We start from the raw sequence: 114,941 nt of genomic DNA, 5'->3' as shown, positions 1-114,941 counted from the left end.
GCGAATTCGCGGCCGCGGTGGCCGCCGTCCGCGCGGGCCTGCCGCTGCCGACGCCGTCGGGGCTGATCAACGTCGCCTACGCCGCGGGCCAGCCGCCCGTGATGCCGCAGCAGGGACCGCCCGGTCCGATCTCGCCGCCGAATCCGATGGTGGCGGTCGGCCCGGCGTCGCATCCGGCGATGCACCCGGTCACCGGCCCGCCGCCGATGGCGGTCCGGAGACTTCCCGGCAAACGGCCACAATGGGGCTGGTGGGTGCTGCTCGCGGTGATCCTGATCGCAGTAGTGGTGGCAGGCGTCTTCCTCATCGTGAGACTGGTCGGTTCGGGCAACGGACAGCAGTCGGGCGGCGTGGGAACGAGTGAACAGACCCCGGCACCGGGTAAGACGTCTGACGGGCAGGCGCCGACATCCGCGTATCCCGCGGTGCCGGAGTCGGCCGGACAGGCGAATCCAGGCATGATGAGCACACCTTGGACGGAATGGAACGGCACGCAGAGATGAGCACACCAAGACTGCTCAGCAACCGCTACGAGCTGGGCGAGACGCTCGGCTACGGAGGCATGTCCGAGGTCCACCACGGCCACGACGTGCGCCTGGGCCGGGAGGTGGCGATCAAGATCCTGCGTGCCGACCTGGCGCGGGATCCCCAGTTCCAGGAACGTTTCCGTCGCGAGGCACAGAACGCGGCGGCACTGAACCACCCCGCGATCGTCGCCGTCTACGACACCGGCGAGACGAACACCGAGTTCGGCCCGCTGCCCTACATCGTCATGGAGTACGTCGAAGGACGGACTCTGCGCGACATCGTGAAGACCGAAGGACCGATGTCGCAGAAGCGGGCGATGGAGGTCATGGCCGACGTCTGCGCGGCGCTGGACTTCTCGCACCGGCACGGCATCGTGCACCGCGACGTCAAACCGGCGAACGTGATGATCACGAAGAACGGCGCCGTCAAGGTGATGGACTTCGGCATCGCGCGCGCCATGCACGACGGGCAGTCCGCGATGACGCAGACCGCCGCGGTGATCGGCACGGCGCAGTACCTTTCGCCGGAGCAGGCGCGCGGTGAGTCCGTCGACGCGCGTTCCGACGTCTACGCCGCCGGCTGTGTGCTGTACGAACTCATCACCGGCGAGCCGCCCTTCACCGGCGACTCCCCGGTCGCGGTGGCGTACCAGCACGTCCGGGAGGACCCGAACCCGCCGTCGTCGGTGAACCCGGCCGTGGCGCCCGAACTCGACGCCGTCGTGCTCAAGGCCCTCGCGAAGGGCCCGGCGAACCGGTACCAGTCGTCGGCGGAGATGCGTTCGGACCTCGTCCGCACGCTGTCCGGCCAGCGGCCGTCCGCGCCGATGGTGATGTCGGAGGACGAGCGCACCCAGGTCATGGACTCCGACCGCCGGGTGCCGCAGCGCTACGACCAGTACGAGGAAGAAGACGAAGACCCGGCGGCGAAGAAGAAGCGCCGCGCGTGGCTGATCGCCGGTCTCGTGGCGTCGCTGGCGGCCGTGGTCCTGCTGATCCTGTGGCTTCTGGGCGCCTTCCAGGACACCGGTGCGGAGAGCAAGGCGATCCCGAAGGTCGTCGGTCAGAACGAGGCGACGGCCAGGGACACCCTGCGCACCGCCGGATTCACCTCCCAGGAGGTCAAGCCGGTCGTCTGCGGCGTCCCGGACGCCAACGGCGCGACAGCCTGCGACGAGAACGACATCGGCAAGGTCCTCGCGATCAACCCGCCCGAGGGGCAGATGACGCCGACCTCGCAGAAGATCCTGCTGACCATCGGCCAGAAACCGGGCAAGGTCAAGGCACCGGACCTCAAGGGCAAGAACCAGTCGGACGCCGAGTCGGCGCTGACCGCCGCGGGTCTGAAGCTCGGCGCCGTCACCGAGGAAGAGACCGAGGACACGAACCAGGCCGGCAAGGTCCTGTCTCAGAACCCCGCCGCTCAGACCGATGTCGACCAGGGTTCCAAGGTCGACATCACCGTCGGCAAGTCCAAGGAACTGAAGACCGTTCCGAACTACAAGGGCAAGCTGCAGGCCGAGGCCGAAGCCGGGCTGAAGGCGGCCGGGTTCACCCCCCAGGTCACCAACGTGGACTCCGACCAGCCCAAGGGCACGGTGATCGACCAGACCCCGAACGGCGGGAAGCTCGCCGTCGGCAGTGTGGTCAAGCTGTCCGTGTCGAACGGCAGCCAGGAGACCTTCGACATGCCGAACCTGAAGGGCATGACCGAAGACCAGGCGCTCCGGCAGCTGCAGCAGCTGGGCTGGTCCGGCAAGCTCGACACACAGGCCGACAAGAGCGGTGACCGGGACGACGCGGGCAAGGTCAGCAAGACCAACCCGCAAGCCGGTGCGAAGGTCGCGAAGAACGCGCCGATCACGCTGTTCATCGTCGAAGGCGACGAGACGCCGACGACGTCGAGTTCACGGCCCGGCGGCGGGATCATCCCGCCTGGGTGATCGACCGAAGTGAAAGGGCCCCGCACGGTTTCGTGCGGGGCCCTTTCCGTGTCCGGGCAAGCCGGTCGCTACGAAGCGCTACACTGCGAATCATGGTCCGGCAGATCACTCAACGCGAGCTGCGCAACGACACACCGAGCATCATGCGTGCCGTCGAAGAAGGGGACAGCTTCGTTCTCACCCGCAACGGCACCCCGGTCGCGGACATCGTTCCGCACAGCCAGAAGCCGACCTTCGTCCCGTTCGGCGAGCTGATCGAGCTTCTCGGTGACCTTCCGCCGGAAGACCCCGAGCGGTTCTTCGCGGATGTCGATCGCGCGGCGGACCCTGACCCGCACCGCGGCCCGGGAGAGCCGGAGCGGTGACCGAAGCGGTTCTGCTCGATACCTCGGCGGTCATCGCCCTTCCTCGTCCCGAGGAACTCTCGCTCGACGCATCCGCGGCCATCAGCTCGATCACGTTGGCGGAACTCGCGGCCGGGGTGCATGGCGCTGCCCGGCCCCGTGACCGGGCATCCCGGCTGGTCCGCCTCCAACGTGTGGAAGCGCGGATGGTCTGCCTGCCGTTCACGCCGGAGGCCGCCCGCATGTACGGGCAGCTGTACGCCATGGTGCTCGACGGCGGCAGGCAGCCACGAGGACGGCGCATGGACCTCCTCATCGCGGCGGTCGCGGCAATCCATCGGATTCCTTTGGTCACCCGCAACGGCGCGGATTTCACCGATCTCGCACCGCTGGTCAAGGTGATCGCCCTCCCGGCTCTGCCGGCCGCCGACTAGGGCACCAGACTGCGAAGAAGTCCCTGGTAAGCGGCGTCGATCCGCCCCGCGCTGGTCTGGACGACCTTCGCCCGCGGCCTCGTGGCGACGAGCGCCACGAGCCGGTCGTACATCTCCGCGAGCCGTTCGGGCCCGCCCAGCGTTTCGTGTGCTTCGACGTGCTCGGGCTCGGCCGCCGCGCGCGTGCGGTCGGCGAACCGCCGGAGCACGTTCTCCTTGGTGTCGAGCAGGACGATCTCGTGGAACTCCGCGGCCGTCTCGCCGGCGAGCGCTTCGAGTCGTTCGAGGAGATCGGCGCGGCCGAGGAACTGCGGCACGATCACGTCGCATCCGGCCGCCAGGTGGGTCCGCGCCATGCTCACGGCCAGGTCGCGAGCGAGTATGCCCGCTTTCGCGGCGTCGTCTCGCCAGGCACCGAGCAGACCGCGGATCCGGTCGATGTCGAGGTTGAGCGTCAGCGGGTGGGCGTCGGCGTACAACCGGGCGAGCGTCGACTTCCCGCAGGCGGGCGGGCCGTTCAGCACGATCAGAAGCGGCATCAGGCGTTGCGGCGCAACAGGTATCCGACGGCTGTCATGCTCACGAGGATCGCGGCGACTGCCGCCACCACGGCCACCATGAGCGGACCGGCCACGGGCTGCTGCGAGGTCAGGGCGCGCAGCAGCGGGTTGGCCAGCGGCAGCCATTTCACCAGGAGCACGGCCGCGAGAGCGAAGATCGCCGCCAGCACGGACCAGCCGATCCGCGGGACGAGCAGCCGCGAGCACGGCAGGCCGATCGCGATCCCGAACAGCGCGCACAACGCGTGCGCCGCGGCTCCGACGGCGAGGGTGCCGACAGGGAAGCCGCCTGATCGGATCCCGGACCACAGCAGCGTCACGACGATCAGCGCGGCGGCGCACCCGAAAACGGCCAGCGCGGCCCCGCCGAGGACCGAACGCCGTCGACGGGCGTGGCTGAAGGTGACCAGCCGCTGGACCGGATCTTCGATGTCGAGCATCGCGATGGTCAGCCAGCACGAAACCACCAGGAGCGAGCCCGCGCTGATCCCGTACTGCGGCAGCAGCGGCGACTTCGGATCCGTGTAGAGCACGGTGTTGACCGCGAGATAGGCGAGGACCGCGGGGAGATAGCGCTGGGAATGGCCGAGCAGCGCGAGGTAGTAGCGGGTCATGGCGAGCACGGCGCCACCTCCCGGACCGAGAATCCCCGGTTCAGCGCACGGAGCAGGACGGCGTCCGTGTGCCCGGCTTCGACCGTCAGGACGATTTGGTCGCCCTCGGCCACGGCCTGGCGGACGCCGGGTTCCGAAGACCAGTCGCCGCCGGGCCCCCGCAGGACGACCCTTGTCGCCGTTTCGGCCTTCGCGACCGACTCGACGCGGGTCAGGCGCCCGGAGTCCATCCGGTAGACGTCGTCGGCGTGGGCGTGCACGACGGCCGCGCGGTGGTCGGTGAAGACCACGCTCGCGCCGCGTTCCCTGGTTTCGGCGACGACTTCGCCGAGCACGGCGTGCGCTTCGACGTCGAGGCCGGACCAGGGCTCGTCGAGGATCAGCAGCTCCGGCTCGGCCAAGACGGCCTGGGCGAGGCCGACCTTCTGGGCATTGCCCTTCGACAGCGTCCGCAGGGGCGCGTCCGGTCCGCCCACCAGCGCGAGCCGGTCCAGCAACGGGTCGATGGCCGACAAAGCGACAAAGCCGTCGACGCGGGCCATATGCCGGAGGTAGGCCCTGGCGCTCATCCGCTGCCCGGCCGGGAAACGGTCCGGCAGGTAGCCGACGCGCGGACTGCCGACGACGCTTCCCGAGGTCTCGCGGGACAGGGCCGCGAGGATCCTGAGCAGCGTCGACTTGCCCGAACCGTTCGTGCCGAGGATGCCGATCACGCGACCGGCCGGGACGTCGAGGTCGACGCCGGTGAGTACGGGTTCGCCGCGGCCGTAGCGCTTACCGACCCCTTCGAGCCGGATCAGCGAGGTCACGCAGCAGCGGCCTTCTGCAGCGCGCGGGTGGCCTCTTCGAGTTCGTTGACCGTGGCGTCGGCGACCGGGTGCCCGGCCGAAGCCATCCAGTTCGCCAGCATCCGGTGTCCGCCCTGCGTGAGCACGGATTCGGGGTGGAACTGGACGCCTTCGAGCGGCAGCTCGCGGTGCCGCATGCCCATCACGATGCCGGATTCGGTGCGGCCTGTGATCTCGAACACGGCGTCGTCGATGGTTTCCGGCAAAACGGTCAGCGAGTGGTACCGCGTGGCGGTGAACTCACCGGGGAGCCCGGCGAGGACCCCGGCTCCCGAATGGTGGACTTGGCTGGTCTTGCCGTGCAGGAGTTCGGGCGCGCGGTCGACGGTGGCGCCGAAAACGACACCCAAGGCCTGGTGGCCGAGGCAGACCCCGAGCATCGGGATCCGCTCTTCGGCGCATTTGCGGACGACGTCCATGCTCTGACCAGCGCGTTCCGGGGTTCCGGGGCCGGGAGAGACGAGGACCGCGTCGAACTCGCCGAGTTTGTCGATCTCCACCACGTCGTTGCGCCAGACGGTGCAGTCGGCGCCGAGCTGGGCCAGGTACTGGACCAGGTTGTAGACAAAACTGTCGTAGTTGTCGACGACGAGCACGCGCATACCGCCAGCTTAGCGGCTCCCACCAGGTGGACCGTACGCCAGATCACAATGATTGTTAGGTCGCCCTAACTTACCGTGGTAGGGGTGAGCCGTTCTCTTCGTGTAGCCATCGTGGGTGCCGGTCCGGCCGGCATCTACGCGGCCGACCTGCTCGACAAGTCCTCCGACAGCGCTGGATCTGTAACGATCGACCTGTTCGAGCGCATGCCGGCGCCGTTCGGGCTGATCCGGTACGGCGTCGCACCCGACCACCCCCGGATCAAGGGCATCGTCACCGCCCTGCACAAGGTGCTCGACAAGCCGAACATCCGGCTGCTGGGCAACGTCGACTACGGGACCGACCTGAAGCTCGACGACCTGCGCCAGTTCTACGACGCCGTCATCTTCTCGACCGGCGCCATGGCCGACCGCGCGCTCGACATCCCCGGGATCGACCTCGACGGCAGCTACGGCGCCGCCGACTTCGTCTCCTGGTACGACGGGCACCCGGACGTCCCGCGCACCTGGCCGCTGAACGCGACCTCGGTCGCCGTCCTCGGGGTCGGGAACGTGGCGCTCGACGTGGCGCGGATCCTCGCGAAGACCGCGGACGAGCTGCTCAGCACCGACATCCCGGACAACGTCTACCAGGGCCTCAAGGCCAGCCCGGTCACCGACGTGCACGTGTTCGGCCGTCGCGGTCCGGCCCAGGCGAAGTTCACGCCGCTCGAACTCCGGGAGCTGGACCACTCGCCGAACGTCGAGGTCATCGTCTACCCCGAGGACATCGAGTTCGACGAAGGCAGCATCGCCGCGCTGCGGGCGTCGAAGCAGATCGACATGGTCGTGAAGACGCTGCAGGAGTGGGCGATCCGCGACCAGGGCGACCGGCCGAAGCGGCTGCACCTGCACTTCCTGCACTCGCCGTGCGAGATCGTCGGCGAGGACGGACGCGTCGTCGGCCTCCGGACCGAGCGCACCGAACTGACCGGTGACGGGAACGTGCGCGGCACCGGCGAGTTCCACGACTGGGACGTCCAGGCCGTCTACCGCGCGGTCGGTTACCTGTCCTCGCATCTGCCGGAGATCCCCTTCGACCACACCACCGGGACCGTGCCGAACCAGGCGGGCCGGGTGCTGGACATCGACGAGGACCAGGTGCCGGGCGTCTACGTGACCGGCTGGATCAAGCGCGGCCCGGTCGGCCTCATCGGGCACACCAAGGGCGACGCGGCCGAGACGATCGCGAGCCTGCTGGCCGACGTCGAGAACCTGACGGCCCCGGCCGTGGACGATCCCGACGCGATCCTCGGTTTCCTCACCGAACGCGGCGTTCCCTTCACCACCTGGGAAGGGTGGGGCAAGCTCGACGCCCACGAGAAGTCCCTGGGCGCCCCGCACGGCCGGGACCGCGTGAAGGTCGTCGAACGCGACGAGATGACCCGTATCTCGCGCTCCTGAGCCAAGCTCGCGAAACGCCGTGAAGGCCCCCTTGAGGGACTCTGAGTCCCTCAAGGGGGCCTTCACGTATTACTCCAGGGACCTTCACCGGGCTTCCGCCAAAGTGGTGATGATGATCGTTTTCTCTTGTGGCCCGGGCCGCGGGTGAGTAGTCAGGAAGACGGCCCACGTTCACCGTGTCTCTCTCGGAGGTTCGATGTCACTGGATGTATCGCCCGCGCTGCTGGAGAAGGCCGAACGCGGGGAAGTCTCGGACGCCGAATTCGTCGCGTGTGTCCGGGAATCCCTGCCCTACGCCTGGACCGTGATCACCGGTGTCATCGCCGAGGCCGAAGGCGCGGCCGACGGATTCGCCGACAACGAGACCCCACCGCCGAGCGAGGCCGAACGTGGCCAGCTGCTGCGGGCGCTCGCCTCGGACGCCATCCGCGGTGGACTGGAACGGCACTTCGGCGTCAAGCTGGCGTTCCAGAACTGCCACCGGGTCGCCGTGTTCAAAACGTCCCAAGTGGACAGTGACCGCTACCGCGCGTTCGTCTCGGTCCGCGGCCAGCTGCTGAACCAGAGCCCGGAACTCCGCGACTGCTAACCCGTTCAGCGCAGGGCGGGTAGTACCTCTTCCCCGATGCGCGCGATGTTTTCGAGCGTTCCTTCCGGCGTACCGGACGCTTCCACCATCATGATCACGTGGGAGACCCCGGTACGCCGGATGCTCGTTCCCAGCCTGTCGACGCAGTAGCCGACGCCGCCGATCGGGTGCAGCTCGCACAGCCGGTCGGTGTAGGCCACCGGGTCCTTCTCCAGTCCCCGTTTGCCGTTCAGGTACACGTGCCCGGCGAACCCCTCCTTCAGGGAGCCCGGCAACGCGGACCGCACGACGTCCACCGCGTCGTCCCCCACCTGGCACATCACCGTCGAGACATGCCCGGCGGCGGAATCCCCGTACGCGGCAAGGGTTTCGATCTTCGCGTCGTCGTCGGTGTGCAGGCCTAGCAGCATCGGCAGCCCGCGGTCGGCGGCGATCCGGACCGCGCGCGATCCGGCGTCACCACAGGCCACGACCACCCGTGGCGCGCGTTGCGGACGCGGCACCATCGGCACCTCACGGAACGCGAAGTGGTCGCCGTCGGCGGAGACGGTCTTCGACGACATCGCCGCGAGCAGCAGGTCGAGGCTCTCCTCGAATCCCGTTTCGTAGCGGGACAATCCGGTGCCGAACACCTCGAGGTCCTGCCACGGCCCACCGCGGCCGACGCCGATCCGCAGCCGTCCGCCGGAGACCGCGTCCAGCAGCGACCACTGTTCGGCGAGCGCCACCGGATGTGCAGTCGACAGGACACTCACCGCGGTGCCGACGGCGATCCGTTCGGTGCGGCCGAGCACGTGCGCGGCGAGGGTGATCGCGGACGGGCAGACGCCGTACGGCATGAAGTGATGCTCCGCGAACCAGACGTCGTCGAATCCGGCCTTCTCGGCGGCGACGGCGGCGTCGACCGACCGGCGCAGGACGTCGGCGTCCTCCTGGCCGGGAAACCGCCCGGAGACGAGGAATACTCCGAATCGCACGCTTACTGGACCGAAACCTCGTTGAACCACAGGCGTGGCTCCAGCCAGGGGAAGACGACGAACATCAGCAGGGCGACGATCCCGAGCGCCAGCACGACCGCCGTCATCAGCTTCACCGCGAAGGGGCCCGGCAACTTACGCCAGATCCAGCCGTACATCAGCGCGCCTCCGAGATCTTGGGCAGGAGTTCGGCGTAGCTGCCCACCTGGTTTTTCGGGACCTGCTGGGTCAGCACCGAGTGGATGATGAGCCGCTCGCGCGCGGAGAACTGCGGGTGACAGGTCGTCAGCGTGAGCAGCGCGACCTGCTCGGCCTTCGGCAGGATCTCAGGATCCTTGTACGGCACCGGGTTCACCGTGTCGCCCTTGGTCGGGAACACGATGCGGCGGCCGTTGGTCTCGCCGTAGGCACCGCCGTCGACGGCGTTCGGGTCGCGCAGCGTTCCGACGTTCTTGCACTTCGGCTCGGCGCCCTTGCCGGTGGCCCAGCCCTCGACCTCGTCCTTGTAGGGCAGCACCTTGTAGATGTAGAAGTCGGTCTGCGTCTCGATGACGATCTGGTCGCACGAGCTGAGATTGTCCAGGTCGTTGAACGGCGCGCCCTTGCCGACCCGGTGGCCGGCGACCGCGAAGTTGCCCGGCTCGCCCGGCAGCGCGGTGCCCTTGTAGTGGCCGGGGCCGACTTCGAGCGCGGCCTCGGTCGTGCCTTCCTGGATGGTGAAGTTGAAGTCGGCGCCGAACACCGGGATGTGGATCCTGGCGAACGCCTTGCCGTCGACCAGTTCCGGATGCAGCTGCCGGTCCTTGCCCCATTCGCCGTCCAGTTCCGAACTCGCCTCGGACTGCTTGCCGGCGGAGAACAGGTCGGTCACGTAGACCTCGTAGACCATGAACAGCAGCACGACCAGTCCCGCGGTGATGAGGAGTTCACCGACGGTCCGGATGGCGACGCCGCCCTTGCCGAGTTCCCGCGGCGGGCGTTCTTCGGTCGCGGTACCACCGCCGACCGGCTCGAAGACGACGGTCTCCTCGGTCGACCCGGGCGGCGGCGCGGGACGACGACGCGGCGGGGGCCCGTCCATCCGGCGTCGCGGCGGCGGGCCGTCCTGCGCCCGGCCGTCCTGCGGCCTCCGCCGAGGTGTCGGCGCCGCACCCTGGCCGCGGCGCGGCGGCGCGTCCTCCGGTCCACGTCGGGGGGCCGGACGGCCCGCGCCGGGTGGTCGCTCGGAGTACCGCCGACGGTCCCCGCCCGGCTCTTCCCGCTCAGCCACGCAAGCTCCTCAGTCTCGAACCAAGCCGCAGTGTCGAACCAGCACAGTCGTCGAACCAGCACAGTGTCGAACCGTGTGTGACAGCATTGTCACAGTGCGGGAAATCGACCGGTCCCGGACGGTGCCCAGCGGCGCTCGTTTACGTTAACGTGTGCACGTGGCGCTGGTTGCGCACCCGAGAGCGGGTCATCGCCACCAGGAATGCCGAACAGTACGCGAGGAACACGATGCCGAAGTCCAAGGTCCGTAAGAAGACGGCGTACACCCCGCCGACCGACCGCCGCACGCCGGTGAAGGTCAAGGCCGCGGGCCCGTCGAACCTGTTCTACAAGATCGTGATGTTCGGCCTCATGCTGGTCGGCCTGTTGTGGTTGGTCGTCAACTACATCGCGGGCGACAAGATCCCCTTCATGGCGGATCTGGGCAACACGAACTTCGCCATCGGCTTCGTGCTGATGATCGCCGGGTTGCTCATGACGATGCGGTGGCGATGAGCATTACTCCGGTTGGCGGCTTGACGCCGAATTACACCGGTGTGACTCATCCCCAGTGTGGATAACCCCTGTGGATAACTACCCCACCTCGTGGGCACCGCGCTCGAACGTTGTGGTAGTGGCCTGGGTGATCACCCTGTTGTTGCTGGTGGGCACGGTGTGGCTGGTCATCGCCGGCGACGTCGGCGGCACCGTGCTGACAGGGTTGGCCACGGTCTCCACGGGCGCTCTCGCGCTTCACGGCAGTTTGCTCCGTCCTCGGCTGGCCGCCGGCCCCGAGGGCATCCTGGCCAGGACCGTCGGCGGCGCGCACCGCTACCCCTGGACCGAAGCCCGGCTCCGGCTGCGCACGACGCGCCGGCTCGGCCGGGACAGCTTGACCCTCGAGGTCGAATCCGGCGACCACCTGCTGGTGTTCGGCCGGATCGACCTCGGTGAGGACCCCAGGGACGTCCTGGAGGTCCTCACCGCCATCAAGGGTCAGGCGTTGTCGTAGTAGTGGACGTTGCCGTCCGGACCGTGTGACCAGCCCGGAACGGCCGGTCCGACAGCGGGCGGCGCGTACTCCCCGAAGATCTCGTACGGCGAGGCCGGCGAGCAGATCGGGTTGATCTTGACCACGCAGGTCCGCAGCGACCCGCTGAACTTCGCCTTCACATGCCGCGGCCGCTGGTCCTCCACCACCGCCTGGCCCGCGGTGATCTCCCAGCCGGTGGCCGCGCCCGGACCCGTCGTGCCGACGGTCTGCGTCGCCACCGAGGACGTCACGCCCGGATCGCCGAAGCAGATTTTCAACGCCGCATCGACGTAGGCGACACGGAGCGTGATCGCGCTGCCCGACCCCAGGAAATAGCGTTTGGTGTAGGTCTGGCAGGTTTCGGCGGCTTGCCCGGCCTGTGCGACCGAAGGCGCCAGCGCCGAAGCCATCACCGCGACGGCGGTGAACAGGACTGCCTTGCGAATCTTCATCTCAACCCCCAAGTTGATGATGTTGCCGATCAACCTGAAGGTACCCAGAGATGTTGCTTCCCCACTGGGTAATCGCATAACCCACTCGGGGGAAGTGGGATTACTAGCGGTAGCAGAGGTACGCCGTCTGGCCCTGGTACGAGGTGAACTGGCAGTACGCGGCGGAAATCGTCTGCGCGTCCTTCCAGACGATGAGCCCGACCATCGCGACCACGATGATCGCGATCCCGCCGATCTGCCATTTGAGCCGGTTCTTCTCCGGCGCGTAGAGCAGCGCGAAGGTGACCAGCAGACCGGCGACGAACCCGCCCGCGTGCCCGAGGATCGAGATGCCCGGCACCTGGAAGGTGATGAACACGTTCAGGCCCAGCATGACGAGCAGCCAGGTGGGGTTGAGCCTGAGCCTGATGACGATGACCGCGTAGGCGCCTATGAGCCCGAAGATGGCGCCCGAGGCCCCGACCACGGGGAGGGCGTCGAGGTCGGTGAACACGAGATTCGCGGCCGAACCGCCGAGCATCGAGACGAAGTAGAGCGCGACGAACGGAACGCGGCCGAGCGCGGTCTCCAGCGGACGGCCGACGAACCACAGGGAGAAGGCGTTGCCCGCGATGTGCAGCAGGCCGTACTGCAGGAACCCCGAGGTGAAGATCCGCCACCACTCGTCGCCCGCGAGCGTCGGCACGTTCGCCAGCTCACCGAGCTGGAAGAGGGCCGAGAAGTTGTTGTTCGCGATGCTGCCGGACTGGGCGACCGTGACGAAGAAGATGACGACGTTGAGCGCCAGGAGGACCGGCGTCGCGACAGCCGTGGAAGGCGGCTGGGCGCCGGCGATGGTGCGCGCGCCGTAACCGGCGTCGCGGTACTGCTTCTGCTGGACACGGTCCTGCTGGCGACCGGCCTGCACACAGTCGGTGCACTGGAAGCCGACGGCGGCTTCGCGCAGGCAATCCGGGCAGGCCGGACGCTCGCAGCGTGAACAGCTCAGCCCGGTCGGCCGGTTCGGATGCCACCAGCAGCCGGGCATGGCGGCCTGCTGGTACTGGGGATTCGGTGGTTGGCTCACGATGCCACCAACCTACCGAAATCCCCCGTACCAGGCCGTGTGATCAGCCTTGATCAGTGCGGTCAGCCTTCGCGGGTGACGCTGACCTTCTCGATGACGACGTCCTGCAGCGGACGGTCCGCCGGACCGGTCGCCGTACGGCCGATCGCGTCGACGACGTCGCGGGAGGCCTGGTCCGCCACCTCGCCGAAGATCGTGTGCTTGAAGTTCAGGTGCGTCGTCGGCGCGACGGTGATGAAGAACTGCGAGCCGTTGGTGCCGGGTCCGGCGTTGGCCATGGCCAGCAGGTACGGCTTGGAGAACTGGAGCTCCGGGTGGAACTCGTCGCCGAACTTGTAGCCGGGGCCGCCGCGGCCGGTGCCGGTCGGGTCGCCGCCCTGGAGCATGAAGCCGTCGATGACGCGGTGGAAGATCGACCCGTCGTAGAACGGGCCGGAGTTCGTACCCTGCGCGTTGGGCTGGGTGTACTCCTTGCTGCCCTCGGCGAGCCCGACGAAGTTCGCGACCGTCTTCGGCGCGTGGTCGGGGAACAGGTTCAGGTTGATGTCACCCTGGTTGGTGTGCAGAGTGGCCTTCAGCGCGCCACCAATGAGGGATCCCTTGCTTTCAGTCACGGGCTTCATCGTGCCATCTGCGGCAAGATCTGCGGAAAAGGGGCACGATAGGTTACAAGCAACGAAGCAGAATCAAAACGATTGATGAGGTGAAGGCCATGACCCGGGCCGCAGATTCGGTGAGCGAGTCGGCGAAGGCCGGCGCGCTCGGCCTGCGCAAACGTGCCGTCGAGGCGGGTAAGGAAGCCACCGCCCACGCCGTCGAGGTAGCCGAGCAGAAGCTCTCCGAGAGCGCCGGTGAGATCGCTAAGACCAGCCGTCGCGCGCGCAAGAAGCTCGCGAAGAAGACGGAACTGACCCGCAAGGAGCTCAAGCGCAGCTCCAAGGCGGCTCGTAAGGAGGCACTGGCCAGGCTTTCCGAGATGCGGAAGCCGGGCCGCAAGGCACGCAAGGCGGCCATCCAGGCGGCGAAGGCCGCCGGCGAGTCCAAGCGTCGCGGCAAGAAGGATTTCAAGGCCGCGAAGAAGGACTTCCGCGCCGCCCTCGTCGAGGCGAAGGCCGCTGCCAAGGGGGCGCGTAAGCGTCGCCGCTGGCCGTGGGTCCTCGGTATCGCCGTCGTCGGTGCCGGTGCCGCTTACGCGCTGCGCTCCAAGCAGGAGCCGCCGGTCGCGCCGGCTCCGCCCAAGGCACCGCCCGCTCCCCCCGCCAAGCCCGCCGCTCCGGCAGCAGCCGCTCCGAAGCCCGCTCCCGCGAAGCCCGCCGCTTCCGGTCCGGCGGCTTCCGCTCCGGCTCCGGCGAAGCCCGCGGCACCGAAGCCCGGTACCCCGAAGAACGGGCACCAGGCTTCGAGCACCAGCTCCGCCGACAAGAAGAACTGACGCCTCACCCTCTTCTGCTTGTCGCGAAGGGCCGCCCAGCGACCACCCGGTCACTGGGCGGCCCTTTCACGTCTCCGCAACGAAGATCAACCGACCAAGCCCCACGCCCAACGCACCCGACAACAGCACCGGCGGACTGTCTCGCCGAAAGCGCGCCAGCGCGACGGCGAGACTTCACCGGTCGCGCGCCCTCTTTTGGGCCGAAGGCCCACGTAAACGCGATGAAGGGGCGCCTCTCCGCCCACGTGAGTGGGAAACGGATCGGCGCCCCTTCGGCGCGCTTTACGTCAGCGCGCGTTCAAATCAACACCGCGCCCCTTCGGCGCGCTTTTCGTCAGCGCTCGATTAAACAGCGCTAGCGTGCTTGTCGATCAGCTGGCCGAGGCGGGGAAGGGCCTCCTCGACGTTCTTCTTGCCGTTCGGGCGCAGCTTGCCGTAGACCTTCTTGATGCTGTCGCGGCTGCTCTTCTCGGCGCGCGCGTCGGTGACCGACAGGAGCGCGTCCGCGGCCTCGTCGCCGCGACCGGCCAGGTAGGCACCGAAGTCGTTGCCACCCTTGGCCTTGTAGTCGCCGTAGAACGGCTCGAGGGCGACGGTGAAGTCGTCGAGCAGGGCGTCGACGGCGGAGGGGATGATGCCCGGCTTGATCTTCTTGACGGCCGCGAAGCCGGTCTTCACGACGGCACCCGAAACGCCGCCCTTGTCCGAAACCTCGGCGTCGACGAGACCTTCGAAGTCGCTCACGACCGCCGGGCGACGGCTGGAGTCGAGCAAGATTTCCTTGAGGGTGTCAGCCACGAAACCTGTCCTTTTGTCTTATGGGGAGAAATGATCTTTTGTGCCGCCGAGCCACACCGCAAGGCGGCCTCCGCCGGATCTGGCGTTGCGCTGGTCCCGCGAACCGTCGCGCGTGCGGCACAGGGTAGTACAAGATCAACTTCACTCTGACGTGTGGATACCACTACCTAGAGACGCAGCTCACCGATAGCCTCCTTCGCCACCGTACGTGCCTTGATGCTCTGCTTCTGGTTGGTGGTCACGACTACCGCGTTCCCGCCCTTCGCGACGGCGTAAACGGCGCCTTCGCCGGACGGCTGGTAGCCGCCTTTCCAGCCCGCCGGTTCGTCGGCCGGGTTGGACGTGTCGATGGGTGCGGCCTGGTCCACCAGCGCCTTGGCGACGGCGGGTTCGCCGACGTACACGCGCACGGTGAGCTGCAGTTTCCCGCTGAGCGCGTAGAAGAAACACGTCGGATGCGGCTGATCCGCCGACGTTTTGACCTTGGAGACCTTCTGCCCGTTGGCGTCCGAGACGAACTCGGCGCCGAGATACGGGCACGGGCCCTTGCCGGTGGGTTCCGGCGCCGGCGGGAGCTGGGGCGCCGCGCTGCTCGACCGCGCGGGCGGGTTCGCCGCGGGCGGCGGCTGTTCCGTCGGCCCGCAGGCCGCCAGGAGCGGCACGGCGAGCGGCAAGATCAGAAGACGTCGCATGATGGCGTCCAGTGAAGCAGATCGGATACTCGCGTCGCCGCAACCGTCCGCGCTGTTCATGCGACGATGGCGGTGCGTGGACTCTTCAGGAGGCATCAGTGCTCACCAAGGAGCAGTACCTGGGCGCGGTGGCGGAACGCGTCCAGCGCAGCGGTGGCAGGCTGAACACGGTCCAGATCGGCCCGAGCGCGGCCGTCGTGGGCCTGTTCACCGAATCCGTGATGATGTCGACGATGAACTACTGCGTGGTCGCCGCGGCGATCCCGGAGGTGAGTGCGCCCGCGTTGTACGACTTCACCATGCTCGCGACGCAGCACGCGCGCGCGAACGTGATGGGCACGGTCGGCTGGACCGCCGCTTCGGTGGTCATCGCCGGCCTGATCGGCGACCGGGTCTACCCGGACGCAGCACAGGCCGCGTCGGCGAAGTCCGGCAACCAGTTCGGCGGTGAGACGCGCATGGTGGCCGTCGACGTTTCGGCGGGGCAGATGTACGCGTTCGTCGGCGGGAAGCTGTGGGGCGCGGCGATGCACAGCTCGGTCAACGCGAAGCTGACGTTCTGCTTCCCGCAGCCAGCCGAGGTCTACCAGCAGGTGCAGTGGGCGCAGTCGCAAGGCCAGCCGCCACCCATGCCACCGGGACCGCCGCAGGGCCCGCCTCCCGGCCAGCAGCCGCCGCCCGGCTGGCAACCGCAGCAGCCGCCGCCCCCGCCGCCGTACCCGGTCGGGCCGCCGCCCGCGCAGGGTCCGCCGCCGGGTCAGCACCCGCCGCACTATCCGCCGCCCGCGCCGGGTTATCCGACGCACGGCCAGCGGCCGCCGGGGTACTGAGCGGTGGGCGACGCGTTGCGCGGCTGGCCGTCGTTTCCCCGGGAACTGCCGGAATTCGACCCCGAAAGCACTCTCGGCACCCCGCGCGAACTTTTCCTGGAATGGCTTAACGAAGCCGGGGAACACGTGCTGGCGCCGCACGCCGTCACTCTGTCCACAGTGGACGCCGATGGGGTGCCGGACGCGCGGGTCGTGATCCTCAAGGACGTCGACGGCGACACGTGGGCGGTCGCGACGAGTTCCGAAAGCCCGAAAGGCCTGCAGCTGGCGAAAAATCCGTACGCCGCGCTGACGTTCTTCTGGCCGGGGCGAGGCCGTCAGATCCGGTTGCGCGGCCCTGTCGCGCCTGCCGCGCCCGAGGTCTCCGCGGCCGATTTCACCGCGCGGCCGCCGGCGTCCCGGGTGGAGGCGTTCGTCGGCAGGCAGTCGCAGGTGCTCGAGGATCCGGCCGATCTCGACCGCGCCGCCGAAGAAGCGCGCCACTGGGTCGAAGAGAATCCCGGCGTGGCACCGGAGACCTGGACCCGCTACCTGGTGACGCCGTCCGAAGTGGAGTTCTGGCAGGCCTCCCACGATCGACGGCACCGTCGGCTGCGCTATCGGCGCGAAAACGGGACCTGGCTCAAAGAACGTCTCTGGCCGTAAACGGTAACTGGGAACGACGATCGTCGGGTTGTCGTGGACGATTCACTTAGACGACGGTGAACGGCACCTAGTCCCCTGATCGTTCGGAGGCGAAATGTCCACACGCCGTCGCATTCGGGGCGCCTTGGCCGCCACAGGGCTCGCCCTGCTGGCCGTCACGACGCCTGTCGCGAACGCCCAGACCGGCGACCCGGCGAGAGGGCTGTATTCGGTGGAAGGCGCGAACGACACCGGCAAGCGCACCGCCGTCGCCCGCACCGGTGTCGACGTCGCTGGTTCGCGCGGTGGCGCGCTGACCGTCGTCGCCACCCCCGAACAGGCCGCGAGCCTGCGCGCGAACGGGTTCACTCTCAAGTCGCTCGGCGACTTCGACAGCATGCTGAAACAACGCAGCGGCCGGGCGGGCACGGCCGCCGTCGCCGGAGACTTCCCGCCCGGCGACGAGGCGTACCACACCTACGCCGAAACGACCGCTGAGCTGCAGAAGGCCGCGAAGGACCACAGCGACATCGCGACGCTTTCCAGCGTCGGCAAGTCGTACGAAGGCCGTGAGCTGAACCTGGTGAAGATCAGCGACAACGCGGGCACGGACGAGAACGAGCCCGAAGTCCTCTTCACCTGTAACCAGCACGCGCGCGAACACCTCACCACCGAGATGTGCCTGCGCATCGTGCAGCGCCTCACCGGCGGGTACGCGAGCGACCCCGCCATCAAGAAGATGGTCGACGAGCACGAGATCTACGTGATCCCGAACGTCAACCCGGACGGTTCCGAGTACGACATCACCGGCGGCGAGTACCAGGGCTGGCGCAAGACGCGGAAGCCGGTGCCGGGCAGCAGCGCCATCGGCACCGACCCGAACCGCAACTGGGACTACAAGTGGAACTGCTGCGGCGGATCGAGCAACAGCCCGTCCGCCGAGGACTACCACGGTCCGTCGGCGTTCTCCGAGTCCGAGACCAAGGCCGTCGCGGCGTTCGTGGACTCCCGCGTGGTCGGCGGCGCGCAGCAGATCAAGACGCACATCGACTTCCACACCTTCTCGGAGCTGGTGCTCTGGCCGTTCGGCTACACGAAGGACGACACCGCCGAGGGCATGACCGACGCCGAAGCGAAGAGGTTCGCCGACGTCGGCAAGCAGATGGCCGCCACCAACGGTTACTCGCCCGAGCAGTCCAGCGACCTGTACGTCACCGACGGCGACGTCAACGACTGGGCGTGGGGTAAGCACAAGATCCTCAGCTACACCTTCGAGATGTACCCGAAGGACGGCGGGATCGACGGCTTCTACCCACCCGCTTCGGTGATCCCGGAGCAGACCGCCCGCAACGACAAGGCCGTCGACATCCTGATCAGCGAAGCAGGAGCCTGACCCTCGGTCAGGCCCTGAGAGCGGCCACTCGCGACGCCCGGCTCCTCGGCGAATCCAAGCTGAAGCTCCGGGCGTCGCCCAGCCGGTCGCGGACGAACTCCTCGGTCTCCGCGATCGTCTCGCGCAACGCCGCGTCCTCGTCCCCGAAGACCTTGTAGACGATCTTGTTCGTGTCGGTGTCGAACTCCCACAGCCCGGCGAAGCGGCCTCGGTCGACGATGAGGTGACACGGCGGATCCGCGGCGTCCAGCGGACATAGCCGTAGCGCTGCTGGTCCAGCCGTCCGTTGACCGGCACGCGGCGGATGTCGCCGCAGACCTGGAGCAGGCCGAGCGCGAGCGGCAACGTCGTGGTGGTGCCGCGTTTCCGGCCCGCCTCACCGAGATCGCGCACCGCGGACCCCGCGCAGTTCATGGATGGCGAGCCGGGCGACGTCCGCGTCGACCGTCGCACGATCGAGACGGGCCCTGGCGAACAGGCCGAGGAAGGGCGCCGAACCGCCGACCGAGCGCATCCAGCCGGTCCGTTCCAGCACCTCCGCCGCCGCGGTCCCGCGCAGCGATCCGTCGAGTCCCTGCCGATGTGCCCACCACGCGCGCAGCTTGTCGGTCGCCATCACTCCACGGTTTGGGCATCCGGTGGCCCACCGCAGTCCGGCGACGGGAACCCAATAGCATGATCGACTTTGTTCTTCGGTGCCCCGAATGGCTGAATTCTGGATAATCAACAGGTGCGCAAGCGGTTCTCGGAAGGCTCAGCGATCGCGTCGACGGTGGTCACCGGCGACGATTTCGACGAACTCGAGGACACCTTCCAGGCGTTCCTCGCCCCGGACACGGTCAAGCTGCACACCCCGGCGCCCACCGGGTTCTTCGACATCTCCCAGCTCAGCGGCCTGCGCGTCCCCGGAATCGACCCGAACGGCCTCTCCGTCTACGAGATGACGCTGGACTCCGACGTCGTCCTGCACGGCGAAGAGACCCCCGACGCCTACACAGTCGTCGTGACCGTGACGGGCCGTAGCCAGTTCCTCATCAACAAAGAAGAGGTGCAGTCACGCCACGTCGTCACCGGACCGGAGACCCGCTTCCGGACCGGATTCGAGCATCCCGACATCCTGATGCTCCGGATCGGCAAGCAACTGGTGGCGGACGCGATGCGGGAACGGCGCGGCGAGGCGCCGACGTCGACCCTGCGCTTCGATCCGGCGATCGTCGAGGCGTCGGGCATGGGCCAGTGGATCACCCTGCTCCACACCTTCAGCGAGACCGCGGCCTCCGGCCTGTTCGACCGATCGCCGCTGGCCGCCGCGCATTTCGAAAAGCTGCTGCTGCACGGCCTGCTCGACACCCAGCCGCATTCGCTGTCCGACGACCTGGCCGCGGAACCGTCCCGGCCGAAGTCGACGGCGGTCCGCCGCGCGATGACCTACTGCGAGGAACACGCCGCCGAACCGGTGTCGATCGGCGAGCTGGCGATGGCCGCGCGGGTCAGCGTGCGCGCGCTGCAACTGGCTTTCCGCACCGAACTCGGGCTGACGCCGATGGAGTACCTGCGGCGCGTCCGGCTCGACCACGTCCACCAGGACCTGCTCGCGATCGCGCAGGGGCGCGCCGCGGGCACCGTCACCGACGTCGCCTTGCGCTGGGGCTTCACGCATCTCGGCCGGTTTTCCGGTTTTTACCGCGAGACCTACGGCAAACTCCCTTCGCAAACGGCACGTCTCACCGCCTGAAGGAGTGCGATGCTGGTCGAACTGGCCATCGGCGACGCGTACGGAGGCTCCTTCGAGCACGCGTACCCGAGCTTCGTCGCCGAACACAACACGCTCACCGGATACGTGCCGCATCCCGGCCAGCTCGGCGTCCCGGCAGGCCGCTACACCGACGACACGCAGATGACGATCGCCATCGCCGAATTGCTCGTCTCCGGCCGCCGCTGGACTCCGCTGCTGCTCGCCGAGCAGTTCGTCCTCGCCTACCATCGCGATCCGCACGACGGCTACGCACCGCGTTTCCATCAGCTGCTCAGCGAGGTCCGGGACGGCGAGGAACTGCTACGACGGCTCCAGCCGCAGAGCGACAAGAGCGGGGCGGCCATGCGCGCCGGGCCGATCGGCGTCCTGCCGACCGTCGACGACGTCCTCTATCACGCGAAACTGCAGGCCAGGATCACGCACGACACCCCGGCCGGGATCGCCGCCGCCCAGGCCGCCGCGCTGGCCGTGCACTACTGCCACCACCGGCTCGGACCGCTGGCCGAGGTCGCGCGATGGATCGACAGAGTGCTTCCCGAGGACGTCGGGCACGGCGGCTGGGCTCGGCCGTGGTCGGGCAAGATCGGGCCGCAGGGCTGGATGAGCGTCCGTGCCGCGCTGACCGTCCTCGCCGACGGCGGAGGGCTCGCCCGGATGCTCCACCGCTGCGTCGCGTTCACCGGCGACGTCGACACCGCCGCCACCATCGCGCTGGCCGCCGCGTCGCGGTCGCCCGAGGTGGCCCCGGATCTGCCGCCGGTGCTGTGGCGGGATCTGGAAAACGGCGAGTTCGGCCGCGACTATCTGGCGAAGCTGGACGAACGACTGCTTCGCGGCTGACTACCAGGAAGGCCGGTACCGCAGACCCTGCTCGTAGTACTGGTCGTCGGATTCCGCCGGTTCGTCCTGCTCGTCCTCGGCGGGCCCGGCCGGTTCTCCCGAACGGTCCCGCAGTACGACGTTCTCGGCGCCCGCCGCCGGCCGTCGCGAGACCGGGGAAGCGGGCGCGACGGTTTCCCCGGTCTGCTGGAACGAAGGGGTGAACCCGAGCCGCCAGCGGAGCCTGTCCGTGATGTACCCGGCGTTGCCGATCGGCGCCATCAGCTCCGCGCTGCGTTTCGCGGATCCTTGCTGCGCTTCCTGATAAGTCCGCATGACGGCGTCCGCGATCTCGGCGGGCGACATCCGCGAAACGGCGTCGCTCACCCTGAGCCGTGTCATCACGCCGTCGGTGTTGACCGACACGGAGACGGCACCGTCCGGTGAGGACGCTTCCACCGAAAGAGCGGCCAGCGCTTCGAGCATCGCTTGCCGGTCGTTGGCCGGCTTCTTCTGGGGCGCCGGTTTTTCGGCCACGCTGAAACTCCTTGGAACGGTGGGGTCTCCGCACCGGAAGACCCCACCGGGTGTCAATCGGTCGGCAGTGGTGACAACTCCATCGGCGGTTGCTCGAACTGACCGTCGTTGGAGATGTCGACGTTCTTCTCCCGGACCCGCTTTTCCGTGCCCTTGTCGGTGTTCTCGGTTTCGAAGTTGCCGGGATCGAAGGTCTCGCCGGGGCTGACGTCCGGCGGTTCGGGGACGATCGGCAGGTTGTTGATCTCGACGTTGATCTTCGAGATCAGCGATTCCGTGGCGCGGAACATGCCTTCGCGGATGTTGACCACGCCGTCGTGGAAGCTGTTGTAGATGGTTTCCGGGCTGTCGCCGATGATCGACGCGTTCTCCGAGACCAATGTGGAGAGTCCGGCACCGGCCGCGGCACCGGCGACCTGGACGCCGTTCGCGGTGGTGAAGAAGGTCGCCGCGGTGAGGGCGGCACCGGCAGGCGGGACGGCCGCCACGAGCAAGGCCGCGACAGCGCCGGCGAAACCCGCCGCCAACGCCTTCGTCAAAGCGGATTCGTCTTGCCGTTCCTGGTCGTCCCGGTACTTTTCCGCGGCGGTCAGGAAGGACGAGGCGAGCGCGCTCAGGTCGGCCCTCGCGGTCGCGATGGCGTCCCGCGCGGCCACGATGTCGGCCTCCAGCACGGTGAGTTTGGTGCCCACGCGGGAGTAGGTGTTCACGAGACCCTGGATGTAGCTCTTGGCGGTCTCGGCTCCTTCACCGCGCCACTTGAGCAGCAGGACGAGGGACCTGTCGAGCGGAGCTTTCGTGTCCTGGAAGGAGTTCCAGCATTTTTCGTAAGCCTCGATCATGGTCTGCAGGCTGTTCTCGCCGACGAGTTCCGCCTCGGAGAACTCCAGGAAGAAGTCGCGGACTTGCTCCTTCCGCCCGCCGCTGAGGTCGACGTCGCTGCCCATGAGCCAGTCCTGGAAAAGGAGATCCACCGCCGCGTAGGCGTCGTTGGCGCCCTTGGTGAGGTCGGCGGTAATCCCGTCGAGGAGCTTGCTGTTGTCCCTGACGAGGCCTCCGGAGGTGGTCTCCGCGTCCAGTGCGTTGAAGTACCCGTCCACGCCGCTACCCCTGTTCCCCGTACGCCGCGCGGTTCACTCGCTGCTTGTTGTCCTCGTCCACGGATTCGTACAGTTCGGCGATCCTCAGCAGGGCCTGGGAAGTGTCCTGCGTGCTTTGGTGCAGCTTCGCGAGCATCTTCTCGACGGCCGCGCGATGTTCTTCGTAGGCGGCCGAAACCCCGCGCATGCCCAGGCTTTTCCCGAACGCGGTGTCCGGCGCGAAAATCCCGGGGAGAAGGCCACCGGTGACCGGGTCGGGGGCGGGGACGTCCTGCCCTCGCACACCGGTGTGGGCGGTACTGACTATGTCCGCGGCCTTCTGCAGTTCCTTGCTCGACAACCTGAGATCGTCGAGGTCGGTTTCGAAACTGACCATGTTCACCTCGCTGTCCGGATTCCAGTCCATGTAAGCAGCGTTGACTTGGCTGGGAGTCCGACTTCGCGATGCGCGTCCGGTGACGAACGTCACCCCGAAACAAAACGGGGCGAGTGGGCCGGCGTTTTCCGCCGACACACTCGCCCCGGGTTACGTGGAGCTGAGGGGAATCGAACCCCTGACCCCTGCCTTGCAAAGGCAGTGCTCTACCAATTGAGCTACAGCCCCGGATCGCAGGCGATCATGATAACCGCCCGCGCCGAATCAGTTGTTGCGGGACGCGTCCGCCGCCTTGGCCGGGGCGCTTCCGTTCGTGGAAACGGCGCCCAGGGGACGCTCGGTGGGAGCGGTGGCCTCCCGCCACAGGTCGGCCTCGGCCTTGGCTGCCTTGTTGCGCTTGATCACGAACAGCACGCCGCCCGCGATGACCGCGAGTGCCAACAGCTTCTTCATCAGAAGCCCCCTCTTCTTCGCCGAGTTGCTCCGCCTACCCACCGATGCTACTGCACGCCACTCCCCACTTCCCCACCCCCACGACCCCGCTCCGTTCCACGTGGAACCAAATCCCCACGGCGCCGCCCCTCACCTCTCCCTGATGGCGCCGGTCCACGGCAATGGGCCCGCCAGGGCCCGAGCCGACCGGGGGGTCCAGGGGGGGCGAAGCCCTCCCCTGGCGGGGGTTTGGGGGTTCGACCCCCAAAACGAAAAACACCCGATCCGTGTTCGCGTTTTCCGCGAACACAGACCGGGCAATCGGGTGGGCCCACCAGGACTTGAACCTGGGACCTCTTCGTTATCAGCGAAGCGCTCTAACCGCCTGAGCTATGGGCCCGAACGACGAGAAGATTACAGGACGCCTTTCGGCGCCCTGCAACCGGGTCACTCTCGTTCGGAAAGGGTCACTTCCAGGCCTCCGGCGAGGTCCGCGGAGACGTTGTAGATGAAGGCGCTGACGGTGGCGAGTGCCGAGATCAGCACGATGTTGATGGCGCCGAGGATGGCCGCGATCCCGAAGACGCGGCCCGCGCTGATCAAGGGGTCCGCCGGTGCGTCGGCACCTTCGCCGCCGACGAGCGACGAGTAGGTCCCGTTGAGTTTGTCCCAGACGCCCATGCCGTCGAGGACGGTGTAGAGGACGCCGACGGCGACGAGCCAGACGAAGAACAGCGCGACGCCGAGGACGAGGGACAGTTTCAGCACCGACCAGGGGTCGAAGCGTTTGATCTGCAGGCTGGCGCGACGCGGTCCGCGGCCGGGGCGGCGGAGCGCGGTGGGGGCGGCACGGGTGCGGGAGGCCGACGGGATGGCGGAGGGGGCGGGTTGGTCGCCCTCTCCGCTGTCGCCGAAGAGCCTCTTCGCGGCGGTGCCGCTGACCCCGTGGTAGTCGGTCACGGTGGTCGCGTCCTGCTTCGGTTCCGAGTAGGCCACGTCTTCGGTGGCGACCGAAGACACCGAGACCGTCTGCTCGCCGGCTCCTTCGGCCTCCCCCGCACCGCTGTCGCGCTGCCAGGGCGGGCTCGACGAGCCCGCCTGCGCGCCGCCTGCTTCGGGCTTCTCGGATGGTGTCACGAGGTGTCAGTCCTTACCCAGTACGTGGGGGCGTCGCCTATTGCTCCGACGCCGGGGTTTCTTCTCCTTCAGTACTACCTGCAGTGGCGACGTCTGAGGGCTCGTCCGCGTTGCGTGCGACCGCGAGAAGAGTGGTTCCTTCGTCGAGATTCATCAGTCGCACTCCCTTCGTCTGCCTGCCTGCCTTGCGCACCTGTCCGGCCGAAGTCCGGATCACCCCGCCGCTGGAAGTGATCGCGTAAAGCTCGTCTTCGGCGTCGACGATGACCGCACCCACCAGCCTGCCACGTTTCCGGTCGTACTGAATGGTGAGCACACCCTTGCCGCCGCGGCCTTGGACCGGGTAGTCGTCGGTCGGCGTGCGCTTGGCGTAACCGCCGTCGGTGGCGACGAGGAGGAACTTGTCCGGCTGGACGACGTTGATGCCGAGCAGTTCGTCGCCGTCGTTGAACCGCATGCCCAGCACACCGGACGTCGCGCGGCCCATCGGGCGCAGTGCCTCGTCGGTGGCGTGGAAGCGGATGGACTGGCCTTCCGCGGACACCAGGAGCAGGTCGTCTTCCGCGGCCGCGAGCACGGCACCGACCAGCTCGTCCCCTTCGCGGAGGTTGACCGCGATGAGGCCGCCGGCGCGGTTGGAGTCGAAGTCGGTGAGCTTGGTCTTCTTCACCAGGCCGCGCCGGGTCGCGAGCACGAGGTACGGGGCGACCTCGTAGTTCGGGATCTCGATGACCTGGGCGATCTTCTCGTCCGGCTGGAACGCGAGGAGGTTCGCGACGTGCTGACCGCGCGCGTTGCGGTTGGCCTCGGGCAGGTCGTAGGCCTTGGCCCGGTAGACACGGCCCTTGTTCGTGAAGAACAGGATCCAGTCGTGCGTCGAGCAGACGAAGAAGTGCTGGACGATGTCGTCCTGTTTCAGGGTCGCGCCCTGGACGCCCTTGCCACCACGCTTCTGCGATCGGTACAGGTCGGTTTTCGTTCGCTTGGCGTAACCCGTGCGGGTGATCGTGACGACGACGTCCTCGACCGCGATGAGGTCCTCGACCGAGACCTCGCCGTCGAACGGGATGATCTTGGTGCGCCGGTCGTCGCCGTACTTGTCGACGATCTCCTGCAGTTCCTCGGCGATGATCGAGCGCTGCCGCTCGGGCTTCTCGAGGATGTCCTTGAGGTCGGCGATCTCGAGTTCGATCTCGGCGAGGGTGTCGACGATGCGCTGGCGCTCGAGTGCCGCGAGACGGCGGAGCTGCATGTCGAGGATCGCGGTCGCCTGGATCTCGTCGACGTCGAGCAGGCTCATCAGTGCGGGCCGGGCCTCTTCGGCCGAGGGCGAGCGCCGGATCAGGGCGATGACCTCGTCGAGCATGTCCAGCGCCTTGACCAGACCGCGCAGGATGTGGGCGCGTTCCTCGGCCTTCTTCAGCCGGAAGCGGGTCCGGCGGACGATGACCTCGATCTGGTGCTTCACGTAGTGCCGGATCATCTGGTCCAGGCGCAGCGTGCGGGGCACGCCGTCGACCAGGGCCAGCATGTTGACACCGAAGTTCTGCTGGAGCTGGGTGTGCTTGAACAGGTTGTTCAGCACGACCTTCGCGACCGCGTCACGTTTGATCGTGACGACGATCCGCATCCCGCTGCGGCTGTTGGACTCGTCGGCGATGTCGGAGATGCCGGTGAGCTTGCCGTCGCGGACCAGGTTCGCGATGTTCTCGACCAGGTTGTCCGGGTTGACCTGGAACGGCAGTTCGGAGACGACCAGGATCGTGCGGCCCTTGGCGTCTTCCTCGACCTCGACGACCGCGCGCATGCGCACGGAACCGCGGCCGGTGCGGTAGGCGTCCTCGATGCCGGAGTTGCCGAGGATCATCGCCTTGGTCGGGAAGTCCGGGCCCTTGATCCGGACGAGCAGCGCGGCGAGCAGCTCGTCGTCGGTCGCGTCGTAGTTCTCCAGCGCCCATTTGACGCCGTCGGCGACCTCGCGGAGGTTGTGCGGCGGGATGTTCGTCGCCATCCCGACCGCGATCCCGGAACCGCCGTTGACCAGCAGGTTCGGGAACCGCGACGGCAGGACGTCGGGTTCCTGGGTGCGGCCGTCGTAGTTGTCGGAGAAGTCGACGGTGTCTTCTTCGATGTCCTGCAGCATGTGCATCGCGAGATGCGCGAGGCGGGACTCGGTGTACCGCATGGCGGCCGCGGGGTCGTTGCCCGGCGAGCCGAAGTTGCCCTGGCCGTCGATCAGCGGGTACCGCAGCGACCACGGCTGGGCGAGCCGGACCAGCGCGTCGTAGATCGCGGAGTCACCGTGCGGGTGGTAGTTGCCCATCACGTCGCCGACGACGCGGGAGCACTTGTTGTACCCGCGGTCGGGGCGGAAGCCGGAGTCGAACATCGAGTACAGCACGCGGCGGTGCACCGGCTTGAGGCCGTCTCGCACGTCCGGCAGCGCCCGCGACACGATGACGCTCATCGCGTAGTCGATGTAGGAGCGCTGCATCTCCTGCTGGATGTCGACCGGTTCGATCCGGTCGTGGTCCGGAGCCGGCGGCAAGGTTTCCGTCATGAGGTCCTTCTCGTGAGGGCAGTCCTGATGGGACAGAGAAACGGGACGTGACTACACGTCGAGGAAGCGAACGTCCTTGGCGTTGCGCGTGATGAAGGAGCGGCGCGCTTCGACGTCCTCGCCCATCAGTACGGAGAACAGGTCGTCGGCCTGCGCGGCGTCGTCCAGGGTGACCTGGCCGAGCAGCCGGTTCGCCGGGTCCATCGTGGTCTCCCACAGCTCTTCGGCGTTCATCTCGCCGAGACCCTTGTAGCGCTGGATCGCGTCGTCCTTGGGGAGGCGCTTGCCCGCCTCGACACCGGCCTGGATGACGGCGTCGCGCTCACGGTCGGAGTACGCGTACTCCGGCTCCGACCGCGGCCACTTGATCTTGTACAGCGGCGGCCGCGAGAGGAACACGTGCCCGTGCTCGATCAGCGGGGTCATGAACCGGAACAGCAGGGTGAGCAGCAGCGTGGTGATGTGCTGGCCGTCGACGTCGGCGTCGGCCATCAGCACGATCTTGTGGTAGCGCAGCTTTTCGAGGTCGAACTCGTCGTGGATACCGGTGCCGAGCGCGGTGATCAGCGACTGGACCTCGGTGTTCTTGAGGACGCGGTCGATACGGGCCTTCTCGACGTTGATGATCTTGCCCCGGATCGGCAGGATCGCCTGGTACATCGAGTCGCGGCCTTCCTTGGCCGAACCACCGGCCGAGTCACCCTCGACGATGTAGAGCTCGCATTCCGACGGGTTGGTCGAGCGGCAGTCCTTGAGCTTGCCCGGCAGCCCGCCGATCTCCAGCGCGCCCTTGCGGCGGACCAGGTCGCGCGCCTTGCGGGCGGCCATCCGCGCGTGCGCCGAGGAGATCGACTTGTTGATGATCGTCTTCGACTCGGCGGGGTTGCGCTCGAACCAGTCGGCCAGCCACTCGTTCGACGTCTGCTGCACGAACGTCTTCGCTTCGCTGTTGCCCAGCTTGGTCTTGGTCTGGCCCTCGAACTGCGGTTCGGACAGCTTGATCGAGACGATCGCGGCGAGACCCTCGCGCACGTCGTCACCGGTCAGGTTGGCGTCCTTCTCCTTGAGCAGCTTCTTCTCGCGCGCGTACGCGTTGACGACGCGGGTGAGCGCGGCGCGGAAACCCTCTTCGTGCGTGCCGCCCTCATGCGTGTTGATCGTGTTGGCGAAGGTGTACACCGACGGCGTGAAGCCGTTGTTCCACTGCATGGCGACCTCGACCTCGAGGCCGGTGCCCTTGGCCTCGAAGGAGATCACCGAGGAGTGGATCGGGTCCTTGCTGCCGTTGATGTGCTTGACGAAGTCCTCGAGACCGCCGGGGTAGCAGTAGGTCTTCTCCTTGACCCGCGCCGCCTGGCCGGAGGCGTCCTCTTCGGTCTCTTCGTCGGCGACGCGCTCGTCGCGCAGCGAAAGGGTCAGGCCCTTGTTGAGGAAGGCCATCTCCTGCAGACGACGGGAGATCGTCTCGAAGTTGTACGTCGTGGTCTCGAAGATGCCGCCGTCGGCCCAGAACGTGATCGTGGTGCCGGTGTCCTCGGCCGGGCCGAGGTCCTCCAGCTCGCCGGGGATCTGGTCGGTGTAGACCTGGCGCCAGCTGCGCCCGCCGTATTTGACCTCGGCGATGAGCTTGGTCGAGAGCGCGTTCACCACGGAGACGCCGACGCCGTGCAGACCGCCCGACACCGCGTAGGAGTCGCTGTCGAACTTGCCGCCCGCGTGGAGCACGGTGAGCACGACCTCGAGGGTCGGCTTCTTCTCCTTGGGGTGCATGTCGACCGGGATACCGCGGCCGTCGTCGACGACCCGGACGCCGCCGTCGGCCAGCAAGGTGACCTCGACCTTGGTGGCGTGACCCGCCATGGCCTCGTCGACGGAGTTGTCGACGACCTCTTGAACGAGGTGGTGGAGGCCGCGTTCACCGGTGGAACCGATGTACATACCGGGACGCTTGCGGACAGCTTCGAGCCCCTCGAGCACCGTGATCGACGACGCGTTGTACTCGCTCTTGTTCTCGGTCACAGGCGTTGATTCTCCTCGTCTCGCTCGAGCAGACGCTCGCTCATCTCCAGTGTACTTGGCCGCGTCCGCTGGCATGCGGCAAGGACACCCCTGATTCGCTCACAGGCGCGCTAATTCGTTCGAAGAAGAGTCTTGACGTTCGCGAAGCACTCTGAGCGCGTTCTCGGCGCGCTGGTGGCACAGTTGTCGCGAAGCGCAACTCGGATCAGCCGTACGTGTCACGCGGACCACGTCCCGGGACGTGCCGCGGCCCTTTCCGCCAGCTCGGCGCCGTCGGTCCCTGGATCCGCATCCTCTTCACCACGCCGTGCCCGACGCCGGCCGCGATCTTCGTCAGCAGCTGCCCCTGGAGCAGGCGCAGCTGCGTCGCCCACGCCGTCGAGCTGGCGCGCACGGTCAGCTCGCCGTCCTTCAACGCCACCGGCTGGGCGTGCTCGGCGACCTCGTCACCCACCAGTCGTGCCCAGTGGCCGAAGACCTGACCGTTGGCCAGCCGCGTGTTCCAGCCGCGGTCGACCGCGAGCCGGGAGGCGAGCCTGCCGAGCGGTTGCGGGTCGCGTGTGTCGGCACCCGGCCCTGACCAGCGACGACGTCGCGGGCTCTGCCCGTTCGCCCCGGCCCCTCCTCCGGTGATACGGCCGCGGCGCACGCCTGGTTCAACTCCGCGCGCCTTCGCTTTGGCCTTCGCGGCCTCCAGCGCGGCATGCGCGAGGTCACGTCCGGTAGTCGACTCCTTGCCTTCGGTATCGGTTAGGCCGTTCGATACCGGGGGCTGTTCACGCTGCGTGTCGAACAGGCCTCCCTCACTCGGGCTACCGCCCGTGCGGGGGGTGTCAAGCCGCTTTTCCGGCCCCTTGGTCACGCGGGGCGATAACGCGTTCACGGTGTTATCCACACTGTCCACAGGTTTGTCCCCAGATCGGTGGGCAACTGCTGTGGCGCCGATCACCCGGGGTGTCCGCTTCACGCCGGTCACCCTCGGTTGATCTCACCATCTGCCACGAGGAACCGGTGCCCGGCCAGTTCGGCGGGTACGTCCTCGTCCACGGCGGCGGTCACCAGCACCTGCTCGGCGCCTGCCGCCACCTCCGCCAGCCGGGCCCGGCGACGCCGGTCCAGCTCGGCGAACACATCATCCAGGAGAAGCACCGGTTCCCCGGCCTCGCCACGCAGGAGCTCGTAGCTTCCCAGACGCAGTGCGAGGGCGAACGACCAGGACTCCCCATGGCTCGCGTACCCCTTGGCCGGTGCTTCGCCGAGGACGAGGTCCAGCTCGTCCCGGTGCGGGCCGACCATGCTCACCCCGCGCTCCAGCTCCAGGTTCCGGGACCGGCCCAGCGCTTCGACCAGCACTTCCTTGAGGACCGCTTCGTCCGCGCGAGGCCCGTCCGGAACGCCATAGCCCTCCGGCATCGCTTCGCCCAGGCTGGACCTGTACGCGATCTTCGCCGGTCGTGAGTCGGGAGCGACCCCCATGTACGCGGCGGCCGCGTACGGCGCGAGGTCCGCGATGAGGTTCAGCCGGGCGGCCAGCAACGCGGCCCCCGCCACCGACAGGTGGTCGTCCCAGACGTCGAGCGTCGACAACGCGTACGGGTCTTCGCGCCCCGTGCGCCGCTTGCCCGCCGTCTTGAGCAGGGCGTTCCGCTGCTTCAGGACCTTCTCGTAGTCGGCGCGGACCCCGGCGTACCGGGGCGCGCGCAGCACGAGGAGTTCGTCCATGAACCGACGGCGCTCACCGGGATCCCCGCGTACGAGTGCCAGATCCTCCGGGGAGAACAGCACCGTACGCAGGATGCCCAGTACGTCACGCGGCTTGCCGACCGCGCCGCGGTTGATCCGCGCGCGGTTCGCCTTGCCGGGGGTGATCTCCAGTTCGACCGTCAGCTCGCGATCGTCGTTGACCACCGCGACCCTGATCAGCGCGCGTTCGCACCCGTGCCGCACCAAAGGCGCGTCGGTCGCGACGCGATGCGAGCCCAGTGTCGCGATGTAGCCGATCGCCTCGAGGAGGTTCGTCTTGCCGCGGCCGTTCTGTCCGACGAGGACGGTCGGGCCGGGTTCGAGCGCGAGATCGGCTTGTGGCCAGGACCGGAAGTCGGTGACCTGGAGATGTCTTAGGTACAACCCGTCTGCCTAGTGGCCGGCCGTCGTCACTGGACCTTTTTCACGGCGTGCCCGCCGAACTGGTTGCGCAGCGCGGCGACGGCCCGCATCGCGGCGGAGTCCTCCTGGCGGGAAGCGAACCGCGCGAAGAGCGCGGCCGAGATGACCGGCGCCGGGACCGCGTTGTTGATCGCCTCTTCCAGCGTCCACCGGCCTTCACCGGAATCCTCGACGTAGCCCTCGAGGTCGTCCAGCTCCGGGTCCTCGTCGAGCGCGCGGACGAGCAGGTCGAGCAGCCACGAGCGGACGACGGTCCCCCGCTGCCAGCCCTTGATCACCGCGGGCACGTTCTCGACGACCTTCGCGGCTTCGAGCAGCTCGAAGCCTTCGGCGAAGGCCTGCATCATGCCGTACTCGATGCCGTTGTGGATCATCTTCGCGTAGTGACCGGAGCCGACGGCGCCGGCGTGCGAGAAGCCCTCTTCGCGCGGACCCTCGGGGCGAAGCGCGTCGAAGATCGGCATGGCCTTCTCGACGTCCGAAGCCGCGCCACCGACCATCAGGCCGTAGCCGTTGTCCTTGCCCCACACGCCACCGGAGACCCCGCAGTCGAGGTAACCGATGTTCTTCGTCGCGAGCAGGTCGGCGTTGATGCGGTCGTCGGTGTACTTCGAGTTGCCGCCGTCGATCACGAGGTCGCCCTCGGACAACAGGTTGCTGAGCTCGGCGACGGTCTGCCGGGTGGGTTCACCGGCGGGCACCATGATCCAGACGATCCGCGGACCGTCCAGTTTGGACACCATATCCTCGAGCGACGAGGAGTCGGTGACGTCCGGGTTGCGGTCGTAACCGACCACTTCGTGACCGGCGCCGCGCAGCCGCTCACGCATGTTGAACCCCATCTTGCCGAGGCCGATGAGTCCCAGCTGAGCCATGAAGATCCCCTTTGGTGCGAGACAGAAAGTGACGGCCGGTCAGCCCGGGAGGCGGACCGGCATCAGGAGGTACAGGTAGCCGGGGACGACGTTGCCCTCTTCATCGGCGGGCTTGATCAGCGCCGGCCGATTCGGCGTGGTGAAGGTGAGCTCCGCGCGATTCGCGTTCAGCGCGCCGAGCCCGTCGACGAGGTAACCCGGGTTGAACGCGATGGTCACCGGCTCACCCTCGTAGTCGACCTGAAGCTCTTCTTCGGCCGAACCCTCGTCGTCGCCACCGGCGGAGAGCCGCAGCGAACCGTCGTTGAACTCCAGCCGCACCTGGGTGCCCCGCTCGGCGACCAGCGAAACCCGCTTGATCGACTCGGCGAGCGCGGAGACCTCGATGACCGCGCGCGAGGTGTGCTGCGCGGGCAGCAGCTGCCGGTACGGCGGGAACTCCGCGTCGAGGAGCCGGGTCGTGGTGTAGCGGCCGGAACCGGAAAGACCGAGGAGACCCTCACCGCTGGCGAGCGCGAGACGGATCTTCGCGCCGCTGGCACCGAGCGTCTTCGCGGCCTCGGCGAGCGTGCGCGCCGGGACGAGCACCGCGGCGTCGGACAGGCCCTCGGCGGGCTCCCAGGTGAACTCGCGCATCGCGAGCCGGAAACGGTCGGTGGCGACCAGGGTCAGCGAAGAGCCGGAGATCTCCAGCCGCATCCCGGTCAGCATCGGGAGCGTGTCGTCCTTGCCCGCGGCGACGACGACCTGGGTGACGGCCTGGCCGAAGGCGTCGCCGGTGAGTTCGCCGGCGAAGGCGGGCTGGGACGGGAGCTGCGGGTAGTCCTCGACCGGCATGGTCGGCAGGGAGAAGCGCGCGGAGCCGCAGGTGATGGTCGCGCGGGCGCCGTCGACGGAGATCTCGACCGGCTGCGCGGGCAGCGACTTGGTGATGTCGGCCAGCAGACGGCCGGAGACCAGGAGGCGGCCGCCGTCGGCGATCGTGGCCGGAACACCGACCGTGGCGGAGACCTCGTAGTCGAATCCGGAGACGGTGAGGGCGTCACTCGTCCCGTCGGATCCCGCATCGAGCAGGACACCGCCCAGAACCGGGACCGGAGGCCGCGACGGGAGGCTTCTCGCCACCCACGCGACGGCGTCGGCCAGCCCGTCACGCTCGACGCGGATCTTCATGCGCGCTTCCTTTCGACAACCGAGCCCCTGACGGCTCGAAAGCTCAACGGGTCACCGCGGCCGGAGAGCGCGATGGCCAGGTGCCTCGCAGGTGTGTTCGGTCCAGGCGAGGACGCGAACGCACGTCGACACGCAGACCAGGTGCAGGGACCCACGTTAGGCCGTCCCCGGGGTCCACGTCACCTCGGCCTCCCCTTGCTTTTGTCGACAAGACGACACGGTTCGGAGTCTGTCCCCAGATCCGCTCTTCGCCTGTTTTTGTTTTATTCCCTTCTTAAGAAGAACTAAGAACAGCAGTAGTAATAGGGGTTGTGGATTGTGTGGACAAGGCTCGTTCGCGCAGGTCCGGGCGGCTCGGAGGGTGTGGACCCAGGGTGTGTACGGACGGTGGACAGCTCGAGCCGTCGGTGGATGGTTTCGGGCGGCGCTCGATCTGTCCACAGTCATCCACAGTTGTCCCCACGGTTATCCCCAGTTGTGGGGCGGTTTGTACCCAGGGTTGTGGGCGCCGTTCGTGACCGGAATCGCTCGGGAGAGTGACCCGGACGACCCCGTTCACCCTTGTGCACAAGATGTGGGCAACCTGGGGACAGCGTGTGGATCTTGGTGTGGAAATGCTGTGGATCGCCTGTGAGTGCGATGTGGACGGAAACCCGATCGCCGCTGGTCTCCCCGCCGCCGGAGTTGTGCACAAGATACCCACAGCATGTGGATTCCCTTTGTGCACAAGGGAAATCGCGAAGGGCGCGTACGTGCGCTTCGCCTCCTTCGCGTGCGTACGCCATACCGTTCAGGTACCCAGCCTTCGCGGCTCTACACGCGTCTCTGGCCTATGTGGACGGCCGTATGAGCGGGAAGCGGGCATGAAGAAGGGGCTCCCACCTGGACGGTGAGAGCCCCTGAAGTCCTTGTGTGCTAAGGGATTACTGCCGGGCGCGCTGTTTGATCCGGGAGGTCAGCTCCTGGACCTGGTCGTAGATACGCCGTCGTTCGGCCATTTCCTTGCGGATCTTCTTGTCCGCGTGCATGACCGTCGTATGGTCGCGGCCGCCGAAGGTCTGCCCGATCTTCGGCAGCGACATGTCGGTCAGTTCACGGCAGAGGTACATCGCGATCTGCCGCGCCGTCGCGAGCGCCTTGGTCTTGCCCGGGCCGCAGAGGTCGTCGAGCGTCACGTCGAAGAACTCGGAAGTGACGCCCATGATGGTCGGCGCGGTGATCTCCGGCGCGTGCGAATCCGGGATGAGGTCCCGGAGCACGATCTCGGCGAGGGCGACGTCGACCGGTTGCTGGTTCAGCGAGGCGAAGGCGGTGACGCGGATGAGCGCGCCTTCGAGTTCCCGGATGTTCGCCTCGACGCGCGAAGCGATGAACTCCAGGACCTCGCCGGGAACCGCGAGCCTGTCCTGAGCGGCCTTCTTGCGAAGGATCGCGATACGCGTTTCGAGCTCGGGCGGCTGGATGTCGGTGATGAGGCCCCACTCGAACCGCGTGCGCAGCCGGTCTTCCAGCGTTTCGAGGCGCTTCGGCGGACGGTCGGAGGAGACGACGATCTGCTTGTTCGCGTTGTGGAGGGTGTTGAAGGTGTGGAAGAACTCTTCCTGCGTACCTTCCTTGCCCTCCAGGAACTGGATGTCGTCGACGAGCAGGATGTCGATGTCACGGTAGCGGCGCTGGAACGCGACCTTCCGGTCGTCGCGCAGCGAGTTGATGAAGTCGTTCGTGAACTCTTCGGTCGACACGTACCGCACGCGCATGCCGGGGAACAGCCGCTGGGCGTAGTGCCCGACGGCGTGCAGCAGGTGGGTCTTCCCGAGTCCGGACTCTCCCCAGATGAAGAGCGGGTTGTACGCGCGCGCCGGTGCTTCGGCGACCGCGACGGCGGCGGCGTGCGCGAAGCGGTTCGACGCACCGATGACAAAGGTGTCGAACGTGTACTTCTCGTTCAGCTTCGTCTTCGACGTCTGCGGCTGCGCCGGCGCGGTGTAGGGCTGCCCCGCGATCGGCTGGCCGGAGAACGTCGGCCAGATCTCGGTCACGGCGGCGAGGGCCTCGCCCTCTTCGTCGACTTCTTCATCGCTGTCATCGCCATCGTTGAGGCTGTTGTCGACCGGCTGCTGCCTCGGCGGCCTCGGCTTCGGAGGCTCGGGCCGCGGGCGGTTCGGGGACAGCATGCCGTCACCGTCGGGCAGCGGAGGGGGACCCGGTACCGGCCCGTTGCCGTTTTCCACCCGGCCGGGTGACGGGTCATAGCGGGGACCGGCCGCCGGAGGGGGCGTCTCGGTGCTGTCGACCTTCACCGCGAGGGAGACCACGCGGCCGAGCCGTCGCGAAAGGGCTTCGGTGATCGCGCCGCGGAGGGCGCGTTCGATCGCTTCCTTGGCGAAATCACTGGGAGCGGCGAGCAAGGCGGTGCCGTCGAGGAGGCCGATCGGCCGGGTCACCCGCATCCAGGCGCGCTGCTGCGGGGAGAGGGTGCCATCGGACAGTTCGCGCACGACCTGTTCCCAGATGACGCCAAGATTGTGCTGGTGATCGGACACCTGCCTGACTCCCCTCCCCTCATCGGTGCGTGCGGCGAGATCACTCAGCGAACGCCCGGAAACACTCCATCGAGCGTCATCGTGGCCCGATCAGCTCATGCGCACAGCAAATATCCACATAGTTGTCCACAGCTGTGCACTAATGTACGGCGGCCCGCGGCGACGTCACCTGCGGGGATCGACGTAATGTCGGCGGGACGCCTCCACATCCCAAGGACACCCGGGCGCCTGCACCGTTCCACCTCGGCGAAAACCCGGGAGGGGCACGCTAACAAGCCCCGCTCGTTGCCACAAGGCATCCTCGCGCGCAAGCATTTCACGGTGTACGGCGTGTTGCCATTCGGTGCCTTCACGTCGTCGGCGATCACTCTCCACGGCCGGTCGCGGTCCGTGGTCGAGGGGGTGCTTGCCGGGCCCGGGCGGTGGGTGCGTACCCTCGTAAGGTCTCCCGTATACAGCGGGGGCGTTTCGCGTGCCCACGTTGTCGTCGCTCGACGTGACGAGGCCACACGTTGGTAGGAGACACCAGAGACTGCCGTGCGTCAGCACGACACGCCAGGAACGGGTCGAACCGTTCCCGGCGGCCGAGAAACAGGAGAAGTTAGTCGTGAGCAAGGGTAAGCGCACCTTCCAGCCGAACAACCGCCGACGCGCCCGGGTCCACGGGTTCCGGCTGCGGATGCGGACCCGCGCCGGCCGGGCGATCCTGGCGGCTCGCCGTCGCAAGGGCCGCGGCGCACTGTCCGCCTGATCCGGCCGCCGTCGAGGGACGTCGTGCTGCCGGCCGCCGCGCGTTTGCGGCGCAGTGAGGATTTCCGTGCCGTGATGCGGCGTGGGGCCAAGGCAGGCAGGCGCCGCCTCGTCGTCCATGCGTTGACCACGGACCCGCCCGATGCCGCCGAAGCGGCGCGGGCGGGTTTTGTGGTGAGCAAGGCCGTGGGCAACTCGGTGGTCCGCCACCGGGTCACCCGCCGGTTGAGGCATCTCGTTTCCGCCAGGATCGGAACACTGCCGCCGGGAAGCTCGTTGGTGGTACGGGCACTACCTCCGGCCGCGGACGCGTCCAGCGCGGAACTCGGTTCGGACCTCGACGCGTCGTTGCGGCGCCTCGGGCTGTCCGGGCCATCCGCCGTCCTCGGGAAGTCCCGTCAGACGCGACCACCCGACAACGGATCAGCGGTGTAACGGCATGCGAGCCACCGAGAACGAGACCACCGAAGACGCCCGGCCCGGCCCGGTGGCATGGGTGCTGCTCCTGCCCATCAAGCTGTACCGCAAGGCGATCTCCCCCTTCCTTCCTCCGGCGTGCCGGTTCTACCCGAGCTGTAGCGCGTACGCCGTCGAGGCACTGACCCGGCACGGCGCCGGCCGCGGCACTTATCTCGCGGTCCGGCGTCTGCTGCGCTGTGGCCCGTGGACCATGCCCGGCCGCGACCCGGTACCCGAGACGTTCTCGTGGCGCCATCGCCGACCTGAAACACCGATCGAGGAGTAGCTCAGTGCTCGACTTCATCTACTACCCCGTGTCCTTCATCTTGTGGTGTTGGCACAAGGTCTTCGGGCTCGTGTTCGGTGAGGCGAACGCGGTCTCCTGGGTCCTGGCGATCATCTTCCTGACGTTCACGGTCCGCGGCATCATGTTCAAGCCGTTCGTGAACCAGGTCCGGTCGATGAAGAAGATGCAGGACTTCGCGCCGGAAATGAAGAAGATCCAGAAGAAGTACTCCAACGACCGGCAGCGCCAGGCGATGGAGATGCAGAAGCTGCAGAAGGAGCACGGCGTCAACCCGCTGGGCAGCTGCCTGCCGATGCTGCTTCAGATCCCGGTCTTCATCGGTCTGAACCACGTCCTGCGGATGTTCACCATCAACCCGTACGGCGGACCGAAGACCGAGAACTACTTCTTCGACCAGGCCGGTGTCGAGTCGTACGTCAACGCGAAGCTGTTCGGCACCAACCTCGGTGAGGCCATCTACACCGGTGTCGACATGGTCAGCGGTGGCAACACGGCCGCCGGCTTCCACTGGCACGTCGCCCCCGTCGCGATCCCGCTGATGATCGTCGCCAGCATCGCCACGCACCTCACCGCGCGTCACTCGGTCCAGCGTCAGAACCCCGAGTCGGCCACGCCGCAGACCGCGATGATGAACAAGCTGACGATGTACATCTTCCCGCTCGGTGTCCTCGTCTTCGGTGCGCTGTTCCCGATCGGTCTGCTCTTCTACTGGCTCGCCAACAACGGCTGGACCCTGATGCAGCAGCGCCTCGTCTACACGAAGATCGACAAGGAAGAAGAGGCCCGCAAGGAAGCCGAGAAGGAGAAGCGCGCGAACCTCGGCCCGAAGCCCGGCCAGAAGCCGACCGCGCCCCGCCCCGGCCAGAAGCCGGTCCAGCAGAAGCGGAACAAGCCCGTCGCGGGCGGTGGTCAGGTCAAGAAGGCCGGCTCGCCCCACGGCTTCGCCCAGACCGCTTCTCCCGCGGAGAAGAAGGACAAGGACGCGACAGCCGAGCCGTCGGCGAACGGCTCGAAGGAGAACGGTGCCGACGTGCCCGGTCTCATCTCGGACTCGACTAAGAAATCGGGCCGGAAGCGTCGCTGACGCTGATCCGGGCTGGAGAGGAGACTAAGAATGGCGGACACGATCGACACGATCGACGCCGAGGAGAACAGCGCGGCCGACGTTGAGGACGCCGCTGAAGAGACCGGTCGCAAGGGAGGTGTCGACGACGACGTCCTCGTGAAGGAGGGCGACATCGCCGGCGACTACCTCGAGCGCCTGCTCGACCTTCTGGACTACGACGGCGACATCGATCTCGATGTCGAGGCGGGCCGGGCGATCGTCAGCATCGACGGTGGCGAGGATCTGGAGAAGCTCGTCGGCCCGCGCGGCACGGTGCTCGAAGCGCTGCAGGAGCTGACGCGGCTGGCGGTGCAGCAGGAGACCGGCTCGCGGAGCCGTCTGATGCTGGACATCGCGGGCTGGCGTGCGGACCGTCGCGAGGAGCTTCGCGAGCTCGGTCGCTCGACCGCGGAGACCGTGGTCTCGTCCGGTGAGCGTGTCCGGCTGCAGCCGATGAGCCCGTTCGAGCGGAAGGTCGTGCACGACGCGGTCGCCGCTGTCGACGGGGTCAAGAGCGAGAGCGAAGGAGAGGACCCGAAGCGCCGGGTCGTCATCTTCCCCGCCTGACGGATTCTCTGCCCGAAGCGGCCCGCCGGTCATCCGGCGGGCCGCTTCCTTATATATAGGGGTCGCTCCACGGGGGTCGCTGGAGCGAATTACACGCATGGCGTTTCACGTGAAACGCGTGAGTCGAGTGGAGTTGTCCACAACTTCGGTCTGGCTCCCCGTTTTGCGGTCGGCGTCATGGACAATCAATGGAGCGCGTTTCACGTGAAACGGCGTCGAGGTTGAGGAGAGAGAGTGGGCTTGGACGGGGTCGCCGCATCGGTACGGACCGCGGCGTCAGAGGTGTTCGGAGACCGCGTCGAGCAAGCCGCCGGCTACGTCGAACTCCTGGAGCGCCACGGCGTCGAGCGTGGACTCATCGGCCCCCGTGAGGTCGACCGGCTTTGGGAACGGCACGTCTTGAACTCCGCCGTGATCGGCGAACGGATCCCCGAGGGTGCCCGCGTGGTCGACGTCGGATCGGGTGCGGGGCTTCCGGGTGTGCCGCTCGCGATCAGCCGACCGGACCTCGATATCGTTCTGCTCGAACCGATGGCCCGCCGGGTCGACTGGCTGGCCGAGGTTGCCGAGAAGCTGGAACTCCCCATCACCGTTGTCCGCGGGCGCGCGGAGGAGCGGCAGGTGCGCGAGGAACTCGGTGGCGCGGATGTCGTCACCGCCCGGGCGGTCGCCCCCTTGGCCCGGCTCGCCGGCTGGTGCCTTCCGCTCGTACGTGCCCAAGGTGCTCTGGTCGCCCTCAAAGGAGCGAGCGCTGGAGAAGAAATCGAACGCGATCGCGTCGCCGTCCGAAAGGCCGGCGGTGGCGAGCCGGAGGTCTTCGAGTGCGGTGCGAAGGTACTTGAGGTCCCCAGCACGGTCGTCGTGATCCACCGCCTGCCTCCGAAACCGTCTCGGCCGCGCGGCAGGCGCAGCTAGTCCGTTCCACGTGAAACAACGCAGAACGACTCCCACGTCCACTACAGAGGAGGTCCGAGACCGGTGACTCCCCCACCGTCCGACCCGGCGACCGCCGGCCATGAACTCGGCTGGACGCCCATCGCCGAGGAAGCCGTCCGAGCCGCCAGCGTGCTGCACCCCAAGGAAGGTGCCCTCCCGCGACCGAGTCGTCGGCGCGTGCTGACCGTCGCCAACCAGAAGGGCGGCGTCGGCAAGACGACGAGCACGGTGAACCTCGCCGCCGCCCTGGCCGTCCACGGGCTCAAGACGCTCGTGATCGACCTCGACCCTCAGGGCAACGCGAGCACCGCGCTCGACATCGACCACCGTTCCGGCACGCCGTCGATCTACGAGGTGCTGATCGGTGAGGTGTCGCTGGCCGAAGCGGCGGCGCAGAGCGAGCAGTCGTCGAACCTCTACTGCGTGCCCGCGACCATCGATCTCGCCGGTGCCGAGATCGAACTCGTCTCCATGGCGTCCCGAGAGATGCGGCTCAAGGAGGCGCTCTCGTCCGAGATCCTCGACGAGATCGGCGTCGACTACGTCTTCATCGACTGCCCGCCGTCGCTCGGCCTGCTCACCGTCAACGCGATGGTCGCCGCGCAGGAGGTCCTGATCCCGATCCAGTGCGAGTACTACGCACTCGAAGGTCTGGGGCAGCTGCTGAGCAACATCGAGCTCGTCCAGAAGCACCTGAACCGCGAACTCAGCGTCTCCACGATTCTGCTCACCATGTACGACGGCCGGACGAAGCTGGCCGATCAGGTGACCAACGAGGTCCGGAACCACTTCGGGGACACTGTTCTCAAGACGGTGATCCCGCGCAGTGTGAAGGTCTCCGAGGCGCCCGGATACGGGCAGACGGTCCTCGCTTACGACCCGGGTTCGCGGGGTGCGATGAGCTACGTGGACGCCGCGAAGGAGATCGCCCAACGTGGGGCGGAGATGAAGGAAAGGAGCGGTACGGCATGAGCGAGCGCAGAGGGGGGCTCGGGCGCGGGCTCGCCGCCCTGATCCCCACCGGCCCGCCACCGGGTGCCGCGGCCCCGGCCGAGAACGGCTCGGCGGCGGTCCCCGCTCCTCCGTCCGGGCCGTCGGGACCGGATGACAAGGGCTGGTTCGCGGCCAACGGCGCGGCCGGCTCGCACGGCGGCGCGGTGGCCGGGGCGGTCTACCGCGAGGTGCCGGTCAGCCAGATCAAGCCGAACCCGAAGCAGCCGCGGCAGGTCTTCGACGAGGACGCGCTCAACGAGCTGGAGCACTCGATCCGCGAGTTCGGGCTCATGCAGCCCATCGTGGTCCGGGAACTCGGACCCGACGAGTACGAACTCGTCATGGGCGAGCGGCGGCTGCGCGCGTCCCAGCTGGCCGAGCTGGAGGCGATCCCGGCGATCGTCCGCCAGACCGCCGACGAGGCGATGCTGCGCGACGCGCTGCTCGAGAACATCCACCGCGTTCAGCTCAACCCGCTCGAAGAGGCGGCCGCGTATCAGCAGCTGCTCGACGAATTCGCGGTCACCCACGAGGAGCTGGCCGGCCGGATCGGGCGCAGCCGCCCGGTCATCACGAACACGATCCGCTTGCTCAAACTCCCCCTCGCGGTCCAGCGGCGGGTCGCCGCCGGGGTGCTTTCGGCGGGGCACGCGCGGGCGCTGCTCTCTCTTGAGGACGCCGACAGTCAGGAAGAGCTGGCCGCGCGGATCGTCGCGGAGGGTATGTCGGTGCGGGCGACCGAGGAAGCCGTCACGCTCAAGAAGAGCGAGAAGCCGGCCAAGCCGAAGCCCGCTCCCCGCAAGCCGATCCAGGCACCCGGTCTCCAGGAACTGGCGAACCGGCTCTCGGACCGGTTCGACACCCGGGTGAAGGTCGACCTCGGGCGCCGGAAGGGCCGGATCACCCTCGAATTCGGGTCCGTGGACGATCTTGAACGCATCGTCGCGCTGATGGATCAAAATCAGGCAAATCAGACACCGAAAACCGATTAGGGATCACACCGGGTCGTTTTGTCACGGTGACGATAGCTGATTGCTGGCAGTGGATGACGCTGAGTGCTTGAACTGGGGGCAAGTATGCAGGGACTCTTCGGCGGTCGAAATCCACGCGCGGTCATCTTCGACTGCGACGGATTGCTCATGGACACCGAGCCGTGTTGGTCGGTCGCCGAGACCGAGCTGTTCGCGCGGCGAGGTCTGCCCTTCGGTCCGGTCGAGAAGGCGTCGGTGATCGGCAAGTCGCTACCGGCCGCGGCCGACGCGATGGCGGAAGCCTTCGGAGAACCGGATGGCGGTGCCGAGATCGCGGACGAGTTGCTGAGGTTGGTGACCGAGGTCGTCACCGCGAAAGCGGAGGCGATGCCCGGCGCGCGTGAATTGGTCGAGCTGACCGCCGCCGCCGTTCCGGTCGCTGTCGCGAGCAACTCGCCCCGTGCGCTGCTGGAGGCCGCACTCGATCGCGGCGGGCTTTCGGCGATGTTTCCCGTGAAACTGGCGGCTGACGAGGTGGCCGCGCCGAAGCCGGATCCGGAGATGTACCTGACCGCTTGTGGTCTCTTGAACGTTGAGCCTGCCGACGCGCTGGCGTTCGAGGACTCGATGACCGGTCTCCGGTCGGCGCGGTCGGCCGGCGTTCCCGTCGTCGGTGTCCCTACGTTGAAGCAACAAGACTTCCCCGCTGATGTCGTGATCGGCTCGCTGCGAGACGAAGAGCTGCTGTCGTGGGTGCGCGGATGGCCCCGTCGATGACCGGTCTTCCCTTCGTCCGCTTTCAGAGCCCGACTCGGAATGAGCGAGGAACCTTCACCGGCGTCTTCGGTCTCGTCAACGGCCTCGCCAAGGCCGGACGGCTCACCGCCGAGCAGGAAGCCTTCCGCCGCGCGAACAACGACTGGTACGACGCGAACTTCATCAATCCGGCGCATACCGATCCAAGCGTCTACGACGTGGACGTGAACCCCGGCGCCGCGGCGTGGTTCAAGGCGACCGCTCAGGTCTTCATCGAGCGAGTCGACGGCTATCTGTCGATTCTCGAGACCCATGGGATCCCGTGCGAGACGGTCTGGTCGGCGGACCCGGGAGTGATCGTCTACGAGGACGAGTATCAGGTCGTCGTCGTGGCCGGGAAACGGAAAAGGGGACTCGCCCCTGCCGGGCAAGTCCCCTTCGTCGAGTCCGGGTCAGCTCTTGCGGGCGATCGCCCGTCCCACCAGCCCGGCGAAGACTGATCCGAGGGTGGCACCGGCCGCCTCGATCGCCACCGGGACGATCGACGTCTCGGTGAGACCCGGCGAGGGGTTCACCGCGAGGAAGTGGACCGTGCCGTCCTCGGTGATCACGGCGTCGGTCCGGGAGATGTCGCGAAGGCCGAGTTGCCGGTGCACAGCGACGGCGAGTTCCCCGACCGCCTTGGCGGCTTCGTCGGGAATTCGCGCGGGAGTGAAGAAATCGGTCAGCCCGGCGGTGTAGCGGGCGGTGTAGTCGTACACGCCGCTCTCCGGCACGATCTCGACCGCGGGCAGGGCCTCGGGTCCCTCGTCGCCTTCGATGACCGTCACGGCCACCTCGACGCCGGAAACGAACTTCTCGGCGAGGACGGTGTCGCCGTATGCGAAGCAGCCGACCATCGCGCCGGGCATCTCCGCGGCGTCCTTGACGACCTGGGCGCCCAGCGCCGATCCCCCTTGGTCGGGCTTCAGGATCATGGGCAGGCCCAGCGTGTCGACCATCGAGTCCAGCACGGCCTGCGCGCCGAGTTCGCGGAAGGTGCTGTGCGGCAGCACCACCCAGTCCGGCGTGGTGAAACCGGCGTCGGCGACGAGCGCCTTGGCCGTCGGCTTGTCCCACGCGCGGCGACAACCCCGCGAACTGGTGCCGACGTAAGGCACGTCGAGCATCTCCAGCACCGTCTGCACCGCGCCGTTCTCCCCCTCACCACCGTGAAGGGCGACGATGGCCGCGTCGGGCCGCTGGGTGCGAAGACGTTCGAGCAGACCCGCGTCGGTGTCCCACTCCTCGACGACGAGACCTTCCGCCCGCAACGCGACCGAGAGCCGGCGCCCGGAGCGGAGAGAGACGTCGCGTTCGTGGGAAAGGCCACCTGCGAGTACGGCAACGGTGCGGTCGACCACCGAGACTCCTTCGTGCTTGGGGACGTCCGGTCGATCAGACCGTGTCCGGAGAGGGGTTTTGCGGCCCCGAGATCGAGCGTGGGCTCGCGTTACCGAAGGTACGCGCAAGGTCCATTTCGGACTCGAGCACCGCGGCGAGCCGCCGGACGCCTTCGCGGATCCGCTCGGGCGTCGGGTAACAGTAGGAAAGACGAAGCTGTCTGCTGCCGAAACCGTCGGCGTAGAACCCGGTTCCGGACGCGTAGGCGACCCGGGCCGTGACGGCTCGCGGCAGCATCGCCTTCGTGTCGACGCCTTCGGGGACGGTCATCCAGACGTAAAAGCCGCCGTCGGGTTTGGTCCAGCTGCATCCGGTGGGCATGTGCTGCTCGAGCGCGGACAGGATCGCGTCCCGCCGTTCCCGGTAGTTCTCGCGGAAGGTCTTGATCTGACCCATCCAGTCATGAGTCGAGAGGTATCGCGACACGATCAACTGGTTAAGCGTCGGCGGACAAAGTGTCGCGGACTCGGCCGCGAGCACGAGCTTCTCCCGGACGGCGTGCGGTGCGAGCACCCAGCCGACCCGCAGGCCGGAGGCGAAGGTCTTGGAAAAAGAGCCCAGGTAGACGACATTGTCGGGGTCGATCGAGCGGAGCGCCGGATACGTCTGGCCGCTGAAGCCGAGCAGACCGTACGGGTTGTCCTCGACGATGAGGATGTCGTTCTCGCGGCAGATCTCCACGATCTCCGCACGCCGCTCGACGGCCAGCGTGACGCCGCCGGGGTTGTGGAAGTTGGGGATCGTGTAGAGGAATTTGACGCGGCGGCCGGCTTTCCTGGTCTCCGCGAGCGCGGCGCGCAGCCCCTCGGGGACCAGGCCGTGGTCGTCCATCGCGACGTGGACGACGTCCGCCTGGTACGCGGCGAAAGAGCCGAGCGCGCCGACGTACGACGGTCCCTCGGCGATGATGACGTCTCCCGGATCGCAGAACAGCCGGGTGACCATGTCGAGCCCCATCTGGGAGCCGACCGTCACGACGACGTCGTCCGGGTGGGCCTTGATGCCTTCGAGGGCCATGATTTCGCAGATCTGCTCGCGCAGCGCGGGGACACCGTGCGCGGAGCCGTACTGGAGCGCGACCAGGCCTTCTTCGGTGATGAGTTCGCCGACCTGCGCGGACAGCGTGTCCAACGGGAGCGCGGCGAGGTTCGGCATCCCGCCGGCGAGCGATACCACTTCGGGGCGACTGGCCACCGCGAACAACGCCCTGATCTCGGAAGCAGTCATCCCTGCCGTACGCGCGGCGTAGCGGTCGAGATGAGGGTCGAGGTTGTGGCGGCCGGGCTCCGGCCGGACAGGGCGATTCTCGGTCATCAGGCGCTTCACCCGTGCTTCGAAGTGGACATAGTCGCTACCGACTGGTAGTTCCATCGAGTGTAACCACCCTCCCTTGTGGGGCCCTGGCCTTCCGGTGTTCATCACATCGGCCTATCCTCGGTCAGGACCCCTTCGGCGAGCCCTGCTCGGGACAGGGCTGAGTCGGGTGTTGTCGTTTCAGGGAGGTTTGCCGGTGTCGCGTCGCGTCGTGGGCGTAACCCTGGACAACCTCGAGCATCTGCCCAAGAGCTGCCGCCGCTGCGTGTACTGGGAGCTGGCGCCGCATTTGAAGGCGCAGGCCGAGGAATACGGCGCGACAGAGGTCGAAAAGGAAGCCTGGGTCTCCAGCGTGCTGCTGGAATGGGGCTCCTGCGGCCGGATCGTCTACAGCGACACCCTGCCCGTCGGCTTCGTGCTCTACGCGCCGCCGAACGCCGTGCCGCGCTCGCTGGCCTTCCCGACCTCACCGCCCGGACCGGACGCGGTGCTGCTGACCGCCTTCCAGGTCCTACCCGAATTCCAGGGCGGTGGGCTCGGCCGGATGCTGGTGCAGGCCGTGGCGAAGGATCTGACCAAACGCGGTGTCCGCGCGATCGAAGCCTTCGGTGACGCCAAGCCCGAAGAGACCGATCCGGACGGTGGGCACAGCTGCGTGCTGCCCGCCGCGTTCCTGCAGAGCGTCGGCTTCAAGACCGTGCGGCCTCATCCGCGCTGGCCGCGGCTGCGGCTGGAACTGCGGTCGGCGATCTCGTGGAAGGAAGACGTGGAGGCGGCCCTCGAACGGCTGCTCGGCCAGGTCTCCATCACGACCGCCGAGCCGAGCCTCGGTCGCGCCTGAACTTCTTCAAGCCCCCATCCGCGAACCTGGATGTGTGGCTCATCGCGGCCTCTCGGAGGTCGCTGTATCAGACTCTGCGGGTACGCGCAGCGGCCATCCCCCGCCTTGGGGACAGCTGTGGGTAACCCGCCGAGTTATCCACAGATCGCTGATAGGAGCGGTGGAAAATCTGTGGATGGGTAGGCTGGACCTGGGGACGCCCCCCGGGAAGGGCGGGGGCTGCGCGCTGGTGGATCTAGGGGTGGCGTGAGGGCGGGAGGCGGCACACAACCGGTTGTGCCGAGAGCGTCGGCAGAGGGGTGTGCGCCCGCGTGCGGGTGTGGAGGACTGGCTACTCCGCTTTGGCGAGTTCGTGGGCCAGGACGTCCGCGAAGGTGAACGTGCCGGTCGGCTGGTCCCCTTCGCCGAGGAGGTACAGGCGCTTCACGGCGACCAGGATGCCTTCGGCGACGACGTCGCGGAAAGCCGGGTCGGCGAGTTTGGCGCTGTCCTCCGGGTTGGTCAGGTAGCCGATCTCGATCCGCACCGCGGGGCAGCGGGTGCGGGTGAAGATCTCCCAGGTCTTGTAGTGCGTGCGGCAGTCGAGCATGCCGGTCCGGGCGGCCAGCTCACGCTGGATGAAGCCCGCCAACAGCTCACCGACGGTCGACGTGGTGCCGTTGCCGGTGCCGAAGTGGAAGCTCGCGACCCCCTGCGCCTTGGGCGAGGGGTTCCTGTCGTTGTGCAGCGAAAGGAACAGGTCGGCGCCCGCCTCGTTGGCGAACTTCGCGCGCTCACCCTCGCTGGGGCTCTGGTTCGGGCCGCGCGAGATCAGCGCCTCCATGCCCGTGGCCTTCATCCGGCCTTCGAGCCGTCGCGCCAGGTCCCAGGCGATGTCCGCTTCACGCAGGCCGCCGGCGACGACGCCGAGGTCTTCCCCGCCGTGGCCCGGGTCGATCACGATGCGCTTGCCGCGCAGCCGGGGGCCGGCCTGGCGGACCTGCTCCTGCTCGCGCAGGAAGACCGGGCGGCCGCCGCGGGCGCGCGGCGAGGAGAGCCGGTGCAGTTCGCGGATGGTGGCCGGACCGCAGATACCGTCGGCGACCAGGCGCATGTCGCGCTGGAAGGTCTTGAGCGCGCGTTCGGTCTGCGCGCCGAAGTGCCCGTCCGGGCGGCCGGCGTCGAAGCCGAGTTCGGTCAGCCGCTCCTGGAGGGCGAAGACGTCGTCGCCGTGCACCGGGGCCGCGAACATGTAGGCCAGCGGCCTGCTGCCGAGGTGGAAGCTGGCGCCACGGAGCGCTTGATAGGTCGCCGGGCCCACCAGGCCGTCGGTGATCAGCCCACGACGCTGCTGGAACGCCCGGACGGCGTGTTCCATGGCCGTGTCGAAGAGCTCGTACTCCCCGGATTCGGTCACCGGCGGAAGCAGCTCCATCGCCGCAAGCGTGGACCTGATCTCGGCGACGTCCGGCCCGGCGTCACCGCGGCGGAGTACCCGCATGCACTCCTCGCTCTTCCCTTGGGGCACCGAATCGAGCTCGATGCGCGACGTGAAAACTCTGCGGGGCGAACCCCGGTGCTCTATTGTGCCCTGTGAACTCTCGGTGAGCGCGGAGGCCCGGTCGGTGCGTCAAGTCCCCGTTCGTGAAACCCGTCCGGGCAGCATGATCACGTTCCCGTGACGACCTGAAGTACCCGCCCCGGAGAACGACGAAACCCGGAGCCTGGGCAGGCCCCGGGTTTCGCCAGGTGAAACGCGAGATCAGAGGACGTCGGCGAGGTCCGACAGCAGCGCGGCCTTCGGCTTGGCGCCGACGATCTGCTTCACCGGCTTGCCGCCCTGGAACAGGATCAGCGTCGGGATCGACATCACCTGGTAGTCACGCGCAGTGTTCGGGTTGGCGTCGATGTCGAGCTTCGCGATGGTCAGCTTTTCGCCGTTCTCCGCCGCGATCTCCTCGAGCACCGGGGCGACCATCTTGCACGGACCGCACCAGGTCGCCCAGAAGTCGACCAGGACGGGCTTCTCGCTCGTCAGCACGTCGTCGACGAACGTTTTGTCGGTCACCGTCACGGTGTTGGTCATGGTGTCTCCTCCTGGGTGGTGAACGGGTGCTGGAAAAGTCAGTTGGTGGTGGCGCCGTAGCCGCCGCCGACCAGCTCGGGGGTCTCCTGCGCGGCCTCGACACCGGCGTGTTCCGCCAGCCATCGTTCCGCGTCGATCGCGGCGGCGCAGCCCGAACCCGCGGCGGTGATCGCCTGCCGGTAGGTGCGGTCGACCAGGTCGCCCGCCGCGAACACACCGGGCAGGTTCGTGTACGAGGTCCGGCCCTTGGTGAGCACGTAGCCGTCCTCGTCGAGTTCCACCTGGCCGCGCACCAGTTCGCTGCGCGGGTCGTGGCCGATCGCGACGAAGAACCCGGTCACGTCCAGCTTCGACTCCTCGCCGGTCACCGTGTCCTTGAGCTTCAGGCCCTCGACCTTGCCCTCACCCTCGACCGCGGTGATCTGCTTGTTGAGCGCCCACTTGATCTTCTCGTTCTCGCGGGCCCGCTCCAGCATGATCTTGGAGGCGCGGAACTCTTCGCGGCGGTGGACGATCGTGACGGACTTGGCGAACTTCGTCAGGAAGGTCGCCTCCTCCATCGCGGAGTCGCCGCCGCCGGCGACCACGATGTCGTGGTCGCGGAAGAAGAAGCCGTCGCAGGTGGCACAGGCCGACACACCGCGGCCGAGCAGTTCCTGCTCACCCGGCACGTTCAGGTAGCGGGCCGCGGCACCCATCGAGAGCACGACCGCGCGGGCCGCGTAGCGCTGGCCGTTCGCGAAGACGTACTTGACGTCTCCGGTCAGCTCGACGGACTCGACGTCCTCCTGACGCAGGTCCGCGCCGAAACGCTTCGCCTGCTCGCGCATTTCTTCCATGAGGTCGGGGCCCTGGATGCCTTCGCGGAAGCCGGGAAAGTTCTCGACCTCCGTCGTCGTCATCAACGCACCGCCGAACTGAGTGCCCTCGAACACCAACGGTTCGAGCTGCGCTCGTGCCGCGTAGACAGCGGCGGTGTACCCCGCAGGACCCGACCCAATGACGATCAGGTTCCTGATCTCCTCGGCAGCCACCCGTGACCTCCGCTCGTAGTGACCTGTTCACCAGGCTCAACACGATCGTAGGGGCCGGTGTTCCCGGGGTGACCGGCGCTACTTCTCCTGCCCTGCGACGGCGATAGCAAAGGTCCCCCGCTCCCTCCGGCGGACGCCAGGGGAGCAGGGGACCTTTGCTATCGCTTGAACCGCTACTTCTGTCCGATGATCTTGTCGAAGAGGATCGCCGGGTTGCCCGGTCCGCAGTCGGCGCCGAACGCGACGATGCGGAACTGGGCGAGTTTGCCTGTGGTGTAGATCACCATCACGCCGTCCTTGCCCGCGACGTTCACCGGCCGGATGCCTTCCGGGCGCACGTCGGGGTCCAGTCCGGCGGCCGCGACACAGGCATCGAGCCGTTCCTCGGTCTTCAACGAGCCGAAGTCACGGACGCCGATCGCCTTGCCGACGAGGGCTTCGGCGCCGCCGCCGTCTCCGCCGACCGAAGGGCCGGTGGGTGCGGGCGGTGGCTGCGCGACGCCGCCCGGTGTCGTCTGCTGCGTGGTGGGGACGACGATCGCGACGGCGGCGATGGCCGCCGCGGCCACGGTCGCTATCCCGGCGCCCCAGCCGATCCGCTTGTTCCGCCGCCGCCGTGCGGCCGCGAGGTCCACCACCGGGGCGACCTGCGCCTGCTGCCCTTGAGGTGGGCCTTGAAACGCAGGCGACGACCGCATCTCGGCGGCCAGCGCCGCGTCGAGCCGGGCCGCGTACTCCGCGGGCATGGGTGCGACCGGCTCGTTCGCGAGGTCCGCGAGGTCGGCCGTGGTCGCTTCAAGTGCTTCGATGATCGCCAGTGCTTCGGGGTCGGCGTTCACCAACGGCCACAGCTCGGCCGCCTCTCGCTCGTCCAGCACACCTGCGTGCAGGTCGGCGAGCACATCGACAGACCACGGCGGACCGACGGTCCCACCGATCCCCCTGCTCTCGTCTGTCATCGTCCCTCCCCGTCACCCGGCGTGCCCTGAGGACGCCTGGCACCCCGTTGCGGGGTAGCGCGCTCTCGTTTGCTTTCGTGAGTTGGGACGTTCGCAATCGCATCGGGGTTCCGCAGATGTCCGAGAACCTTCGCGAGCTTTCCGCGACCTCGGGCGCATCTGCTCTTGACCGTGCCCTCGGCGATCCCGAGCATCTTCGCCGTCTCAGCGACGGAGTATCCCTCGACGTCCACCAACACGATCGGGGCACGTTGCTCTTCGGGAAGCTGGTCGAGGGCTTCCTTGACCACGAGGCTGGTCTCGCGCTCCGACATCGAGTCACGCGGCGACGCGGGCTCGTTGAACTGCCCGGTCTCGGGCAGCGGAACGGTCGGCCTGGCCTTCCCCCGCCGGATACGGTCGAGGCAGGCGTTCACGACGATACGGTGCAACCACGTCGTGACCTGCGATTCGGCTCGGAAATTGCCCGCTGCGCGGAACGCGGAGATGAACGCGTCCTGCAGGGCGTCCGCGGCTTCTTCCGGATCCCGCACGGTGCGCAGGGCCACCGCCCACATGCGGTCTCGATGTCGCTGGACCAGTTCACTGAACGCATGCGGATCACCGGCGGCATGCGCCGCTATGAGATCCGCGTCCGTGGGAGCTGCAGCTGTCACCCGGGAGAGCCTACTGACCCGGTGTCCGAGGTCACCCCGCAGGCAGGAAGGTCAGGTCTTTGATCTCGGTGATGAACTTGCCGTCCTCATCTTCACCCAGCTGAGTGATCCAGATGATGAAGTACTGACCCTGTTTCGGCTGCTGCAACGCGATGGTCGATTCACCCGCCGCCAGTTCCCCCGTCGCGACGACGGTGGTCTCGTCGAGCTTCGGGTTCTTCTTGTCGGCGGAGCGGATCTCGACCTTCGAGCCGGGGCTGCCCGCGTTGATCTTGAGCTGGCTCAGGTTGACCGGGTCCTTGAAGGTCACGATCAGCCCGACGCCGTCCTTGAGCACCGGGAACTGCTTGTCGTACTCGTCGGTCTTCCACGAGGTGCCCGGGTCGCCGTCGGTCGTGTTCTTGGCACGGCCGGGGCTGTCGCCCCTGCTGCCCGGGTTGAACACGGCGACCGCGGAGGGCTTCACCGCGGCACCCACACCGGGAACCGCAGGCGGCGGTTGCTGAGCGGGCGGAGGCTGTTCGCCAGGCGGCGGGGCGACCTGGGAGGAAGACGCGGCGACGTTGATCTTCGGGCCGCTGGACTTCGATTCGCCCTGGAACAGGTTGATCAGCATCATCCCGCCCCAGGCCAGGATCACCACGGTCGCGACGACCAGCACGGTCACACCGAAGGCGAGCTTCTTGCGCCGCGCGACGTCCTTGACGGGCTTCTTGGTAGTCCAGACCGTGCCATCCGCTTCGGCGACGGCCGATTCCTCGCCGACGGCCTTGATCAGCTGGGTGCGTTCCTCGGCTTCGGCGACCTGGTCCAGCACGCGCAGGATGGCCGCGCTGGTCCGGATGCCGCCGTGGCCGCCGTCTTCGATGGTGCGGACGGCGAGCGAGGACAGCTCGGCAGGCACGGTCGGGACCAGCGAACGCGGCGGGATGATCCGGCCGGTCGGCGCTTGCGGCGCCGCCGGGATCGCGGCGGGACCGCCAGGCAGGGCCCAGCGGCCGGTCAGCAGCAGGTACAGGACGGCGCCGAGCGCCTTGACGTCGTCGCGAAGGGTCGCTTCGGGCAGCGGACCGGGGAAGGCGAGCTTCAGCGCGCCGTCCGGGGTGAGCCGCAGCCGCTGCGGATGATCGAGGCCGAGGACGAGACCGTTCTGATGGGCGTGGTCGACGGCTTCCGCCAGCGCCTGCACCATCCGCGCCGCCGCCGCGGGCGCCACCGGGCGCTGCGCCACGAGATCGACCAGGTCGCTGCCCTTGGTCCATTCCGCCACGACGACACCGAGCAGACCTTCGCTCGAGGTGACGCCGCTGCCCAGACTGAGTACGTCGAGGACGCGCGCGACCCCGCCGTGACCGAACTTCGAGGCGTGCGCGGCGCGTTCCAGCGTCCGGCGCGCGAGCCTCGCGGCTTCCGCGTCCGCCGGGTCGCCGACCAGCAGCGTCAGCGCGACATCCCGCTTCAGCTGCCCATCGCGGGCACGCCAAAGATGCGCGGCGGCTCGTTCGTCCACCCCGAACTGTGCGAGCAGGCGATACCGGCCGTCACCGACGACCCGGCCAGGGGCCAGCGACCCGCCTTGGGCCCGGATGCCCACCTGGCTCGCCTCCCCTGCCTGTTCGCTCCGTCTCGTATCCACCGCACTCTCCCGCGTAGCTCCCTGTTCGAGAGTACCCAGAATACGACGCGTGAACGCGCGCCATCCGTGCGTGAATCGTTATCCGCGCTTGATCAACCGGGTGATCCTGTCCGTGGCGGGCTTCAATTCCTCGACCTTGAGGGCCATGAGCACGCCGAACGAGACCGCGATCCCGACCACCGTCTGCAGGACAAGTTTCACCCAGGCCTGGAAAGTAGGCCCGAACGAGTCAGGCACGACCTGCCCGGCGAGCCAGGCCGCGCCGACTCCGAGCACGCTCGCGACGACCGTGAAGAGGATCACCCCGAGAACCCGCTTGCTCCGGAGGTTTCCGAGGGTCACCCACAGCCAAACCTGGCCGAGGATCGCGCCGACGACGAACGTGAGGCCGTTGACCATCATCACGCCGAGCACGATGTTGTCCTTCGACAGCAGCACGGGGCACAGGTAGAGCAGCGGCACCTTGACCACGGTCATCACGATCATGATCAGCACCGGCGTCCGCGCGTCCTTCATCGAGTAGAACACCCGCATCTGCAGCATGACCAGCGCGTACGGCAGCAGCGCGAACGCGGAGATGGCCAGCGCCTCGCCCATCCGCGACGCGTTCTCGACCGTGCCCTTGCCCAGGGTGAACAGCGCGATGCCGACCGAGCCGCCGACGATGGTCATCACCGCGGAGATCGGCAGGAGCGTCACCGTCGAGATGCGTGACGCGTAGGAGAGGTCGCCGATCAGCTTCTTGTGGTCGCCGTCGGCCGCCGCGCGGCTCATCCTCGGCATGATCGCGGTCAGCAGCGAGACCCCGATGACGCCGTACGGCAGCTGGAAGAGCAGCCACGCGTTGCTGTACGCGGTCACCCCGCCTTGCGAACCGCTGGTCAGGACGCGGGTCGTGATCGTGTAGCCGATCTGGCTGACGGCGACGTAGCCGACGGTCCACAGCGCGAGCCCGCCGAACTCCTTCATCCGCTTGTCGATGCCCCAGCGCCACTTGAACTTGAACCCGGACCGCAGCAGCGGCGGGATCAGCAGCACCGACTGCGCCACGATGCCCGCGGTCACGCCGAGGCCCAGCGTCAGCAGTTTCGGGTCGGTGAGCGACACCGGGTCGGTGGAGATGTTCCCCGGCATGACCCACACCACGAGGATCGTGAAGATGACGACCAGGTTGTTGATCACCGGCGCCCACGCCGTCGGGCCGAAGACGTGTTTCGCGTTCAGCACGGCCGAGAGCAGCGCGAACACGCCGTAGAAGAAGATCTGCGGCAGCAGCAGGTAGGCGAACGCGGTGACCAGCTCGGGATTGGCCTCACCGTTGTCGTCGACGTAGAGCTTGGTGATCAGTGGCGCCGCGAACACCGCGATCGTCGTCCCGACGACGAGCAGCGTGCCCGCCACCGTGACCAGCCGCTGGGTATAGGCCTCGCCGCCGTCCTTGTCGTCCTGCGACCGCACGAGCAGCGGGACCACGAGGCTGGACAGCACCCCGCCCATCAGCAGCTCGAAGATGATGTTCGGCATCGTGTTGGCGACGTTGAACGAGTCGTTCTCGACCTGGGCGCCGATGGCCGCGACCAGCAGCAGCTTCCACGCGAAGCCGGTGATGCGGCTGATCAGCGAGGCGATCGCCATCCGGCCGCTGGACTTCGCCAGCGACGGCGCCTTCGGCGGCGCGGCGACGTCCTGCTCGCCGGTCTCTCCCGGCCGCGGTTTGACCAGCGGCGCGTCCTTGATCGCCGGCATGACCTGCGTGGCGAGCTGGTCGTACGGGCGGAGGACGTCGGGGTCGGCGACCGGCCAGCGCGACCCCATCGGGACACCGGGGGTGCGCGGGATGAACCGCGTCGCGTCGGGTTCGTCGCGCCGGTCCACCTGCCACGGGCGGACCGGTGGCGGCTGACGGCGGCCACGATGAGGCGGTGGCGGCGTCTGGTTGAGCGCCTGCGGCGCCGTCGGCGGGCGGCGCGGGGGCGTGCCGGGCGGCGGAACCGGAGCGGACGGCTGCGGCAGCGGCGCCCCCTGCGACGGCGGCACCTGCTGACGCCGGGTCGGCGGAGGCGGCGTCGACTGGGACGGCGGCGTGCCGGGCGGCGGGACCTTCCGCGGCGGCGCGGGCTTCTGGGGCGGGTTCTGCGGTGGCCTCAGCCGCCGTGTCTCGTCGTCGGGGCGGCCGACGACGCGCGGGCGGCGCCCGTCCACCGGCTGCGGCGGAGGAGGCGGCACGGAGGGCGGCGGTACCGCCCGTCGCGGCCGCTCGGCGCGCTCCGGCGGGAGCTGCTGCGGAGGCGGCTGACGGCGCTCTCCACGTTCAGGACGCTCAGGGCGTCCTGAACGCTCCGGACGGCGTACTGGACCCTCGGTGCGGCGGGGCGGGGGCTCGACGGGGTGCGGTGTACCTTCGCGCCGGGGACGGCCTGCACGCTCGGGCGGTACACCCGGCTCTCGTTCCAACGTGCGCCCAATCCTCGGTGCTCGACTCGTGATGCCCGGCGGCATCGTTCGACCCAGGGTAATCGGGAACGGCCGGAAACACTTAAACCTGTGCGTCCTCGGTCACACGTGGGGTGGTTTCCTCCGCCCGATGGGCGCGCGAATCCTTGATCCTCCGGTAGATCCGGCGGGACGAGAGCAGCAGCAACGCACCGGCCGCCGTCAGCGTGATGATGATGGTGATCGCGCCGTACTCCGTCGAGGTCAGCTCGAACCGCGCGTCGGAGCCGAGCCGGGTGCCGTCAGGGGTGGTCAAGGCCACGTCGACGCTGAACCGGCCCGCTCGCAGCGCCTCGACCGGCATGAGCTGGTTGGCGGCGCCGTTGGCGACGATCGTCAGCTCCTGGACGTCGCCCGTCGGGCGCAGTCCCACGTTGTTCTTCAGCGCGATACGGGCCTTGACGGTCACCGGCAGGCTGTTGGTGATGAACACCGGCAGTGGCGACGCGCCGGAGGCCAGCGCGATCGTCTGCTTCGGCCGTTCCACGGTCACCTGACTGCGGATCGCCTCGAGGTCGCCGCGGGCGTTGCCGGTGACGACCCCGGCGTCCGCGCCGCTCCACGACGTCGAGGCGGCCCGGATGAGGGCGAGCCGGACGGGGGCGATCACGTCGGCCGGATTCACTCGTTTGGTCGTATCCATCGTCATCGCGGACGACAGGCCCAGCGTCTCGTTGTCGAGCTGGGACATCCTCGCGGTGACGTCACCGCTGGTCGCGGCCGTCAGATCCTTCGGTTCGTAGTTGACCGAGGCGGTCCCGGACGGGCTCTCGCCGAGCAGATCGGGCAGCGGCGTCGCCTTGACCAGCCCGGCGGCGTAGAAGTCACCCATCCGCTCCAGGAACGTGGTGAGTTCGGCGCCGGTCAGGTCCCAGTGCCGCGGCGGCGCGATCAGCAGTCGCGAGCGCTCCTGGCCCGCGGCCTGCCCGCCGAGCCCGGCCCGGAACGCGATCGCGCCGAGCCCGTTCTGGGTGGTGCCCGACCCGTTCAGCGCGGACGCGGTCAGCGCGTCGATCGGCTGCGCCCGCAGGTTCGTTCCCTCGATCGAGACCCCGCCCGAAAGCGGGGCATCGGACTGGAGCTTGCCCGAATCGGTCAGCAAGGTCTTGACGCCCGCCTTGCCGATCGCTTCGACGGTCTGCGAGTCGAGGGCGCCGCCGGGCCAGAGCACGCCGTCCTGTGGCTGGATGCCGAGCAGGTTCTTGATCGTCGACGCGCCGCCGATCGCGCTGGTCAGGAGCGCGGTGTCGGTGGCGTCACCGGCGCGGACCTTCGTCAGCGCGGTGAGGTCGGCGTCGGCGAACGGGAGGGTGACCACGCACCGGCCCGCGACCAGCGCCTTCAGCTGGCCGAGCCAGTTCTTCGCGGCGTCGACGCCCTTGCCGGGGACGGGGCCGCCGCCGGTGGCGACCTGGTAGCCGCGGGTCATCCCGTCCACGGTCGCGACCAGATCGGGGTCGATGGCCAGGCACAGCGACGACGAGACCTTCGTGTCGGCCTCGGCCGCCCGCGCCGCCGCGACCAGCGAGTCCAGCCTTCCACCGGGGCTCAGTTCCCCGGACAGTCGTTCGTCCGCCAGCGTCAGCGGGCCGCCGAGCGGGGACGAGACGACGTGCACCGTGCTGTTCGCGATCGGCCACAGCAGGCTCGTCGACGGCGCGGACGGCGGACGCGTCGCGGGTGCCTTGCCGGGGACGCCGAGCACCGGCATCAGCAGGCTGACCGCCGCGAGCCGTTCCGGACCGCCGAAGTCCGGCGTGCCGTTGACGTTGACCAGCAGCGGATACACCCCGGGACGCGGGAACTGCAGCTTGGCGGTCTGGCCGAGCGGGACGGTCAGGTTCAGCCCGGCGCTCTGGCCCGGCTCCAGGGTGTCCGGCCCGAGGTCGACGAAATCCGTGGCCGAGAGGTCCTTGAACTTGCCGCCGGCCAGCACGTCGCCGATCTGCTGCTCGGTCTGCAGCCGGGTGCCCAGCTGGAGCCGGACCCCCAGCTTGCTGATCCGCCGGTCGCCGATGTTGGTGACGCGGCCGGTGACGGCGAGCGATGTCGAGGTCGAGGTGACCACGCGGGGGTTCAGCTGGTCGAGGTCCACGCGCAGCCGGGGCTGTTCCTGCGCCTGCGCGACCGCGCCGAACAACGCGGGCAGGGCGAGGAACAGGATCGACAGGACAGTGGCGGCAAGCCGCTTCACTCAGGTGCTCCCTCGGCGGTCTGGGCGTTGCTGCGCGAAGAGTTCTTTGGCCTTCCGGACCAGCTTGCGCTCGTCGGAGTAGGCGAGGGTGGTCTCCAGGTCGGCGAGCGGCACCCAGGCGACCTCGGTCACCTCGACATCCTCGTCCGAAAGTTCGCCACCGGTGGATTCCAGGATGAAATGGTGCACCGTCTTGTGCACGCGGCGTCGCTCGGCCACGAACCAGTAGTCGATGGTGCCGAGGGGTTCGAGGACCTGCGCGGAGATGCCGGTCTCCTCCTTGACCTCGCGGACCGCCGTCTCCTCCACCGTCTCACCGTCCTCGATGTGGCCCTTCGGCAGCGACCACAGCAGTCTGCCGTGCCTGTCGAGCCGCCCGATCAGCGCGGCGTTGGCCCGTTCGGCGTCGACGACCAGGCCGCCGGCGGAGGTTTCGTCGACCGTGGTCAGCCGCCTGCCCCGCCTGCGCCTCCGCCGGCGGCCCGGCTTCGAAGCGCCGGAGCGGCCGGCTGATCCAGACATGCTGCGATGCTAGAGCAAACGGCGGTACGGGTACGCTGGCTCACCGTGCCCGTGTTGGGTCGGGTCGTAGTAAGTGTCTCGGTAAGTACATCCAAATCGTGGTGGGATTGTCGTGAACAAGGTGGTCGCCGGGCAGGCGATTGCGGGGAAGAGCACTGCGATGCAGAACGCCGTGACAGAGCTGATGCGCATCTCCCCGCTGGCGGACGAACTCGCGAAGCTCTTCGCCAAGGCGGGTTACCGCCTGTACCTGGTCGGCGGGAGCGTCCGCGACATGATGCTCGGCAGGCTGTCGAGCGACCTCGACTTCACCACCGACGCGCGGCCGGACCAGGTGCTCAAGATCGTCAGCGCCTGGGGGGACGCGGTCTGGGACGTCGGTATCGCGTTCGGCACGGTCGGCGTGACCAAACAGGGCATGACCCTGGAGATCACCACGTTCCGCGCCGACAGCTACGACCGCGTCGGCCGCAATCCCGAGGTCACCTTCGGCGACAGCATCGAGGGAGATCTGCTCCGCCGCGACTTCACGGTCAACGCGATGGCGATCGACCTGGCGAACCAGACCTTCGTCGACCCGCACGACGGGCTCCAGGCGCTCCAGGACCGGGTGCTCGACACGCCCGCGACCCCGCAGGAGTCCTTCGCCGACGACCCGCTGCGCATGCTCCGGGCCGCGCGGTTCTCCGCGCAGCTCGGGTTCACCGCGGCGCCCCGCGTGATCGACGCGATGACCTCGATGGCCGACGAGATCGACCGGATCACCGCCGAGCGCGTCCAGGCCGAGCTGTCGAAGCTGCTGCTCGCCGGCGACCCGCGCCCCGGGATCGAGCTGCTGGTCGAGACCGGCCTCGCCGACCGCGTGGTGCCCGAGGTGTCCGGGATGCGGCTCGCGATCGACGAGCACCACCAGCACAAGGACGTCTACCAGCACTCGCTCACCGTGCTCGAGCAGGCGATCGACCTGGAGACCTCGCACGAACCGACGTCGGAGCCGGATCTGATCCTGCGGCTCGCGGCGCTCCTGCACGACATCGGCAAACCCGCGACGCGCGAGTTCCAGCCCGGCGGCGGCGTGAGCTTCCACCACCACGAGGTCGTCAGCGCGAAGATGGCTCGCAAGCGTTTGCGTGCCCTGAAGTTCTCCAAGGAGATCGTCCAGGACGTCAGCCAGCTCGTGTTCCTGCACCTGCGGTTCCACGGGTACGGCAAGGGCGAATGGACGGATTCGGCGGTGCGGCGTTACGTCACCGACGCCGGTGACCTGCTGCCCCGGCTGCACAAACTGGTGCGCGCCGACTGCACCACGCGCAACCGGAAGAAGGCCGCGGCGCTGCAGGCGACCTACGACGATCTCGAGCGGCGGATCGAGGCGATCCAGGCGCAGGAGGACCTCGACCGGGTCCGGCCGGACCTCAACGGCGAGGAGATCATGCGGATCCTCGACCTCAAGCCGGGGCCGGACGTCGGCAAGGCGTGGAAGTACCTGAAGGAGCTGCGGCTCGACCGCGGTCCGCTGGAGCACGACGACGCCGTGGCCGAGCTGAAGAAGTGGGCCGCCGAGAACGGCATCGGCGGCTGACGTTCTGGTCCATGGGGCCGACGGTGAAGACCGCCATCGGACCGGTGTTCGTCACGGATTTTCACGTCATCAGCTGAGATAAACCCCGTTGGTCTCTGGATCCATGTGGCGTAACCGGAGATACTCCTGCCGGTGCTACGGGCAGGGGGAAAGTCCATGGCGAAGCGGCCGCCCAGTTTCCTGGTGACGTTGCTGCGTCGTGGCGCGCCCGCGCTGGCGACGGCGACGAGTGAGCTGTCCGACGAGGTCGGCGATCCGACACCGATGCGCGCGCTCCGGCGGATCCAGCGGATGTCCGGGCCCATCGACACCGCCCATCGCGACAACCTGCTGCTCAGGGCCGCCCGCTACGTGGCGCTCGTCCCGCTGGTCTACCGGCTTTTCGCGGTACCCGGCGCGTTCGGTGTCTACGTCTCCACGCACGGCATGATCGGGATCGGCCCGGTCGGGCTGGTGGCGCTCGGCTCGGTCGGGCTTTCGCTGTACGGGATCCGGTGGATGCTGCGCTCGGCGCCGTTCCGCCCGCAGCACGCGGCCCGGCTGCTGGCGCTCGACCTCGTGTTCACGCTGCTCGCGCCGCTGGCCGTCGGGGCGCTGGTGCCGTCTTCGGTGTTCACCGAGGCGATGGCGGTGCCCGGCAAACATCTGCTCGGCGAGGTCGCGCTGCTGGCGCTGGCGCTGGGCATGCCCGCCGCCGCGGCGCTCGCGGTCGTCAGCTTCCCGGTGCGGATGCTCGCGTCCCTGTTCGGCACCGGTCACGCCGCGCCCGGTGACGCCATGGCCACCTTCCCGGCGATCCTCGGCGTCCTGTTCACCGCGAGCGGCGCCCTCGTCCTGATCGGGCTCGGCACCCGGCTCGCCCTCGCGTACGGCATCCGCAACGGCAGGCTCGCCGAACGCGCCCGGCAGCACCGGGTGCTGCACGACTCCGTGCTGCAGACCCTCGAAGTGATCGCGCTGGCCGACAAGGGCGATCCCGCCGAGCGGCTCGCCGAGGTCCAGCGGCTGGCACGGGCGCAGTCGATGGAACTGCGGCGGACGATCGAGAACGAGACCTCGGAGCGGTCGGAGGCCGGGTCGCGGCCGTTGGGCGAGAAGCTCGCGTCGCTGGCGGCGGAGATGGCGCGCGACGGTCTGCGCGCCCAGCTCGTGATCGCCGAACTCGACGACGACACCCTCTCCGAGGTCCGTCAGATCGCCATCCGCGACGCCGTCCGCGAGTCCCTGCGCAACACGCTCAAGCACGCCGGGACGGACAAGGTCGTCGTGCGCGTCGAGGAACAGGAAGGCGGCGTCGCGGTGATCACCCGCGATCACGGCGCCGGGTTCAGCCTCGACGCGCGGCCCGCCGGTTTCGGCATCAGCGAGTCCATCACCGCCCGGCTGAACGAGGTCGGCGGGACCGCCAGGGTGGAGTCGGCTCCGGGCAATGGCACCAGAGTCACCCTTTGGGTGCCGTTCTGACGGTAAACAGGAGAACATGAAGAAAACGGATGTCCTGGCCGAGGCGCTCACCGCGTATCGCGACGGTGACGAGGCCAAGGCGGCGGACCTCGCCGGGCGTGCCGGATCCACGCTCGGCACCGAACTGCACCGGTACCTGAACGACGGCGGGGGCGGCCCGGTCTACGACCAGCCCGCCGCGTTCACCGCGTTCATCCGCGGTGGCGGCAACGTCCAGCTCTACCGCAAGCTCAGCGCGATGCTCGCCCGGCGCTACGGCACCGTCGGTTCGCTGCTCGACCTCGGCTGCGGTGACGGGCTCGCCGTCGTCCCCGCGCTCGAACAGGCGGACCGGCAGCCGGGCCGGATCGACCTCGTCGAGCCGTCGAGCGCGCTGCTCGCCGAGACGCGCAAGCACCTCGACGGCACCCACGGCCTGCACACCTGGGACGCCACCGCGCAGGAGTTCCTCGCCCGCGACGACGACCGGACGTGGCAGCTGACGCAGTCGACCTTCGCGCTCCAGTCGATCCCGACCGAGGAACGCACCGAGGTCCTGCGGTCGCTCCGGCCCCGCACCTCGTGTCTGGTGCTCGCCGAATTCGACGTGCCCGAATACGACGAAGACTCCGCCGAGTACTTGCTTTCGCTGGTCACCCGCTACGAACGGGGGATCTCGGAGTACGGCAAGGACGCGTCGCTGGTGGCGCAGGGGTTCCTGCTGCCGATCCTGCTCGGCCTGATCGATCCCGCGAAGGGCCGGACGAACTGGGAGCAGCCCGCCACTGATTGGGCCTCGCAGCTCAAGGAAGCGGGTTTCACCGGCATCCGGATCGAACCGCTGGCCGACTACTGGTGGTCTCCCGCCGTTCTCCTCACCGCGTCCTGAGGTTGGCTACCTTGGGGGATATGGGGATTCTGCTTTCCGCGCTGGAACTCGCCGTCGTCGAGGACGGTCGCGCGGCCACCGAAGTGCTCTCGTCGACGGCCTCCGTCGCCGGGAAACTGGAGGAACTGGGGTATCACCGGCTCTGGATCGCCGAGCACCACGGCTCGCCCGCCATCGCGACGGCGTCGCCGCCGGTGCTGGCGGCGCATCTGGCCGCGGTGACCTCGACGATCCGCGTCGGCTCCGGCGGGGTGATGGCGCCGAATCACGCCCCGCTCGCGATCGCCGAGCAGTTCGCGACGCTTTCGGCACTGCATCCGGGCCGGATCGACCTCGGCGTCGGCCGGGGGCCCGGCACATTCGACGAGAAGATCATCCGAGCGCTGCGGCGGGGCGCGGATCCGGCGACGGACGACGAGTACCGCGCCGACGTCGCCGAGCTGCTGCGTCATCTGGCCGGGGAGACCGGCATCCGCGTGCTGCCCGGCGAGGTGCCGACACCGGAACCGTGGCTGCTGTGTTCCAGCGCGGCCGGCGCGTCGCTCGCGGCCGGACTCGGCCTGCCGATCGCGGTCGCGCACCACATCCGCCCGCAGAACACGGCCGACGTGCTGAAGACCTACCGGGAGAGCTTCAAGCCGTCGCAGTGGCGCGAGAAGCCGTACGTGATCCTCGCGGTCGAGACCATCTGCGCGGATACGGATGCCGAAGCGACGTACATCGCCGGGCCGTGCGCGGTGATCAAGTCGTACCTGCTCAAAGGCGAGGGCGGCGACCTCGCCTTCCCGACCATGGAGCAGGCGGCGGCCCACGAGATCGCGCCGGACACGGCCGGGATGATCGCGGAGTTCACCGCCGCGCAGGCCCACGGCGGTCCGGAGAAGGTGGTGCGGTCGCTGGAGAACCTCGCCGCGGCCACCGGTGCCGACGAGCTGATGCTCACGACACCGGTGTACGACGCCGACCTGCGGGCGAGATCCTACGAACTGGTCGCCAAGGCGATCTGATCGCGTTTAGCCCGCTAAACGCGATCCGTGCGCGCGCTGACACCCGCGTCCAGAGGACTGAACGCGTTCTACTGGATGCGGGAAAGGGCGCCGGTTTCGAGGTGCTGGGCGATCGGCCGGGGCAGCACGTAGGCCACGGCCCCGCCCGGCGTCCCGTTCCACGGCGCGGTGATCCCGGTGACCACGCGCAGCGGCCGCTGGACGCGGTAGAGGCGGCGATCCCGTTCGCGGTCGGCGGCCAGCGACGTCTCCACGAACCGCGCCGGCTCGGCGTGCACGAGGTTCCCCGTCTCGTTCCCGAACCGCTGCACGGTGCTGCCCGCGGGCAGCACGATGATCCGCTTGCGGCGGAAGAAGTTCAGCGGCGGCTCGCCCCGCAGCGGCAGGATCGGCCAGTCGGCCGGGTTGTCGGCCTCCTCGTTCGCGCCCACCGCGGCCCGTGCCGGGTACAGCAGCAGGGTGCCCAGGAAGAACCGCGCCGCTTCTTCGAGCTTGGCGAACGCCACCGGCTCGTCCGTCGGCGGACGTGAGACCTCCCAGCCGTTCTCCGCGCGGCGCAGCGTCCACACGCCCGGCTCCGGTACCGCGTTCGCGCCGATCCGGTAGGCCGTCGGCGCGACCCCGTGTTCGGCCAGCCGCTGGTACAGCACCTCCAGCACTTCACCGGCCCGGACGTCGCGGCCCGGCTCGCCGTCGCGTTCGACGCGGGTGCGGACGCTCTCGTCCGGCAGATCCGCGTCGGTCTGCGGCGGCCGCGGCTTGCCGACGATGTCGGCTTCGGCTGTCGCCCGCACCAGTTCGCCGACCAGCGGCGGCCGGAACCCGGCGGCCCGGATGTGCTCGATCAGCTCCGGCTCCGGCGGCACCCCGTACTTCCGCAGGTAGTGCGGGACGGCCGCGGGCCAGATCCAGACGCCGTCGGTGTGGAAGGCGTTCGGCACGTCCGGCGGGCCGTTCGGGGTGAAGATGTCGGGCTGCGGACCCGGCCGGGTCAGCGCCACGGGCGAGCGGAAGAGGTAGTCCAGTACGCCGCGGACCTGGTCCGGCGGCACCGGCGGCCGGTTGACGACCGGTCGCTCGCCCTCGTTGTGCGCGTCCACGACCTTCGCGTGCCGGAACACGACGTCCAGCGGCAGGCCCGCCTTGGCCGAGAGCCAGGCCGGGACGTGCTCCTTGTCGCGCGGGAAGATCGCCAGCTCGGCCGCGTACGCGCGCGGAGACGGCTTCCCGCCCTCGTTCGGCGGGATCCGCCAGGTCGGTTCCTGTTCGGAGTCGAAGTCGAAGTCGAAATGCGATTCCGAGTCGAGCGTGAAGGTGCCCTGGAACCAGGTGCCGGTCTCGGGGTTGTGCATCGCCGCGCGCAGCCGGGCGAACAGCGAGCCGAGCCGCGGCGGGGCCGGGATAGACACCGACACCGGGCCGTTGCCCTCGTCGCCGACCGAGCGGACCTCGAGTTCGGCGTAGTCGCCGACCTGCCGGAACTGGGCGCCGACCCGCTGCCAGCCCGGTGGCAGTACGCCCAGCAGCGTCCGGCCGATGGCGCGCAGCAGCGCGGGCTGGTCACCCGTGCCGTTCTCCGGCCGGGCACCGGGCGCCTCGACGAAATCGTGCCTGGTCTGCCACAACGCCGTCAGCCGCGACGGCGCGGCCGTGGTCGAGAAGTCCGTCAGCCCCAGTTCGGCGGCGCGGGCCGCGTCCTCGCCCGCCCAGCGCAAGGTCAGCTCGCCGCCGCCGGTCCGCGGCGCGATCTGGAAGTGCTCGTCGTCGAACCGGCCGTACGTCTGCAGGCTGAAGGTCGCGCCGACCTCGCCGTTCAGCACCACCCGGGCGGCGCGGCCCTCCCACTCGCGGTCGAACCCCTCGGGCGCCGCTTCCCCCGGCGGCGCGATGAGCAGCAGCGTGCCGTCTTCGGTCGACCGCTGGGCCCCGAAGACGGTGTCCCCCCATACGGCGTACAGGCCGTCCGGCCGCTCCGCCGCTTGAACCCGGTAACGCACGTGTCGTCCCCTCCCCAAGTTCCCCAAACCGGAGGTAAATCTAGTAGGCCGGGTAGCGGGCGTACCACCGGTCGTCACCCGGGGCGTTCCCGCCGAACTCCGCGAGCGCGTCGTCCGCCAGCTGTCCGATCACCTCGGCCAGCTCCAGTTTCTCCAGCCAGTCCTGCCGCAAGGCCTGCTCGCCGTACATCGCGCCGACGAGATTCCCGCAGACCGAGCCCGTCGAGTCGCTGTCGCCGCTGTGGTTCACCGACGCGAGCAGTGCTGAGTTCGGATCCGTGGTGGTCAGGGCGACGTACACCGACATCGAAAGCGCGGTTTCGCCGATGTTCCCCTGCCCGAGCGTCTCGAGCTTTTCCGGCGTCGGCGCCCCTGCCTCGGCCAGGGCGAGCGCCTGGTCCAGCGCGACGCTCTGCTCCTCGTGGCCCTGGTACTTCTCCAGCTCGACACGGGCCGTCGCGACGGCGTCGAGCAGCGGTTTCCCGAGCAGCAGTTCGTGCACGATCACCGCGAAGGCACCCGACGAGAGATACCCGCTCGGGTGACCATGGGTCAGCGCCGCGCTCTCGGCGCCGAGCCGGAACACCTCGGCGAGGTCGTCCGACCACAGCGCGACCGGTGCCGCGCGCATGACCCCGCCGCAGCCCTTCGAGTTGTTCACCGGCTTGTCCATGCCCGCGCGCACGCCCGTCTTGCCGTACGCCTCCAGCTCGCTGAAGCAGGTCAGGCCAGGCGCGCGACGGCTGAACAGCTCGCGGTTCGTGATCAGCCAGCCGTCCGGTTCGGCGCTCGTCGCCTCCGGTCCGCGGGCCCGCTCCCACGGGACGCCCTGGGTGTGCAGCCAGCGCTGGTAGGCGAGCTGGAGGGACTGCTCGACGGCGACAGCGGCGGTAGTAAAGGTCCCTTGCTCCCGCCGCGTCCCCGCATGGGCCCTGATCAGGCCTTCCAGGGTGAAGAGCGTCATCTGGGTGTCGTCGGTGATCCGCCCGATCCCGCCGTACGCGGGGATGAGGTCGGTGATCCCGGCCGGCCCGGCGATCTCGCGGATGCGGTCGATCGAATCGAATTCGGTCTTCGCGCCGAGCGCGTCGCCGATCGCCCCGGCGAACAGGCTGCCGCGCAGCCGCGACCTGGTCGCCGGATCCTGAAGCCACTCGCGCATCTCTTTACTGATCTCCTCGCGGGTACCGTTTCGCGTCCCAGCGGCGCCGCTCTTCGGGTTCGCGGGGCAGGCCGAACCGGTTGAAGTAGTAGTAGGCGTCGCCCGCCATATTGTCGACGACGCCGAGGTCACCGAACGCGGCGAGCCAGGTTTCCGGCAGACCGGGCACGGTGAGCCTCGCACCCACCATCGCCCCGGTCAGCGCGCCGGTCACCGCGCCGCCGCGTGCGGCCAGCGTCAGTGCCGCTTCAGGGTCGTGTCCCCGTTTGGCGGCGGCGAACAACGCCCTGCCCAGCACCGAAAGCGGCGTCCGGCCGTCGCCGATGCTGTCGAACTGCTCGACGTCATCGGCACTACCGCCGTCGACGTCGTTCCTGAGGTCGAGCACGGTCTTGACCAGCTCGCCGACCTCGCCGCTGTACTCGTCGAAACCCGCGAGGAAGTTCGCCACGGCCGGTTCGCCGTTCCGGGCCGCGAGCTGGGCGCGGAACAGGTTCACCAGCAGCTCGGCACCGTGGACGACCTCGTGCCCGGCCGCGGAGCCGACCAGCTCACGGACCACCTTCATCGCGTAGAAGGGGTCGTCGGCGGGTCCGGGCACCCCGCCGGTCACCGTCGCGGCGAGCGCGGTCGCCAGCATGGCCGAGAACTCCGCGGGGGCCGGTCCGGCGGCCGCGGTGGCCTTGGCGACCCAGCCGTCGGGACGTCCGCCCGCGGGCAGCGACGCCGGGATCTCGGTGTTATCCGGGGTCGCGTCCAGGCCGCGGATCACGGATTCGGTGTGGAACAGCAGCTGCCGGGTCAGCCCGCCGAGCGGCAGGCCTTCGGCCGGATCCCCACCCGAACCGAGAGCGTCCCCGAGTGCGAAGCCCACGTACGCGCCGACAAGCCGCGGGTACGCGAAGCTGCCGACGGGGATCGTGGGGTTGTAGAACTTCCCGAAGTTCCAGGCGCTCGGACGCGGTTCGCCGTCGTCGTAGAAATGCGTCACCAGGCCGTTGGCGAACAGGTCGTCAGGCAGTTCCGGCAGCGGGCGGCCGTCGTACTTCGCCCGCGACCGCTTGTAGGAGAGCGTCGCCGCGCGGGCGTAGCGGACGAGCTCGTCCGTGCTGAGCGGAAGGCCGTTGTCCCGGGCCTGGTCGGTGAGATTCCGCAGGTTCGAGGTGGCCTCGCCGAGATCCTGGCCGTACTCCTCGCGAAGGGCTTCGTACGCCTTCGCGTACTCCTCGCTGAGGTAAGCGGGACGCCCGACGGACTCGGGGCGCTCGGCCTTTGCCGGGAGTCCGAGGTCGGCGACCTGCCGCAGCGTTTCGGGATAGACGTTGAACGGCTCCGGGCGGCCGGGGTTGACCAGGAGGCCGACGCCGGGAGTGTCCTTGGCCCGGCGCAGGAGTACGCGGGGCTGGACTCGCTGCCAGACCGTGTACTCGGCCGGGATCTGCGCCTCGGAGGTGTAGACGACGAACCGGGCGCCCGCGTCACCGAAGTCGCGGACCTGCAGGTGACCGTCCTTCGCCGGGGCGAGTACGTCGAGATCGAGCATCCAGTGGACGAACTCCTCCGGAGTGATCCACTCGACGCGGAGGTAGCCGAGGAGCGTCTCGACGGCGCTTTCCGGCTTCGGCCGCCCGGAGAACCGAGGTCCCGGCCGGTGCTCCGGATTCGCGCGGACCGCGCCGGTCGGCTCGCCGTACAGCGTCTGCTGCTCCCAGCGCACGATCGCCGTTTTCGGGACGGGCAGGCCGGGAACCGCGGCCGGGTCGAACTCCGGGTCGACGACCTCGGTCCAGCGGGTGAACGCGTCGTCGTCGTCCCCGTCGCCGCCCGCCGCCGAAACCGCCATCAACTCCAGGTCGAGCCGGATCTCGCCGCCGTCGTCCGGGACGAAGGCGACCGGACTCGGGAACAGGCCGGCGGCCGGGTCGGTCCCGTCGAGCCAGCCGACGGTGTTGTACGTGACGTTCCAGCCGCCGGTCGCGCGCACGACGTACTCGCGGCGGACCCGCAGCGCGCCGGTGCCCTCCCCGCGGCCTGCCAGCCACTCCTCGACGCGGCTGACGGCTTCCTCTTCGTTCATCGTCCCCATTTCATTCACCAGCGCGGATACCGCTGGGCCCAGCCGTCGACCTCGTGCAGCGCCGAGTGGCGGTCGAAGTGCCAGAACGCGTCCGTGGCGATGTTCTCCACCAGGTAGCGCAGTTCCAGCTGTTCGACCCACTTCTGCGGCAGGCCGGGAATGCCGGTGCGGGCGCCGAGCAGCGCACCGGCGATCGCGCCGGTGATCGCGCTGCGGCCGGAGTGGTTGACCGCCCGCAGCAGCGCCTGCTCCGGGTAGTTCTCGAAACCGGACAGCGCCGCGAACGCGCGGCCCAGCACCGAAAGCGTGCCCTTGCCGTCGCCGATCAGTTCCGGGACGCGCAGATCGGGCAGCCCGTGCTTGCCGAAGAACGGCACCGATTCCGCGACCATCGCCTTGAGATCCGCCCAGACCGGTCCCCGCTGGTGCGGGTTCTGGTCGCTGAAGATCTCGCGGGAGATGTTCCAGACCGGGTAGCTGAACGCCTCCGAAGTCAGCGCGGGTTCGAACAGCCAGGTCAGGTAGGTCGCCGCCTCGACGTCGATCTCGCCGGGGTGCGTGACCGAGACGAGGTCGCGCACCGCCTGGCGGACGCCGCCGCTCATCGCGCTCCCGGGGCCAGCCGCGGTCATCGCCGCCGGCAGTGCCGCGACCAGCGCGTCCGGCCCGCTCAGCGGCCTCGCCGTCGGTGAGATGGTCGCGAGCGCGTGGTAGGCGTTCAGTTCGGCGTCGTCGGGGGTGCGGCGGACGCGGAGTTCCGGCACCTTCACCAGCCAGCCGTCGGCGTTGTCCAGCGGCGCGCCCTGGGTGTGCAGCCAGCGCATCAGCGAGTTGCGGGCCACCGTCCCGAGCGCCCGTTCGGCGTCGCGGTTCTCCGGCTGCTCGCGGTGCGGGCTGCGGATCACGGCCTCGGTGTAGAAGAGCAGCCGCTGGGTGAGCGGCCCGATCCGGCCGGGCAGGTCGAACGCGACCGGCAGATCGGTGACGCCGTCCGGGCCGTAGGTGCTGTGGATCTCGTCGAGCCGCATCCGGTCGACGGCCGCCCCGAGTGCCTCGCCGAGCGCGAAGCCCACGTACGCGCCCGTGACGCGCTGCCAGCCATAGCGGGAGCTGGAGCGGTCCCGGTCGAAGTACTTGCCGAAGGTGTCCAGGCGCGGCTGGATCTGCCCCTCGTTGTCGTAACCCGGCGCCAGTCCGTTCGCCCGGAGGTCGTTCGGACGGCCGCGCGGCGGCTCCGGCTGCTTGAGCCGCGCCAGCCACGACTGCCCGAGGACGGTCTTCTGGCATTCCTCCGCGGTCAGTTCGAAACCGCGGCGGCGGGCCCGTTCGGCCGCGGCCAGCGGCGGCTTCACCGGCTCCGGCAGGCCCATCTTCGCGGCCGTTTCGGCGGCCAGCGTCTCCAGTTCCGGATCCGCTTCCGGGCAGCGCTCGTTGACGTCGACATGGGGGTCCCGGCGCGGGAACCGCAGGGCCGTCTCGGCGAGTTCGGCGCCGCTGACGTCCTCGAACGTCGCGGGCCCGCCGTTGATCACCAGGTTCGGCGGGCTTTCGTAACCGGCCAGCGTGGCGATGTCGACCTTCCAGTACCCGTGCTCGCGCGACGGGAGGTTCCTGGTCGAGCTGAACACCCGCAGTTCGGCGCGTTCCTCGTTGAAGTAGAACCGCTCCGTCTTGCCCGACGCCAGGTCGAGCGGGACGTAGACCTCGCAGCGGAGCAGCCCGATGAGCAGCTGTTCCCTGGTCAGCCAGCCGACGCTGGCGAACGACAGCAGCGTTTCGAGTCTGTTCTCCGGCTTCGGATAGCCGCGGCGGACCGGACCGGCCTTGTACTCGGGGTTCTCCCGTTCCTCACCGGTCTGGACGCCGTCCGGGCTGACCTTGACCCAGCCCGCGACGACCGCCGGCGGGACGCCGAGGTCACCGAGCCCGGCCTTGGCGTATTCGGGGTCGACGACCTCGCGCCACGCCTCCTGGCCGGGGAACGCGACCGGGACGCTGAGCCCGCCCGGCTGCGGATGCGCCTGGCGCAGCTCGCCGTCCGGTTCGCGGACGATCACCGACGGCGGCGGGAAGATCTCCTTCTCGGCGTGACCCTCGTCGAGGAAGGCGATCGTGTTGTAGGGGACCGACCAGCCCTCGGGGATGCGCAGGACCTTTTCGTGGTTCACGCGCAGGCCGGCGCCGCCCGGTGCGGACACGTCCGGACCGTGGACCGCGCGCAGCCACTCTTCGACCTTGGCTACCGCTTCCGCCGATTCCACCTACTCGATCCTCTCCAGGCTGCCGTCGGACACGTGCTCGGCGATGGTCCTCGGGAGCACGTAGGCCACCGCCCCACCGGGCATGTTCGCCCAGGGGACGGTGACACCGGTGATCACGTGGAGCGGGCGGCGCAGCCGGTAGGTCCCACCGACGCGCTCCCGTTCCAGCGGCAGGGACGTCGTGGCGAACCGTACCCCTCCGTGGTGAACCAGATTGCCGGTTTCCTCGCCGAACCGCAGTACGACCGTACCGGCGACCATCCGGCTGACGCGCTTGTTGCGGAGCAGTGTGAGGGGCGGCTCACCCGGTGCCGCCTGTACCGGCCAGTCGGCGAGTTCCTTCGCGGTCTCCAACGGGGTCTCATGTCCGGCGGTCATCCGCGCCGGATGGAGCAGGACGGCGCCGAGGAGCTGGTGAGCCGCGTCTTCGAGCCGGTCGAAGTACTTCGGCGACACCGGGGCACCGCCCGAATAGGCGGCGACCTCCCAGCCCTTTTCGGTGAAGTTGAGGCACCAGGCGCCGTCCGCGCGGTCGCCGATGCGATACGCCTCCGGCCACACGGCGTGCTCGCCGAGCCTGCTGACCAGGACGACGAGCAGTTCCTCGTCGGTCAGCGTCGGATTCGGGGACGTCTCCAGCTCCGCGGCGATGTCGCCTTCGGTCTTCTTGACGTCGGAGCGGCCCGGCTTCGGCCGCGGCTTGCCCAGCAGATCCGCCTCCGCGGTCCGCCGCACGAGGTGCTCGACGTACGGTGGCTGGAACCGCTGGCCGCGGATGTGCTCGACCAGGTCCGGCTCCGGCGGGATCCCGTACTTCCGCAGGTAGTGCGGCACGGACGCGTGCCAGATCCAGGTGCCGTCGGTGTGGTAGCTCTCCGGGACGTCGCCGTCGGCTTCGGGCTCGAAGATGTCCTTGCCGAGGCCGCTGCCGGAAAGGATCGCCGGTTCCCGTTCGAGGTACTGCGCGATCAGTGGTGCTTCGGACTCGTCGAGTTCCGGTCTGTCCACCACCGGCGGCTTGCCCTCGGTGTAGGCGTCGACGATCCGGGCGTGCCGGAACTCGACGCGCAACGGCAGCTGCGCGCGCAGCCGCCACCAGTCCGGGATGTGCTCGTCCTCGCGCGGGAACGCGGCCAGTTCGTCCGGGTACGCCGACGCCGCCGGTGCCTTGGTCCACGCCGGTTCGTCGTCGAGGGTGAAGTCGAAGTCGAAGGTGCCGTCGGGTTTGAGCGTGAACCGCGACTGGAGCCAGGTCCCCCGCCCGGTGCCGTACATCCCCGTGCGCAGTTTGCCGAAGAGGTCGTTCAGCTCGGGTGCGGGCACGCAGTTGTGGCCCTCGATTTCGGTGTGCTCCCCGGCTTGCCGGAAATCGGCGACCGCGGCGTGGGCGGTGTCGGTGATCCCCGCCAGGACGAGCCTGCCGATCTGGACCAGGAGCCCGCGCTGTTGTTCCGGAGTGAGTTGTTCCACGTGAATCATCGCGCCCGGTTCGGGAAACGTGGCTCCGCCCGGAACGACGGCGGCTCCCCGGCGGCGCGGCGGGCCAGCTCGTCCTCCCACATCTGGAAGGTGCGCTTGCGCAGCGACTGGATCAGCGCCGACTCCTGCGGTTCGACGCGGCGATTTTCGCGCTTGGCCTGCGCGTACAGACCGTCGATGGTCTCGTAAAGCGCGAAGATCGGTCCGCCGCCCTTGAGCTCGTACGCACGGGCGCGTTCGGTCTCCTGGACGAACTTCTCCTCGGACACCTTGCTGATGTCCGAACTCGCCATCGCCCACATGACCTCGCGCACGTGCTCCGGCTTTTCGTCGAACTCGCCGGTGCTCAGGTTGAGGAGGAAACCGGTCAGGCCCCCGTCGGGGGTCGACTCGACGCGGTAGGTCTTTCCGAAGTACGTGTAGAAGGACGGCGTCTGGATCACGTGCTCTCCTCAGGCGGCAGTCCCTTGCGGAGACCGGCCATGAACTTCTCCCGGACCCGGTCCATCAGCGCCGCTTCGAGCAGGGCCTGTTCCGGGGACAGCCTCTTCTTGTTGTTCTCGTCCAGTGTCCGGTTGTACGTCGGGAAGTCGCGGCGGACCTCGTACAAGGCGTGCTCGTAGGCCGACACGGTGTCGATGTGCTTCAGGTGCAGCCGAAGTTCGGCGACGTGCCCGTTCGGCAGCCGGACGTTCATCTGCAGATCGCGGTACCCGCTGTCCTGTGGATTCGCGAACCGGTCGTCGAAGCTGACGATGCGGAGATCCGGGTCGTTCATCACCGCGTTCAGCGCGTTGTAGACGTCGGCCAGCGTGTCGAACTGGATCTTCACGCCCACCAGGTCGGTCAGTTTCGACGCGTCTCCGTCGTAGCCCTCGATCTTCGCCTTCGCGCGGTCGTCGTCCTTCGGACCGGGACGGCCCGACGCGTCGCCGTTGTTCTCCGTCGCGATCCGTTCGGCGATCCGGTTGAGGTCGCCCTGGTTCCGCGGCCACGCCTCCCGTTCGGCGTCCAGGAACTCCTGGATCTTCCCGGCATCGCCCTTGTCCGCGCGATCGAAGCCGGCGTGGTACTGATCGCCGGGGTCCACGTCGGCGGCGATGTCCGCCGCCGCGTTCGCGAGGTCGCGCTGGTCCTGCGTCAGCGGCGTGGCGCCGGGACCTTCCTGCTGGACGTCGTCGATCATCTGGAGGCCGCGTTCCTCGACGTCGCGCAGGGCGTCTTCGAGGAGCGGGATGGCTTCCGGGTGCAGCAACAGGCTGCCGATGGTCATCGGGTTGTTCAGCAGCGAAGCCCGCAGGTACGCGTTGTCCGGATGCTCCATCAGCCGGACGAGTTCCGGATGCGCGGGCAGGTGCTCGCGGATGAAGTCCCGCATCGGCCCGACGTCGTGCTTGACGCCGTTCTCGTCCTCGTGGACGGCGCGCTTCTTGTCCGGGTCCAAGCCGTCCACCGCGGCCGCGACCTCGGGATCGTTCAGGAACCGTTCGCCTTCGGCCCGGTCACCGTGAGCGGGCTCGTCGTGCGCCATGCCGTAGCCCGCGTCGCGCGGCGGCGTCACGATCGGACGGCCGTCCGGGCCGATCCGCGACGGCTGCACGTCGGGGGTGTCTTCCCTGGCGAACGCGATCCGCGGGTCCACCGGCTGATCCGGCCGCGCGAACGCGATCCGCGGGTCGACCGGCCTGGTCGAGGCGGTTTCGGTCCGCGTGGTGTGCCCGTCGGCGTGCTGTCCGGCGTGCGCGGCCGGGGCCTCCGGGACGCCGACGTGCATCAGTTTCACGCTCAGCGCCGGATGCGGCAGGTTCATCAGCGCACCCGACTGCGGGTCGATGAACGCGACGCCGTCCCGGGTGTTCGCCACCATGGCGACGTGGCCGCGCTCGACGCCGTTCTCGTCGAGGTACTTCACCGCGACGACGGCGTGGTGGTCGGTCGGCATGCCCCGCATCTCGCGGATGACGGTGTCGTAGTCGGCCCTGTCGGAGAACTGGCCACCGAAGCGTTCCTCGACGTGCTCCAGCGTGCCCCGGCTGTCCATCTCGTGCACGAGCAGCGGATCGGCGGTCGAGTCGATGCCGTGCAGCTGGTCCCAGTACGCGCCCGGCGTGCGGGTGCAGTTGGACCGGAAGCCGTTCGCCAGCGCGTCGGGGTCGTTGAAGTGCGGGTTGACCTCGCCCAGCCGCGGGTGCCGGTCGGCGAGGTAGGCGGCCTGCTGCGCAGGACTAGCCGAACCGGCGTGGATCGCCGGTTCGCTCGGCGGGTTCGTCGCCACCGCCATCGACGAGTAGTCCCGCTCGGGGACCGGCAGTTCCATGGTCTGGTCGGTGGCGTCGTGGTCCTGAGTGGACTGTTCGCCGTACTCCGGACCCTTGTCGGCGTCCGCGACCCCGTGCTCGGCCGGGTTCTCGGTGGTGATGTGCGGCGTCTGCGGCTCGTCGAAACCGCCGAGGCGCGCCATCGACCGTTCCTGAGCGAGGCGCGCGAGTTCGGGTGCCTCCGCGGCGTGCCGGGCCCGCCGCTCCTCCATCGCCTGCTTGCCGGTCTCGCCGGTGAGGTAGCGCGGGTCGCCGGGAGTGACCTCTTCGGCGTGGATGACCCACTTCGGCCGGTCGACCGCCGGAGGAGTCATGAACTGCTTGCTGTGCACGTAAAGCTGCGTCGCCGGCTTGTTGATCGATTCGTTCTCGCCGGGGTTCTCGGCGAGCGACGAAACGTCCTTGCCCGTCTTCGAGACGATGTGGATCTCGACGTCTTCGCCGAACTTCGACTTCGTGTCCGGCGACGTCTTGATGGTGGCGCTGGTCATCGTCGGCTCGGGGACGGTTTGGCCGACCTCGTAATGCGCGGCGATGATCCCGGCGGCACGCATGTCGCCCTTGGTGTCGATGCCGCGGATGGACTCGCCGTGGAAGTCCGGCAGCTCGTTCAGTGCGCCGACGATCGCCCGGGTGCTCCGCTGGGCGTTCTCGAAGCCGGGGTGCGACTCACCCAGGCGGTTCGCTTCGTTGATCGCGTAGGCGTGTTCGCGCGAGTACGAGTAGATCGCTTCCGCGGCTTCGGGCGAGACACGGTCCTTGAGCGGGCTGGCTTCGAGCCGCCTGAGTGCCTTTTCCCTGGCCTGCTCGGCAAGTTCCGCGTTGTCGTAGCGGTCGCGCAGGCTCTTGTGATCCTCGGGCGAGCCCCGGAAATCGGGGTCGCTCGCGTAGCTCTCGTCCAGCCGCGCAGGTGCCTCTTCGGTGCCCTTGAGCCGCTCGGAGATGTCGAGTTCGGTCTTGGGCGCCGGCTGGTCCTCGGGCCGGTCCACCGGCGGCGGCTCGTCGTCGCCGCGTAGCCGTTCGGCAGGCGACTTCGCCTGCTCCTGACCGGCTTCGTCGGTCTTGTCGGTATGCGTCTGCTCCGGCGCCTTCGCCGTCTCGGGCGCGTGGGACTGCGTCGGCGCTTCCGGCGTGTGAGTGTGCGGAGCGTCGCCGCCGCCCAGCGGCATCGCCTTGATCGACGTCGGGTTGTCCGGCAGCGTCGCGAGCCGCCCGGTCATCGGGTCGGCGAAGACCACGCCGTGCGGCGTGTTCACCGCGGCGACGATCCGGGTCTCGATCCGGTCCTTGGACCGCGGCGAGCCTTCCGGCGCGTTCGGATCACCGGCGGCGTGATGCTCGAACGCCACCGCCGTCCGCGCGCCGACCGGACGTTCGCCCAGGTCACGGGCGACATCGGCGAAACCGTTCCGATCAGACCACTGCCCGCCGAGCTGATCGCTGACGTGCTGCAGCGGCGAACCGCCGGTCGACGGCCCGGCGACGGCGTCGCCCCCGGTCATCCGGTTTTCGAACGCGACCAGCGACTCGGCCGAGTTGGTCTGGAAGCCGTCCTTCCACGATTCGGGCGCGTAGTAGTTGCGGGTGTTGACCTGCCCGATCGCGGGAAGCTCGTCCATGACCAGCCGGACCTGCTGATGCGGTGTCTCGGTCGAACCGGCGTGGATGACCGGCGTCCCGCCCTCGTCGAGCGGCTTCGCCAGCTCGGACCAGCCGCCGTCGGGAACGTGTTCCCTCGGCTTCGGGACGTCGTGGACCGGGGCGTCGGAGGCGTCGATCCAGCCGCCCTTGCCGTCGGCGATCTTGGTCTCGAGACCCGCGAAACCCTGGTTGTTGAACAGTTCGGGGTGATCGCGGCGCAGCTGGGCATCGCGGTCGGCCTCTTCCTTGGCCAGCCGCTCCTGCTCGGCGTTGTTGTACTCGCGGCGTTCCGCGACCTTCTCGTGGACCTGCTCCGGCGTCAGGTGGCCGTCGTCACCGGGGACGACCTCTTCGCATTCGACGATCCACTTCGGCAGGTCGTTGACCGAGCCGTCGTCCAGCCGCGCCTTGTAGTCGGGGTGCTCGGGATGCCCCGGGCCCATCTTGATTTCGGTGACGCGCAGCTGCGTCGCCGACTTCATCAGGACTTCGCGCTCTTCCTTCTTGGAAGCGAGATCCTCGATGTGGCGTCCGGTCTTCGACTGGATGCGCATCTCGACTTCGCCGGGGAAGGTGCTGTGCGGATGGTCCGGGGTGACCCGCGACGTGCTCAGCATCTGCGGGTCGACGATGACCTTGCCCTCGGCGTGCGCGGCCAGGAAGCCCTGGATGGCGCTTTCGTTGCCGTGGAAGTTCACCCGCCGTGAGACGACACCCTCGTAGACGGGCATCTCGTTGAGGCCGGAGGTGATCGCCTCGATATGCGGGCGGAGCGCGTCCAGCTCGGGCCCACCGTGACGCTGGGCGTGAGTGATCCTCTCGGCCATGTCGGTACGCGTGTAGCTGTGCACCGCGTACGCGCCCTGATCCGACATCGCCTTGACGCGCGGGTCTTCGTGGGCGTCGCGTTTGGCGAGACCTTCGCGGCGGACCTGTTCGCTCCGCGCTTCCCCGGTGTTCTCGTCGAAGCCGCGTTTGTCGATCTGCGTTTCGGCGAGCGCGCGGTAGGCCGCGGGATCGTCCGTGTGGAACTTCGGATCCGTCAGGTACGGCTCGTCGATCGAGGAAGCGCCGTCGTCGGAGGACTTGTCCTCGGGCGTGCCGTCCGTGGGCGACTCGGTGTCGTGCGGGGCGTCGGTGTCGGCGTCCTTGTCCTTGGGCAGGTCGGCACCGTCGTCGAGGTTGCCGCGGTAGGCGGGCGCCTCCTCCGGGGTGGGTGCCTGCTCGGGACGGTCCTGCTGAGGAGCGCGGTCCTGCTGGGGCGCATGGTCCTGCTGGGGGGCGCGGTCTTGCGGCGCGGCCTGTTCGGGCGCGCGCTCGACCGGCCGGACGGGTCCGGTCTGCTGCGGCGGACGCTGCGGCTGCTGTGTCCGGTCCTGGGGTGTCCGGTCCTGCGGGCCGGGGCCCGCGTTCCCGTCCTGACCCGGGCGCGGTGCCGGGACCTGCGGCGGACGTTGCGGCTGCTGGCCACCGAACCGCGGCGGCTCGCCACCCGGCGGCATCGGACGTTGCCCGGGGTGCTGTCCCGGGTGCTGCCCGGGACGCTGCCCCGGCTGGTGACCGGGCGGGGGCGGCGGCACGGGACCGCGGTTGCCGGGGAACGGGCCGTTGCCCGGCTGCGGTGGCCGCGGCGGAGGCGGCGGGTAGCCGGCGGGACCGCGGTTGCCGGGGTGCTGCCCCGGCGGAGGCGTCTGCGGACGCGGCGGGACACCGCCGTGCGGACCGGGAGCCGGTCCCGGCCTGCCCTGATACCCGTGCGGCGGCTGCTGCGGCCGAGGCGGCTGCTGGCCGTGAAGCCCCTGCGGACCCTGGGGCGGCGGCGGTTGCTGAGGACGCTGCTGCGGCCGTTCCTGCGGCCCGCGGTCCGGACGGCGATCCTGCGGATGTCCGCCCGGCGGCGGGGGCGGCGGCTGCGGTCCGGTGGGACGCGGACCCATCGGCCCCTGCTGCCCGCGAGGGGGCATGGGGCCATTGCCACCGCCGGGAGGCGGCGGCGGAGGGGCGAAACCGCCGGGAGGCGGCTGCATGGGCTGGCCCTGGAAGGGTGCCTGTCCGGGCGGCTGGTCGAACCGCGGCTGCTGCGGACCGCCGCCACCGGCGAATCCGGCGGCCTGGACGCCGTCGTGCGGCCGGTTGGGCCGGGCCGGATCGTGGCCACCGGGCGGGAAACCGCCGGGTGCGGGTCCAGTGCCCGGTGGGTTGCCGCCGGACGCCATGCCGTATCCACCCGACGAGCCGGGCGTACTCGAACCCGAGCCGGGCGCCATGCCGTACCCGCCGGACGACGAACCACCGGAGCCCGTCGGCGAGCCCGACGAAGCCGGTCCGGCGCTGGAAGAAGCCGCACCGGCCGAAGCGGGGGTGCCGGTCGAAGTGGGTGTGCCGGACGAAGCGCTCGAAGGCGATCCACCCGACTGCGCGGCACTCGCGGCCGGACTCGAAGCCGGTCCCTGAGCGGAACTCGCGGCCGGTCCCTGCGAGGGACTCGCGGCCGGGGCCTGGGCGGAAGTCTGTGCCGGAGTTTGGGCCGGGGTCTGGGCCGCCGCCGGTGCCTGCTGCTGGTTGGCCGCCGCGGCCTGCTGCTGCCCGGAGCCGGCGTTGTTGTCGGCCGCCGCCGGAGCGTGCTGGGTCTGCGCGGCCGGAGCCGCGCGCTCGCCGGTGTTCGCCGGGGCGTCCGCCGGACGTTCCGGGGCCTGCGTCGAAGACTGGCTGACCCGGTCACCGTCCGGCGAGCTGTCCGCCGTGCGCTGCGGACCGCTCTCGGAACTCGGCGCGCGCTGCGAAGACTGGCTTCCGCCCTCCGAGCGTGCCTGCGGCTCCGACGAAGAACCGCCATCAGAGGACGAATCGCGACTCGAATCGCGACTCGAATCGCCATCAGAGGACGAATTGCGACTCGACGAAGTATCCGGAGTACGCGAAGGCGTCCCGGAATCCCCGTCCCCCGTGTCGATGTCCGGCGTCGAAGGACCGTTGCCCGTGCCACCGGGGGTGTTCGCGGCGCGGATGTCGCCGATCTGGCTCTTCGCCCCGTCGACACCGCCGCCGACGGCCCCGCCGGACGCGCCCATCAGGACGTCCTTGGCCGAAAGCTTGTCCAGGTCACCGGTGACGGCGGCCTGTCCGACGGTGCTGGCGACACCTTCGGCCGCGCCCCGCACGGCACCCCGCGCGGCGCTGTCGACGATCTGGCCGCCCACGCTGTCGGAAAGTCCCTTGGTGGCGCCCTTGCCGATACTGCTGCTGCCCGCGCCGACGACACCGTCGACGGCGCCGCTGATCGCGGAATCCTTGGTCTTGCTGAAATCCCAGCTGTCGCGGTCGCCCTTGGCCATCTGCAGGCCCTGGATGCCCGCGTCCATGGCGAGGTTCATCGCCGTGTTCTGCAGGACCTCCTTGCCGATCTTCTTCAGGCCCTCCTTGAGAAGTTTCTCCAGGAGTTCCTTCGCGACCTTCTTGAAGCCTTCCTGCGCGAGCTTCTGCATCAGCTGCCGGAAGATCATCTGGACGGTCATGCGGGTGGCGATCTGCGCCGGCGCGATCCCGGCCGTCGAACCACCGAACGTCACCGCCGCGGCCGCGATCATCGCGACGATCTGCGCGGCCAGGATCACCAGCGAGATGATGATCATGTACTTCGTGTACTCGACGTCCAGCGCGGTCGCGTTGCACGAGTCGCCGAGCGCCTTCGAGGAATCGGCCAGCGACTTGAAGTACGCGTCGTCGCCCTCGACGAACTTCTTCCATGCCTCGGCGAACTTCTCCGCACCTTCGCCGGTCCAGCCGCCGAGGACCTCGGTGGCGCCCTTGGTCGCGGTGTCGGCGATCGGCTGGACGGCTTTCGAGGCGTTGTGCCAGGCGTCGCGCAGTTCGCGGAGCTTGTCCTCGTCGCCTTCGGGCCAGCTTTCCCCGACCACGATCGGCAAGAGCCACTTGACCGCGTCGGGCATCTCCATACCCACGGCGCTAGACCTTCTTGTCCAACGTCGTCTTGATCTCTTCCTCGGCGTTCGTGAACGCGGTCATCGACCGTTCGACGTTGTGCTGCATACCCCGCAGGGCTTCGACGATGTTCGCGAACCCTTCGGACGAGCCCTGCGCGCCCGGCTCGTAGTCCTTCGCGAACTCCTTGCCGGCGTCGTCGTTGCCCCAGCACTGGCCGAGCGAGGTGATCGCGGCCATCAGTTCCTTGCCGGCGTCGTCCAGCTGATCCGCGGCGAGCCCCAGCTTGGCCGCGGCCGTCTTGACCGCGTCCGGATCCGCGGTGAATCCGGCTCCGCCCCCACCGTTCGGCATCAGACTCCCCTGGTCAGCCAGCTCGAAGGCGGCTCTTCCTCGTCATCGTCCCGCGTTGGACGCACGCGCTTCGGAATCGGTTTCGGCGTCGGCGGCGCGGGCGGGGCGACCGGAGGCGGCGGCGGGGCGTCGTCCTTGCGCAGCAGCGGATCTTCGAAGTCGTCGTCGGACTTCGTCGGCGCGGTCGGCTGCTCCTCTTCGGCGAGGAAGTCCGGGATCGCCGGCATCAGCCCCTGCAGCGACGGCGCGCCTTCGATGAGGTCCGAGAGGTCCGGCAGCCCTTCGGTGATCGGCGCCATCAGATCCGCGACCTGCTGCTTGACCTGCAGCGATCCCTGGCGCACCAGGGTCAGCACTGTATTGGCCAGCTGCGCGGGATTGGTGCGCTCGAAGGCGTTCGGCTGGATCTCCAGTTTGGCGAGGGTGCCGGTCGCGTCGATGGTGGCGCGGACGAGACCGTCCTGCGAGACCACCGTCGCGGACATCTGCGAAGCGGCTTCCTGCGCTTCCCGGAGCTGGGCCGTCTGGCGCTCGAAATTCTCGAGCAGCGTGTCGACCTGATCCTTCATGGCGGCATTGCGCGCTTCGAGGCGCGCGCTGTCGTCGCCTGCCGTCGTCACTTCAGCCCCCGGAAGTACTTGAGCCCGGGCATACGCCACCCGGTGCCGGTAAGCGTCACCCTAATGCCAACGGAGTAGCCGTATCGCTTCTTCTCCGTTTTCGTACCGCGAGAAGGTAGCCGACGGCGCCGACCAGGTAGAACACGGTCGCCGTGAGCAGGAGCCCAGGTGAGCGGCCGTCGCCCGGGACCACCGTCGCGGCCAGGGAGACCGCGGCGACCTGAGTGATGTTGAACAGGGTGTCGTAGAGCGAGAAGACCCGCCCCCGCGCCTCATCGGCGACGTCGAGCTGGACCGACGAATCGACACAGAGTTTCAGCACCTGCCCCGCGCCGGTCACCAGGAACGCCGCGAGCAACGCCGTCGGGACCAGCATCGGCAGTCCCAGCCCGGCTTGCGCGGCCGCCGCCAGCACCAGCGCCCCCACCACGACCCGGACCCGGCCGAACCGGCGGATCAGCCGGGCCGTCAGCAGCCCGGCGACCAGGATCCCGGCCCCGCCGAACGCCGCCATCTGCCCGAGTCCCGTCATCCCGCCGCCTGCGAAGTGGCCGCGCATCAGCAGCACGGTCACCAGCAGCGAGATCCCGAACGACGCGCGATGCGCGAACAGCGCGATGAACCCCGCCGTGACGCTGGGAGTGCGCCAAGCCGCCTTCGCGCCGTCGGACAGGCCCCGGGCGACCGCGAGGACCGGGTTCGACGGCTCGTCGACCGTCGACGGCCCGAGCAGTCCGCGCGCGAATCCCGAGGCGATGATCGCGGCGCCGAGCCCGCCCAGTGCGGCGACGGCGGTGACCCACGCGGACCCCGCGTCGTCGGCGCCGGTCAGTGCCCGGAGCCCGATCGCGCAGCCGGCGCCGACGACCGCGAGCACCGAACCCCACGTCGCCGCGAAGGCGTTCGCGGCGAGTACGGACTTCTCCTCGACGACGTGCGGCAGCGACGCGGACAGGCCCGAGCCGATGAACCGGGAGATCCCTTCAGACACCAGTGCCAGGGAGAACAGCCCGAAACCGGCCGCTCCGGTGCCCACGGCGACGGCGGTGGCGAGGACCGTCAACGACCGCAGGAGGTTCGCGAAGATCAGCACCTTGCGGCGGTCCCAGCGGTCGAGCAGGGCACCCGCGAACGGTCCGACGATCGAGTACGGCAGCAACAGCGCCGCGAACCCGCCCGCCATGGCCAGCGCGTCGGCGGCGCGTTCGGGGTTGAAGAGCACGGCACCGGTCAACCCGGCCTGGTACATCCCGTTGCCCCAGTGCGCCGAGAACCGCGTGAACAGCAGACGGCGGAAGTCGCGATCGCGGACGAAGGCCCTGGTTGTCACGGCGGAAGCCTAAAGAAGGCGGCCGGTGCGCTTAAAGGTCGCCTCTCGGCGGCTATGCGCAGTGTGGCTCCAGCCGGACGGTATTCCACAAAGGCGGTTCTTCAGTGAGCCCGGGGGACACGGAAAGCGCACCGACCTGTGTGTCCAACGATGCTCGTGATGCTGTTGTTCCCTGGCCGGACGATTTGTCTCCACTCGAAGTGGGATCATGGCGGACGTGCCAGCGGACGCCGAGGTCGAACCGGGAACGCTCCTGGTCGCCGCCCCCACGATGTTCGATCCCAACTTCCGGCGGACCGTCGTGTTCGTCATCGATCACCGGGACGAGGGAACGCTCGGCGTCGTGCTCAACCGGCCGAGCGACGTTCCGGTGTACGACGTGCTCCCCAACTGGGGCGGGCACGTCGCCGAACCGCAGTCGGTGTTCGTCGGCGGGCCGGTCGAGAAGAAGACCGCCCTGTGCCTCGCCGCGTTGCGGACCGGCGAAACGGCGTCCAGCGTGCCCGGCGTGATCGCCGTCCGCGGCCCGGTCGCCCTGGTCGATCTCGACACCGATCCGGAGATCCTGGTCCCGAAGGTCCGCGGCGTGCGGGTCTTCGCCGGGTACGCGGGCTGGGACTCCGGCCAGCTGGCGAACGAGATCGAACGCGACGACTGGGTGATCGTCCCGGCGCTGCCCAGCGACGTCCTCGCCTCGCCGGACCACGATCTGTGGGGCCAGGTGCTGCGCCGTCAGGGCATTCCGCTGGCGCTGCTGGCCACCCATCCAGGAGACCTGCAGCGCAATTAGGCGGTGTTCTAGGCGGTGGCCGTGTCGGCCTTCTTGAAGACGCCGCAGGTCCCGCAGGCGCAGCCACTGCATCCGGCGGGCGCTTCCGGTGCCGCGGGTTCGGGCGCCGGGACGGCCGCGGCCGCGCGGTTGCCGAGTACTCCCCCGGCGGCGACCAGCGCGATCATCCCGACCACCCCGAGGACCGAAGCCAGCACGAGCCCGGACGTCGTCGGCATGACCAGCGCGGCGGCACCCGCGAGCACGGCGACCACGCCACCGGCCAGCGTCGGGAGCCCGGCGACCTTGTTGCCGAGACGGAAGGCGTCTTCACCGCGCATCGTGGCGGCGGTGCGCACGCCTGCGCCGCGGTCACGCGGCAGCTTCTCGCGCAGGCCGAGGAAACCACCCCAGCCGACGAGGACACCCAGCACGATCGGGACCAGCGCTATGACGAACACTCCACGAGGATAAGCGTGACGTCCCGGCAACCTGCCGGATACCCTGATCGACTGTGCTACAGGCCATGTCACGCCGAGTCCTAGCAGCCGCCCTGATCGGGGCCATTCCCTTCACCCTGATGGCGGCCCCCGCCGCCGAAGCCGAGCACCGTCCGTTGCGGTTGCTCGGTGAACAGACCGTCCCGAACGCGCTGCTCTACCAGGGCACCGTCGTCGGCGGCCTGTCCAGCATCGACTACGACCCCCGCACCGGCGAATACGCGCTGATCTGCGACGACCGGTCGGCGATCAACCCGGCCCGGTTCTACACCGCGAAGTTCTCGGTGGACGCGAAGGGACTCGGGCCGGTCACCTTCACCGGCACCAAGCCGCTCCTGCGCCCCGACGGCACGACGTACCCGCCGCTGGCGAAGAACGACCAGACGCAGCCGCAGAACATGCGGACGATCGACCCCGAAGAACTCCGTGTCGACCCGTGGACCGGCCACTACCTCTGGTCGCAGGAGGGCGAGCGCTCCGCCGCCGCCCTGATCGACCCGTCGATCCGCGAGGCGAAGCGTGACGGCTCCTATGTCCGTGACCTGCCGATTCCCGACAACGAGAAGATGACCGCGACCGCCGGGCCGCGGCAGAACCTCGTCCTCGAAGGCCTTACCTTCGCCGGCTTCGGCTCGCTCGTGGCCAGCTCGGTCGAGGGACCGCTGCTGCAGGACGGTCCCGAGCCGACCACCACGTCAGGTGCCCTTTCGCGCATCACTCTGCAGTCGCGTTTCGGCCCGGTGCTCGCGCAGTACGCGTACCCGCAGGACAAGGTCTTCGCGTCGCCGAACCCGCCCGGCGCCTTCGCGACCACCGGTGTCTCCTCGCTGCTGGCCGTCGACCAGGCCGACCCGACGCGCTACCTCGTCATGGAGCGCGCCTTCGTCACCGGTGTCGGTAACAAGATCCGCATCTACGAGATCGACACCAAGGGCGCCACGAACGTCGCGGGAACGCCGTCGCTGGCCGACGCCAAGAAGGTCAAACCGGTCAAGAAGCGCCTGCTCGCCGACCTCGCCGACTTCAAGTTGTCCACTGTGGACAACGTCGAGGGGATGACCTGGGGTCCGCGCCTGCCCGGCGGTGAGCGCAGCCTGGTGCTCGTCAGCGACAACAACTTCTCGGCGACGCAAGTGACCCAGTTCATCGCTCTGGCGGTCCCCTCGGAACGGCTTTGACCAGCGCGTTAAACTGGACTCCATGAACACGGCTCGGCTGCTCCTTAGCCTGCCGCGCTGAACTCGGCCGACCGGCCGGGACCAGCGCGGCGACCCCTCATGCCCTCCGGGCTGAGGGGTCGAGTTGTTTCTGGAGTGGCTTGACGTGGATGAGCACGGAGGATCGATGAACCAGGCGAGCGAAGCGCCCAGCGGCGCCGACGCGGCCCCTCAGCACCGCTACACCGCGGAGCTGGCGGGCCAGATCGAGCAGCGCTGGCAGGACTACTGGTCCGACCACGGCACCTACCACGCGCCGAACCCGGTGGGCCCGCTCGCCGACGAGAGCGGTGAGGTCCCCTCGGACAAGCTGTTCGTCCAGGACATGTTCCCGTACCCCTCGGGCGCCGGACTGCACGTCGGGCACCCGCTGGGCTTCATCGCGACGGACGTCTTCGCGCGGTACCACCGCATGATCGGCCGCAACGTGCTGCACACGATGGGCTTCGACGCGTTCGGCCTGCCGGCCGAGCAGTACGCGGTCCAGACGGGGCAGCACCCGCGCAAGACCACCGAAGAGAACATGCAGACCTACCTGCGCCAGATCCGCCGGCTGGGCCTGGGGCATGACGAGCGTCGCCGGATCTCCACGATCGACCCGGACTACTACAAGTGGACGCAGTGGATCTTCCTGCAGATCTTCAACTCCTGGTACGACGAGAAGGCGGGTAAGGCCCGCCCGATCGTCGAGCTGGAAGCCGAGTACGCGCAGGACAAGCGCCGTACGCCGGACGGTCGTAACTGGTGCGAGCTGACCCGCGCCGAACAGCTGGCGATCGTCGATACGCATCGCCTGGTCTACATCTCCGAGGCGCCGGTGAACTGGTGCCCCGGGCTGGGCACGGTGCTGTCCAACGAAGAGGTCACCGCCGACGGCCGCAGTGAACGCGGCAATTTCCCGGTGTTCCGGCGCAGTCTGCGGCAGTGGATGATGCGCATCACCGCCTACGCCGACCGGCTGGTCGACGATCTGGACCTGCTGGACTGGCCGGAAAAGGTCAAGTCCATGCAGCGCAACTGGATCGGCCGCTCGCACGGCGCGCGGGTGTCGTTCGCTTCCGGTGAGCGGAAGATCGAGGTCTTCACCACCCGTCCGGACACCCTGTTCGGCGCCACGTATCTGGTGGTCGCCCCGGAGCACTCGCTGGTCGACGAACTGACCGCCGCCACCTGGCCGGAAGGCGTCGACGCTCGTTGGACCGGCGAGGCCGCCACCCCGGCCGAGGCCATCGCCGCCTACCGGATCGCCGCATCGCGGAAGTCCGAATTGGACCGTCAGGAGAACAAGGAGAAGACCGGCGTCTTCACCGGCTCCTACGCGGTGAATCCCGCCGACGGCAAGGAAATCCCGATCTTCGTCGCCGACTACGTGCTGATGGGCTACGGCACCGGCGCGATCATGGCCGTCCCCGGTCAGGACACCCGCGACTGGGAATTCGCCGAGAAGTTCGGCCTGGAGATCATCCGCACCGTCCAGCCGACGGAAGGCTTCGATGGCAAGGCGTTCACCGGCGACGGCCCCGCGATCAATTCGGGGTTCCTGGACGGCATGGGCGTCGACGAGGCCAAGAAGACGATGATCGGCTGGCTGGAGGAGCACGGCCACGGCCGCGGCACCGTCCAGTACAAGCTGCGCGACTGGCTGTTCTCGCGCCAGCGCTACTGGGGCGAGCCGTTCCCGGTCGTCTACGACGAGGACGGCCAGGTCCACGCGCTGCCGGACAGCATGCTGCCGGTCGAGCTGCCCGAGGTCGCCGACTATTCGCCGGTGACCTTCGACCCGGAGGACAAGGACAGCACGCCGTCCTCGCCGCTGGCTCGCGCCACCGACTGGGTCGAGGTCGAACTGGATCTGGGCGACGGCAAGAAGACCTACCGCCGCGACATCAACACGATGCCGAACTGGGCGGGTTCCTGCTGGTACCAGCTGCGGTATCTGGACCCGACCAATCCGGACGCGTTCGTCGCGCCGGAGAACGAGGAGTACTGGGTCGGCCCGCGTCCCGCCGAGCACGGCGTCGACGACCCGGGCGGCACGGATCTGTACGTCGGCGGTGTCGAGCACGCGGTGCTGCACCTGCTGTACTCGCGGTTCTGGCACAAGGTGCTGTTCGACCTGGGCCACGTGTCGTCCAAGGAGCCGTACCGGAAGCTGTTCAACCAGGGCTACGTCCAGGCTTACGCCTACACCGACTCCCGCGGCGTCTACGTCCAGGCCGACCAGGTCGAGGAACGCGACGGCAAGTTCTTCTTCGGGGACGAAGAGGTCAAGCAGGAATACGGCAAGATGGGCAAGAGCCTGAAGAATGTCGTCACGCCTGACCAGATGGCCGCCGACTACGGTGCCGACACCTTCCGCTTCTACGAGATGTCGATGGGCCCGCTGGACGTTTCGCGGCCGTGGGCGACCAAGGACGTCGTCGGCGCGCAGCGCTTCCTGCAGCGGCTGTGGCGACTGGTCGTCAACGAGGAGACCGGCGAACTGCGGGTGTCCACTGTGGACGCCACGGACGCCGATCGCAAGCAGCTGCACAAGGCGATCGCCGGGGTCCGCGAGGACTACGCGGAACTGCGGTTCAACACGGCGGGCGCGAAGCTGATCGAGCTGAACAACTACGTCACCAAGACGTACGGTTCGGCCGAAGCGACGCCGCGTGAACTGGTGGAGCCGCTGGTGCTGATGCTGGCGCCGCTGGCCCCGCATCTGACCGAGGAGCTGTGGAAGCGCCTGGGCCACGCGGATTCGCTGGTGCACGGCCCGTTCCCGGTCGTCGACGACAAGTACCTGGTCGAGGACACCGTGGAGTACCCGATCCAGGTCAACGGCAAGGTGCGTTCGCGCGTCACCGTGGCCGCCGACGCCGGCAAGGACGCCGTGCAGGCGGCCGCGCTGGCCGACGAAAAGGTCGCCGCCCTGGTCGGCGACGGCACGCCGCGCAAGGTGATCGTCGTGCCCGGACGGTTGGTCAACATCGTCCTGTAGCTAGGTGACCGAAAGACGCCAGCGTCGAGGGTCATGTGGCGATTCGATGGAGTTGTTCAAGGACAACGAAATCGAAGGAGAACACCGCATGACCCTCGACGGCAAGGTGGCCCTGGTGACCGGCGGCAGCCGCGGGATCGGTGCCGCCACGGCGCTCCGGCTCGCCGAGGACGGCGCCGACATCGCGCTCACCTATCAGAACAACGCCGGACTGGCGGCGGGCGTCGTGGACGAGATCAAGGCGCTCGGCCGCCGAGCGCTGGCGATCCAGGCCGACGCCGCCGACGCCACGGCCGTGGCGGCCGCGGTCGAGACGACGGTCGCCGAGTTCGGCAGGCTCGACGTACTGGTCAACAACGCGGGCGTCGGTTTCGTCGGCCCGCTCGACCAGACGAGCCTGGAGGACATCGACCGCGTGCTCACGGTCAACGTCCGCGGTGTCTACGTCGCGACCCAGGCCGCGGCCCGGCACCTCGGCGACGGCGGGCGCGTGATCACCATCGGCAGCTGTATCGCGGACCGCGTGCCGGGTCCGGGGATGTCGCTGTACGCGGTGAGCAAGACCGCGCTGCTGGGCATGACCAAGGGCCTGGCCAGGGAACTCGGCCCGCGCGGGATCACCGTGAACATGGTCCACCCCGGCCCGACCGACACCGACATGAACCCGGCCGACGGCCCGTACGCCGCCGACCAGCGGAGCCTGACGGTGTTCGACCGCTACGGCTCGCCGTCGGAGGTCGCCGCCACCGTGTCGTTCCTGGCCCGCCCGGAAAGCAAGTACGTGACCGCGACGACCGTTTCGGTCGACGGCGGGCACGCGGCCTAGGCCGCGTCCTGTAAGTCTGTTCGATGGGCCGCCTGGGCGCGAAGACCGCGAACAAGACTTGCAGGACACGGCCTAGTCGATCGACAGGCCGATCTCACGCGCGAGATCGGCCAGCATCGCGTCGAAGAGGACGTCCGGTTTCGAGAACGGGATCGGATAATTGCCGAAGACCTCGAGCGTGACGTGCCCGTAGAGCCGGGCCCAGAACTGGATCATCAGGTACGTCACGCCGAGGTCGAGCTTCTCCAGCGGGAACGTCACGCCGGACTCCTCCAGCACGGCCAGCAATTCCGCCTGGAACGCCGTGAGGTCGTCGCGCAGCTCGACGGGGACCACGTCGCTCGACGGAGTCACGAGGTCGTGCATCGCGAGCACCCGGCCCGCCGCCGCGAGGAAGATCTTCCCGAACGGCTCGTCCAGCCTGCTCGACGTGTCCTCGCCCGAAGGTGAGGCGAAGACCAGCGTGAACTCCTTGGTATGCGTGAGCGCCCAACGCCGGAAACCCTTGCAGATGGCGAAAAGCTGAAGCGCGCCCTCGGTGGGCAGCTGCGCGATGTCCTCGGCGAGTTCGGCCGCGAGATCGGCGACGACGTCCGCGCGGAGATGCTCGACCAGATCGTCACGTGAGCCGTAATAGCGGTACAACGCCGGTGCGGTGATGCCGAGCTCGCGTGCGATCGCCCGCAGGGTCACGGCTTCCGGGCCCTGCTCGACCAGAAGCGCCCGCGCCGTCCGGCGGATGTCCTGATCGGTCGCAGCCCGCTCGCGGCCCCTGCGGCTGGGGTTGCTCATCCGGGCATTCTAGGTGGTCAGTGCGGCATTACCCGGCATCAACCCAGCAGGCGAGCCTGGAGTCTGGTGAGCGGCCGGAGCGCCAGGAAGATCGGAACGGCCATTCCCAGCGCGATGAAGAAATGCACGATCCAGGCCCCCGCCAGCGTCGGCCCGCCCCAGGTACCCTCCGGGTCGCTCCCCGACCAGAAGAGGCCGTAGGTCGCGATGCGCCCGACGAGATAGAAAAGCAGCAAAGCGAGAAGGAACGCGACCACACTCGGACCGAAGGCCGCCACGAACCGCGGTCGGGTCCCGCCGTCCTGTCCGAGCCAGCGCCGCGCGAGTCCGCGCTGGACCTTCGCGCCCCCGAGGTAACCCGGAAGTGCGAGAAGCGCGTAGATCGCGCGTTTCCAGTCCTGAATCGTCATGCCCAGCACGCTATGGGTCGCTGACCTGCGTGAACACCGGGCTGGCCACCACGTCCGGTAGGGAAAACCGGGGTCCGCTGTGGTGATCCACACGACCGGGGTGCGGATGCGCGCGAAACGTTCCCCGATGTCAGACGCGTATGCCACACTCGGTCGCCGAATGGCTACGACGTGAACAGGGGAGGTTCGCGTGTCGAACCCTGAGCAGCTCTTCGCTGATTTCGAGGCCAAGCTGGCCGACGCGCAGCGGAAGGCGAATCAGATGCGCACCGAGATCGAAAGCGTCTCGGTGTCCGAACGCAGCAAGGACGGCCAGATCTCGGTCAGGGTCAACCACGCGGGGAACCTGGTGGGCCTGGAGATCGGCCCCTCGGTACGGGACAACCCGGCGCTCGCGCAGGAGATCCTCCGCGTCGTCCAAAGCGCCCAGAGCAAACTGGCAGGCGCGATGCAGACCGGCGTCCCGTCCATCGCGGGCACCGAGACGATGAACGAGCTGGTCAACCAGCTGCACAACGAATACCCGGAACCCGAGCCGACCGGTTTCGTCGAGGGCGGCCACCGGGAGGCGGACGAGGACGACCGCTTCGTCGCCGAAGAGGAACTCGACACGCCTCCGCCGCCTGCCCCCAAGCCGCCCGCACCCCCGGCCCCTCCCGCGCCGCCGCGTGCCGCGCGTCGGCAGCAGACGGACCACGAGGACGACTACTTCACCGGCGGCGACTTCCTGCGCTGAGCGGGTACTCGAGGGAGGGAAACCATGGGGCAGCCGCAGGCAGGTCAGGGTTTCGACGTAAACCCGGACCAGATCGACGAACACGCCAAACAAGTGGAGCAGACGCACGAGCATTTGCGGACCGCGCTCGACGCGGACAGAGATCGTGTGGACATGTTGGCCTTCGGACTGATCGGCAACATGTGCGGGATGCCGTTGATCTGCAACAACCTTTCGGAGAACGTGCGCGAGGCTCTGCAGTCCGCGATCTCGGCAGGCGAGCACCATGTCGCCGCGGTGCGGAAATGGGCCGAAGTACGCCGGGTGACCGACCAGGACGCGGTGGATCTTCTGAAGCGGGCAGAGCAGGTGGAACGTGGCTGAGAACGACGTCCTCAAGAGTGCCAAGAGCGAAACGGACGCCGAGAAGTACAAGGTGGACAACGCGCTGGAAGGCGCGGGCGCGATCCAAGATCTGGCGGGCGGTGTCGAAAAGCTCGCGAACGGTGATTGGACGGAGGGACTCCTCAGCCTGGCGGGAGCGGTCCCGGATATCGTCGATGTGATCAAGAACCCTCTGGAAACCCTGATGAGCTGGGGTTTCGGTTGGATCATCGAGCACGTCGACTTCTTGAAGGAACCTCTGAACTGGGTTTCCGGCGACCAAGACGCACTTGATCTCGAGGTGCAGAAATGGCTGGAGGTCGGCAAGTACGTCAAGACGACGGCCGAAGAGCTGACCGATGAGGTGCAAAAGAACTGCATGGATTGGTCGGGCGCCGGAGCCGACGCGTACCGCGCCTATGTGCAAAAGCAGCTCAACGGGTACCGGGAAATCGTACGGCTTGCCGAGCGCGCCGGGAACATCATCAACATCTGCAAGACAGTGCTCTCAGTGGTGCGAACGATTATTCGCGACCTGATCACCGACACCCTGGCGAAGATCGTCATGATCATCGCCAGGTATCCGCCGCCTGCCTACCCTGCCGCTTTGGCGGCGGAGGGCGTTCCCTTCGCGATCGAAAAAAGCACCGAAGCCATGACATGGGCCGAGAAGCTGATGCGCGTCCTCATGCGCGCGAAGTCCATGTTGATGGACTTCTACAAGAACGTCGGCGACCTCCTCAAGAAGGGCGACGTGTTCGAAGGCGCGGGCATGGGTGCTTTCTGGGAGGTGGCGAAAGAAGCGGGGAAGACGGCCGTCAAAGAGGTGGTCAAGAGCGCGTCGGAAGACAAGGCGCGCGACCGGCGAGAGACCACCATCAACGCCACTGGTGAACCGAAGCCGCCAGAGAAGGCAAACGGAGCAGTCGGCTCCAGGCGCACTGCCGAGCCGGAGCCGATTTTCGAGCAACCCGGCACGCAACGGATATCCGGGTCGATCCAGTGAGTAACAGCCTTCTGATAACCGGGTACGAAGCAGTTCCCACTGTGACGCGCAGATCCCCGTGGAAGGTGGCCGGCGTCGCCGTCGGTGTGCTCATCTACGCGCTGATCTGCTGGACCCTGATCGGCCGCGGGATGGTGTCCCACGGTGAAGAGGAAACGGGCGGGTCGGCCGATATGGCGACGGTGAAGACTTGCGAGGAGATAGGGCCGCTGAGCAGCGCCGGGATCGGCTACTACTGGGTTTGCGACATCGAGGTTCGCCCGTATTCATCCCGGTTCAGTGAGAAAGTGGTGGCGGCACGCTCGTTCCCTGACGAGCTGACACCGGCCGATATCGGTAAGCCGGTCCGCGTCAAAGAACTCGGAAGGTACTACGCCCGGGATTTCAAGAGCGACCTTCCGTGGTGGAGCGTCGCACCTCCGGTCGTCGGGGTCGTGGGGTTGGGCCTGTTCGCCCACTGGCGACGGAACAAGCGTTTCCGCAAACCTGTCACCGAGCCACCCTTGACCACCTCGCTTTCTTTCACGTCAGTTCGCCAGCTGGGTGGCGTGGCGGCTCCTACTGGCCTTCCTGCGACGGCTTCGAGGACGGTCACGCCCAACGATTGGTCATCCGGCAAGTTCTGGCGCATTTGCGCGTTGATCTTCGTTGTCGCCGTCATCTCCGGGATCGTAGGTTTCACCGCGGGACGCGGAACGGAGCTCCGCGAAGCGACTCTCACGATCGCGGCGATCGGACTCCTCTCTCCCGCCTGGCTGTGGTTCTGCACTCCAGCGCGATGGAAAAAGGCGACCTGGTGCACCAAGTTCACGGTGTCGGTCGAAGGAATTCGCTGGTTCCGCCGTGACAAGGCGACCTTCGAGATTGGCTGGGAAGACCTCCGCGAGCTTCGGCTGACCACCGTCACCGATGGCAAACGCACCTTGCGGATGATCGACTTCTTCCCTCTCGACGAGGATTTCGCGAAGCGTCATCGAACGCTGAAAGGGCTATGGGAGATCGGGGCGAACCTCGACGGCCGTCCACTTCCGCCGGTCGTGAACGGCTACCGGATTCCTGAGGCGTTCAGCGACGCCGCGTTCGCCGAGATCCGGACCGCGATGACGATGATCCGGCCGGACAGGCTGAGCGAGTACCGGGGAATCCCGCAGAACACGGTTGGGTCTTGAGTGCGGCGCCCCGCCAGAACGAAGCGGGGCGCCGCCGGCGCCGATCACTCGGGGGGCTACGTGATCGACGCCGGCGACCCGATGCCCTGATCTCGGCCATCGCCGGGATCGGGGCAACGTCACCGCGTGAACGCGGCAACGCATCTGAAGAGCGGGGGTTGTCGCCGAAGTGACGTCCGAGGGAGGGTTATCCCCCGAAAGAGTGACGGCGTTCCGCTGCTCGCCTGATTGTCGCACCAGGCGCCGGGAAAGTTACAAAGTTCTTCACATCTTCGTCAACGGACGGGACATGACCGGACAACAGCTGGTCATGGGATGGTTTCCTCCATGACTTCTCAGGTACTGGTCATCGGTTCCGCCAACGCCGATCTTGTCGTCCCGGTCGACCGGCGACCGGGGGGTGGCGAAACCGTACTCGGTGGCGACACGATCTTGTCGCCGGGTGGCAAAGGTGCCAATACGGCGGTCGCCGCGGCCCGGCTCGGGGCCGATGTCGCGTTGCTCGGCGCGGTCGGCGACGACCCGTACGGCGAGCTGCTCAAGCGGTCGCTGGCCGAGTCCGGTGTCGACACGAAGCCGTTGCGCACCAGCGAGCGTCCAACCGGGATCGCGTACATCACGGTCACGCCCGACGGCGAGAACTCGATCCTCGTCTCGCCCGGCGCCAACTCCGCTTTGCGGCCCGAGGACGTCGATCTCGACGGCGCCGAGATCGTGGTGCTGTCGCTGGAGATTCCCCTCGAAACCGTCGAACGCGCGGTGGCGAAGGCGGTCGAGGCCGGAGTCCGGACGTTGCTGAACCTGTCGCCGGCGGCCGAGCTTTCCGCGAAGACGCTTCAGAATCTCGACGTCCTGCTGGTCAACGAGCACGAGGCCGCCTTCCTTCTCGGCGGTGACGCCGATTTCCCGAAGTTGCTCGACCTCGGGCCGAAGGCCGCTGTCGTGACGCTCGGGGCGAAGGGGGCGGCGGTGGTGACCGCGGACGGCGTGATCGAGGTGCCCTCGCCGAAGGTCGAGGCGGTCGACACGACGGGGGCCGGGGACGCCTTCGCCGGTGCGCTCGCCACGTCGCTCGCGAAAGGCGAGAAGCTGGCCGACGCGGCGCGCCGGGCGGTGAAGGTCGCGGCGATCACCGTGACCCGCCAGGGCGCGCAGCCTTCCTACCCGACGGCGTCCGAACTGGAATGATGTCTTCTTCTGTGTTGTGCTGTCGGCTATGAGTCAGGTCACGCCCTCCATGAGATATGGTCTAGACCATGCCGTCTGAGTCACTGAGCGGGGTCGCCGTCAGTCCCGGCCGCGCGAGCGGTCCCGTCGTCCGAGTCGCCGAACCCCTCGGCGAACCCGCGAGCACGCCGGCACCGGCCGATCCCGCCGCCGAGGCCGCCCGGATCGCCCCGGCGGCCCAGATCGTGGCGGCCCGGCTAGAGAAGCTGGCCGAGACCGCGACCGGTGAGGCCGCGACGATTCTCATCACCACCGCGGCCATGGCGGCCGACCCGGCTCTCGTCTCCTCGGCGGAGGCGCTGGTCAAGACCCAGAACCTGCCCGCGCCGCGTGCGGTGCACCAGGCGGCGGAGAAGTTCGCCGACGCGCTCGCGGCCGCCGGTGGCTACATGGCCGAGCGGGCCCGCGACGTGCGCGACGTGCGCGACAGGCTGGTCGCCGAACTGCTCGGGATCGCGCCCCCGGGGGTTCCCGATCTGGAGTCGCCGAGCGTGCTGGTGGCGCGGGACCTCGCTCCCGCCGACACCGCCGGCCTCGACCCGGACAAGGTGCTCGCGCTCGTCACCGAAGAGGGCGGCCCCACCAGCCACACCGCGATCCTCGCCCGCGCGCTCGGCATTCCCGCCGTGGTCGCCGTGCGCGGGATCCTCGCTCTCGACGCGCAAGCGCTTGCGGTGGACGGTGACACCGGCGTGGTCGCACTCGCGGACCCGAACGCCGCCGTCGTCACGGCCGCCAAGACCGGCGCGATCGACTGGGACGGCACCGGCGCGACCGCCGACGGCCACCGCGTGAAGGTGCTCGGCAACGTCGGGTCCGCCACCGACGCCCAGGCCGCGGCCGAAGCGGGAGCCGAAGGCGTCGGCCTCTTCCGCACCGAGTTCTGCTATCTCGACGCCTCCGCCGAACCGACCGTCGAAGAGCAGCGCAAGGCCTACACCGCCGTGCTCTCGCCGTTCCGCGGCAAGCCGGTCATCGTCCGCACCCTCGACGCGGGTGCGGACAAGCCCCTCGCCTTCCTGGAGCCCGAGGTCGAGCCGAACCCGGCTCTCGGCGTACGCGGGCTTCGCGTCGCGTTCGACCGGCCCGAGATCCTCGACCGCCAGCTCGAAGCCATCGCGGGGGCCGCGCAGGACTCCGGCGCCGAGGTGTCGGTGATGGCGCCGATGGTCGCCACCGCCGCCGAGGCCGCCTGGTTCGCCGAGCGCGTCCGGGCCGCCGGTATCGCCCGCGCCGGCGTGATGATCGAGATCCCGGCCGCCGCGTTGACCGCCCGCGAGATCCTCGACGTGGTCGACTTCGTCTCCGTCGGCACCAACGACCTCGCGCAGTACACCTTCGCCGCCGATCGTCAGCTCGGCGCGGTCGCCAAGCTCAACGATCCCTGGCAGCCCGGCCTGCTGCGCCTGCTCAAGGTCATCGGCCAGGCCGCCAAGGACACCGGCAAACCCGCCGGTGTCTGCGGTGAGGCCGCCGCCGACCCGCGGCTCGCGCTGGTACTGGCCGGGCTCGGCCTGACCAGCCTGTCGATGAACGCGCCCGCCGTCCGCGCGGTCGGCGCGAGCCTGGCGGCCACGACGCTGGCCGAATGCGAAGCGCTCGCCGAGGCGGTCCTGGCCACGGCGGATCCCGTCGAGGCCAGGACGGCCGCCGCCGGGAAGCGATAGCAAAGGTCCCTTGCTCCCGCCGTGCTGAATTCGGTTGGCCAGGCCGTGGGCATGTTCGCGGTCACCAACGTCGACGACCTCGTGCTGCTCGCGCTCTTCTTCGGCCGCGCGGGTGGGCGCGGGGGCACGGCGAAGGTGGTGGCCGGGCAGTACCTCGGGTTCGCCGGGATCCTCGCCGTTTCGCTCGCCGGGGCGTTCGGGGCCGGTCTGCTGCCGGACGCCGTCCTCCCGTGGCTCGGGGTGGTACCGCTGCTGCTCGGCCTCCGCGCGGCGTGGCGCGTCTGGCGTGAGCGCGGCACGGACGACGAGGAGCCCGAGGTCGGTCCCGGCGTCCTCGCCGTGGCGGGGGTGACCTTCGCCAACGGCGGCGACAACATCGGCGTCTACGTTCCCGTGTTCGCCAACACCGGCGCCGGCGAGTTGATCGTGTACGCCGCCGTGTTCCTCGCGCTCGTGGCGGTCTGGTGCGCGGCCGGCGGGTATTTCGCCACCCGCCCGGTGATCGCCCGCGCCCTGGCGCGCTGGGGTCACCTGCTCCTGCCGGTCGTCCTCGTCGGCATCGGCGTGCTGATCCTCACCGGGGTCTGAAAAAGATCCCGGGGCCATGTCGAAATCCGGTCCACGGGTTCGACGCAGTGGTGAAGGCAGCCACTGCGACGAAAGGACCGGACCATGACGACCACCATGACCCCGATGCGGGCGGGACGCCGGGAGTGGGTCGGGCTGGCCGTGCTGGCCCTGCCCACCTTCCTGGTCTCCCTCGACGTCTTCGTGCTGATCCTCGCGCTGCCGAAGCTCAGCCAGAGCCTCGGCGCCGACAGCACCCAGCAGTTGTGGATCATGGACGTCTACGGCTTCATGATCGCCGGCTTCATGGTCACCATGGGCACCCTCGGCGACCGCATCGGCCGCCGGAGGCTGCTGCTCGTCGGCGCCACGGCGTTCGGCCTGGCGTCCGTGCTGGCGGCGTTCTCGACCAGCGCGCTGATGCTCATCGCCGCCCGCGCGGTCCTCGGGATCGCCGGCGCGACGCTCGCGCCCTCGACCCTCGCCCTGATCAGCAACCTCTTCCTCGACAGCCGCCAGCGTTCGCTCGCGATCGGGATCTGGGCGGGCTGCTTCACCGTCGGCGCGATCGTGGGCCCGATGGTCGGCGGCGTGCTGCTGGAGCACTTCTGGTGGGGTTCGGTGTTCCTGCTCGGCGTCCCCGCGATGGTCCTGCTGCTGATCGTGGGACCGAAGCTCCTGCCCGAGTACCGCAACGAGAACGCGGGCCGCATCGATCTGACGAGTGTCGTGCTTTCGCTGGTCACGATCCTGCCCGCGGTCTACGGCATCAAGGAACTCGCCCGTGAAGGCGTGCACGTGGTCCCGGTGGTCTCGCTCTTGATCGGCCTCGGTTTCGGCGTGGTCTTCGTGCGCCGTCAGCGCACGCTCGCCGACCCGCTGATCGACCTGAAGCTCTTCCGCAGCCGCGCGTTCACGACGGCGCTGGGCGGGATGTGCGCGTTCACCATGCTCGGTGGCACGACGATGCTGTTCGTCGCGCAGTTCTTCCAGATCGTCCTGGAGCTTTCACCGGTCGGCGCCGCGCTGGCCTTGCTGCCGGGCATGCTCGCGTCGACCGTCAGCTTCCTGACCGCGCCGATCCTCGCCCGCCGCTTCCGTCCCGCGACCCTCATCGCGGGTGGACTGGCAGGCGCGATCGCCGGATTCCTGTTGCTGACGCAGGTCGAGGCGGGCGCCGGTCCGGTGATCCCGTCGATCGCCTTCGCCATCACCTGCCTGTGCGGCGGTCCGCTGATCACCCTGGGCACGGATCTGGTCGTCGGTTCCGTGCCGCCGGAGAAGGCCGGTTCGGCGGCCTCGTTGTCGCAGACCGGCAACGAGTTCGGCTACGCGCTGGGCATCGCGACCGTCGGGACCCTGGGCAACGCCGTCACCCAGGCCCAGCTCGCCGACGCGGTCCCCGCACATGACGCCTTCGCCAGCGGGATGCACGCGGTGTCCGGGCTGGCCGCGCTGGTACTGGCCGCGATCGCGTACTTCGTGCTCAGGCACCTGCGGCACGTGCGCCCTGTCGGCGCCTAACCGAAGAAACCCCGCCGCGGGTACTTGATGATCAGCGCTCCCCCGTGCACGCGCCCGGTGATGACGAACCGGGGCGTGCCGGGGCGGCCGTTCGAGCGGGTCCGGTCGTCGAAGCTGCCGAACTTGATGTCGGTGATCGAGTTCGTGTCGACGGCGCCGCTCTCGGGGATGGTGATCTCCACCGAACCCCATTTGACCTGCAGTTCGATGTACACCACCGGATGCTGGATCTCGGCCTGGGAGAAGTCCAGTTTCGTGGCGCCGTACTTGTTCCGGACCACCATCGACTCCGGGACCAGCCAGTTCCCGTCGCGCTGCAACGCCGAGTACTTGCCGTTGAGCTCCATGACCTGCCCGGACGGCCCATAGGCGTACTGCTGTCGCGGCGGGGCCCACGGATTCTGCTGCTGACGCGGAATCATCGCCGCTTCGGGATGCGTCAGACCGGGCAGATCCGTGAGCACCGCGTTCAGCTCACCGCGGGTCTTGGACGCGAGGGCGCGGTCGGTGCGCTCGGTGAACTCGTCGAGGTTCAGCATCCCGAGGCCGATCGCCTTCTGCAGCACCTCGACGACGTGCTCGCGTTCCGCGTCCGAGACCCGGATGTCCCGTCCGCTCAACGGCTTGGTCTCGGTCGTCGACTGCTCTTCCTCGCCCATGCCTGGAATGGTAGAACCGGATCTCACCCGCGAGATCGGGGAAATACCCTGAACAGACCCGCATTTCACCCCGGTGCCGTCCTGGTGGCGGCGTTCCTTCTGCTGGCCGGTTGCACCGTGGACGCCCAGCCTCCGCAGCCTCCTCCCAAGCCGACGACCCCGCCTCCGTCGCGCGTCGAAGGCGAACCCGTGGACTTCGCAGGTTTTCGCCTGGTCATGTCGACTTCTCCGGCTTCGGTGCTCGATCCCGCCACCGGCGCCACCACTCCGCTCCCGGGCGCTCCCGGCGGGGACAGGGTCAACGAAGTCCTCCGGGTCGGCAAGTTCCCGGTCGTGCTGTCGGCCGCCCGCTGCGGGCCCTCGTGCCTGGAGCCGTCCGAGGTGTTCGTCTACGGGGATCCGAAGAATCAGCCGTGGCGGCTGGGGAAAGCGCGCAGCGTCGCCCCGTCCGCCGACGAAACCGGTGTCTGGCTGATCCGCGACGACGGCGACGACCTGTGCCGCCTCCAGTACGTCTCCCTGCTCGGCGCCGAACGCGACCGCGGCCGTCCGGCGAGCTGCACGACGGCTGTTCGGCAAGAGGTCCCGAAGGGTCTGCTGATCACGGTGAACAGCGGGACGGCCAGCGCCGAGGACGTGCTGATCGACCCCGCCACCGGCCGCGCCGTGCACCAGTTCCCCCGGGTACTCGCGATCACCAAGGACCGGTTGCTGCTCGCCGAGCTGACCAGGTTCTCCGTGCTCGACCTGCGCAACGATCAGCGCACGCCGCTCGAACGGCCGGTGGCCAACGGCACGCCGGGCCCGGTGGTGCCGAGCCGCGATGGCTACAAGGTCGCCGTGCTGTTCGGCGATCCCGCCTGGGCGGGGACGGCGACGCAGGCCGCCGACGTCTGGGTGCTCGCCCTCGACACGCTGACCTGGACGCACGCGCCCGCGATGCCGATCGCGACCCCGCTCAAGCAGGTCGCGCTCGAATGGACCGAGGACGACGCCCTGGTGCTCACCACCGACGTCGTCGCGAGCTGGCGCCTCGATCGTCCACAGTGGACCGTCGTCAAAACGCCCTTGCCCGCCGAGCGGAACCGGTCGGTGGTGACCGTCGCCCAGGGCTGAACTACTCCTCGTCGAGCCCGTGCTCGATGGCGTAGCGGGCGAGTTCGACGCGGTTGTGCAGCTGGAGTTTCCGCAGCGTCGACTGGACGTGGTTCTCCACCGTCCGATGCGAGAGCACGAGTTTCTCGGCGATCTGCCGCGCCGTCATCCCCTTCGCGACCAGGCGCAGGACGTCGGTCTCGCGTTCGGTCAGCCGCGGCGGGGCGGGCCCGTCGTCCGGTGCGTCGGCCATGCGGCGGTATTCGCCGAGCACGAGCCCGGCGAGACCGGCGGTGAACACCGGATCCCCGGCGGCGGTCCGCTTGACCGCGTCCACCAGTTCGCTCGCCGACGCCGATTTGACCAGGTAACCGGACGCCCCGGCCTTGACCGCTTCGAGGACGTCGCTGTGTTCGCCGCTCGCCGACAGCACCAGCACCTTGGTCGACGGCAGCTCCGCGGTGATCTCGCGGGTCGCGTCGACGCCCGAAGTCTCCCCGAGGTTCAGGTCCATCAGCACGACGTCCGGCCGGACCGTCCGCGCGATCCGCACCGCGGCGGGCGCGTCCGGCGCGGTGGCTCGCACGTCGAAGCCGTGCTCGGTCAGGTCGCGGGCGACCCCGTCCCGCCACATCGGATGGTCGTCGACGACCATCACCGACACCTGAGGATCACCGGTCATCGCTTTCCCCTCGCCGCGACTGGCACCTTGACTTCCCATTCCGTGCCCTGGCCCGGTGCGGTGTCGAGGGCGACGCTGCCGCCCAGATCCCGCACGCGTCCCTTGATGGACTCCGCGATACCTAGATGTCCCTCGGCCGTCGCGCGTTCCACCACACCGGGTGCGATTCCGGGACCGTCGTCGCGAACGCTGACCACGACCTCGGTGCCGAGGTCCTCCAGCAGCACCCAGGCATGTGCTTCGGGACCGGCATGCTTTTCCACGTTCAACAGCGCTTCGCGGGCCACCGCGACCAGTTCCGCGGTCACGTGCTCGGGCAGCTGGACCTCACCGGCGGGCGTCGAGACCTGCACCGACGGCGTCGCGAGCAACTGCAGTGCCGCCCGGAGGTCGGTGGTCCCGTTCTCGCTGGGGCGCGTCGGCTCGGTGGTGACCAGCGCCCGCAGCGCGATCTCCTGCTCACCGGCCAGTTTCGCCAGCTCGGCCGCCTCCCCGCCGAATTCGGCGCCGCGTTTGCGCACCCGCGCGAGCACCTGGAGGACGCTGTCGTGGATCGAGCGGGCGAGCCGCTCCCGTTCCGCCGTCGCGGCTTCCATGCGCAACGCCCTGGTCAGCGCGTCGGCCGAGCGGCGGGCCATGGTCGCGGCCAGCCCGATCACGAACCCGCTCGCGGTCAGCAGGAAGCCGTCCCGCGCGACGTCGACGTCGAACCGCCAGCGCACCAGCCCGGTGACCACCGAGACCACCAGCCCCGCGAGTACCCCGCCGAGCGCGCCGAACCGCGTCCCGGCGGCCGCGGGCGGGACCGCCGCCCACACCGTCGTGATGAGCGGGGTGTTGGCGTCGAACTGCGCGGTGGTCAGGATCCACGCCGAGGTGAACATGAGGACGACGGTCAGCGCGAGGTCGACGCAGACCAGCCACGGCCAGCGGCTCGACGGCCGCGCGTAGAACACGCTGCTGAGCACCGTCCACGCCGCCATCACGCCGAACGCGGTCCACGCGAGCCACTGCTTCGCGTAGCCGTCGTAGTGGACGATGAACGAGCCCAGCGCGAAGAGCAGCGTCGTCACGCGAAGCACGATCACCCCGCGCCACAGCGGAGTGGCCGGGTCCCGCGTGCCCAGTGCCGAAACGGCGCGCCAGAGCGGGGTATCGGTCACGGCTTGGCTTTGGCCTCTTCGTCCGGTGAGCCCTGATCGTTCGGTTGCGCCGCCTGATCCCGCAGGACGTCGACCTCGGCGGGATCGGGATCGCGTTCGTGCAGCAGCGACCGGATACCGGCGTTCAGCACCGCGAGCAGCGGCACCGACAGCAGCGCGCCGGCGATCCCGGCGGCCACGAGACCGGCGGTGATCGCGAGCACCACCGCGAGCGGATGCAGCTTGACCGCGCGGCCGAGCAGGATCGGCTGCAGCACGTGGCTTTCCAGCTGCATGACGCCGATGACGATGGCCAGCACGATCAGCGCGCCGACGACGCCCTTCGTCACCAGCGCGATCAGCACGGCGACCGCGCCGGCGATCACGGCGCCGATGATCGGGATGAAGGCGCCGAGGAAGACCAGCGTCGCCAGCGGGATCACCAGCGGCACGCCGACGATCGCCAGCCCGACGCCGATGCCGACCGCGTCGACCACGGCCACCGCCGCCGTCGCGCGCACGTAACTGACCAGCGAGGCGAACCCGCGGCGCCCGGCGACGTCGACCCGGTCCCGCACGCGGCCGGGTACGCCGAGGACCAGGAACTTCCAGATCTGCTCCCCGCCGGAGAGGAAGAAGATGAGGATGAACAGGGTCAGGATGAAGCCGGTGACGATCTCGCCGACGGTGCCGGCCGTGGTGAGCGCCGTGGTGGTGATCGACGCCTGGTTGTTCTGCAGGAAGCCGATCGCCTGGTTGATGAACTCCTGGATCTGCTCCTGGCGCAGGTGCAGTGGGCCGTCGATGAGCCACACCTTGATCTGGTTGAGGCTCTCCGTCAGCTGCTTCTGCAGTTCCGGGAGCCCGGAGGAGAACTGCGCGACGACGAACGTCAGCAGCCCGCCGAGTACCGCGAGCCCGGCGATCAGCACGATCCCGGCCGCCAGCCCGCGCGGGAACTTCAGCGCCGTCAGCTTGGAGACCGCCGGTGCGAGCAGCGCGGCGAGCAGCAGCGCGATCGACAGCGGGATGACGACCACCGACAGGTAGCCGATCAGGAACACGATGACGTAGAGCGCGGCGATCACCACGATGAAACGCCACGACAACGCCGCGCCGATCCGCAGGCCGCGAGGGACCAGGTTGGTGACGTCTTCGGTGGACTCGGAGAGGAACGGGTTCGCCGGATCGAATTCCGGCTGCTTGCGCTGGGGCTCGCTCACCGGCTCACCGTATCGGTCCCGGGCGACGTTCTTGAGCATTCAGGGCAACGCGCCAGGGTCGGATTCCCCCGAAGCGACGCTTGACACACCGCCGTTCGGTCGACTCAGAAGTAACCGGGTCCCGCCAGCGGTGATCACTTATCGTCATCTCGGGCTACACCCTGTGTTCTTCACACGATCGTGCCATCAAGGTGCTCCGAGGATGCGCGGGCCGTCCCCACTTTGCTTATGTCGGTGCCGCAACGACGAACCGGCACACCGAAGCGAGAAGGAGACCGAGTGACGAACGCGGCGAAGAACGAGGGGCGGGGCGCGGCGCGCTTCGGCCGTCTCGCTTCGCGTGCGCTGTTCGTCCTCGGCGGCGCCGTCGCCGGTTCCGCCGCGGCCTGGTGCGTTTCCGACGCCTCCGCTTCCGCCGACGTCGTCCCCTCCGCTCCGGTGATCTCCACTCCCGGAACGAGCGTCACCCCGGTCACCGACGCCACCACGGCCGGGCTGACCGACGTGTCCCGCGGTACCTCGAAGTTCGCCGGCGAGGTGGCGGGCGCGATGTGCGGCGACCGTCACCAGGAAGCCACCACGTGGTCGATGCCGGGCGACGACAAGCCCGCTCCCGCGAAGCACCACTGCGGCGACATCCGCGCCGACGAGCACGAAACCTCCACCCGCGTCAGCGACGCCGTCACCGATTTCGCCGACAACGTGGTGATCACCCCCACCGAGCGGACCCTCGGGGCTGTCGAGCACATCGTGCGCAAGCCGCAGGACACCCGCCAGGTGCTGGACGAGACCTTCGCCCCGTCGCCCGACTTCGGTCGCAAGGTCTGGGAACTCCTCGACCCGAACGGACACGGCGACCTCATCCCGGAGATCCCGGTCGGTGGCGTTCCGCTCGACCCGAGGTCCCCGCTGGAGACCGGCGGCGCCGGCGAACAGGTCACCGACTTCGCCCAGCTGGCCATGACCCAGTTCCCCGCTTCCTCCGAGACCGTCCTCCCGATGCCGGCCTTCGTGCAGCAGCACGGTGCCTTCGATCAGGTCGAGGACGCTCCGGCGCGCGACGGTCACCACGGTGACTTCCCGCGTCCGCTCACCCCGGCGCCGCTTCCCGTCGCGCCGTCCATCCCGACTGTCCCCGGCGGCGGCAACGCCCCCGGTGGTCACCTCGACGGCCTGACCTATGGCGTCCCCGCCTGGGTCGCCTCCGCCGTCGAGCGTTCCCTGGCCGGCACCACGCTGGCCGGTACGCGGTACATGCCGCTCACCCCGGGCTCGCAGCCCGGCGTCACTCCCGACTGAACACCTCCCTCCGCGGGGTAGCCGACGCGCCCTACGCCTCCCGATTCCGGGCTTGGCTTCGCGTCCGCTCCTGATCCCCGCGAAACGGCGGTGCGCTTTTTCGCGCCCGCAGTCGCTCCACCCCCCTCTGGTGCCACTCACTCGACATGGATCGAGGGCACCTCCTTGAACCCGAAAGGGAACCCGAAATGAAGGAGAAAAACCCCATGCAATCCTGGGCAAAGCGCGGACTCCAGACCGCGTTGGTCACGGGTGGGTTGTTGATGCTGGGCACCGGCATCGCCTCGGCTGACGAACAGGTCAACCCCGACACCCCGGCCTCCCCGCTCGACGCGAACGTCACCGTTCCCATCGAGATCGACAACAACGCCGTTGGCACGCCCCTCGGCCAGGCCGACCTCCCCGGCTACAAGGGTGAAGTCAGCACCAAGGCCGTCACCAAGCCCGTCTCGGACGCGCTGGACTCGGCTTCGTCGCCCGGTGGCAGCACCGACGGCATCGGCGGGGGGCTGCCCCAGCTCTCCAGCAAGGGCGCCGTCCCCGCGCCGCTGGCCGCCAAGGACTCGGCCCGTCAGGTCAGCGGTGGGCTGACCGGTGGTGGGTTCACCACCACGGACGACATCCTCAAGGGCAACAAGGTCGTGGGCGACGTCGTCGTCCCGATCCAGATCGTCGACAACGCCATCGGCGTGATCGGCGACGCCGAGGTCGAGGGTGGGACGCACGACCAGACCTGGTCGCACAACCAGGACGTCGAGACCACCGGTGAGGACTCCAGCCTCGCCGGGAACGTCGTGTCCCTCGACTGGGCGCTGCCCATCCAGATCGCCGGCAACGGCGGCGGGCTCGCCGGTGGCACCGGCCGCGTGGTCGGCGGTTCCGCCAGCCAGAGCACCACCGAGACCGGCAACATCACCACCGACGGCGAGGGCTCCGCCCTTTCCGGCAACGTGCTGGCCGGTCAGTTCGCCACCCCGGTCCAGGTCACCGGCAACGCCGCCTCCTGGATCATCGGCAACGCCAACAGCTCCGGCTACGAGGCCGAGACCGACGCCACCTCCGGCGGCTGGGTCGAGACCGACGGTGACGACAGCGCCCTCGGCGGCAACGTCGGCGCGGTGCCGATCGCCCTCCCGGTGAAGTTCAACGACAACGCGGCGGCCGCGTGGGGTTCGCTCGCGAACTCCAACAGCAGCTCGTCCGCGGACGCGCAGGCCGGCGACACCACGCCCGGCTGGAGCAACGTCCCCAGCTACGTCCAGACCTCCGGCGAGGACTCGGCCGTCGCGGGTAACGCGATCGTGCCGCAGACCGCGGACGTGGCGAACGTCGGCGGCGTGGCCGCCAGCTGGATCGGCCTCGCGAACACCGGCAAGGACGGCGGCACCAGCCAGTCCAGCGTCGTCGACGCCGGTGGCTTCGTCAGCTCCGAGGGCGAGGGCTCCGCGGGTGGCGGCAACATCGTCGACCCGGCCGTGGCCGCCCCGGTCGAGGTGACCTGCATCGCGGGCACCTACATCGGCAACGTCTCCGCCACGTCGTGCGAGAACACCGTCGACGCCAACGCGGGCAACGGCAGCCACACCACCGGTGAGGACTCCACCCTCGCCGGGAACATCGTCAACACCCAGGCCGCGCTGGCCCCCGAGGTCTACGGCGTCGGTGGCTCGCACATCGGCCAGGCCGTCGCCGAGGCGACCGAGACGAAGACCGTGACCGCCGGCGGGTACGACGGCACCACGGGCGACGACTCGTCCGGTTCCGGCAACGTCGTCCAGGTCCCGGTCGCGGGCCCGGTCGAGATCTTCGGCGTCGGTGGCTCCTTCATCGGCCAGGGCTCCGGCTCGGCCGACGAGACCAAGGTCATCTCCGGTGGCGGCGGTGGGAACACCAACGACGACAACGGCTTCCTGAGCTCCAACCTGGGCACCGTGCCGGTTTCGCTGCCGGTGCAGGCGTTCGGGATCGGTGGCGCGTTCATCGGTCAGGGCCACGGTGGCGCCGACGGCGACACCACGTCCAACGCGGGCGGCGACGTCCACGCGACCGGTGACGGTGGCGCGGGCGCGGGCAACCTGGTCTACGGCCCGGTCTCCCTGCCGGTGCAGGCGCACAACTTCGCCGCGGTGCTGGGCGGAATCGCGTCGGGCGAGGGCTCGAACCTGACCGACTCGTCGGCCGGTGGCGACGCCACCGCCAACGGTGAGGAAGGCGCGCTCGCCGGGAACATCGTCCAGACGCCGATCGGTGGCGCGGTCCCGGTGACCGGGCACGGCATCGCCGGTGCGGGTATCGCCAAGGGCAACAGCCTGAACGACGTCATGTCGGCGGCCGGCGGCGACGCCACCACCAACGGTGACGGCGGATCGGTCGCGGGCAACATCATCGGCGTGCAGGCGCTGCCGCTGGTGCCGGTCACGCACGACGCGATCTCGGCCGCCGGTATCGCGACCGCCGAGGGCTCCGACACCATCGACGCCACTTCGGGTGGGACCGTCGAGACCTCGGGCCTCGACGGATCGCTCTCGGGCGACATCCTCGACCTCCCGATCGCGGCCGACCCGGAGGTGTTCGGCGACGCCATCGCGGCGGCCGGCGGCGTCTCCAAGACGAACGCGGAAAGCATGATCACCGGTCAGGCCGGTGGCGACAGCATCACGGACGGCAGCGGAGAAGCCCTTTCCGGGTTCAACTTCCACCACCCGTTCGTCTTCGTGATCCCGCTGAACGAGCTCGAAATCCCGGTGCTGGCCATCGCGGAAGAGAACTCGGAAGACTCCACCGAGATCAACGGCGAGGAGTTCACCCGCGCCTTCACCGACTCGGTCGGTTCGGAAATGCCGATCGACGCGCTGCCCGCGCTGCCGTTCGGTGCGGCCGCCCTGCCCGCGGCTCCCGCGGTGCCGTCGCTGAACGGTGCCGGCGCCCTGCCGACCACCCCGGCGATCGGTGGCGCTCGCGCCGACGGCCCCCAGGTCGGCACCCTGCCGGTGCAGCTGGCCGGACTGACCGCGCTGAAGCAGCTGGGGACCATCCCGGCTCAGCTGCCGAAGTCCGACCTGCCCGAGCTGCCCGGAACCCCGGCTCTGCCCGGTATCCCGGCGCTGCCGAAGGCTCCGTCGCTGCCCGGTGACACCGCTCGTGCGGACGCTCCGAAGCTCGCGCAGCTTCCGGCGCTGCCCACCGCCGGCGCCCTGCCGGTCGGCCAGCTGCCCGGCCTCGGCAACCTGCCCACCGCGGGCAACCTCCCGGTCGGCAAGCTGCCGGTGCAGCTCCCCACCTCGGGCACGCTGCCCGCGGTGAGCGGCACCCCGGCGATGCCGACCGCGCAGGTTCCGGCTCTGGCGAACGTCGACTCGTCGCCGCTGAGCATGTTCCAGCGTTTCGTGGGCACCCTGACCGGCAAGAAGTTCCACACCATGTGAACCTGCCAGTCGGCTGACGCCACTGTTTGACACGAAGCGGGCCCGGGAGACTCTCCCGGGCCCGCTTCCTTTTTGTCTCCAGGAGCTGAAGGACGCTTTCACCGCATGTCATGCGGTGAAGGGCGCTTTCGTCGCATCGCATGCGGGGAAAGTTCCCTTCAGCCCCCCGGGGTGAACAGCGCGTCCTGAGCGGCGCCCATCGCGGTCAGCACCGCGCCTTCCAGTACCGCGCTCCCGCCGACGGTCCCCGCCCGGACCTCGGTCCGCAGCGGCGAGATCTCCGCGAGCCGACGGCTCACCCGGTCCGCGAGCGCGTCGCGGCCGGCCCGGCCGACTTCGCCGCCGAGTACGACACAGCCCGGGTCCAGCACCGCCGTGACCGCGGCCGAACCGATCGCGATCCGCTCGGCGACGATGTCCAGGAACTCCCCGGCACCCGCGTCGATCGCGTACCCGACAGCCGCCGCGGCCGCTTCGGCGTCGTCGGCGGGCGAAGCCGGGATGCCGTGCGCTCGGGCCAATTCGCAGAGCGCGGCGCTGCCCGCGAGGGTGTGGAAGCCGCCGTCGCAGTCCGTCGCCGTCGGGAGCCTGCCGGGTCCGAGCATCGGCAGGAACCCGATCTCCCCCGCGCCGCCCGAAGCGCCCCGGCGCAGCGAGCCGTCGAGGACGACGGCCGCGCCGACGCCGTAGCCGAGCCACAGCAGGACGAACGTGTCCCGGTCGCGGGCGGCGCCCAGGCGTTGTTCGGCCGCGGCGGCGAGGTTGACCTCGTTCTCCAGCAGCACCGGGATGCCGAGCCGCCGTCGGAGTTCGACGACGAGTTTCCCGTGCCACGCGGGCAATCCCCCGGCGGGCCGCAGTCCGCCGGTCGCCGGATCGACCAGACCGGGGGCGCCGACGGCGATCGTGTGCAGCTCGGTCGCGCCCGCTTCGGCGGTGGTGGTTTCGAGCAGGGCGATCGCGCGCTCGACGGCCAGATCGGTGTCGACGTCCAGGTCGAACGGCAGGGAGGCCTCCGCGCGCGTGCGCCCCAGCAGGTCCGCGACCGAAACGGCCATGCCGTGCGTGCGGATGTCGAGGCCGGCGAGGTACGCGCGTTCGGCGACGATGCCATACAGCTTCGCGTTCGGCCCGCGGCGTTCGGCGCCCGCTTCACCGACGATCGCGATCAGCCCGGCGTCCCGCAGGCGGTCGACGAGGTCGGCGACGGTCGGCCGGGAAAGCCCGGTCGACGTCTTGAGCTGCGCGGCCGTCAGCGGACCCTCGCGCTGGAGCAGGTCCAGGGCCAGCCGGTCGTTGATGGCCCGCGCGGTGCTCGGGGAGGCGGACGGCATCCGAATGACACTCACCGGCAGATCCTCCCAGAATTAATTATCAGGTTCCCTTCCTGATAGTTTACGCTGGCCCTCATCGGTTGTCTCGTGGACCTTGGGGGCCCAGTGAGTAATGCAGTGGAAACCGTCGGCAGGCCGACTCGCCGGGTGCGGCAGGCCCGGGTCGCCATCGCCGCCATCTTCGCCGTGCACGGCGCGGTGACCGGCAGTTTCGCCACCCGGATCCCGTGGATCCAGGACCACGCGGGGATCAGCGCGGGCCAGCTCGGCCTCGCGCTCGCCTTCCCCGCCATCGGCGCCTCGCTCACCATGCCGCTCGCCGCGCGGATCGGGCACCGGCTCGGCGGCAGGCAGGGCATGCGGCTGCTGCTCGCGTACTGGACGCTCGCCCTCATCCTGCCTTCACTGGCGGGAAACCTCTTCACCCTGTGCGTGGCGCTGTTCTTCTTCGGTACCGCGGCGGGCACCTCGGACGTCCTGATGAACGCGCTCGGCGTCGACGTCGAGGAGAAGATGGGCAAGTCGGTGATGTCGGGACTGCACGGCCTGTGGACCACGGGCGCGCTCGTCGGTTCAGCCGCCGGAGCGCTCGCCGCGCACGCCGCGCTGGACGCCCGGGTGCATCTGGCGATCGCGTCCGCCGTGCTCACCGTCACCGGAGCACTGCTCTGCCAGGGTGTCCTCGACGTCCGCAGCGCACCCGACGAGCACCCGCCACCGCGGTTCGCGCTGCCGCCGAAGTCCGCCGTGATCATCGGTGCCGTGGCGTTCTGCGCGGTCTTCGCCGAGGGGGCGAGCCTCGACTGGTCGGCCGTCTACCTGCGTGACGTACTCGGCACCTCGCCCGGTATCGCCGCCGCGTCGACCACCGCGTTCACCTGCACGATGGCGGTGGCCCGGCTTTGCGGCGACGCGCTGGTGAGGCGCTTCGGCTCGGTCAAGACGGTCCGCGCGGGCGGTGCCTTCGCGACGGCGGGCGGCCTGCTGGTGGTCCTGGCCGCGCATCCGGTGATGGCGATGGCCGGTTTCGCGTTGATCGGGCTCGGCGTCTCCGTCGTCGTGCCGCTCGCCTTCGCGGCGGCCGGACGCAGCGGGCCGACGCCGAGCCAGTCGATCGCGGGCGTCGCGACCATCACCTACTCCTCCGGGCTCGTCGCCCCGTCGCTGATCGGCGGGATCGCCGACCTGACGTCGCTGACGGTGTCCTTCGGGCTGGTCACGCTGCTCGCGATCGGCCTCGTGGCGGGCGCCGGGGTGCTCCGCTCCCGCTAGCCGAACTGGAGGGAGCGCTTGGCGAGGCCGTACCAGTAGCCGTCGATGACGGTCTCGCCTTTCCCCTCCGAAGAACTCGCGCCGAGCGAGACGAACAGCGGCGCGAAGTGCTCGATCCTGGGGTGGGCGATGGCCGCGGCCGGCGCCTTGTGCTGGAAGTCCAGCAACGCGTCGAGGTCGCCCGCACGCAGGGTTTCCGCACCCCAGTGGTCGAATTCGCTCGACCACGACGGCGGCGCGCCGTCGGTGCCGTCGGTCTGGCGCAGCGCGCTCAGGTTGTGGGTGAAGAAGCCGCTGCCGATGATCAGCACGCCCTCGTCGCGCAGGGGCGCGAGCTTCCGGCCGAGGTCGAACAGCTCGCGCGGGTCCAGCGACGGCATGGACACCTGGAGCACGGGGATGTCGGCGTCCGGGTACATCTCCACGAGCGGGACGTACGCGCCGTGGTCGAGACCGCGTTCGGGCGCGTCGTGGACCGGCGTCTGCGTCGAGCGCAGGAGTTTCCGCACCTTCTCCGCGAGTTCGGGAGCGCCGGGCGCGGCGTATTCCACCTGGTAGTAGCGATCCGGGAAGCCCCAGAAGTCGTAGACCAGCGGCACCGTGGTGGTGGCACCGAGGGTCAGCGGCGCCTCTTCCCAGTGCGCGGAAACGACGAGGATCGCCTTCGGCTTTTCGAGGTCCGCCGACCAGCCGGCGAGCTGGCGGGTCCAGGTGGCGTCGTCGGCGAGCGGCGGCGCGCCGTGGCTGAGGTAGAGCACCGGGGTCATGTCAGCTCCAGGTGTTTGAACTTTCAACTACTACGATAGACGACGCCGCCGCGTTCGCGCTTATTCCCGTGCGAGGTTCGCCGCCATCCGTTCCAGCACGCCGACCGTCATTCGGTACTCGTCGTCGCTGATGCCTTCGGTCGCGCGCGAGCGGAACTCGCCGACCTTGGTCTTCAGTCGGAGAAACATCTCCTGGCCGGAAGCGGTCAGGGCGCCGTCATTGTCGATCCAACCGCGAGTGCGCAGGTCGCTGCTGGTCTCCCGCACTTCCCCGAAGGGGGACAGCGCCTCGTCGGGCGAGGCTCCGCTGTCGATCGTGTTCAGGATCTGCCAATGGCGGCGCGTCAGCCCCTCGGTGGCGAGGACCCGATCAAAGGAAGATTCGAGAGCCTGGTGAAGGTGGGCGAACCAGAATCCGATGGGCTTCATGGATACTCCTCCATGTAGACGGCAACTACATGTAAAAGTACATTCAATTGAGGATGGGACGATGACGGACGCCGTGGCCGACGTGGAACGCGCGATGATCGCCATCCGGCGGAGCCAGGCGAGGCGCTCGCTGTCGAAGCTCGCCCGCGACCGCGCCGAATCGATGCCGGACCAGGCGGTGCAAGGGCTGCTCGACGCCGTCGAAGCGGCCGAAGAGAGTGGCGAGCCCGGCACCGTCACCAGCCTCGCGGCGGCCTTGACCATCGACCAGCCGCGCGCCAGCCGCCTGGTCGCGCGGGCCGTCGACGGCGGTTTCCTCCGGCGTGAGGCCGATCAACGGGACGGCCGCCGCGCCGTCTTGGTGCTTACCGAAACCGGCCGCGCCGAGGTGACGCGGATGCACGAGTTCCGTCGCTCGGTGTTCGCCGAGGCGATGGCGGACTGGCCGGAAGAAGATCGGCGCGAGTTCGCCCGGCTGCTGACCGCCTTCGTCCGGAACTATGGCGCGCTCGGGCGCTAGCGAGCGGCGCCCGAGGGGAATGGACCGAGGAGGACCGAAAGATCTTCGGTCCTCCTCGGCCGCTTCGTCGACGACCTCACCGCGCGGTTGGCGCGCCTGGACGACGAGTAACCCGGTTCACTTGCCGCAGAACACCGTCCGGACGAGCTTGGTCAGCGCCGCCGGATACGACGGGAGCGGGTCCTTCTCGGGATCGCCCGCGGTGATCGACGCCGTCAGCGTCTTGCCGCCGTCGGGCGTGCTGTACATCAGCGCCGCGTAGCCGTTGTTGCTGCCGTTGTGGTTGAGGACGGTGCCGACGCAGCCGGCGCCCAGGTCCTGCGAGAACTGCCCGAGACCGTAGAAGCCGTAAAGGCTTTCGCTGCCGGGGTGCGTCTTGCGCATCTCGGTCATCAGCCAGGCCGGGAGGAGCTTTCCGCTCTGCAGCGCGGAAAAGTACGTCTGGAGATCCTTGGTCGTCGAGATCATGTCGCCGGCGCTGGAGATCCAGGACGGGTTCTGGTGCGTGACGTCGATCGTCTTCCGTTGGCCCGCGTCGTCGTACTGGTAGTACGCGTGGGCATACGGCTGGGGCATCCCCGGCCACGCGCCCGGCGACAAGGTGTCACGCAGCTTGAGCGGCCGCAGGATCCGCCGGTCCAGCTCCTCGGCGAAGGGACGGCCGGTGAGCTTCTCGACCAGCAGCCTGGCCACCACGTAGTTGGTGTTGGAGTAGTCCCAGCGCGCGCCCGGCTCGAAGACCAGTGGCTTGGAGACCGCCAGCCGGACCAGCTCCTCCGGCCGGTAGGTGTGGAAGCGCTTGTCCACCCATTCCTTGCCCGCCCAAGGGATTCCGGGTGTGACCGTCCCGTCCGGGTGGTACTGGCCGGTGTGGTTGAACAGTCCGCTGGTGTGCTGCAGCAGCATCCGCACGGTGATCCGCGAGTCCAGCCCGAACTCGGGAAGGAACCCCGCCACCGGGGTGTCCAGGCCGATCCTGCCCTCGGCCACCAGCTGCAGCACGAGGGTCGCGGTGAAGTTCTTCGAAGTGCTGCCGACGCGGAAGTGGCCGTTCGTCGGCGGTTTCGCGGTCCCGCCCAGCTCGCGGACCCCGGCGCTGCCGGTCCATTCGCCCCGTTCGTCACGGACGCGGAGCTGCATCGCGCCGAACCCGGCGTCGACGAACTCCTGGAGGACTTGCCGCAGTTCCGGGCGATCCTGCCCGGCGGAGGCCGAGGGCACGGTCACACCTGTCAGCAGCGCGGCGGCCAGCGCGACGAGGCCGATCCGGCGGAAGGTCTTCGGTGTCTTGGTCATGGTGACCACGTTCGCGGGCCGCGCTGACACGGGACGGTCACGGCGCTGACACGCGGGCTCCGATGCCGTCGAGCAGGAAATCGAGGCCGATCCGGAAGGTCTCGTCGGCGGTCAGGTGGACGGCGTCGTGCACCACCGTGGCCAGTGCGGGGAGCTTCCCGGTGGCGAAGGACCGCTGTAGGTAAGGCCCGAGGGTGGCGTGCCAGCGCTTCTCGTCCAGCCCGGTGGCCCGCTCCGCGCGCCGCTCGGCGATCTCCCGGCGTACCGCGCCGATGGTGTACGCGTTGACCGCCGAGACCACCGGCATCGCGGAGTCCACGCCGATGTCGCCCAGCGCCGCCATCACGGACTCCGCGGTGGCCAGCGCGTTGGGCCCGAGTTGAGGGCGGCCGCCCAGGAGGTCGGCGAGCCATTCGTGCCGGTGAACGACGTGCCGCATGGCGTGGGCGAGCGAGCCCAGCACCTCTCGCCAGCCGTCTCCGGTGGGCCGGATCTCGGCGTGGGCGGCGTCGACCATCAGGTCGAGCAGCTCCTCCTTGCTCTCGATGTAGCCGTACAGCCGCATCGGGCCGACGTCCAGCGCGGTGGCGATCTTGCGCAGGGACACCGCGTCCAGGCCGTCCGCGTCAGCCAGCTCGATCGCCGCCCGCACGATCCGCTCCCGGCTCAGCGGGGCCAGAGCGGGTCGACTCGGCGGCTCCGGCCGCTCCCACACCACCATGCGGCGACAATACACCGCATCGTTCGATACAGTGTATTGATCAATACACTGTATCGAAGGAGTGCGACATGACCATCGCCATCGTCGGAGCGGGGCCCGGCGGCCTGGCTCTCGCCCGCGTTCTGCACGTCAACGGCATCGATGCCGTCGTGTACGAGCGGGAAGCGTCGCGCGACGCCCGAGGCCAGGGCGGCATGCTCGACATCCACGCCGACACCGGGCAGCGGGCGCTGCGCGACGCCGGTCTCTTCGACCGGTTCTCCGCGATCGCCCGCAACGAAGGCCAGGACATGCGGCTTCTCGAGCCGGACGGCACTCTGCTGCTGCAGGAGGACACGCCCGACGACGCGCCGTTCGCGCGGCCCGAGATCGACCGGAGCGACCTGCGTGACCTGCTGCTGGACTCGCTCCCCGAGCACACGGTGCGCTGGGGGCACGCTTACGAATCCGCCGGAGACGGCGTGCTGCGCTTCGGCGATGGCCGCAGCGCGACGTACGACCTGCTGGTCGGCGCCGACGGGGCGAACTCCCGGGTCCGCGCGCTGCTCACCGACGCCCGTCCGGCGCATCTCGGGCACAACCTCGTCGAGCTTCGCATTCCCGGCATCGACCGGACCCATCCCGACCTCGCGGCGATGGTCGGGCGCGGCACCTACTGGGCGCTCGGCGACGGGAAATCCCTCGCGGCGCAGCGCAACGGCGACGGCACCGTGCGCGTGAGCCTCAGCTTCTACGGCACCGACGAGGAATGGTTCGCCACCAGCGGGATCCCGCTCGGCGATCCGGCGGCCGCCCGGGCGTGGCTGATCGAGCGGCTCAGCGGCTGGGACGCCCGGTTCACCGCGCTGATCGAGGCCTGCGACGACGTGGTCGTGCCGCGGTCGATCACCGCCCTGCCGGTCGGTCTGACCTGGCCCTCGGCACCGGACGTCACCTTGATCGGCGACGCCGCGCACCTGATGCCGGCGGTCGGCGAGGGCGCCAACATGGCCCTGCTCGACGGCGCCCTGCTCGGGCTCGCGCTGGCCGCACGGCCGGACGACTTCCCCGCCGCCGTCAAGGCGTACGAACACGAGATGTTCGAACGCGCCGGTGCCGCCGCCCGGATGTCCGAGCGGGTCCACGATCTCCTGATGGCGCCGGACGCCGCCCGGAAGATGCTCGCGTTCTTCCAGCCGGACTGAAGGGTCCTTCAGCCCGCGCTGGTGGACACGCCGCTAGGCCGTGTCCTGCAAGTCTTGTTCGCGGTCTTCGCGCCCAGGCGGTCCCTGACGGCACG

At 68.9% G+C, this 114,941-nt stretch carries 105 protein-coding genes and 2 tRNA genes (1 of these 107 running past the window's edge); 47 read left to right on the top strand and 60 right to left on the bottom strand.

The window, feature by feature from the left end; translation table 11 throughout:
* The 4 genes from L324_RS17005 to L324_RS16990 all read left to right on the top strand — a co-directional run.
* Positions 1-503 carry the end of a protein kinase domain-containing protein gene (locus tag L324_RS17005; protein ID WP_037308778.1) on the top strand. The gene continues 787 nt to the left of window position 1, outside the view, so 503 of the gene's 1,290 nt are visible here — the last part of the coding sequence; its start codon lies beyond the left edge, outside the window; it ends in the stop codon at positions 501-503.
* The gene (gene pknB, locus L324_RS17000) at positions 500-2,470 is read left to right on the top strand and encodes a Stk1 family PASTA domain-containing Ser/Thr kinase (RefSeq protein WP_037308776.1); all 1,971 of its coding nucleotides are present in this window, start codon (positions 500-502) and stop codon (positions 2,468-2,470) included. The genes L324_RS17005 and pknB overlap by 4 nt, the downstream gene beginning before the upstream one ends.
* 92 nt (positions 2,471-2,562) lie before the next feature.
* A complete protein-coding gene (locus L324_RS16995; RefSeq protein ID WP_037308774.1) occupies positions 2,563-2,835 on the top strand; it encodes a type II toxin-antitoxin system Phd/YefM family antitoxin in 273 nt (90 codons plus the stop codon).
* Positions 2,832-3,248 carry a type II toxin-antitoxin system VapC family toxin gene (locus L324_RS16990; protein ID WP_037308773.1) on the top strand — a complete coding sequence of 139 codons (417 nt, stop codon included), beginning with the start codon at positions 2,832-2,834 and terminating at the stop codon, positions 3,246-3,248. Before L324_RS16995 ends, L324_RS16990 begins: the two co-directional genes overlap by 4 nt.
* On the opposite strand, the gene L324_RS16985 is transcribed toward L324_RS16990, so the two are convergent.
* Genes L324_RS16985 through L324_RS16970 form a run of 4 tightly spaced genes read right to left on the bottom strand, consistent with a single transcriptional unit; the run spans position 3,245 to position 5,872 of the window.
* Positions 3,245-3,787, bottom strand: a complete 543-nt coding sequence (locus L324_RS16985) for an AAA family ATPase (RefSeq protein ID WP_037308771.1) — start codon at positions 3,785-3,787, stop codon at positions 3,245-3,247. The genes L324_RS16990 and L324_RS16985 overlap by 4 nt on opposite strands.
* Complete coding sequence (locus tag L324_RS16980; protein ID WP_037308769.1) at positions 3,787-4,431, bottom strand: hypothetical protein; 645 nt, start codon at positions 4,429-4,431, stop codon at positions 3,787-3,789. Before L324_RS16980 ends, L324_RS16985 begins: the two co-directional genes overlap by 1 nt.
* Positions 4,419-5,231: an ABC transporter ATP-binding protein gene (locus L324_RS16975; protein ID WP_081736368.1), complete on the bottom strand. Its 813-nt coding sequence runs from the start codon at positions 5,229-5,231 to the stop codon at positions 4,419-4,421. Before L324_RS16975 ends, L324_RS16980 begins: the two co-directional genes overlap by 13 nt.
* A complete protein-coding gene (locus tag L324_RS16970) occupies positions 5,228-5,872 on the bottom strand; it encodes an aminodeoxychorismate/anthranilate synthase component II (RefSeq protein WP_037308767.1) in 645 nt (214 codons plus the stop codon). The genes L324_RS16975 and L324_RS16970 overlap by 4 nt, the downstream gene beginning before the upstream one ends.
* Positions 5,873-5,983: 111 nt before the next feature.
* Between L324_RS16970 and L324_RS16965 the strand changes: the two genes are divergently transcribed.
* Together L324_RS16965 and L324_RS16960 are read left to right on the top strand one after the other, a co-directional pair.
* Complete coding sequence (locus L324_RS16965) at positions 5,984-7,312, top strand: ferredoxin--NADP reductase domain-containing protein (protein WP_037308766.1); 1,329 nt, start codon at positions 5,984-5,986, stop codon at positions 7,310-7,312.
* A 196-nt stretch (positions 7,313-7,508) separates the two neighbouring features.
* Complete coding sequence (locus L324_RS16960; RefSeq protein ID WP_037308764.1) at positions 7,509-7,901, top strand: SCO5389 family protein; 393 nt, start codon at positions 7,509-7,511, stop codon at positions 7,899-7,901.
* A 5-nt stretch (positions 7,902-7,906) separates the two neighbouring features.
* Here L324_RS16960 and L324_RS16955 read toward each other — a convergent pair whose 3' ends face one another.
* The 3 genes from L324_RS16955 to L324_RS16950 are packed head-to-tail and all read right to left on the bottom strand — an operon-like array spanning position 7,907 to position 9,959.
* Positions 7,907-8,878 (bottom strand): LLM class flavin-dependent oxidoreductase, encoded by a 972-nt coding sequence (locus L324_RS16955; RefSeq protein ID WP_037308761.1) that lies wholly within the window; start codon positions 8,876-8,878, stop codon positions 7,907-7,909.
* Between the two features lie 2 nt (positions 8,879-8,880).
* Positions 8,881-9,036 (bottom strand): hypothetical protein, encoded by a 156-nt coding sequence (locus L324_RS43100; RefSeq protein WP_145926866.1) that lies wholly within the window; start codon positions 9,034-9,036, stop codon positions 8,881-8,883.
* The gene (locus L324_RS16950) at positions 9,036-9,959 is read right to left on the bottom strand and encodes a class E sortase (RefSeq protein WP_037308759.1); all 924 of its coding nucleotides are present in this window, start codon (positions 9,957-9,959) and stop codon (positions 9,036-9,038) included. Before L324_RS16950 ends, L324_RS43100 begins: the two co-directional genes overlap by 1 nt.
* Before the next feature lie 416 nt (positions 9,960-10,375).
* Between L324_RS16950 and crgA the strand changes: the two genes are divergently transcribed.
* Both crgA and L324_RS16940 read left to right on the top strand, forming a co-directional pair.
* Positions 10,376-10,642: a cell division protein CrgA gene (crgA, locus tag L324_RS16945; RefSeq protein WP_037308756.1), complete on the top strand. Its 267-nt coding sequence runs from the start codon at positions 10,376-10,378 to the stop codon at positions 10,640-10,642.
* Between the two features lie 118 nt (positions 10,643-10,760).
* Positions 10,761-11,138: a PH domain-containing protein gene (locus L324_RS16940; protein ID WP_037308749.1), complete on the top strand. Its 378-nt coding sequence runs from the start codon at positions 10,761-10,763 to the stop codon at positions 11,136-11,138.
* Here L324_RS16940 and L324_RS16935 read toward each other — a convergent pair.
* From L324_RS16935 to L324_RS16925, 3 genes are all read right to left on the bottom strand, one after another.
* A complete protein-coding gene (locus tag L324_RS16935) occupies positions 11,123-11,611 on the bottom strand; it encodes a hypothetical protein (RefSeq protein WP_037309001.1) in 489 nt (162 codons plus the stop codon). The two genes, L324_RS16940 and L324_RS16935, sit on opposite strands and share 16 nt — an antisense overlap.
* Positions 11,612-11,714: 103 nt before the next feature.
* Positions 11,715-12,677, bottom strand: coding sequence for a rhomboid family intramembrane serine protease (locus L324_RS16930; RefSeq protein WP_037308746.1), 963 nt, complete (start codon positions 12,675-12,677; stop codon positions 11,715-11,717).
* Positions 12,678-12,739: 62 nt separating this feature from the next.
* Positions 12,740-13,300, bottom strand: a complete 561-nt coding sequence (locus tag L324_RS16925; RefSeq protein ID WP_037308743.1) for a peptidylprolyl isomerase — start codon at positions 13,298-13,300, stop codon at positions 12,740-12,742.
* A gap of 89 nt (positions 13,301-13,389) precedes the next feature.
* Between L324_RS16925 and L324_RS16920 the strand changes: the two genes are divergently transcribed.
* On the top strand, positions 13,390-14,109 hold the full coding sequence (locus L324_RS16920; protein ID WP_037308740.1) for a hypothetical protein: 720 nt from the start codon (positions 13,390-13,392) through the stop codon (positions 14,107-14,109).
* Positions 14,110-14,454: 345 nt separating this feature from the next.
* On the opposite strand, the gene L324_RS16915 is transcribed toward L324_RS16920, so the two are convergent.
* Together L324_RS16915 and L324_RS16910 are read right to left on the bottom strand one after the other, a co-directional pair.
* Positions 14,455-14,907: a DUF6918 family protein gene (locus L324_RS16915; protein ID WP_037308737.1), complete on the bottom strand. Its 453-nt coding sequence runs from the start codon at positions 14,905-14,907 to the stop codon at positions 14,455-14,457.
* A gap of 167 nt (positions 14,908-15,074) precedes the next feature.
* Positions 15,075-15,599, bottom strand: coding sequence for a DUF2020 domain-containing protein (locus tag L324_RS16910; protein WP_037308999.1), 525 nt, complete (start codon positions 15,597-15,599; stop codon positions 15,075-15,077).
* A gap of 98 nt (positions 15,600-15,697) precedes the next feature.
* Between L324_RS16910 and L324_RS16905 the strand changes: the two genes are divergently transcribed.
* The 3 genes from L324_RS16905 to L324_RS16895 all read left to right on the top strand — a co-directional run bounded on the left by L324_RS16905 (position 15,698) and on the right by L324_RS16895 (position 18,446).
* Entirely contained in the window at positions 15,698-16,429 is a 732-nt protein-coding gene (locus L324_RS16905) for a hypothetical protein (RefSeq protein WP_037308734.1), read from the top strand.
* 3 nt (positions 16,430-16,432) lie between these two features.
* On the top strand, positions 16,433-17,074 hold the full coding sequence (locus L324_RS16900) for a pyridoxine/pyridoxamine 5'-phosphate oxidase (protein WP_037308731.1): 642 nt from the start codon (positions 16,433-16,435) through the stop codon (positions 17,072-17,074).
* Between the two features lie 94 nt (positions 17,075-17,168).
* Positions 17,169-18,446 (top strand): M14 family metallopeptidase, encoded by a 1,278-nt coding sequence (locus L324_RS16895; protein ID WP_037308728.1) that lies wholly within the window; start codon positions 17,169-17,171, stop codon positions 18,444-18,446.
* Positions 18,447-18,822: 376 nt separating this feature from the next.
* Here L324_RS16895 and L324_RS43595 read toward each other — a convergent pair whose 3' ends face one another.
* The gene (locus L324_RS43595; RefSeq protein ID WP_037308723.1) at positions 18,823-19,062 is read right to left on the bottom strand and encodes a hypothetical protein; all 240 of its coding nucleotides are present in this window, start codon (positions 19,060-19,062) and stop codon (positions 18,823-18,825) included.
* 114 nt (positions 19,063-19,176) lie between these two features.
* Here L324_RS43595 and L324_RS16885 point away from each other — a divergent pair, with 114 nt between their 5' ends.
* Together L324_RS16885 and L324_RS16880 are read left to right on the top strand one after the other, a co-directional pair.
* A complete protein-coding gene (locus tag L324_RS16885; RefSeq protein WP_037308720.1) occupies positions 19,177-20,181 on the top strand; it encodes an AraC family transcriptional regulator in 1,005 nt (334 codons plus the stop codon).
* A 9-nt stretch (positions 20,182-20,190) separates the two neighbouring features.
* On the top strand, positions 20,191-21,042 hold the full coding sequence (locus L324_RS16880; RefSeq protein WP_037308717.1) for an ADP-ribosylglycohydrolase family protein: 852 nt from the start codon (positions 20,191-20,193) through the stop codon (positions 21,040-21,042).
* On the opposite strand, the gene L324_RS16875 is transcribed toward L324_RS16880, so the two are convergent.
* From L324_RS16875 to dnaA, 14 genes are all read right to left on the bottom strand, one after another.
* Entirely contained in the window at positions 21,043-21,558 is a 516-nt protein-coding gene (locus tag L324_RS16875; protein ID WP_235783554.1) for a YbaB/EbfC family nucleoid-associated protein, read from the bottom strand. It abuts the gene before it with no gap.
* A 53-nt stretch (positions 21,559-21,611) separates the two neighbouring features.
* A complete protein-coding gene (locus tag L324_RS16870) occupies positions 21,612-22,658 on the bottom strand; it encodes a hypothetical protein (protein ID WP_037308714.1) in 1,047 nt (348 codons plus the stop codon).
* A gap of 4 nt (positions 22,659-22,662) precedes the next feature.
* The gene (locus L324_RS16865; protein WP_081736367.1) at positions 22,663-23,064 is read right to left on the bottom strand and encodes a hypothetical protein; all 402 of its coding nucleotides are present in this window, start codon (positions 23,062-23,064) and stop codon (positions 22,663-22,665) included.
* 125 nt (positions 23,065-23,189) lie between these two features.
* A tRNA-Ala gene (locus tag L324_RS16860) sits at positions 23,190-23,262 on the bottom strand.
* Positions 23,263-23,298: 36 nt separating this feature from the next.
* Entirely contained in the window at positions 23,299-23,487 is a 189-nt protein-coding gene (locus L324_RS16855; protein ID WP_037308710.1) for a DLW-39 family protein, read from the bottom strand.
* A 305-nt stretch (positions 23,488-23,792) separates the two neighbouring features.
* Positions 23,793-23,866 (bottom strand) — tRNA-Ile (locus tag L324_RS16850).
* A gap of 47 nt (positions 23,867-23,913) precedes the next feature.
* Positions 23,914-24,603, bottom strand: a complete 690-nt coding sequence (locus L324_RS16845; RefSeq protein WP_037308707.1) for a DUF3566 domain-containing protein — start codon at positions 24,601-24,603, stop codon at positions 23,914-23,916.
* Positions 24,604-24,640: 37 nt separating this feature from the next.
* Positions 24,641-27,163: a DNA gyrase subunit A gene (gyrA, locus tag L324_RS16840; RefSeq protein ID WP_037308704.1), complete on the bottom strand. Its 2,523-nt coding sequence runs from the start codon at positions 27,161-27,163 to the stop codon at positions 24,641-24,643.
* A gap of 51 nt (positions 27,164-27,214) precedes the next feature.
* Positions 27,215-29,182 (bottom strand): DNA topoisomerase (ATP-hydrolyzing) subunit B, encoded by a 1,968-nt coding sequence (gyrB, locus tag L324_RS16835; RefSeq protein ID WP_037308701.1) that lies wholly within the window; start codon positions 29,180-29,182, stop codon positions 27,215-27,217.
* Between the two features lie 205 nt (positions 29,183-29,387).
* On the bottom strand, positions 29,388-29,879 hold the full coding sequence (locus tag L324_RS16830) for a DciA family protein (RefSeq protein ID WP_037308990.1): 492 nt from the start codon (positions 29,877-29,879) through the stop codon (positions 29,388-29,390).
* 275 nt (positions 29,880-30,154) lie between these two features.
* Complete coding sequence (gene recF / locus L324_RS16825; RefSeq protein ID WP_037308698.1) at positions 30,155-31,309, bottom strand: DNA replication/repair protein RecF; 1,155 nt, start codon at positions 31,307-31,309, stop codon at positions 30,155-30,157.
* Between the two features lie 26 nt (positions 31,310-31,335).
* Entirely contained in the window at positions 31,336-32,223 is an 888-nt protein-coding gene (gene gnd, locus L324_RS16820) for a phosphogluconate dehydrogenase (NAD(+)-dependent, decarboxylating) (RefSeq protein WP_037308696.1), read from the bottom strand.
* Between the two features lie 39 nt (positions 32,224-32,262).
* Positions 32,263-33,396: a DNA polymerase III subunit beta gene (gene dnaN / locus L324_RS16815; protein ID WP_020632653.1), complete on the bottom strand. Its 1,134-nt coding sequence runs from the start codon at positions 33,394-33,396 to the stop codon at positions 32,263-32,265.
* 923 nt (positions 33,397-34,319) lie between these two features.
* Positions 34,320-35,939, bottom strand: coding sequence for a chromosomal replication initiator protein DnaA (gene dnaA / locus L324_RS16810; protein WP_037308691.1), 1,620 nt, complete (start codon positions 35,937-35,939; stop codon positions 34,320-34,322).
* A gap of 607 nt (positions 35,940-36,546) precedes the next feature.
* Here dnaA and rpmH point away from each other — a divergent pair.
* From rpmH to L324_RS16760, 10 genes are all read left to right on the top strand, one after another.
* Positions 36,547-36,690 carry a 50S ribosomal protein L34 gene (gene rpmH, locus L324_RS16805; protein WP_005154511.1) on the top strand — a complete coding sequence of 48 codons (144 nt, stop codon included), beginning with the start codon at positions 36,547-36,549 and terminating at the stop codon, positions 36,688-36,690.
* Positions 36,691-36,713: 23 nt separating this feature from the next.
* Entirely contained in the window at positions 36,714-37,124 is a 411-nt protein-coding gene (gene rnpA, locus L324_RS16800; protein ID WP_037308686.1) for a ribonuclease P protein component, read from the top strand.
* Between the two features lie 4 nt (positions 37,125-37,128).
* A complete protein-coding gene (gene yidD, locus L324_RS16795) occupies positions 37,129-37,434 on the top strand; it encodes a membrane protein insertion efficiency factor YidD (RefSeq protein WP_016338357.1) in 306 nt (101 codons plus the stop codon).
* 4 nt (positions 37,435-37,438) lie between these two features.
* On the top strand, positions 37,439-38,539 hold the full coding sequence (yidC, locus tag L324_RS16790; protein ID WP_037308683.1) for a membrane protein insertase YidC: 1,101 nt from the start codon (positions 37,439-37,441) through the stop codon (positions 38,537-38,539).
* A 30-nt stretch (positions 38,540-38,569) separates the two neighbouring features.
* The gene (locus tag L324_RS16785; RefSeq protein WP_037308680.1) at positions 38,570-39,127 is read left to right on the top strand and encodes a Jag family protein; all 558 of its coding nucleotides are present in this window, start codon (positions 38,570-38,572) and stop codon (positions 39,125-39,127) included.
* Between the two features lie 234 nt (positions 39,128-39,361).
* The gene (gene rsmG, locus L324_RS16780) at positions 39,362-40,042 is read left to right on the top strand and encodes a 16S rRNA (guanine(527)-N(7))-methyltransferase RsmG (protein WP_037308677.1); all 681 of its coding nucleotides are present in this window, start codon (positions 39,362-39,364) and stop codon (positions 40,040-40,042) included.
* Between the two features lie 63 nt (positions 40,043-40,105).
* Positions 40,106-41,035, top strand: coding sequence for a ParA family protein (locus L324_RS16775; protein ID WP_037308673.1), 930 nt, complete (start codon positions 40,106-40,108; stop codon positions 41,033-41,035).
* On the top strand, positions 41,032-42,048 hold the full coding sequence (locus L324_RS16770) for a ParB/RepB/Spo0J family partition protein (RefSeq protein WP_037308669.1): 1,017 nt from the start codon (positions 41,032-41,034) through the stop codon (positions 42,046-42,048). Before L324_RS16775 ends, L324_RS16770 begins: the two co-directional genes overlap by 4 nt.
* 84 nt (positions 42,049-42,132) lie before the next feature.
* The gene (locus L324_RS16765; protein WP_037308666.1) at positions 42,133-42,804 is read left to right on the top strand and encodes an HAD family hydrolase; all 672 of its coding nucleotides are present in this window, start codon (positions 42,133-42,135) and stop codon (positions 42,802-42,804) included.
* Positions 42,801-43,283: a hypothetical protein gene (locus L324_RS16760; protein ID WP_037308987.1), complete on the top strand. Its 483-nt coding sequence runs from the start codon at positions 42,801-42,803 to the stop codon at positions 43,281-43,283. Before L324_RS16765 ends, L324_RS16760 begins: the two co-directional genes overlap by 4 nt.
* On the opposite strand, the gene L324_RS16755 is transcribed toward L324_RS16760, so the two are convergent.
* Positions 43,236-44,186, bottom strand: coding sequence for a D-alanine--D-alanine ligase family protein (locus L324_RS16755; protein ID WP_037308663.1), 951 nt, complete (start codon positions 44,184-44,186; stop codon positions 43,236-43,238). The genes L324_RS16760 and L324_RS16755 overlap by 48 nt on opposite strands.
* 34 nt (positions 44,187-44,220) lie before the next feature.
* A complete protein-coding gene (locus tag L324_RS16750; protein ID WP_037308984.1) occupies positions 44,221-45,540 on the bottom strand; it encodes an aminotransferase-like domain-containing protein in 1,320 nt (439 codons plus the stop codon).
* Between the two features lie 196 nt (positions 45,541-45,736).
* Between L324_RS16750 and L324_RS16745 the strand changes: the two genes are divergently transcribed.
* Positions 45,737-46,381 (top strand): GNAT family N-acetyltransferase, encoded by a 645-nt coding sequence (locus L324_RS16745; RefSeq protein ID WP_152546880.1) that lies wholly within the window; start codon positions 45,737-45,739, stop codon positions 46,379-46,381.
* 331 nt (positions 46,382-46,712) lie between these two features.
* Here the strand turns inward: L324_RS16745 and L324_RS16740 are convergent, their stop codons facing one another.
* The 9 genes from L324_RS16740 to L324_RS16695 form a co-directional block, all read right to left on the bottom strand.
* On the bottom strand, positions 46,713-47,861 hold the full coding sequence (locus tag L324_RS16740; protein ID WP_037308657.1) for an N-acetylmuramoyl-L-alanine amidase: 1,149 nt from the start codon (positions 47,859-47,861) through the stop codon (positions 46,713-46,715).
* 261 nt (positions 47,862-48,122) lie between these two features.
* The gene (trxA, locus tag L324_RS16735) at positions 48,123-48,446 is read right to left on the bottom strand and encodes a thioredoxin (RefSeq protein WP_037308654.1); all 324 of its coding nucleotides are present in this window, start codon (positions 48,444-48,446) and stop codon (positions 48,123-48,125) included.
* A gap of 38 nt (positions 48,447-48,484) precedes the next feature.
* Complete coding sequence (trxB, locus tag L324_RS16730; protein ID WP_037308651.1) at positions 48,485-49,480, bottom strand: thioredoxin-disulfide reductase; 996 nt, start codon at positions 49,478-49,480, stop codon at positions 48,485-48,487.
* Between the two features lie 173 nt (positions 49,481-49,653).
* Complete coding sequence (locus L324_RS16725) at positions 49,654-50,439, bottom strand: RsmA family anti-sigma factor (RefSeq protein WP_037308647.1); 786 nt, start codon at positions 50,437-50,439, stop codon at positions 49,654-49,656.
* Positions 50,436-51,095, bottom strand: a complete 660-nt coding sequence (gene sigM / locus L324_RS16720) for an RNA polymerase sigma factor SigM (protein ID WP_037308644.1) — start codon at positions 51,093-51,095, stop codon at positions 50,436-50,438. Before sigM ends, L324_RS16725 begins: the two co-directional genes overlap by 4 nt.
* Positions 51,096-51,126: 31 nt before the next feature.
* Positions 51,127-52,689 carry a protein kinase family protein gene (locus tag L324_RS16715; RefSeq protein ID WP_081736366.1) on the bottom strand — a complete coding sequence of 521 codons (1,563 nt, stop codon included), beginning with the start codon at positions 52,687-52,689 and terminating at the stop codon, positions 51,127-51,129.
* 120 nt (positions 52,690-52,809) lie between these two features.
* Positions 52,810-54,933, bottom strand: a complete 2,124-nt coding sequence (gene murJ, locus L324_RS16710; RefSeq protein ID WP_037308639.1) for a murein biosynthesis integral membrane protein MurJ — start codon at positions 54,931-54,933, stop codon at positions 52,810-52,812.
* 334 nt (positions 54,934-55,267) lie between these two features.
* Positions 55,268-57,418, bottom strand: coding sequence for a DUF6049 family protein (locus L324_RS16700; protein WP_037308634.1), 2,151 nt, complete (start codon positions 57,416-57,418; stop codon positions 55,268-55,270).
* A complete protein-coding gene (locus L324_RS16695) occupies positions 57,419-57,940 on the bottom strand; it encodes an NUDIX hydrolase (RefSeq protein ID WP_037308632.1) in 522 nt (173 codons plus the stop codon). It lies immediately after the preceding gene.
* Between the two features lie 160 nt (positions 57,941-58,100).
* Between L324_RS16695 and L324_RS16690 the strand changes: the two genes are divergently transcribed.
* The 4 genes from L324_RS16690 (at position 58,101) to L324_RS16675 (ending at position 62,861) form a co-directional block, all read left to right on the top strand.
* The gene (locus L324_RS16690) at positions 58,101-59,522 is read left to right on the top strand and encodes a CCA tRNA nucleotidyltransferase (RefSeq protein WP_037308629.1); all 1,422 of its coding nucleotides are present in this window, start codon (positions 58,101-58,103) and stop codon (positions 59,520-59,522) included.
* A gap of 156 nt (positions 59,523-59,678) precedes the next feature.
* Positions 59,679-60,986, top strand: a complete 1,308-nt coding sequence (locus L324_RS16685; RefSeq protein ID WP_037308626.1) for a sensor histidine kinase — start codon at positions 59,679-59,681, stop codon at positions 60,984-60,986.
* Positions 60,987-61,002: 16 nt separating this feature from the next.
* Positions 61,003-61,854, top strand: a complete 852-nt coding sequence (locus L324_RS16680; protein ID WP_037308622.1) for a class I SAM-dependent methyltransferase — start codon at positions 61,003-61,005, stop codon at positions 61,852-61,854.
* A 20-nt stretch (positions 61,855-61,874) separates the two neighbouring features.
* Complete coding sequence (locus L324_RS16675) at positions 61,875-62,861, top strand: LLM class flavin-dependent oxidoreductase (protein WP_037308619.1); 987 nt, start codon at positions 61,875-61,877, stop codon at positions 62,859-62,861.
* Positions 62,862-62,929: 68 nt separating this feature from the next.
* On the opposite strand, the gene L324_RS16670 is transcribed toward L324_RS16675, so the two are convergent.
* Genes L324_RS16670 through L324_RS16625 form a run of 10 tightly spaced genes read right to left on the bottom strand, consistent with a single transcriptional unit; the run spans position 62,930 to position 82,042 of the window.
* Positions 62,930-64,858, bottom strand: coding sequence for a TNT domain-containing protein (locus tag L324_RS16670; RefSeq protein WP_037308616.1), 1,929 nt, complete (start codon positions 64,856-64,858; stop codon positions 62,930-62,932).
* A 40-nt stretch (positions 64,859-64,898) separates the two neighbouring features.
* Positions 64,899-66,020 (bottom strand): ADP-ribosylglycohydrolase family protein, encoded by a 1,122-nt coding sequence (locus L324_RS16665; protein WP_037308613.1) that lies wholly within the window; start codon positions 66,018-66,020, stop codon positions 64,899-64,901.
* A gap of 4 nt (positions 66,021-66,024) precedes the next feature.
* The gene (locus L324_RS16660; protein WP_037308981.1) at positions 66,025-68,097 is read right to left on the bottom strand and encodes a YrhB domain-containing protein; all 2,073 of its coding nucleotides are present in this window, start codon (positions 68,095-68,097) and stop codon (positions 66,025-66,027) included.
* Between the two features lie 14 nt (positions 68,098-68,111).
* Positions 68,112-70,358 carry an ADP-ribosylglycohydrolase family protein gene (locus L324_RS16655; protein ID WP_037308610.1) on the bottom strand — a complete coding sequence of 749 codons (2,247 nt, stop codon included), beginning with the start codon at positions 70,356-70,358 and terminating at the stop codon, positions 68,112-68,114.
* The gene (locus L324_RS16650) at positions 70,359-71,828 is read right to left on the bottom strand and encodes a TNT domain-containing protein (RefSeq protein WP_173426377.1); all 1,470 of its coding nucleotides are present in this window, start codon (positions 71,826-71,828) and stop codon (positions 70,359-70,361) included.
* Between the two features lie 5 nt (positions 71,829-71,833).
* Entirely contained in the window at positions 71,834-72,280 is a 447-nt protein-coding gene (locus tag L324_RS16645; RefSeq protein ID WP_037308605.1) for a hypothetical protein, read from the bottom strand.
* Positions 72,277-79,752: a WXG100-like domain-containing protein gene (locus L324_RS40950; protein WP_051173932.1), complete on the bottom strand. Its 7,476-nt coding sequence runs from the start codon at positions 79,750-79,752 to the stop codon at positions 72,277-72,279. Before L324_RS40950 ends, L324_RS16645 begins: the two co-directional genes overlap by 4 nt.
* Positions 79,753-79,762: 10 nt before the next feature.
* Positions 79,763-80,092 (bottom strand): WXG100 family type VII secretion target, encoded by a 330-nt coding sequence (locus L324_RS16635; RefSeq protein ID WP_037308602.1) that lies wholly within the window; start codon positions 80,090-80,092, stop codon positions 79,763-79,765.
* The gene (locus L324_RS16630) at positions 80,092-80,712 is read right to left on the bottom strand and encodes a YbaB/EbfC family nucleoid-associated protein (RefSeq protein WP_037308599.1); all 621 of its coding nucleotides are present in this window, start codon (positions 80,710-80,712) and stop codon (positions 80,092-80,094) included. The genes L324_RS16635 and L324_RS16630 overlap by 1 nt, the downstream gene beginning before the upstream one ends.
* A 55-nt stretch (positions 80,713-80,767) precedes the next feature.
* Positions 80,768-82,042, bottom strand: a complete 1,275-nt coding sequence (locus L324_RS16625; protein ID WP_037308596.1) for an MFS transporter — start codon at positions 82,040-82,042, stop codon at positions 80,768-80,770.
* Positions 82,043-82,250: 208 nt separating this feature from the next.
* On the opposite strand from L324_RS16625, the gene L324_RS16620 reads away from it, so the two are divergent.
* Positions 82,251-82,832, top strand: a complete 582-nt coding sequence (locus L324_RS16620; protein WP_037308594.1) for a YqgE/AlgH family protein — start codon at positions 82,251-82,253, stop codon at positions 82,830-82,832.
* Positions 82,833-82,840: 8 nt separating this feature from the next.
* Here the strand turns inward: L324_RS16620 and L324_RS16615 are convergent, their stop codons facing one another.
* Positions 82,841-83,272, bottom strand: coding sequence for an SdpI family protein (locus L324_RS16615; protein WP_037308592.1), 432 nt, complete (start codon positions 83,270-83,272; stop codon positions 82,841-82,843).
* Positions 83,273-83,337: 65 nt separating this feature from the next.
* Between L324_RS16615 and L324_RS16610 the strand changes: the two genes are divergently transcribed.
* The 3 genes from L324_RS16610 to L324_RS16600 all read left to right on the top strand — a co-directional run bounded on the left by L324_RS16610 (position 83,338) and on the right by L324_RS16600 (position 88,337).
* Positions 83,338-84,489: an esterase-like activity of phytase family protein gene (locus tag L324_RS16610; RefSeq protein WP_037308589.1), complete on the top strand. Its 1,152-nt coding sequence runs from the start codon at positions 83,338-83,340 to the stop codon at positions 84,487-84,489.
* Positions 84,490-84,655: 166 nt separating this feature from the next.
* Positions 84,656-87,511: a leucine--tRNA ligase gene (gene leuS / locus L324_RS16605; RefSeq protein WP_037308586.1), complete on the top strand. Its 2,856-nt coding sequence runs from the start codon at positions 84,656-84,658 to the stop codon at positions 87,509-87,511.
* Between the two features lie 88 nt (positions 87,512-87,599).
* Positions 87,600-88,337, top strand: a complete 738-nt coding sequence (locus L324_RS16600) for an SDR family oxidoreductase (protein WP_037308974.1) — start codon at positions 87,600-87,602, stop codon at positions 88,335-88,337.
* 72 nt (positions 88,338-88,409) lie between these two features.
* On the opposite strand, the gene L324_RS16595 is transcribed toward L324_RS16600, so the two are convergent.
* Positions 88,410-89,129, bottom strand: a complete 720-nt coding sequence (locus L324_RS16595) for a TetR/AcrR family transcriptional regulator (RefSeq protein WP_037308583.1) — start codon at positions 89,127-89,129, stop codon at positions 88,410-88,412.
* A gap of 38 nt (positions 89,130-89,167) precedes the next feature.
* On the bottom strand, positions 89,168-89,539 hold the full coding sequence (locus L324_RS16590) for a hypothetical protein (RefSeq protein ID WP_081736364.1): 372 nt from the start codon (positions 89,537-89,539) through the stop codon (positions 89,168-89,170).
* A gap of 190 nt (positions 89,540-89,729) precedes the next feature.
* Here L324_RS16590 and L324_RS16585 point away from each other — a divergent pair, with 190 nt between their 5' ends.
* From L324_RS16585 to L324_RS16550, 8 genes are all read left to right on the top strand, one after another.
* On the top strand, positions 89,730-90,275 hold the full coding sequence (locus L324_RS16585; protein WP_037308578.1) for a YbaB/EbfC family nucleoid-associated protein: 546 nt from the start codon (positions 89,730-89,732) through the stop codon (positions 90,273-90,275).
* A gap of 24 nt (positions 90,276-90,299) precedes the next feature.
* Complete coding sequence (locus tag L324_RS16580; protein ID WP_037308575.1) at positions 90,300-90,638, top strand: hypothetical protein; 339 nt, start codon at positions 90,300-90,302, stop codon at positions 90,636-90,638.
* A complete protein-coding gene (locus L324_RS16575) occupies positions 90,631-91,644 on the top strand; it encodes a hypothetical protein (RefSeq protein WP_037308572.1) in 1,014 nt (337 codons plus the stop codon). Before L324_RS16580 ends, L324_RS16575 begins: the two co-directional genes overlap by 8 nt.
* Positions 91,645-91,685: 41 nt before the next feature.
* Complete coding sequence (locus L324_RS16570) at positions 91,686-92,813, top strand: DUF6346 domain-containing protein (RefSeq protein ID WP_152546879.1); 1,128 nt, start codon at positions 91,686-91,688, stop codon at positions 92,811-92,813.
* A gap of 327 nt (positions 92,814-93,140) precedes the next feature.
* The gene (locus tag L324_RS16565) at positions 93,141-94,001 is read left to right on the top strand and encodes a ribokinase (protein ID WP_037308566.1); all 861 of its coding nucleotides are present in this window, start codon (positions 93,141-93,143) and stop codon (positions 93,999-94,001) included.
* Between the two features lie 68 nt (positions 94,002-94,069).
* Positions 94,070-95,707, top strand: a complete 1,638-nt coding sequence (gene ptsP, locus L324_RS16560) for a phosphoenolpyruvate--protein phosphotransferase (protein WP_037308563.1) — start codon at positions 94,070-94,072, stop codon at positions 95,705-95,707.
* A 51-nt stretch (positions 95,708-95,758) separates the two neighbouring features.
* On the top strand, positions 95,759-96,295 hold the full coding sequence (locus L324_RS16555) for a cadmium resistance transporter (protein ID WP_037308560.1): 537 nt from the start codon (positions 95,759-95,761) through the stop codon (positions 96,293-96,295).
* Between the two features lie 84 nt (positions 96,296-96,379).
* On the top strand, positions 96,380-97,798 hold the full coding sequence (locus L324_RS16550) for an MFS transporter (protein WP_037308557.1): 1,419 nt from the start codon (positions 96,380-96,382) through the stop codon (positions 97,796-97,798).
* Here L324_RS16550 and L324_RS16545 read toward each other — a convergent pair.
* The gene (locus L324_RS16545; protein ID WP_037308553.1) at positions 97,795-98,457 is read right to left on the bottom strand and encodes a DUF1707 SHOCT-like domain-containing protein; all 663 of its coding nucleotides are present in this window, start codon (positions 98,455-98,457) and stop codon (positions 97,795-97,797) included. The genes L324_RS16550 and L324_RS16545 overlap by 4 nt on opposite strands.
* A 216-nt stretch (positions 98,458-98,673) precedes the next feature.
* Between L324_RS16545 and L324_RS16540 the strand changes: the two genes are divergently transcribed.
* Positions 98,674-99,573, top strand: coding sequence for a hypothetical protein (locus L324_RS16540; protein ID WP_235783552.1), 900 nt, complete (start codon positions 98,674-98,676; stop codon positions 99,571-99,573).
* A gap of 1 nt (position 99,574) precedes the next feature.
* Here the strand turns inward: L324_RS16540 and L324_RS16535 are convergent, their stop codons facing one another.
* Genes L324_RS16535 through L324_RS16525 form a run of 3 tightly spaced genes read right to left on the bottom strand, consistent with a single transcriptional unit; the run spans position 99,575 to position 102,599 of the window.
* On the bottom strand, positions 99,575-100,234 hold the full coding sequence (locus tag L324_RS16535) for a response regulator (RefSeq protein ID WP_037308547.1): 660 nt from the start codon (positions 100,232-100,234) through the stop codon (positions 99,575-99,577).
* Positions 100,231-101,397, bottom strand: coding sequence for a MacS family sensor histidine kinase (gene macS / locus L324_RS16530; protein WP_037308544.1), 1,167 nt, complete (start codon positions 101,395-101,397; stop codon positions 100,231-100,233). The genes L324_RS16535 and macS overlap by 4 nt, the downstream gene beginning before the upstream one ends.
* On the bottom strand, positions 101,394-102,599 hold the full coding sequence (locus tag L324_RS16525; protein WP_037308971.1) for an AI-2E family transporter: 1,206 nt from the start codon (positions 102,597-102,599) through the stop codon (positions 101,394-101,396). Before L324_RS16525 ends, macS begins: the two co-directional genes overlap by 4 nt.
* Before the next feature lie 279 nt (positions 102,600-102,878).
* Between L324_RS16525 and L324_RS16520 the strand changes: the two genes are divergently transcribed.
* Positions 102,879-103,898, top strand: coding sequence for a hypothetical protein (locus tag L324_RS16520; RefSeq protein ID WP_037308541.1), 1,020 nt, complete (start codon positions 102,879-102,881; stop codon positions 103,896-103,898).
* 206 nt (positions 103,899-104,104) lie between these two features.
* Positions 104,105-107,323 carry a beta strand repeat-containing protein gene (locus tag L324_RS16515; RefSeq protein ID WP_051173937.1) on the top strand — a complete coding sequence of 1,073 codons (3,219 nt, stop codon included), beginning with the start codon at positions 104,105-104,107 and terminating at the stop codon, positions 107,321-107,323.
* Positions 107,324-107,481: 158 nt separating this feature from the next.
* Here the strand turns inward: L324_RS16515 and L324_RS16510 are convergent, their stop codons facing one another.
* Positions 107,482-108,672 carry an ROK family transcriptional regulator gene (locus tag L324_RS16510; RefSeq protein WP_201769662.1) on the bottom strand — a complete coding sequence of 397 codons (1,191 nt, stop codon included), beginning with the start codon at positions 108,670-108,672 and terminating at the stop codon, positions 107,482-107,484.
* A gap of 90 nt (positions 108,673-108,762) precedes the next feature.
* Here L324_RS16510 and L324_RS16505 point away from each other — a divergent pair, with 90 nt between their 5' ends.
* The gene (locus tag L324_RS16505; protein WP_037308535.1) at positions 108,763-109,929 is read left to right on the top strand and encodes an MFS transporter; all 1,167 of its coding nucleotides are present in this window, start codon (positions 108,763-108,765) and stop codon (positions 109,927-109,929) included.
* Here L324_RS16505 and L324_RS16500 read toward each other — a convergent pair.
* Together L324_RS16500 and L324_RS16495 are read right to left on the bottom strand one after the other, a co-directional pair.
* The gene (locus L324_RS16500) at positions 109,926-110,696 is read right to left on the bottom strand and encodes a dioxygenase family protein (protein WP_037308532.1); all 771 of its coding nucleotides are present in this window, start codon (positions 110,694-110,696) and stop codon (positions 109,926-109,928) included. The genes L324_RS16505 and L324_RS16500 overlap by 4 nt on opposite strands.
* 60 nt (positions 110,697-110,756) lie before the next feature.
* Positions 110,757-111,125 (bottom strand): winged helix DNA-binding protein, encoded by a 369-nt coding sequence (locus L324_RS16495; protein WP_037308530.1) that lies wholly within the window; start codon positions 111,123-111,125, stop codon positions 110,757-110,759.
* A 61-nt stretch (positions 111,126-111,186) separates the two neighbouring features.
* On the opposite strand from L324_RS16495, the gene L324_RS16490 reads away from it, so the two are divergent.
* A complete protein-coding gene (locus L324_RS16490; RefSeq protein WP_037308527.1) occupies positions 111,187-111,645 on the top strand; it encodes a MarR family winged helix-turn-helix transcriptional regulator in 459 nt (152 codons plus the stop codon).
* A gap of 117 nt (positions 111,646-111,762) precedes the next feature.
* On the opposite strand, the gene L324_RS16485 is transcribed toward L324_RS16490, so the two are convergent.
* On the bottom strand, positions 111,763-112,941 hold the full coding sequence (locus tag L324_RS16485) for a serine hydrolase domain-containing protein (protein WP_037308524.1): 1,179 nt from the start codon (positions 112,939-112,941) through the stop codon (positions 111,763-111,765).
* A 37-nt stretch (positions 112,942-112,978) separates the two neighbouring features.
* Positions 112,979-113,662 (bottom strand): TetR/AcrR family transcriptional regulator, encoded by a 684-nt coding sequence (locus L324_RS16480; protein ID WP_037308520.1) that lies wholly within the window; start codon positions 113,660-113,662, stop codon positions 112,979-112,981.
* A gap of 68 nt (positions 113,663-113,730) precedes the next feature.
* Here L324_RS16480 and L324_RS16475 point away from each other — a divergent pair, with 68 nt between their 5' ends.
* Positions 113,731-114,846: an FAD-dependent oxidoreductase gene (locus L324_RS16475; RefSeq protein ID WP_037308516.1), complete on the top strand. Its 1,116-nt coding sequence runs from the start codon at positions 113,731-113,733 to the stop codon at positions 114,844-114,846.
* Positions 114,847-114,941: the final 95 nt, after the last annotated feature.

It is taken from the genome of Amycolatopsis orientalis DSM 40040 = KCTC 9412 (assembly GCF_000478275.1).
Lineage (GTDB): Bacteria > Actinomycetota > Actinomycetes > Mycobacteriales > Pseudonocardiaceae > Amycolatopsis > Amycolatopsis orientalis.
This window is presented reverse-complemented; position numbering and strand designations above follow the sequence as displayed.

Bases quoted from the DNA above. Each gene is read 5' to 3' on its own strand.
- L324_RS16495 (WP_037308530.1), bottom strand. From the start codon at position 111,125: ATGAAGCCCATCGGATTCTGGTTCGCCCACCTTCACCAGGCTCTCGAA.
- L324_RS16925 (WP_037308743.1), bottom strand. From the start codon at position 13,300: ATGAAGCCCGTGACTGAAAGCAAGGGATCCCTCATTGGTGGCGCGCTG.
- L324_RS16480 (WP_037308520.1), bottom strand. From the start codon at position 113,662: ATGGTGGTGTGGGAGCGGCCGGAGCCGCCGAGTCGACCCGCTCTGGCC.
- L324_RS16515 (WP_051173937.1), top strand. From the start codon at position 104,105: ATGCAATCCTGGGCAAAGCGCGGACTCCAGACCGCGTTGGTCACGGGT.
- L324_RS16635 (WP_037308602.1), bottom strand. From the start codon at position 80,092: ATGCCGAACGGTGGGGGCGGAGCCGGATTCACCGCGGATCCGGACGCG.
- L324_RS16765 (WP_037308666.1), top strand. From the start codon at position 42,133: ATGCAGGGACTCTTCGGCGGTCGAAATCCACGCGCGGTCATCTTCGAC.
- L324_RS16590 (WP_081736364.1), bottom strand. From the start codon at position 89,539: ATGACGATTCAGGACTGGAAACGCGCGATCTACGCGCTTCTCGCACTT.
- L324_RS16550 (WP_037308557.1), top strand. From the start codon at position 96,380: ATGACGACCACCATGACCCCGATGCGGGCGGGACGCCGGGAGTGGGTC.
- leuS (WP_037308586.1), top strand. From the start codon at position 84,656: ATGAACCAGGCGAGCGAAGCGCCCAGCGGCGCCGACGCGGCCCCTCAG.
- trxA (WP_037308654.1), bottom strand. From the start codon at position 48,446: ATGACCAACACCGTGACGGTGACCGACAAAACGTTCGTCGACGACGTG.
- L324_RS16695 (WP_037308632.1), bottom strand. From the start codon at position 57,940: ATGTCTGGATCAGCCGGCCGCTCCGGCGCTTCGAAGCCGGGCCGCCGG.
- L324_RS16880 (WP_037308717.1), top strand. From the start codon at position 20,191: ATGCTGGTCGAACTGGCCATCGGCGACGCGTACGGAGGCTCCTTCGAG.
- L324_RS16595 (WP_037308583.1), bottom strand. From the start codon at position 89,129: ATGAGCAACCCCAGCCGCAGGGGCCGCGAGCGGGCTGCGACCGATCAG.
- L324_RS16535 (WP_037308547.1), bottom strand. From the start codon at position 100,234: ATGACCGGTGATCCTCAGGTGTCGGTGATGGTCGTCGACGACCATCCG.
- L324_RS43100 (WP_145926866.1), bottom strand. From the start codon at position 9,036: ATGTACGGCTGGATCTGGCGTAAGTTGCCGGGCCCCTTCGCGGTGAAG.
- L324_RS16690 (WP_037308629.1), top strand. From the start codon at position 58,101: ATGCAGAACGCCGTGACAGAGCTGATGCGCATCTCCCCGCTGGCGGAC.
- L324_RS16490 (WP_037308527.1), top strand. From the start codon at position 111,187: ATGACGGACGCCGTGGCCGACGTGGAACGCGCGATGATCGCCATCCGG.
- L324_RS16675 (WP_037308619.1), top strand. From the start codon at position 61,875: ATGGGGATTCTGCTTTCCGCGCTGGAACTCGCCGTCGTCGAGGACGGT.
- L324_RS16785 (WP_037308680.1), top strand. From the start codon at position 38,570: ATGGCGGACACGATCGACACGATCGACGCCGAGGAGAACAGCGCGGCC.
- gyrA (WP_037308704.1), bottom strand. From the start codon at position 27,163: ATGACGGAAACCTTGCCGCCGGCTCCGGACCACGACCGGATCGAACCG.
- L324_RS16865 (WP_081736367.1), bottom strand. From the start codon at position 23,064: ATGGACTGGAATCCGGACAGCGAGGTGAACATGGTCAGTTTCGAAACC.
- L324_RS16760 (WP_037308987.1), top strand. From the start codon at position 42,801: ATGACCGGTCTTCCCTTCGTCCGCTTTCAGAGCCCGACTCGGAATGAG.
- L324_RS16725 (WP_037308647.1), bottom strand. From the start codon at position 50,439: ATGACAGACGAGAGCAGGGGGATCGGTGGGACCGTCGGTCCGCCGTGG.
- L324_RS16855 (WP_037308710.1), bottom strand. From the start codon at position 23,487: ATGAAGAAGCTGTTGGCACTCGCGGTCATCGCGGGCGGCGTGCTGTTC.
- L324_RS40950 (WP_051173932.1), bottom strand. From the start codon at position 79,752: ATGGAGATGCCCGACGCGGTCAAGTGGCTCTTGCCGATCGTGGTCGGG.
- yidD (WP_016338357.1), top strand. From the start codon at position 37,129: ATGCGAGCCACCGAGAACGAGACCACCGAAGACGCCCGGCCCGGCCCG.
- L324_RS16485 (WP_037308524.1), bottom strand. From the start codon at position 112,941: ATGACCAAGACACCGAAGACCTTCCGCCGGATCGGCCTCGTCGCGCTG.
- L324_RS16665 (WP_037308613.1), bottom strand. From the start codon at position 66,020: ATGCGCGAGTGGCTTCAGGATCCGGCGACCAGGTCGCGGCTGCGCGGC.
- L324_RS16600 (WP_037308974.1), top strand. From the start codon at position 87,600: ATGACCCTCGACGGCAAGGTGGCCCTGGTGACCGGCGGCAGCCGCGGG.
- L324_RS16540 (WP_235783552.1), top strand. From the start codon at position 98,674: ATGTCGACTTCTCCGGCTTCGGTGCTCGATCCCGCCACCGGCGCCACC.
- L324_RS16895 (WP_037308728.1), top strand. From the start codon at position 17,169: ATGTCCACACGCCGTCGCATTCGGGGCGCCTTGGCCGCCACAGGGCTC.
- L324_RS16950 (WP_037308759.1), bottom strand. From the start codon at position 9,959: ATGGACGGGCCCCCGCCGCGTCGTCGTCCCGCGCCGCCGCCCGGGTCG.
- L324_RS16985 (WP_037308771.1), bottom strand. From the start codon at position 3,787: ATGCCGCTTCTGATCGTGCTGAACGGCCCGCCCGCCTGCGGGAAGTCG.
- L324_RS43595 (WP_037308723.1), bottom strand. From the start codon at position 19,062: ATGGCGACCGACAAGCTGCGCGCGTGGTGGGCACATCGGCAGGGACTC.
- L324_RS16565 (WP_037308566.1), top strand. From the start codon at position 93,141: ATGACTTCTCAGGTACTGGTCATCGGTTCCGCCAACGCCGATCTTGTC.
- ptsP (WP_037308563.1), top strand. From the start codon at position 94,070: ATGCCGTCTGAGTCACTGAGCGGGGTCGCCGTCAGTCCCGGCCGCGCG.
- L324_RS16920 (WP_037308740.1), top strand. From the start codon at position 13,390: ATGACCCGGGCCGCAGATTCGGTGAGCGAGTCGGCGAAGGCCGGCGCG.
- L324_RS16770 (WP_037308669.1), top strand. From the start codon at position 41,032: ATGAGCGAGCGCAGAGGGGGGCTCGGGCGCGGGCTCGCCGCCCTGATC.
- L324_RS16910 (WP_037308999.1), bottom strand. From the start codon at position 15,599: ATGCGACGTCTTCTGATCTTGCCGCTCGCCGTGCCGCTCCTGGCGGCC.
- L324_RS16750 (WP_037308984.1), bottom strand. From the start codon at position 45,540: ATGACCGAGAATCGCCCTGTCCGGCCGGAGCCCGGCCGCCACAACCTC.
- L324_RS16475 (WP_037308516.1), top strand. From the start codon at position 113,731: ATGACCATCGCCATCGTCGGAGCGGGGCCCGGCGGCCTGGCTCTCGCC.
- pknB (WP_037308776.1), top strand. From the start codon at position 500: ATGAGCACACCAAGACTGCTCAGCAACCGCTACGAGCTGGGCGAGACG.
- L324_RS16680 (WP_037308622.1), top strand. From the start codon at position 61,003: ATGAAGAAAACGGATGTCCTGGCCGAGGCGCTCACCGCGTATCGCGAC.
- L324_RS16970 (WP_037308767.1), bottom strand. From the start codon at position 5,872: ATGCGCGTGCTCGTCGTCGACAACTACGACAGTTTTGTCTACAACCTG.
- L324_RS16545 (WP_037308553.1), bottom strand. From the start codon at position 98,457: ATGGGCGAGGAAGAGCAGTCGACGACCGAGACCAAGCCGTTGAGCGGA.
- gnd (WP_037308696.1), bottom strand. From the start codon at position 32,223: ATGGCTCAGCTGGGACTCATCGGCCTCGGCAAGATGGGGTTCAACATG.
- L324_RS16740 (WP_037308657.1), bottom strand. From the start codon at position 47,861: ATGCGGGTACTCCGCCGCGGTGACGCCGGGCCGGACGTCGCCGAGATC.
- L324_RS16555 (WP_037308560.1), top strand. From the start codon at position 95,759: ATGTTCGCGGTCACCAACGTCGACGACCTCGTGCTGCTCGCGCTCTTC.
- L324_RS16610 (WP_037308589.1), top strand. From the start codon at position 83,338: ATGTCACGCCGAGTCCTAGCAGCCGCCCTGATCGGGGCCATTCCCTTC.
- L324_RS16960 (WP_037308764.1), top strand. From the start codon at position 7,509: ATGTCACTGGATGTATCGCCCGCGCTGCTGGAGAAGGCCGAACGCGGG.
- L324_RS16500 (WP_037308532.1), bottom strand. From the start codon at position 110,696: ATGACCCCGGTGCTCTACCTCAGCCACGGCGCGCCGCCGCTCGCCGAC.
- L324_RS16620 (WP_037308594.1), top strand. From the start codon at position 82,251: ATGGCGGACGTGCCAGCGGACGCCGAGGTCGAACCGGGAACGCTCCTG.
- L324_RS16580 (WP_037308575.1), top strand. From the start codon at position 90,300: ATGGGGCAGCCGCAGGCAGGTCAGGGTTTCGACGTAAACCCGGACCAG.
- L324_RS16935 (WP_037309001.1), bottom strand. From the start codon at position 11,611: ATGAAGATTCGCAAGGCAGTCCTGTTCACCGCCGTCGCGGTGATGGCT.
- L324_RS16660 (WP_037308981.1), bottom strand. From the start codon at position 68,097: ATGAACGAAGAGGAAGCCGTCAGCCGCGTCGAGGAGTGGCTGGCAGGC.
- L324_RS16685 (WP_037308626.1), top strand. From the start codon at position 59,679: ATGGCGAAGCGGCCGCCCAGTTTCCTGGTGACGTTGCTGCGTCGTGGC.
- dnaN (WP_020632653.1), bottom strand. From the start codon at position 33,396: ATGAAGATCCGCGTCGAGCGTGACGGGCTGGCCGACGCCGTCGCGTGG.
- crgA (WP_037308756.1), top strand. From the start codon at position 10,376: ATGCCGAAGTCCAAGGTCCGTAAGAAGACGGCGTACACCCCGCCGACC.
- L324_RS16995 (WP_037308774.1), top strand. From the start codon at position 2,563: ATGGTCCGGCAGATCACTCAACGCGAGCTGCGCAACGACACACCGAGC.